We start from the raw sequence: 106,486 nt of genomic DNA, 5'->3' as shown, positions 1-106,486 counted from the left end.
CAGGATCAGGGCAGCGCTGTTCTGCTGCAAGTGAAGTCATGGATGCAGCTTAAATTCTGGCAAACGCTGTCTTGACGGATGGGTCCACTTTAGGGTGTATATCGATTATTTCAAGCCTGGCGCGGACCTCGCCACAGCGGTATTTCAGCAGATCAAGCACGTTCCCGACGTTGAAGTCGTTTTTCTCAAGAATCATGGCGCCGTCATCGGGGGCGATGATGTCGAGTCAGTGGACCGCATACTGCGTTTGCTTATCTCGGCCTTGCAAACTGCGGTGCCAGTTGAAATCACCCAGCCGCACGGCCGTCGATGCGCAGCAGTCTTGTCGACACTGGGCTACGAGGCGTGCGGGGACGACTCGCTGAACCAGCTGGCACTAGCGGAAAGCTTGTGTCGGAGATTACGTACGGAGTGGGCCTTGGTCCCTGACCATGTCGTCTTTCTGGGCCCCATGGCCCGCGTGCTTGAACCCTCTGCCAGTCTCAATGAGATGCGCAAAGTAGTGAACGAAGGTGCCCCGTTTATTTTCGTGGAAGGTGACGGGGTTTATCAGAAGCCGGACGTTACCTCCGCGCAGCTGGCACAGCTGCGATGCTACTACGATGTCTTGATCAGGCTGTCGGAACATGTCCGCTTATGCACCTTGTCCGCCGAGGAAATAGCCGATCTGCTCGATTGGGATGCTGAAAAATATCGCCAGAAAAATGCGTGAGCAGCCCGGACTTGATACTGTTTCGTCCCATGCGGCCGTCTTCTGATGGTGCGCCAGCTGAATGTTTAGCCATTTGATTCGAGAAGAAATGACGATGTTTCAGGTATTGAGGAAGGAAAAGATTGCCTTGGACATGGGCTTCTTGTACGTGTTCGCGTTGTGGTACGGCTTTTTTTTCTGCAATTTGGGCACGTGGCCAGTCAAAATCCTGGTCATGATAATTGGCTACTGGATTGGCTCACGCCGGGACTTGCGGGTGGAGATCGCCCTTGGCCATGTCCTGTTATCCATCGCATTCGTATCGATGTATGTGCTGCTCAGTTTGCCCAACCTGCGGAACTCCGTGAACGGCGATCATTGGTATCACATCCAAAGCGCATACGAAAAAATACTGGCGATTGTCTACGCCGAACAGGGCGCGCTACATACCTATGCTGTCAGGGATATCCTCCAATTCGCATCTGCCATCATGCTCGTGCTCACGCTGGCCGCGCATCAGCTCTACAAGAGCAGACCCTATTGGAGCATCTCTCTGTTGTTGGGGCTTGGCATTTATCTGTATAACAGTTATCCCGTCGCTGGCTACGTTGATCCTCATCCAGTTTTGCGCGGCTTGCCTGTGCTATTTTCAGGTGTCGCGGGTGTGGATAGTTTCGGTTTCCGCATCCAAGGATTTTTGGCAATTTTCTGTCTCGTGCTTTGGTTGTCCTTGCGCGTCTGGCCTCTAAAGCAGAAGTTGCTCCTGATCGTCTTTTCGTTGAGTATTCCTCTGGTCTATTTCACTGCGCCCCTGGTCGAGTTTTCGATCTGGGCATGCGTGATGTTGACCGTCTTTTTTATCAGGATCGTCGACGAGGAAGAGCTGACGGATCGAGACCTGGTTGTCTTCGGCATGTCATTCGTCATGGCGGGCATGATTCGACAGACGATGCTTTTCGGTTTTGCGACGCTGCTCTTGTACTGTTTTCTCCAAAAGCGCTACAAGAGCCTCTGTCAGTGTCTGCTGATTGGTGTTCCAGTCTATTTTCAGATCTTCAACGCGCGCCATCTGATCAACCCGGCTGCCTATGTTCCCGATGAGAAGTTTCTGAATGTGCCGACACATCTTGGTCTGTTGGAGCGAGTGCTCTATTCGATGCAGCCTGTAAATCTGCAAGCGGTTCTGGCATCGACCGGGCTGTCATTGCTGGGCTTGGTGTTGATCGGTTTCATCATCCTTGGCGTGAAGGAGCGGTACAGGATTGCCGCCGTGCTTGCATTGGCCGCGGTTTTTTCGTGGGTACTCTTTCATGCCATTCGACCCATCCTTTGGGGCGTTCCACGCTATCAATCCGAATATATTGTTCCATTGTCGCTTGCGGGTGCGACGTTGTTGCTTCGTGAGTTCAAAAAAGCGGGTGGGCTTTGCTTGGCTGCACTGGCACTTTTCAACGTTGTGTTGATCGTCCAGTTTTATGATGTGATGCCATCAAGGGTCCCCGATTATCCTGAGTGGTCGTCGGGCAAGACGCCTTATCTTTCCGAGTTGCCCTTTAATGTGGATGAGGCGCTCAAGAAAACCTTCGATGGATGTGGTGATTCAGTCTATTTCGATGGCACGACCTATGGCAATTTTCCGGTCATTTTCGCCGGTGTATCTCTGCATCGCTATTTGAAGATAAGCCAGGTTAGGCCTGAGGAGGCAAGATGCGTTTATCACTTGTATCCGCAGCATATCTCCGGTGGTTTTTTTAACGCACAGAGAAACAGTACCGTTGTTTTGGAAAAGCGATAGGCCGTCCGTCGAGCGTTTTTAATAGGTGTCGATGCATGAGGCCACCCAAATGGTTCTCTGATCGGTTCAAGGCAAGCGGGGGTAACATTCGGTAATGCGATGACGGATGCTGGCAGCGTGCTGATGCTGTGCTGTTGTGTCAGCTGCTACGTCCGAGCGTGTCGATCAGAACGGGTAGTTGGCGCCCGGACACAGGACCGGATAAAAGTTGCAGCCATGCAACCTGTCGCTCAACCGGGCGTTTTCGGCCGCTACATCGCTGGCCAGGTTCGAACAGATCTCCACGGGAGCGTTGCATCCCAAGCTGCTGACCGACGTCCAAGCTTTGCCCTGGGGTATCACGCCCCACGCCTTTGATGCACATCAATGCGGTTCTGCAATGATCTGTCTATTCTGCAAGCTCCAGTCAATACCAGCTCGCCCGGTGGGCTCGCGGCCCAGCGCATGTGCGCGCCGCGTCAGTCCGGCGTGGCAGCCGGCCAGGAGCATCGCATGCAAGTCGCCCATCCGTCCATCCTGCATCCATCCGCCAGTCTCGCCGGCATGAACAAGGCCGTCCTGCGCAAAATGGACCAGCGTGGTCCGCGCTACACGTCCTATCCCACGGCAGATCGCTTTTCGAGTGACTTCGCCGTCGCCGACTACCTGCATGCGGTCTCGGACCGCCGCAACATGAGCGCCTGGCGAGCGCTGTCGCTGTACCTGCATATCCCGTTCTGCGACACCATCTGCTATTACTGCGCCTGCAACAAGATCGTCACCAAGAACCGTGCCAAGGCCTCGCTGTACCTGAGCTACCTCAAGCGCGAGATCAGCATGCAGGGTTCGCTCTTCTCCGGCATGAACCAGGTCGAGCAGCTGCACTTCGGTGGCGGTACGCCGACCTATCTCTCGGACGAGCAGATGTCGGACCTGATGAACCATATCCGCCACAGCTTCACGCTGGCCCCGGATCACGTGGGTGAATATTCGATCGAGATCGATCCGCGCACGGTGTCGGTGGCACGGGTCCACAAGCTGCGTGAGCAGGGATTCAACCGCATCAGCCTGGGTGTGCAGGATTTCGATCCGGAAGTCCAGCTGGCGGTCAATCGCGTGCAATCCGAAGAGCAGACCCTGCAGATCATCGCCGCCGCGCGTGAAGCCGGTTTCCGCTCGGTCAGCATCGACCTGATCTATGGGCTGCCCAAGCAGAACGTGATGTCGATGTCGCGCACGCTGGCCAAGGTCATCGCCGCCAGTCCGGATCGCATCGCCGTCTACAACTATGCGCACATGCCGGCACTGTTCAAGACCCAGCGCCAGATCAAGGAAGAAGACCTGCCCAGCGCCGACAGCAAGCTGGACATGCTCTCGCTGTGCATTCGCCAGCTGACCGGCGCCGGTTACGTCTACATCGGCATGGACCACTTCGCCAAGCCTACGGACGATCTCGCCATCGCCCAGCAGCAGGGACGCCTGCATCGCAACTTCCAGGGCTACTCTACCCATTCGGAGACCGATCTGGTCGCTTGCGGCGTCTCGGCCATCAGCGCCGTGGGCGGCAGCTACAGCCAGAATGAAAAGACCCTGGATGGTTATTACGCCCGCCTGGAAAATTCCACGCTGCCCATTGCCCGCGGCATCCAGCTGGGCATGGACGACGTGCTGCGCCGTCTCATCATCCAGCGGCTGATGTGCAATTTCGAGCTGTCGATCAATTCGCTGGAGATCGCTTATCCCATCGTCTTCCGCGAATACTTCGCGCCGGAAATGGAAAAACTGAAGCAACTTGAAGAAGACGGCCTCATCAAGATCGAACCCGAATGGATTACGGTCGAGCCCAAGGGCCGTCTGCTGATCCGCAACATCTGCATGGTGTTCGACCGCTACCTGTCGCAGGACCGCGAGAAAGCCGCGAGCCAGAACAAGGACGCACCGCAGCGCTATTCGCAGACCGTCTGAGCGGGGCGTGTCGATGAACCTGCTGCCGATCTTCCTGGTAGGCCTGATGGGCAGCGTCCATTGCATCGGCATGTGCGGCGGCATCATCGGCGCGCTCAGTTCAGCCGCACCGCCGCGTGCGCCGGCCGCTCCCGCGCAGGCGCTGGCCATGGCCGCAGCGCCGGGGCGGGCTGTACATCGCATCATTCCCTTGCATCTCGCTGGCTCCGCCCAGGTCCAGGCCTTCGGGCAGGATCTGGTACGCGTGTTGGGCTACAACCTCGGCCGCCTGTCCAGCTACGCGCTGGCCGGCGCGCTGGCCGGTGGCATCGCCGCCGGGCTGCTGCGCGGTGCCGATGTGCTGGGCTGGCTGGCACCGGCGCAGACGGTGGCCTACGTCATCACCAATCTCGTCCTGATCCTGCTGGGGCTGTACCTGACCCAGTGGTGGAGCGGCCTGTCCCGCATGGAGCAGTTGGGCAGCGGTCTCTGGACCCGCCTGCGTCCGCATGCGGCACGGCTGGTGCCGGTCGATACGCCGGCCAAGGCGCTGCTGCTGGGCAGCCTGTGGGGCTGGCTGCCCTGCGGGATGGTCTACAGCGCCTTGCTGACCGCGCTCATGGCTGGTAGTGCCGTGCAAGGCGCGCTGACCATGCTGGCTTTCGGGGCCGGTACCCTGCCCGTACTGCTGGTGGCCGGCATGTCCGGTGCACGCTTGCGCCAGCTGGCTGCGCGCCCGTGGGTGCGGCGCAGCGCCGGCGTGATCGTGCTGGCCTTCGGCCTGCTCGGTTTGCTGCGTGCCGCCGAGATTGGCGGCCTGGGCATCGCGCGCGGCTGGATCGATGTGTTCTGCGTCAGCCCGGTGCATGGAGGATGAGCATGCACAATGATGGCAGCGACACGGCGAACCTGTGTTTCCATTGCGGCCAGCCCGTGCCGGCGGGAGAGTCATGGACACTGGACATCGGCGGGCTCGAGCGGACGCTGTGCTGCGTGGGCTGCCAGAGCGTGGCCCGGCTCATCGTCGATAGCGGATGTGAAGATTTCTACCTGCGGCGTACCGTTCCCTCTGCCCGTGTCGATCCCGAACAATTGCTGCCTCCCGAACTGGCCCTGGTCGACCTTCCCGTGCAGACATCCGATGGTGAAGTTGCTGACGCGACGGAGCACGCGCAGGAACTGGTCCTTTCCATCGATGGCTTGCGCTGCGCCGCCTGCGTCTGGTTGATCGAGAAATACCTGGCCCGCTTGCCTGGCATGCACATGGCCGAACTCAACGTGGCCAGTGCGCGTCTGCATATCCGCCGCGATCCCGCCCTCTGTTCCACCTCCACCATCCTGCGGGGCCTGCATGGCCTGGGCTACACCGCCTATCCCTTCGATCCGCTGCGACAGGGCGAGCAGGCGCGCCGCGCCGGCCGTCGGCTGTTCCGCCAGCTGTTCATCGCGGGGCTGTCGATGATGCAGGTGATGATGTACGCCATTCCGGTCTACATGACCCATGAAGGCATAGACCCCGACATGATGGCGCTGATGCGCTGGGCCAGTTTGTTCCTCACCATTCCGGCGGTGTTCTATTCGGCCTTGCCGTTCTTCACAGGCGCCTGGGCAGGACTGCGGGCGCGGGCCCCGGGCATGGACCTGCCGGTGGCCATCGGCATTGCTGCCGCCTTCACTGGCAGCGCCATCGCGACCTGGCGCGGCGAGGGCGAGATCTGGTTCGACAGCGTGAGCATGTTCATTTTCCTGCTGCTGGCCAGCCGCTATCTTGAGACGGCCGCGCGGCGCAAATCGGCCGCAGCGCTGGAGCGCATGCAGCAGGCGTTCCCGGCGTCGGCGCTGGTGGTACGCGGCTACCCGCAGCAACGCGAGACGACGCTGGTGGCGGCCAATCAATTGCAGGCCGGTGATGTGATCCTGGCACGCCCGGGCGACACCATCGCTGCCGATGCCTGCCTGCTCGAAGGGATGGCCGAACTGGACCTGGCCCTGCTGTCCGGCGAAAGCCGTCCGCAAACCTTCCAGCCTGGCCAGGAAGCGCCGGGCGGTGCCGTCAACCTGAGCCAGCCGGTGCTGCTGCGCGTCGTGCGCACCACGCGCGAGAGCACGCTCGCTGCCATCACGCGCCTGGCAGAGCAGGCCGGACAGGGCAAGCCTGCCCTGGCGCAGTGGGCCGACGTGGTGGCCTCGCGCTTCGTGGTGGCCCTGCTGCTGCTGGCGGCGATCACATTCATTGCCTGGCATCTGATTGATCCTGCACGCGCTTGGGCGACCGCCATTGCAGTACTTGTGGTGTCCTGCCCCTGCGCGCTGTCCCTGGCCACGCCGTCGGCCCTGGCTGCGGCCACCGACCGCCTGCTGCGCGAAGGTACGCTGGTCGTGCGGGGCAACGTGCTGGAGACCTTGCAGCGCGCCGATACCGTCCTCTTCGACAAGACCGGCACACTCACGCAAGGCCGGCCGCAGATGACGGCCCTGTGGAGCTGCATTGACCAGGCGCAGGCACTATCGGTGGCTGCAGCCATGGAGCGCGGCAGTCAGCATCCGCTGGCCAAGGCGCTGGTGGAGGAGGCCGGGCGCCGTGGCAGTGCCGCTTGCGAAGTCGCCGAGCTGGGCTCCGTCACGGGGGCAGGCATGCACTGTCTCATTGATGGTGTTGTGCATCGCCTGGGCGCGCGTGGCTTCGTGGCCGGGATTGCCGGGCAATCCATTCCTGCCGAACTGAACCAGCCCGCTGCCGCTGCGGCCGGTTCGGTCTACCTGGGCAACAGCAACGGTTGGCTGGCGCGCTTCGACCTGGCCGATGCATTGCGTGCGGATGCCGTGGATACGGTGGCTGCATTTCGCGCGCAAGGTGTGCGCGTCATCCTGCTCAGCGGTGACCAGCCCGAGGTCTGCGCCGAGGTCGCGGCCGCGGTCGGCATCGATGAAGTGATCGCCGGCTGTACCCCGCAACGCAAGCTGGAGGTAGTGCGCCAGTTGCAGCAGGGTGGGGCGGTGGTGGCCATCGTTGGCGATGGCATCAATGACGCTGCGATGCTGCGCGCAGGCGATGTCTCCTTCGCCATGGGCAAAGGGGCTGCGCTGGCCCAGGTCAGTGCCGATGCCGTCATCATGAGCGACCGCCTGTCGGCCGTGGCGCAATGTGCGCAGATGGCCCGCCGCACCATGCGCATCGTGCGCCAGAACCTGGTGTGGGCCAGCGTCTACAATTTCCTCGCCATTCCGGCGGCGGCCTTCGGCCTGCTCGATCCGTGGATGTCGGCGGTGGGCATGTCGGCCAGTTCGCTGCTGGTGGTCGCCAATGCACTGCGCCTGAGCCGTGCCGCGCGCGGCTCCCGGCAGCTGCCGGCCACTGCGCCCGCGGTCCAGCCAGCGCTGGCGGGAGGCGCCTGATGGAAGCGCTCTATCTCCTCATTCCACTCAGTACCTTGCTGGTCTTCCTGGCGATCTGGGTGTTCTTCCGCGCCTCCGACGGCGGCCAGTTCGACGACCTCGAAGGACCGGCCATGCGCATCCTCCACGACGACGATATTCCCGCGCAGCCGGATCGGCACGATCCCGCCTGAGCCGGCTTCGCACCCGCCTGTTCGTGTCACAGGCCGCGCTCAATCTGCTGCATTTTTCTGCGGCTCTCTTTCCACTTGATACACGTCAATGCCCCCGGGGGGCTTGCCCCGTAAGCTCGCATTGAACAGTACTCAACAAAGTGGGGAGAGTTTCGTGAGCAAAGAAAATAGCTACAACTACACGGTTGTGCGCCAATTCACCGTGGCGACCATCCTGTGGGGCGTAGTCGGTATGCTGGTCGGTGTGATCATCGCCGCCCAGCTGGCATGGCCCGAATTGAACATGGGGATTCCCTGGCTGAGCTTCGGCCGGCTACGTCCCTTGCATACCAACGCAGTGATCTTTGCCTTCGGCGGCTGCGCGCTGATGGCAACCTCGTATTACGTCGTGCAGCGCACCTGCCAGGTGCGGCTGTTCTCCGACTTCCTGGCGGCCTTCACCTTCTGGGGCTGGCAGCTGGTGATCCTCGGTGCGGCCATCACGCTGCCGATGGGACTGACCCGCGGCAAGGAATATGCCGAGCTGGAATGGCCCATCACCATCCTGATCGCCGTCGTCTGGGTGGCCTACGCCGTGGTGTTCTTCGGCACCCTCATCAAGCGCAAGGTCAAGCACATCTACGTGGCAAACTGGTTCTACGGCGCCTTCATCATCGCCGTGGCCATCCTGCACATCGTCAACGGCATGACCATGCCGGCCACGCTGACCAAGTCGTACTCGATGTACAGCGGTGCGCAGGATGCCATGATCCAGTGGTGGTACGGCCACAACGCGGTGGGCTTCTTCCTGACCGCCGGCTTCCTGGGCATGATGTATTACTTCATCCCCAAGCAGGTCAACCGTCCGGTGTATTCGTACCGCCTGTCGATCGTGCACTTCTGGGCCCTGATCTTCACCTACATGTGGGCCGGTCCGCACCACCTGCACTACACCGCATTGCCTGACTGGACCCAGTCGCTGGGCATGGTGTTCTCGCTGATCCTGCTGGCACCGTCCTGGGGCGGCATGATCAACGGCATGATGACCATGTCGGGCGCCTGGCACCAGCTGCGTACCGATCCCATCCTGAAGTTCCTGGTGGTGTCGCTGTCCTTCTACGGCATGTCTACCTTCGAAGGTCCGATGATGGCCATCAAGACCGTCAACGCCTTGTCCCACTACACCGACTGGACCATCGGCCACGTGCACTCCGGTGCCCTGGGCTGGGTCGGCTTCGTCACCATGGGGGCGATGTATTACCTGATCCCGCGCCTGTCGGGCAAGACCGAGATGTGGAGCAAGGATCTGATCGAGATCCACTTCTGGGTCGCCACCATTGGCATCGTGCTCTACATCGCTGCAATGTGGATCGCCGGCGTGATGCAAGGCCTGATGTGGCGCGCGGTCAATGCCGACGGCACCCTGACCTACAGCTTCGTCGAAGGCGTCAAGGCAACCTACCCGTATTACATCATTCGTCTGATGGGCGGCCTGATGTACCTGTCCGGCATGCTGGTGATGGCCTACAACACCTGGCGCACCATGCGCGGCACCGAACTGGCTGTCGCACCGATTCCTGCCGTGACCAACGCTGCGCACTGATTGGGGGAAAGTATGAAGTTTTCGCATGAATGGATTGAGAAGAACCCCTGGCTGCTCATTGGCCTGGTGCTGCTGGTGGTCAGTGTGGGTGGCCTGGCCGAGATCGTGCCGCTGTTCTTCCAGAAATCGACCACTGAACCGATCGCCGGCCTCAAGCCCTACTCGGCCCTGCGCCTGGCTGGCCGCGACGTGTACATCCGCGAGGGCTGCTACAACTGCCACTCGCAGATGATCCGCCCGCTGCGCGCCGAGACCGAACGTTATGGCCACTACTCGGTGGCCGGTGAGTCGGTCTACGACCACCCCTTCCAGTGGGGTTCCAAGCGTACCGGTCCAGACCTGGCCCGCGTCGGTGCCCGCTACAGCGATGAATGGCATCGCGCTCACCTGCACAACCCGCGCGACGTGGTACCGGAGTCCAACATGCCGGCCTACCCGTGGCTGGAGCAGGCCAAGCTGGACAACTACGACATCGTCTCGCGCATGAAGGCATTGAAGCGCATCGGCGACCCGTACACAGAAGAAGACATCAAGAATGCCCCGGCAGAACTGGCCGGCAAGACCGAACAGGATGCGTTGATCGCCTACCTGCAAGGCCTGGGTATCCTGATCAAGGCGGAGAGATAAGACCATGATTGAAATGTTGACCGACCCACGCAGCCTGATCACGCTGATCAGCTTCATCACCTTTGTCGGCATCCTGTGGTGGACCTATGTCGGCCACAAGCCCGCTGATTTCACGCAAGCCGAAATGATCCCCTTCGCCGATGGCGACATCGGCCAGCCCGCCGCCAGCAGCGACAAGGAGGTGCGCCATGGCTGATTTCACCAATGGTTTCTGGAACATCTGGATCATCGTCCTGACCGTGCTGGGCATCGCCGGTTGCGCGCTGCTGCTGTGGCAGCAGTCCAGCTGGAAGGTCAAGAAGGGCGACCAGCCGGTTGCCGGCTCGACCACCGGCCACGTCTGGGACGACGACCTGACCGAACTGAACAACCCGCTGCCGCGCTGGTGGATGTGGCTGTTCTATATCACCATCATCTTCTCGGTGGGCTACCTGATCGCCTACCCGGGCCTGGGCAACCTGCCCGGTACCTTGGGCTGGCGTTCCACCGGCGAGCATGATGCCGACGTCAAGCAGGCCGAAGCCAAGTACGGACCGCTCTTCGACAGCTACCTCAAGAAGGACCTGAAGGTAGTGGCCGCTGATCCGCAGGCCCATGCCATCGGCGAGCGCCTGTTCCTGACCTACTGCGCGCAGTGCCACGGTTCGGATGCGCGCGGCAACAAGGGCTTCCCCAACCTGACTGACAACGACTGGCTGCATGGCGGCACGCCCGAGATCATCAAGGAAACCATCCTCAAGGGCCGTCACGGCGTCATGCCGCCCATGGCTGCTGCGGTGGGGACGGACAAGGATGTCGACAACGTCGCCAACTATGTGTTGAGCCTGTCCAATTCCGCCCATGATCCGATCAAGGCCGAGCTGGGCAAGTCCAAGTTCGCCGCCTGCATGGCCTGCCACGGCCCTGGCGGAGTGGGCAACCAGGCCCTGGGCGCGCCCAACCTGTCGGACAAGATCTGGCTCTACGGCGGCAGCATCGACACCATCAAGGAAACCATCAACAAGGGCCGCGACAACACCATGCCGGCGTTTGGCGAATTCCTCGGTGAACCCAAGGTGCACGTGCTGGCGGCCTATGTCTGGAGCTTGTCCAACAAGCCCAGCAATGCCGAGGCCAAGTAGGCTCCGATGAGCAGTTGAACCCGCGCCGGGGCCGACGCAGTCGCAGAACTGCGCGGCCCCGGCGTTCTTCGTGATGGCCATATCGGCCGCGCCCGGCCAAGGGGCGCATGACAGAGAGTGAAAGCAGAGCAGGCAAGACCATGAACAAGGCCGCAATGACACCCAGGCAGGGCAAGGAAGGGGACCCGCCACCCGAGGCAGGAACGCAGCAGGATGTGCCGAAGAAGGAGGGCAAGGATGAATATGCCGTCGTTCGGATGTATGCCGCACGTGAACAGATCTACCCGCGCGAGATCCAGGGACGCTTTGCCAGCCTGCGCTGGCTGTGCGTGTTCCTGACGCAGCTCGTGTTCTACGGCCTGCCGTGGATCAACTGGAACGAGCGCCAGGCCGTACTGTTCGACCTGGCCTCGCGCAAGTTCTACCTGTTTGGCCTGGTGCTGTGGCCGCAAGACTTCATCTGGCTGGCCGCGCTGCTGATCATCTGCGCCTTCAGCCTGTTCCTCTTCACCGCCATCGCCGGCCGCGTCTGGTGCGGATATGCCTGCCCGCAGACGGTCTACACCGAGATCTTCCTGTGGATCGAACGCCGCATCGAGGGCAACCGCAGCGCCCGCATGCGCCTGGACCGCCAGCCCTGGTCGTTCGACAAGCTCTGGCGCAAGTCCGCCAAGCACCTGGCCTGGGGCAGCCTGGCGCTGTGGACCGGCATCAGCTTCGTCGGCTACTTCTCTCCCATCCGCGAGCTGCTGCCGGAAATCGGCCAGTTCGCGCTGGGTCCGTGGGAGAGCTTCTGGATCGTCTTCTACGCCTTTGCCACCTACGGCAATGCCGGCTGGATGCGCGAGCAGGTGTGCAAGTACATGTGCCCCTATGCCCGCTTCCAGAGCGCCATGTTCGACCGCGACTCGCTGGTCATCACCTATGACAACGCCCGTGGCGAACCGCGCATGCCGGCGGCCAAGGCGGCCAAGCTGCAGGAAGGCCGCAAGGCGGGGGATTGCATCGATTGCACCATGTGTGTCCAGGTCTGCCCGACCGGGATCGATATCCGCCAGGGGCTGCAATACATGTGCATCGGCTGTGCAGCCTGCGTGGACGCCTGCGACAGCGTCATGGACAAGATCGACCGCCCGCGCGGCCTGATCCGCTATTCCACCGAGAACGCCATCGAGCAGGGCTTCTCGACGCCGGAGATCCGCCGTCGCTTGTTCCGCCCGCGCATCCTGATCTACACCGCCATCCTGGGCGCCGTAATCGCGCTGTTCCTCGGTTCGCTGGTGGTGCGTACGCCGCTGAAGCTGGATGTGATCCGCGATCGCGGTTCCATGGGCCGCGAGGTCGAGGACGGCATCATCGAAAACGTCTACCGCTTGCAAGTCATCAATACCGATGAGCGTGGCCATCGTTATCGCATCAGTGCGAGCGGCATCGACGGACTGAGCGTTGATCCGTCCGGCCCCATCGAACTGGCCGCTACCCAGACCCTGATGGTACCGGTGCGGGTGAGGGCACCGCATGGGGCAGGTGAATCCGGCTCCAACAAGATTCATATCGAATTGCAGGCCGAGGACCAGCCCGCGCTGCATGTCAGCGAGAAGGCGGTGTTCCTGGTGCCGCGCCGCTGACCGCGTGCAGGCGCCACAGGTCACATGAACTTAACGTCATATCGAGAGGAAACCATGCAAACCATCTCCCCCAAGCTTGGCAACAGCGCTCCCTGGTACCGTCATCGCTGGCCCTGGCTGCTGATGTCCGGCCCGGCCGTGGTGGTGGTGGCGGGGATCTTTACCGCCTGGCTGGCCATCTCGCGCGCCGATGCCCTGGTGGCTGACGATTACTACAAGCAAGGCAAGGCCATCAACAAGGACTTGCGCCGCGATCATGAGGCGCAGCGCCTGGGCGCGGCCATCGGCATCGCCTATGACCCGGCCGCCGCTGTACTGCGCGGCCGCCTGCAGATGCGCCAGATGCCTGCCGCCGGCGAAGAGGGCCAGACGCTGGTCCTGAACCTGGTGCACCCGACCCAGCCGGCCAAGGACCGCACGTTGTTGGTGCGTCCGTCCGCTGACGGCAGCTTCTCGGTACCGCTGGCGGAGATGGAACAGGCGCGCTGGCGTCTGGTGGCCGAGGATGGCAGCCACAGCTGGCGCCTGCACGGGGCCTGGGTGTGGCCGCAACAGCGCAGCATCGAAATGAATGCGGAGGCCTACGCACCGGCCGAATAATGCGCTAAGCTGGAGTGAAGCCGGCTTCAAGACCGGCCATCTTCGGATGAAACTTCATGCGTCAAGGAGACAGCCATGCGCAAACAGCAACGCAATCTCGCCATCGTGGTCTGGGTGGCTTTCCTGATGGCCATCGCGGCCGAAGGCGTGTTCTTTTCCCTGTTCAATCCCGAGGAGCTGGCCATGGCGTCCGGCCGGGAATGGGAAGCGCTGGGTGCCTATACCGTAGGTTTCTTCTGTTTCTGGGGAAGTTTTGCCGCCTGCGGCCTGCTGGCCGTGCGGCTGACGCGGGCACTGCCGAGAGAGCGCTTGCGTCATTACGTCCAGGGCTGAGCGCCCCGGAGCGTATCAATCAACACTGAGCTGAGCTGGGTTGGTTGGCTTGAGTGCGTTTGAGCGGACTTGAAACCGGTGCTGTTGCCCGGTTTCAAGCCTTTGATCGTTAAACGGATCAGGTGCTCGCACGCGCCGCCGCTGTGGCCGCCGGTGCCGGCGTGCAGGCATCGACGCCGGCAGCCAGGCGCTTGAGTGCGGCCAGGTCCACCACCTCTACATCGCGCTGTTCCACCGCCAGCAGGCCCTGCTTGCGGAACTTGGAAATCAGGCGGCTGATGCTCTCGATGGTCAGGCCCAGGTAGTTGCCGACGTCCTGGCGCGTCATGCGCAGCTGGAAGCGCGTCGAGGAATAGCCGCGTGCAGCATAACGTGAAGACAGATTCACCAGGAAGGCGGCAAAACGCTGCTCCGCACGCATGTTCCCCAGCAGCATGATGACGTTCTGTTCGCTGGTGATTTCGTGGCTCATCATGCGGTGGAAATGCCGCAGCAAATGCGGGATCTGGCCGAACAGCTGTTCCAGGCGGGCGAACGGGATCTCGCAGACCTCGCTGTCCTGCAGGGCCACCGCATCGCACTGATGCTGCTCGGTGCTGATGGCATCCATGCCCAACAGTTCGCCAGGCATCTGGAAACCGGTGATCTGGCGGTCGCCGTCGAGGTTTTCCTGATAAGTCTTGAAGTGGCCCACGCGCACTGCATAGAGGGCGGTGAAGCGGTCGCCGATACGGTACAGGAAGTCATCGCGGGCAACCTTGCGGCGGCCGATGATCTTGTCCAGGCGTTTCATGTCGGATTCATCCAGGCCCATGGGCAGGCACAGCTGGTGCATGCCGCAAGCGGTGCAGCTGCGCAGTGCAGAGCTGGCGGCCGCTTCGCGCGCGGCGGTCAGCGGCGAGCATTGGGTCAGGGGAGCGGCGCCATTGTTGGCAGCGGCGAGCGAAGTGGAGTGGCAAGGCTGGTTCATACGATGTTCCCGGCGGACTTGTGGCAATCGAATGACTCGATTTTAAGTGCGCGGAACGTGATAGGAAGCACAGTATTCCCGAATCAGACGGCATTTCTTGTCTCAGATCAAACTTGGTCCAAGTAAGCGCCCGAAAGGGCGGGCAGGGCTGCCGTGCGATGGCGGATTTCACCGAAAAACATCAGAACTGACAGCCAATGACAACGGCTGACAGTGTGGAAGAGAAGCGGCCTTGATGGGGGAAAGTGGGCGGTATCGCGGGGTTACCGGGGACCCGCGAATGCCCTTCCATGCGACCGTCTTGTTATTGAAACTTCAGCGTCTTCGTGGCTGCCTGAATGGAGCGGCCATGGCTCCTGCTCAGGCTTCTGCCGTGGGCTTGCTCATCTCCGGCAAGGGCAGCGGGGTGCTGGTCGGGCGGCCACGATAGTCGGTCCAGCACAGGCGCTTGAAGTCGTAGAGCTTGCAGCGGCGCGCGGTATCGAAATACCAGCGCCAGGAGAAGCGCTGGATCACGATGCGGCCGGGCAGCATGGTTTCCAGTTTCTTCTGCGCTTGTTTCAGGCGATACAGCGGCACGCTCATGTCCACGTGGTGCGCGGTGTGTTCCATGATGTGATGCAGCAGCGAACCCCAGTAGCGGCCAAAGGTCAGGTGCACGGTGGTGGAGACGAAGGGTTGCGCAGCAGCCCAGGTGATCTTGTCTTCATACCAGGCCACCGAGGTATGCGTATGGTGCACATACACCACGAAGCCGATCATGGCCTTCCAGAACAGCAGCGGAATCGCAAAGCCGGTCACCAGCAGGGTCCAGAACGATTGTTCGGTCGCCTGCGCCGCCCAAGCCAGGCCGGCGATCCAGACGGCGGCCACGGCGGTCACCAGTACGCCATCCCACATGAATTCGGCGCGGCGGGTGGGCATCTGCTTCTTCGAGGGGAAGTACATGCGCTTCCACCACATGTCGATCATGTAGTACAGGCCGGGGCCGAAGCCGCTGCGGTAGATGCGCTCCAGGCGCTGTCTCCAGCGCGGCAGGGCGCGGAACTCTTCCAGCGAGCGCGGCTGCCAGACGAAATCAAAACCCTTCAGGTTGGTATAGCCGTGGTGCACCACATTGTGGCCGACCGCCCACAGGCTATAGGGCGTGAGCGAAGGCATGAACAGCAGGCGGCCCAGCCAGGTGTTGAGCTTGCGGCTGGGTGTGAAGGCCTGGTGGCAGGCATCGTGGCCGAGGATGAACAGGCGCCCGATGATGAAGCCATTGACCACGCCCAGCGCGATCTTGGCCAGCAGCCAGGGGGCCCAGACGATGGCCGCCAGGCTGGCGCCGAACAGGCAGAAGTCCAGCACCGACAGCGCCAGGGCGATGGCCGTGCTGCGCTGGCTGATGGGGATCACCCAGGAGCGGATGATCTTGCGATGGGGCATCGGCGCGCCGGGCGCGACCGGGGTATTGGGGTGCGAAGTCGTCGACATCGTAATTACCTCTTCCTACTATCAAACGGTGGACAGGCGGAGCATGCCGCAGGAGACTGCTCCAGCTAACGCTGCAAAGGCGGATGGCATTGCAAGGAATGGCGGCCGGAAAACCGGTGGCGGGGACGTTAGCGCGGATCCCAAAAAACAACGCGACCGGTCATCATGGATGACGGATCGCGCCGTTTGGGTGCGGCAAGAATACCTTAGAAACGGTAACCCACGCCAACGCCGATGAGCCACGGGTCGATCTTGACGTTGCTGACCTTGGTGCCGGAAGCGGTCTTGACGTCGCTGGAGATCTGCACCTTCTTGATGTCGAAGTTGATCAGCCAGTTCTTGTTGATCTTGTAGTCGGCACCGATCTGCAGGGCGCCACCGACGCTGCTGCTGTCCAGTTGCAGGCCGTTGGCCAGGTTCACGCTGGAGATGCGGGTGTAGTTGATACCGGCACCGACGTAGGGGCTGAAGGCCGCTTCAGGCATGAAGTGGTATTGCAGCGTCAGGGTCGGCGGCAGGTGCTTGAAGGTACCGATCTTGTTGCCGTCCAGGCGCACGTCCTGCTTTTGCGGATAGGTCAGCACCAGTTCGGCAGCGATGTTCGGGGTGAAGAAGTAGCTGACGTCGAACTCGGGGATCACCTTGTTGTTGATGCTGATGCGGTCCGAGGCGCCGGTGCCGCCGACCTGGTCGGACTTGTTATCCGGGCTCAGGTTGACGGCGCGCACGCGCACCAGCCACGGGCTTTGCGCTTCTTGCGCGAACACGGGAGCAGCAGCGAACGAGGAAGCCAGGGCGGCTACGGCGGCAGTAAGGGTGACGATTTTTTTCACGGTGTTTTACCTGTCGAGTGAGGATGTCCGAAAGGTACGCGTGAAGCTTTCTGCAGGCTTTGATGCCGATCAAGCGCGTGGCCACATGGGGCGAAAATGCCTTCGCCAGCGGGAACTTGCCGCGCAAAAGCGACACAAGCCCGGCCTGCAGGAACAGGCTCGGGCTTGGTGTGGAGCGTGGCAGCGACAAGGGGCGCTGCCTGGATATCCGCCTGGTCCAGGGGAGTCCGCTTACTCCTTGTAACGCGCTTCGCGGGCCAGCTTGGTCAGGTTTTCCGGATCTTCGAAAGCCTTGTAATAAGCGTTCAGTGCCGGTGCGCCGCCGAGGTGGGCGTACAATACGCGCTGGCCCTTGAAATGGCCTTTCTTGGCCATGTCGATCAAGCCATCGATGGATTTTCCTTCATACACCGGATCGGTCAGCATGGCTTCCATCTCGGCGGCGGTGCGGATGGCGGCGATGGTCTGCTCGCTCGGCAGGCCGTAGGCCGGGCCGCTGTAGTCGGGGATGATCTCGATGTCGGCGTCGCGCACCACCACACGCTTGCCGCCCTTGGCGGCGATCAGCTCGCTGGTGTCGTTGGCGATCTTGGTGACGGCGCGGCGGGTCATGGCTTCGTCATCGGCGGTGTCGATGCCGATCACGCGGCGGCGCTTTTCCTGGGCGGCGAAACCGACCACCATGCCAGCCTGGGTGGAACCGGTACAGGTCGCCACCACGATGTTGTCGAAGAAGATGCCCAGCTGCTGTTCCTGCATCGCCACTTCATCGGCGAAGTTGGCATAGCCCAGGCCGCCCAGCGGGTGGTCCGACGCACCGGCCGGAATCGCATAGGGCTTGCCGCCCTTGGCGCGCACTTCTTCCAGGGCGCGGGCCCAGGTGTCCTTCTCGGTGGTGGAGTAGCCATAGCCGCCCATGATCGGGTTGCCGCCCATGATGCGGGTCAAGAGGATGTTGCCGACCTTGTCGTAGACCGGGTCATCCCATTCCAGCCAGGTTTCCTGCACGGTATAGGACTTCATGCCCACGGCGGCGGCGGCTGCGCAGACCTGGCGCGTATGGTTGGACTGGATGTTGCCGATCGAGACCAGGGTGTCGCAGCCCTTGGCCAGGGCATCGGCCACCAGCCATTCAAGCTTGCGGATCTTGTTGCCGCCAAAGGCCAGGCCCGAGGAGACGTCATCGCGCTTGGCCCACACTTCCACGCCCAGCATGGCGGACAAGCGCTCCAGCTTGTGGATGGGGGAAGGGAAGAAGCCCAGGGTCTTGCGAGGGAAGAGTTTGTCGAGTGCCAGCATGGAGTGCTCCGGTTCAGGTGGATGGTCGAAAGGGGTCCGAATCTGGTCCGATTCATGGTGAATCGCCGGGATCAACTTTACGCCGGAGGATTTAAATGGTGCTTCCGAATTTATGGCATGATTCGTGATGAAAAAGCGATATAAATTATTTCATGCAAAGAAAATTGCGATAAAACTGAATTCAGAGAAAGATTCATCATGTCACTGGACCGCATGGACAAGCGCATCCTCAAGGCGCTGCAGAAGGACGGCCGCATCGGCAATGCCGAGCTGGCCAAGAAGCTCGGCATGAGCGCCACGGCCTGCTGGAACCACACCAAACGGCTGATGGACGAAGGTTATGTGAAGGAAGTGCGGGCCATCCTCGACCCCGAGAAACTGGGACTGCCGGTGCTGGTGACGGTGGGCGTGGTATTGGACCGTTCCACCCCTGAAAGCTTCGCCGAGTTCGAGAAAGCGGTGCGCGAGATCGCTGCCGTGCAGGAGTGCCTGCTGCTGGCCGGCGAATTCGATTACTGGATCAAGCTGCGCGTGAAGGACCTGCAGGCCTTCAATCGCCTGCACGCCAATACGCTGCTGCGGCTACCGGGCGTGCGGCAGTTGCGTTCATTCTTCGTGCTCAACGAGGTGAAGAACAATCCGGAACTCGTGGTGGAATGACGACGCTGCGTTCTTGTCCTGACCATCCTATACTGCAACTTTTGCATTCACCCTCAAGGATCTGCTGATGACCACTTCTGCTCCTGCCACCCTGCGCGGACTCTATCCTCCCATCGAACCGCATGACCACGGCCTGCTTGATGTCGGCGACGGTCACCAGGTCTACTGGGAAGTCTGCGGCAACCCCAAGGGCAAGCCGGTGGTGTTCCTGCACGGCGGCCCCGGTGGTGGTTGCGGCCCTTCGCATCGCCGACTTTTCAATCCGGAGAAATACCGCATCGTCCTGTTCGACCAGCGCGGCTGTGGCCGCTCGCGGCCGCATGCCAACCTCGATGCCAACACCACCTGGGACCTGGTGGCCGACATCGAACGCCTGCGCGAACTGCTGGGCATCGAGCGCTGGCAGGTCTTCGGCGGCTCCTGGGGTAGCACGCTGGCGCTGGCCTATGCACAGACCCATCCGCAACGCGTGACCGAACTGGTCTTGCGCGGCATCTTCCTGTTGCGCCAGGCCGAGCTGGATTGGTACTACCAGGAGGGGGCTTCGTGGATGGTGCCGGATCGCTGGGACGAATTCCTGGCCCCGATCCCGGCGGCCGAGCGCGGCAACCTGGTGCATGCCTATCGCAAGCGCCTCACCGGCGACGACGAGGCGGCCAAACTGCAGGCCGCGCGGGCCTGGAGCCGCTGGGAGGCCAGCACCATCACCCTGGTGGCCGATGAAGGCCTGATCGATTCCTTCAACGATGCGCAATTCGCGCTGGCCTTTGCGCGCATCGAGAACCACTACTTCTTCAACAAGGGGTTCATGGAGGAGGGCCAGTTGCTGGCCAATGCCTCGCGCCTGGAAGGCATTCCCGGCGTGATCGTGCAAGGCCGCTACGACCTGGCCACCCCGGCCAAGTCGGCGTGGGACCTGCACCAGGCCTGGCCCGGTTCGCAATTGCACCTGATCGACAGCGCAGGGCACGCCTACAACGAACCCGGCATCCTCGACCAGCTGATCGCGGCCACCGATCGATTCGCCGAACTGTGATGCTTTTGCGCTGAACGCGGCCAGCGATCTGGCCGCACAGCCTGCCTGACGCTCCCCTTTGCGGGAGCGTTTTTTTTATGCCTGTTCGGTCGTTTCAGCTTTTCTTGCGGCTGCGTTTGGCGGGCAGCTCATCCGTTGTTGCGGCGGGCAGCGGTGCATTTGAGGAAACCACCTCTTCCAATTCAGCCAACCGATGGTTGAGCTTGCCCAATACAGTGGTCAGCGCCGCGATTTCTTTTTCGTTCAAGGCAGCGAACAGTCCGTCGATGAAGGTTTTTTTCACCGGCTCCGAGGCCCGCAGCACTTCTTTGCCCGACGCTGTCAAAGCGATGTATTTGACCCGGCGGTCAGTGGTGTCGCCAGTGCGCTGGACCAGTCCATCGCGTTCCAGGGCATCGATGGCCTCGGTGATGGTGCGCGGCGCGAAGCCAAAGGCCGTCGCCAGGTCCGCCGCGCGCACCGGGCTGTTGCGCTCGATGTGGCCGAGCATCTTGTTGCGCGCCAATGAGGCGCCTTCGCCGGCCATGAGCTTGTCCAGCGTTCGGTGCGAGCGGATGTAGAAGTCGCGCAGGGCCTCGGCGGCACTGCTGCTGTCATCGTTTGTAAAGCCTGTAGACATGATTTTTCCAGATACCATATCATATGGTACCTCATTAATTTCCCCGTTCGGTTGGGGAAAGCTGTATTGACCCCGTATTGCCACTGTATTGGTGCTGGCGTGTGAAGTGTATTGCCCGTCATCAACACAGTTCAGCCAGTGTATTGATTCAGTTTGCAGCCCTCCGCGCCCAGATATTAGGATAAAAAAGATGACAGACGCCACACCCAGCAGCACATCCAGCAATACAGAAGCCAGTCCTTCCCAGCCGGATGCCTCCACCACCGGCAGCAACAAGAACACCGCTCCCAAGAAACGCATGAGTCCGCGGGCCCGCTTCATCCTGCGTGCGCTGGGCTTGCTGGTGCTGCTGATCGTGGCGGCCTGGGTGCTGTACTACCAGTTCCGCGGCAAGTACCTGGAGAGCACCAACGACGCCTTCGTCCAAGCCGACAGCGTGACGGTGTCCTCCAAGGTCACCGGCTATGTCGACCAGGTACTGGTGGCGGACAACCAGATCGTCAAGGCCGGCCAGCCCTTGGTGCGCATCGATGCGCGCGATTATTCCGCCCAGGCCGCCCAGGCCAAAGCCCAGATCGACGCCGCCAGCGCCAGCGAGGAAGCCGCCAATGCCCAACTGGCCGAACAGCAGGCCGCCATTGCACAGGCCAAGGCGCAACTGGCCTCCGCCGACGAAGATGCCCGATTCGCCACCGCCGAAGTGGAACGCTACACGCCCTTGGCCGCCTCCGGTGCCGAAACCCGTGAACGCCTGACCACCTTGCGCAACCAGCAGGCCCAGGCGCGCAGCACGGTCGCCGCACGCCGCGCCGCGCTGGATGCCGCACAGCTGCGGGTGCGCTCGCTGCAGGCCCAGGTGCGCCAGGCCCAGGCCCAGGGCGAGACGGCCAAGGCGCAATACGACGCCGCCAGTGTCAACCTCGGCTATACCGAAATCCGCGCCGCCGTCGACGGCCGCATCGGTGACAAGCAGGTCCGTGTCGGCCAGTTCGTCTCGCCCGGCACGCGCATGATGACCGTGGTTCCGACTCGTTTCTACGTCTCGGCCAATTTCAAGGAAACCCAGATCGGCATCATGCGCATTGGCCAGCCCGCGATCATCAAGGTCGATGCCTTGCCGGGCGTGGAATTCCACGGCCATGTGGAAAGCCTCTCGCCGGGCACCGGCGCCCAGTTCTCGCTGCTGCCGCCGCAGAATGCCACCGGCAACTTCACCAAGATCGTCCAGCGCGTCCCCGTGCGCGTGGCCGTCGATGCCACGCCGGAAGAAACCCGCGCCTTCGTGGCGGGCCTGTCGGTGACGGTGGAAGTCAACACCATCGCGGCCAAGGATGAACTGCGTGCGCTGCGCGAGCGCAACAGCGAGAGCAACGCCACCCGCAAGGAGCCACAGTGAGCAGCGCCGCCCCCGCCAAGCCCGCAGGGCAGGGCGCCCAGCCGGAAAAGGCCGACGCCGCCGCCTGGCTGGCGGTGGCCGCAGGCACGCTGGGCGCGCTCATGGCCACGCTGGACATCTCCATCGTCAATTCCTCCCTGCCCACCATCCAGGGCGAAATCGGTGCCTCAGGCACGGAAGGGACCTGGATCGCCACCGCCTACCTGGTGGCCGAGATCGTCATCATCCCCATGTCGGCCTGGCTGGAACGGCTGCTGGGATTGCGGGTGCTGCTGCTCACTGCCGCCAGCCTCTTCACCTTGTTCTCGGTGCTGTGCGGCCTCTCGACCACGCTGCCGATGATGATCGTGGGCCGGGTGGGGCAGGGTTTCACCGGCGGCGCGCTCATTCCCACGGCCATGACCATCATCGCCACGCGCCTGCCCCGTTCGCAGCAGCCGGTCGGCAATGCCCTGTTCGGCGCTACCGCCATCCTGGGGCCGGTGCTGGGGCCGGTGATGGGTGGCTGGTTGACCGAGAACGTCAGCTGGCACTACGCCTTCTTCATCAACCTGCCAGTGGGGGCGGCCCTGATCACCTTGCTGCTGGTGGCCATTCCCTATGAACGGCCCAAGTTCGAGCAGCTGGCCGAGGCCGACTGGTTCGGTATCGCCGGCCTGGCGCTGGGCCTGGGTGGACTGACGGTGGTCCTGGAGGAAGGCGAGCGCGAGCAGTGGTTTTCCTCGCCCGATATCCGCTGGCTGGCCGCTACCTCCCTGCTCGGCTTCATCCTGCTGGCCATCGGCCAGGTACGTGCGCGCCATCCGGTGATCCAGCTGCGGCTCCTGCGCGACCGCCAGTTCGGGTCAGTGGTGATGATGGCCATGATCGTCGGCGTGGCGCTCTATGGCACGGCTTACGTGATCCCGCAGTTCCTCTCCGGCATCGCCGGCTACAACTCGCTGCAGTCGGGCTGGATCGTGCTGCTCTCGGGCGTGCCGATGATCCTGATGATGCCCTTCACGCCCTTGCTGATGAGGCTGGTGGATATCCGCATTGCCGTGGGCACCGGCTTCCTGCTGCTGGCGACCTCCGCCTTCATTGAGACCGACCTGAGCCCGTTGTCCTATGGCGGATCCTTCGTGGCCTCCCAGCTGATGCGCGGGGTCGGCACGGTGCTGGCGATGCTGTTCCTGAACCAGGCGGCGATCCGCTCGGTGCCGCCGTCGCAGGCAGGGGATGCGTCCGGCCTCTACAGTGCCGCGCGCAATCTCGGTGGCTCGCTGGCGCTGGCGGCCATCGCCGTGATCCAGGACCAGCGGCTGTGGCTGCACAGCCGCCGCCTCGAAGAAAGCCTCAACGCCAATTCCGACCTGGTGCAGTCCGGCATCGCCGCACAAGGCCATCTGCTGGGCGGGCAGGATGTGGCGATCCAGCTCATGGGCGCCACCATCCAGGCGCAGGCGCTGACCATGACCTATGCCGACCTGTTCTGGCTGCTGGGCGTGGCCATCCTCTGCGTGACTCCGCTGGTGCTGTTCCTGCGCCCCTTGCCGACCAATGCCGCACCGGTGGCTTCTCATTGATGATCAACATGGACAAGACTTCCTCTTCCTTCCCGGCCGTGCACCTGATCGCGCTGGCGGCCGCCGCGCTGCTGGCCGGCTGTTCCGCCCTCGGACCGGACTACGCCGGCCCGCCCGATGCCGCCCCGCAAGCGGCGCACACCCAGCACTTCGTGCGCGGCGGCGACAGCGCCAATGCTGCCGCACCGATCAACCAGTGGTGGCAAGGGCTGGGCGACAGCGAACTGGACAGCCTCATCGCGCGCGCCCTGCAAGCCAATCCGAACCTGGGCGTGGCGCGTGCCCGCCTGCAGCAATCGCGTGCTGGCCTGGCGCTGGAACAGGCCAATGCCGCACCCAGCGTCGGTGCCTCGGCCTTGGCCGGGCATGCGCGCCTGCCACCGGCCAACCTGGGCGCGCTGACCGGCGGCTCCAGTTCCGGCAATGGCTCGCCGACCAGCGCCAATCTCTACAGCGTCGGTTTTGACGCCAGCTGGGAGATCGATCTCTTCGGTGCCCGCCGCCGTGCTGTGGAAGCGGCTAGCGCTACCGCTGATGCGGCGCAGGCTACGCTGGCGGATGTGCAGGTGAGCCTGGCCGCTGAGGTGGCCAGTGCCTACATCAGCCTGCGCGAGCGCCAGCTGCGTCTGTCGCTGGGCCAGGAAGCGGTGCAGGCGCAGGAGCAGATGCTGCAGCTGACCGGACAGCGCGTCGAGCGCGGCACGGCCTCTTCGCTGGATCAATTGCGCGTGCAGAACCAGCTTGATGCCAGCCGTGCCGATCTGGTCCCGCTGCAGGCCGAGCGCGATGCCTACCTCAATCAACTGGCCACGCTGCTGGGACAGGAGCCGGGCACGCTGGATGTGGAATTGGCGGCCACTGCCCCGGTGCCGCTGCCGCCGCAGCAGGTGGCGGTGGGGGACCCGGTCTCGCTGCTGCGTCGCCGTCCTGATGTGCGGGCTGCTGAACGCACGCTGGCGGCCGACACGGCCAAGATCGGGCAGGCTGAAGCGGCGCGCTACCCCAGCCTGAAGCTGTTTGGCGTGATCGGGCTGGGTGGAACGCATCCATCTGACCTGACGCGCCTGGATGATTTTGCGGCGCTGGGTGCGCCCATGTTGAGCTGGAATTTCCTCGACTTTGGCCGCGCCAAGGCGCGTGTCACGCAAGCCGAGCGGGTGCGCGACGAGGCCGAGATGAAGTATCGCCAGTCGGTGCTGGAAGCGTTGCGCGATGCCGAGGATGCGCTCTCGCGCTTCCGCTATGGGCGGGTGAGCGTGGCCACCATCGCGCGCACCAAGGTCTCGGCCGACCGTGCGCTGGTGTTGGCGCGGCAGCGTTACCAGGCCGGTACCGGTACGCTGATCGAAGTGCTCGACACCACGCGCCAGCAGATCACGGCGCAGCAGAACCTGTTGCAGGCCGAGGCCAATCTGACCCGCAGTTTTGTAGGGATCCAGAAGGCGCTGGGGTTGGGGTGGTCGGAGGAAGCGCTCTGAAATTTGCTAGCTGACAGGGTTGCTCCGGCTCGTGTCATCTGAATTGATCCTTACCTCCAAATCGCCGCGTGTAGCTATGCATGCGGCGATTTTTTTTCTTCTTTTGTGTGGCACCGTTGCCCAGGTGCGCTAATGATCCTGACTGTCGGGCCAGTCTGCGGGTCTGCGCTTCCTCTTCTCTTCCTCGCGGTCGCGTCTTCTCAGACTCATGAAAACGGACGCTTCTTTTGCTCGATCTGCACCAATAGACAATGACTGAAATGTCATCCTCCCTAAGACAATGCGCCTCTACATAAATCGGTTAAAGCCGGTAGGCAGGGAGGGATAAAACAAGGGTGGAATACAGATTTCAATCTGAAATGGCATCCGCCCAAAATATAGGATGGCAAGATGAAGAAGCAAAATAAACAGACCAAGCGGGTCGAAACGATGTCGCCTGGTGGTCTGCGCAAGCAGAGTCTCTACATAGCCGTAGTGCTGACGCTGGGCCCGGTCCTTAGCATGCCAGCCGGTGCACAGTCCGCACTGTCAGGAACGAACCCGACATTATTTATTACACAAAATACAACCTCATCGGAGACCACTCCGCCTCCAACTAATCCGCCTGCGACTGATCCACCTGCGACTGATCCACCTGCGACTGATCCACCTGCGACGAATCCGCCTCCAACTAATCCGCCTGCGACTGATCCACCTGCGACGAATCCACCTGCGACGAATCCGCCTCCAACTAATCCGCCTGCGACTGATCCACCTGCGACGAATCCACCTGCGACGAATCCGCCAGCGACGAATCCGCCAGCGACGAATCCGCCAGCGACTAATCCGCCAGCGACTAATCCTCCTGCGACTGATCCGCCTACGACGAATCCACCTGCGACGAATCCACCTGCAACTAATCCACCTGCAACTAATCCGCCGGCGACTAATCCACCTGCGACTGATCCGCCGGCGACTAATCCACCTGCGACGAATCCGCCTGCGACTGATCCGCCTGCGATTAGTCCGCCTGTGACTAATCCACCGGTGACGAATCCGCCTGTGACTAATCCGCCTGTGACTAATCCGCCTGCGATTAATCCGCCTGTAACTAATCCGCCGGTGATCAATCCACCTGCGACGAATCCGCCTGCGACTGATCCGCCTGCGATTAGTCCGCCTGTGACTAATGCACCGGTGACGAATCCGCCTGTGACTAATCCACCGGCGACTGATCCGCCTGTGACGAATCCGCCTGCGATTAATCCGCCTGTAACTAATCCACCGGCGACTGATCCGCCTGTGACGAATCCGCCTGCGATTAATCCGCCTGTAACTAATCCACCGGCGACTGATCCGCCTGTGACGAATCCGCCTGCGACTAATCCACCTGCGACCAATCCACCGGTGACCAATCCACCGGTGACGAATCCGCCTGCGATTAATCCGCCTGTAACTAATCCGCCGGTGATCAATCCACCGGCGACTAATCCACCGGCGACTGATCCGCCTGTGACGAATCAGCCTGCGACTAATCCACCTGCGACTAATCCACCGGTGACGAATCCGCCTGCGATTAATCCGCCTGCGACGAATCCGCCTGTCACTAATCCACCGGCGACTGATCCGCCTGCGACTAATCCACCTGCGACTAATCCACCTGCGACTAATCCGCCTGTGACGAATCCGCCTGTGACTAATCCACCTGGGACTACTCCGCCTGTGACTAATCCACCGGTGACTAATCCACCGGTGACGAATCCGCCTGCGATTAATCCGCCTGTGACTACTCCGCCTGCGACGAATCCGCCTGCGACGAATCCGCCTGTGACTAATCCACCGGTGACGAATCCGCCTGCGACGAATCCACCTGCGACGAATCCGCCTGTGACGAATCCGCCTGTGACTAATCCACCGGTGACGAATCCGCCTGCGACGAATCCACCTGCGACGAATCCACCTGTGACTAATCCACCGGTGACGAATCCGCCTGCGACGAATCCACCTGCGACGAATCCGCCTGTGACGAATCCGCCTGTGACGAATCCGCCTGTGACTAATCCACCGGTGACGAATCCGCCTGCGACGAATCCACCTGCGACGAATCCGCCTGTGACGAATCCGCCTGTGACGAATCCGCCTGTGACGAATCCGCCTGCGACGAATCCGCCTGCGACGAATCCACCTGCGACGAATCCACCTGCGACGAATCCGCCTGCGACGAATCCGCCTGCGATTAATCCGCCTGTGACTAATCCACCGGTGACGAATCCGCCTGCGATTAATCCGCCTGTGACTACTCCGCCTGCGACGAATCCACCTGCGACGAATCCGCCTGTGGCTAATTCGCCTGCGATTAATCCGCCTGCGACTAATCCACCTGCGACTAATCCACCAGCGATTAATCCACCGGTGACGAATCCGCCGGCGACTAATCCGTCGACGAGGACGCCGCCTGCGGCTATTCCTGCTGCTGCGAATCCGCACGCTGCAACAGCCCCAACCACACCAGCAGCAGGAACAACGACCACGACATCAGCAAAAACTGCACCGGCAGCCTCAGCTGTTGTACCTGCGGTACCCGTTCCCGTCATCCTTCCATCACCCACCATGATCGCCGCCGCTGCCGCAGCCCCCGTCACCCCGGTGCTCGGCCAGCAGGTCCTGAACCCCTCCAGCCGCGACATGGCTGAAGTTGCTGCTGCGCTGGTTCGCCTGCCCGACGCGACCGCCGTGCAACGCGCCGCCAGCCAGACCTTGCCCAGCAACGTCGGCGACGGTGCCATCCGTGGCAGCATGGCTTCGGTCAATCGCGTCATTGCCACCCGTAACGATGCCGGCAACGTCGGCGCGGGTGTGGGCAGCGGCTTGTCCTCGGGCGAGGCCAGGCGTGATCGCCAGGTCTGGCTCATGCCCTTCGAATCGCGCAGCAACCAGGCCGACCGCAATGGCGAATCAGGCTTCAGTGCCAGCACCTGGGGTATGGCGACCGGTGCCGAAATGGAACTGGAGCACGGACGTATCGGCCTGTCGTACGCCTACGCCAGCACCAGTGCCAAGGGCAACACCACCCTCACCGGGGCCGGTAGCCGCAGCCGCATCGAGTCCAATGTAGTGGCCTTGTACGGCAAGGTTCCGGTGGGCGACCTGTCGCTGGCCTGGCAGGCTGATGTCGGCCGCAACGGCAACCGCCTCTCGCGCGAGATGCGCTTCGGAGGCATCAACCGTACCGCCCGCAGCAACTACCAGGCCTGGGATGCGCATCTGGGTGCAACGCTTTCGTTCTCGCTGCCCTTGAATGAAGCAATGCACCTGGTACCGGCCTTGCAGCTCGACTACACCCGCCTGCAAAGCCCGTCCTACGTGGAGAGCGGGGCAGGAGACCTGAACCTGTCCGTGCAGGGCAAACGCAGCGAGGACCTGTTGCTCGGTACCGGCGCACGGCTGAACTACGCGCTCTCGACGACGTCGCAGATCAGCACCTACCTCGGTGCCAGCTACGATCTCATCAACGGCCGCGATGACCTGGTGGCCACCTATGCGGGGGCACCTGGCCAGTCCTTCACCACGGCCGGGCCCGCCCACTCGCCATGGTTGCTGAAGGCCGGCGTGAGCTATCGCTTCAAGCTGCCGGGTGCGACCGACGTCTCCCTGCGCCTGGACGCCGAAGGCAGGAGTGGCTTCATCAACCATTCGGCCGCCGTGAAGGCCAGCTGGCGTTTCTGATCGATGTACTGAAAAGCTGAAAAGCTGGAACGCGGCCGCTCCTGCAGCGGCCGCGTTGCATTGGCGAACACCCCGTCCACGGCCGCCTGCAGGTCGAGCAGCGGCTTGTTCTTCTTCCTGTCGTCCTTTCATCCGACGCACGAAGCTTCACCTCCCTCCGGCCTGAACAGCACCAAAAGACAATGCACAGAAAGGTCTCCTCCCCCGACAATGCGCCCCTACAAAAGCCGGCCTGAACCGGCACCCAGGGGCGACGACAAGAAGGACGGGGGACGGGGTTTGCCTTCCCGATGACCCGGCCAATTCCAAAAGATCGACCGAGGAAGGGAAGATGAAACACAAGAAGAAGCAGGGCAAATCCGCCTGCCCCATGCCGCCTGCCGGCCTGCGCCAGCACCGTCTATGTGCCGCTGTACTGCTGACCCTGGGCCCGGCCCTGAGCCTGCACGCCGCCGCCCAGAGCTTCGTGAACTACGATGGCAGTACCACCGCCGACTCTGCGGCCGCCCTGGCCAGCTGGACGGGCAACAAGGAATTCCAGACCGATTGGGGACTGGGTGCCATGAATGCCCAGTACGCCTACGCCGCCGGTTTCACCGGCCTGGGCATCAAGCTGGGCGCGGTCGATTCCGGGCTCTTGCTGACCCATGCCGAGTTCGTTACCCGCAACGTCAAAGCCCTGGCCGTCACCGGCACCTACGCCAACGACGGATCACAATTCCAGGATGGAAGACAAGGCTGGAAGGCGGGAGAGTCTTTCAGCACCACCGGCGCACTGAGTTCGCTCAACGACAAGCACGGCAGCCACGTCTCCGGCTCCATCGCGGCGGCCAGGAATGGCACGGGCATCATGGGGGTGGCCTTCGCCAGCGACTACTACATCACCAATACCAACGGCACCGACAGTTCGGTCTATGGCGTGAACATGGACTACAACTACTTCAAGGCCGCCTATGGCAACCTCGCCAGCGCGGGCGTGCGGGCCATCAACAGCAGCTGGGGCAGTCCGGATTCGCGCGATGACTTCGGCAGCATCGGTGGCGTGGCCGCAGCCTACGATCGCCTGCAAGGTGGCAGCAAGAAAACCTGGCTGGATGCCGCCGCCGATGTGGCCAAAGAATCCAACACGCTGATGGTCTGGGCAGCCGGCAATACCGGCAAGGCCAACGTCAATATCCGCTCGGCGTTGCCCTACTTCCGGCTGGAGCTGGAACAGAACTGGATCGCGGTGGCCGCCATCAATGCCAGTTCGGTGCTGCCCAGCTTCTCGAACCAGTGCGGCCTGGCCAGGTACTGGTGCGTCTCCGCGCCCGGTTCGGCCATCACCAGCCTGAACATCACGTCCGACACCGATCTGGTCAACGCCTCCGGCACCTCCATGGCCGCCCCGCACGTGACCGGTGCCTTGGGTCTGCTGATGGAACGCTATCCCACCCTCGACAACCAGGCCATCCGTACCATCCTGCTGACCACCGCCAAGCACCTGGGCAGTGGCGCGGTGGACGTACCCAACGCCATGTTTGGCTGGGGCGTGCCGGACTTGAACAAGGCCTTGAACGGTCCTGGGCAATTGCTGGGCGTCTTCAACGCTAATGTTGCCGCTGGCAGCAGCGATAGCTGGAGCAACGACATCTCCGAAGCTGCGCTGATCCAGCGCAAGAGTGACGACAAGGCGCAATTGGCCGCATGGCAGGCGCTGTCCCCCGCCAGCTTGCAGGCCGCCGTCGACAGCGCCATGGCCAAACTCACGGCCCAGGTCGACAGCGGCTACGATGCCGCCCTGGCGCTGGTGCAGACGCGTGCCCAGCTCAACGCCGTCTACCAGGCCAGCAAGAAAAAGACGGACAACACCGCTTTCCAGAATGCCGACAAGGCAGTGGCTGCCAATGCACTGGCGGCCGCCATTCTGAAGCAGTCCGGCAGTGGCGCCTTGCTGAGCCGGGACCAGCTCCTGGCCTACCTGCAGAAGGTCGACGCCGATACCGTGGCGGCCACCCTGGCGCTGGGCAATTACAACGGCCAGACGGCCTATCTTGCTGCCGTCCAGAAAAAGACCGATGCCGACTACATCGGCAGCCTGGTCAAGAGCGGCGACGGCAGCCTGACACTTTCCGGCAACAACAGCTACTCCGGGGGCACCCGCCTGGAGGGCGGCACCCTGGGCGTGGCGTCTTCCACCGCCCTGGGCTCCGGCGCGCTGGTCATGCTCGACGGCACCCGCCTGCGTGCTGCCGCCGACAATCTCTCCGTGAACAATGCAGTGAGCATCAGCGGCGTGGGCAGCATCGATACGCAGGCGTTCAACTTCACGCTCGGCAGTGGCATTGCCGATGGCAGCACCCGCGGCAGCCTGGTCAAGCAGGGGGAGGGAAGCTTGCGCGTGCTCGGTCCGCTCAGCTACAGCGGCAACACCACCATCACCGCCGGCACATTGAGCGTGCCGGCCTTCAGCCTGGCGGCGGACCAGACCCTGACGGTGGGTGTGGCCAGTGCCACCCAATACGGCAAGCTGGCCGTCACCGGGGCGGCCAGCTTTGCGCCGGACGCGGGCCTGGCCGTGGATGTCTACAAGACCGCCACCCTGGGAGCGGGCCAGACGCTGGCGGGCGTGGTCACGGCCGGCAGCCTCACGGCACCGCGCCTGAATGTCACCGACAATTCGCTGCTGTTCGACTTCAAGCCCTTGGTCTCGGCCACTGCCGTGGACCTCAATATCGTTGACGTGACCAGCATCGGGCAAGTCGCCCAGGCAACGCTGACGCCCGACGCGGCTGCACCGCCGGCCTCTTCCACGCCGGTGTCCCCTACGCCGGTGCCAACCGTACAGGCCACCAACACGCAAGTATCCACGGTACCTGAGCCAACCGTACCGGCAACGAACACGCAGGCATCCACCACACCTGCGCCCGCCGTACCGGCAACGAACACACAGGCATCCAGTACACCTGCACCCGCCGTACCGGCAACGAACACTCAGGTATCCAGTACACCTGCGCCCGCCGTACCGGCAACGAACACGCAGGTATCCAGTACACCCACGCCCGCCGTACCGGCAACGAACACGCAGGTATCCAGTACACCTACGCCCGCCGCTCCGGCAACGAATACGCAGGCATCCAGTACGCCTGCGCCCGCCGTACCGGCAACCAACACACAGGCATCCACGACACCTGCGCCAACTGTACAGGTAACGGGAACGCAGGCATCCACTCCACCGGCACCAGGCGTACAGGCGTCGAGCCCACAGGCGTCTACTCTGCCCGTGCCAACTGTACAGGCAACGGCCCCGGCGGCGGCGACTGTACCGGCGGTCGCCACGCCGGCACCCGTTGCCCCCGCAGCTGCGGCCGCTGCAGTATCCGCAACCCCCGCAACCCCTGCCGCAGTCAAAGCTGCTCCGGCCGCCGCCCCCACAGTGCGCCCCTCGGCAACGCTCATCGCCGCCGCCACGGCCGCTGCGCGGGTAGCGCCGGTGCTGGATCGCCAGATCCGGCAACCCTCCACGGCGGACATGGTCCAGGTGGTCACCGCACTGGGTCGCATGCCCGATCCCGAAAGCCTGCTGCGTGCCGTCAGCCAGACCCTGCCCAGGGACGTCAGCGCCAGTGCCATTCGCGGCACCATGGCTTCCGTCAATCGCGTCATCGCCACCCGCACCGAGACCGGCAACATGGGCGCCGCCGTGGCCGGCAGTGGCTTGTCCTCAGGCGAGGCAGGCAGGGACCGCCAAGTGTGGATCATGCCTTTCGAATCCCGCACCAACCAGGGCGACAGGGGCGGCGAGTCCGGCTTCAGCGCCAGCACCTCGGGCCTGGCCACCGGTGCCGAGATGGAGTTCGACAGCGCACGGGTCGGCCTGTCCTACGCCTATGCCAATACCAATGCCAGCGGCAACACCGCCATCACCGGCACCGGCAGCCGCAGCCGCATCGAATCCAACATGCTGGCCCTCTACGGCAGCCTGCCGCTGGGTGAGCTGTCGCTGGGATGGCAAGCCGACCTGGGCCGCAATGGCAACCGCCTCGATCGCCAGATGCAATTCGGCGGCCTCAATCGCATCGCCAGCAGCCGCTACCAGAGCTGGAATGCGCATGTCGGCACGAACATATCGGTCACGCTGCCCCTGAGTGAAGCAATGAGCCTGGTACCGGCCCTGCAGCTCGATTACACCCGCCTGCAAAGCCCGTCCTACGCCGAGCGCGGGGCAGGGGACCTGGACCTGTCGGTGCAGGGAAAGCGCAGCCAGGCGTTGTTGCTCGGCACGGCGGCGCGCCTGAACTATGCGCTGACGGCATCGTCGCAGCTCAGTACCTACGTGGGTGCCAGCTATGACGTCATCAACGATCGCGATGAGCTCGTGGCCACCTATGCCGGTGCGCCCGGCCAGTCCTTCACCACGCCCGGACCCGCACGTTCGCCCTGGTTGTTGAAGGCCGGTGTGAGTTACCGCTTCAAGCTGGTGGAAGCGGCCGATATCTCCCTGCGCTTCGATGCCGAAGGCCGCAGCGGTTTCATCAACCAGTCGGCGGCGATCAAGGCCAGCTGGCGCTTCTGAGCGATGCGCTGACACGCTGAAAAAACTGAAAGGCAGAGACCACGCGGCCGCTCCTGCAGCGGCCGCGTGGCGTTTACAGGTCCTTGCTCAATTCCGCCACGAGGTAATCCAGGAAGATCTCGACACTGCGCGGCAAGGTCCGTCCGGCCAGGGTCTGTACTTCGACGAAGCGGCCATCGCTGGGGCAATCGCGGATCGGTCGCATGGTCAGTTCACCGCGCTCGATGCGGTAGCGCACGGTGACGTCGCCGGTGATGGAAAGCGCGTCGTTGTCGAGGACGTAGTTGTGCAGCGACTGGATGTAATTGCTGGTCATCACCGGTTCGATCACCATCTGCTGGCGGCTGCAGGCGATGTCGAACAATTGCCGCAGCGTGGTGGTCGGGTCGGGCAGGGCCAGGGGATAGGGTTTGAGCTGGCCCAGCGACACATGGCGAAAACGCGCCAGCGGATGATCATTGCGCATCACCAGCGCAATCGGGCCGGGCTGGCGGTGCACGACCTTGATCTCCGGCTCGGGCAGGCGCGCGAAGGTCAGGCCTATATCGGCATTGCCTTCGCGGACCTGGCGTGACACCACCGCCGGCGCGCCCACGAAGAGCTGGAACACGAAGCCCGGATATTTTTTCTGGAACGCGTTGATCAGGCGCGGCAGGAAATCGATCGCAAAACCTTCCGAGGCCGACAGCCGCACCCGCCCGCTGCGCAAGCCTTTCAAGGCTTGCAGGTCGGCCACCACGCGGTCGGCTTCCAGCGCCATCTTGCGCGCATGCGCGGCCAGCATCTCGCCACCTGCCGAGAGCACCATGCCGCGTGGACGGCGTTCAAAGAGGACGGTATCGAGCGTCTCTTCCAGGCTGCTGATCTGGCGGCTGATGGCCGAGCTGGCCACGTTGAGACGCTGCGAGGCCTCGCTGATGGAACCGCAGCGCACCACTTCGAGAAAGTAGCGCAGCGCGGTGTCTTGCAGTTGCTGAGATTTCATCCGGTAACTCCTTCAATCCTGACCAAGGCTGACCGGCACGTTACCCGGTCGGTGCAAATAATTTCCCGCTTTATTTGGTGCGTGCTTCACGGCTTTGGTGCAATGCGCGCGGGCTGTGCGCGCACTGCGATGCTGCACCTGCTCCACGCCCCGCAGCCCAGCAGCGATGCGGCTTTTGCCAGGGTGGTCTCATTGTGGTGCAGCATTTATGCGTTCTGTATTCGGCAATGCAGGCTTAGAAATTTGATGATTGTGGCATCGATAAATCCTAGCCTAGTATCGCCTTCGACGTCGCGGTTTTTTCTCATTTGTCTTATTCAAACGAAGGGGCAGGAATGAACGCACTACCGAAATCCCTCATGCGCTGGTCGCGTTGCGCGGTACTCGTGGCGGGGGCCATGAGCGCGATGGCAGCCCATGCCGGCAAGGCCAACGATACCCTCATCTACGCTTCCGACAGCGAAGTCGAGAACATCAGCCAGTACCACAACAACCTGCGCGAAGGCGTGATCCTGGCGCACCTGATCTGGGACACGCTGATCTATCGCGATCCCAAGACCAACGAATACAAGCCACAACTGGCCACCGCCTGGAAATGGGAGTCGCCCACCGCGCTGGTGCTCGATCTGCGCCAAGGCGTGCAATTCCAGAACGGCGACAAGTTCAGCGCCGACGATGTGGTGTTTACCTTCAACTATGCCGTCTCGCCGGAATCCAAGGCGGTCACGCGCCAGACTACCGACTGGATCAAGAGCGTCGACAAGCTGGGCGACTACCAGGTGCGCATCAACCTGAAGGGGCCGTTCCCGGCAGCCGTCGAATACCTGGCCGGCCCGCTGCCGATCTACCCGGCGGCCTACTTCAAGAAGGTCGGGCTGGAAGGCTTTTCCAAGGCCCCCATCGGCACCGGTCCCTACAAGGTCACCAGCGTGACCCCGGGACAGGGCGTAACCCTGGTCAAGAACGGCAACTACTTCAAGGACAGCCCGCAGGGCCAGCCCTCCATCGGCAACATCAAGTTCGTGGTGATTCCCGATCCGGAAACGCGCGCCGCGCAACTGATGACCGGGGCCATCGACTGGATCTGGCGCGTGCCGCCCGACCAGGCCGATTCGCTCAAGACCAATCCCAAGCTGACCGTGCAGAGCGGCGAGACCATGCGCGTGGGCTTCATCACCCTGGACACCACCGGTACCTCCGCACCCAACTCTCCCTTCAAGGATGTGCGCGTGCGCCAGGCGGTCAATTACGCCATCAACCGCAAGGGCTATGCCGAGAACCTCATGCGCGGCGGCAGCCAGCCGGTCTATACCGCCTGCTTTCGCACGCAGTTCGGCTGCGACAGCAATGCCGCCATCAAGTTTGACTACAACCCGGCCAAGGCCAAGGAGCTGCTGGCAGCGGCCGGTTATCCGAACGGTTTCGATACCGACATCTACGCTTACCGCGAACGTGAAATCGCCGAAGCCATCATCGGCGACCTGCGCAAGGTCGGCATCCGCGCACGGCTGCATTACATGAAGTTCGCGGCCCTGCAGACCGAATACCGCGGTGGCAAGACACCCATGAGCTTTTATTCATGGGGCTCCTTCTCGATGAACGATACCTCGGCCTTTGCCGGCGTCTACTTCAAGGGCGGTGCCGATGACATCACCAAGGATCCGCAATTGCAGCAGTTCCTGCAGACCGCCGATACCTCCATCGACCCGGCGGTGCGCAAGGCCAATTACACCAAGGCGCAGGAACTCATTTCCAAGCAGGCTTACGTGGCACCGATGTTCTCCTATTCGACCTTCTATGCCTTCAATGCGCAGCTGAAGTTCCAGGGATATCCGGACGAGTTGCCGCGCTTCTACGAAGCTTCCTGGAAATAAAACCGGCGGCGCACATCCTGCGTGCGCCGCTCCTGACGTCATCCGCCCAGCCCTTGCAAGGAAGGATCGCCATGTTGATCTACCTCCTGCGCCGCCTCGCCATCGCCTTGTGCGTGGCGCTGACGGTGTCCGTCGTCAGCTTCACCTTGCTGCATCTCTCCGGTGACCTGGCGGTCTCCATCGCCGGCCCGGAAGCCACGGCGGCCCAGGTCGAATCGGTGCGTAGCCAGTTCGGCCTGGACCGTCCGCTGACCACGCAATACGTGGACTGGCTGGGCCGCGCCGTGCAGCTCGACTTCGGCAAGTCCTTCTACTTCCAGGGGCCGGTGATGGAAATGATTTCCGAACGCCTGCCGATCACCTTCAAACTGGGCGGCAGCGCCTTGCTGCTGGCGATCCTGACCGCCATTCCGTTAGGCGTGCTGGCGGCGCTCTACCGGGATACCTGGCTGGATCGCACGGCGCTGCTCATTGCCGTGGTCGGGCAGGCCATGCCCAGCTTCTGGTTCGGCTTGACGCTGATCCTCATCTTTGCGGTCACCCTGCACTGGCTGCCGGTGGCCGGCAACGAGAGCTGGCAGCATTTCATCCTGCCCGCCGTGGCCCTGGGCTACTACGCCATGCCGGCCATGATGCGGCTGACCCGCTCGGGCATGCTGGAGGTGCTGGGTTCGGACTACATCCGCACGGCGCGCGCCAAGGGGCTTTCCAAATCGCGGGTGGTGTTCAAGCACGCCCTGCGCAATGCGGTCATCCCGGTGGTGGCGCTGGCGGCAGTTGAGCTGGGATTCATGCTGGGTGGTTCGGTGGTCATCGAGTCCGTGTACTCGATGCAGGGCCTGGGCCAGCTCGCCTGGGATGCCATCTCGCGCAACGACTATCCGGTGGTGCAAGCCGTGGTGCTCATCATCGCCATGTTCTACATCGGCCTGACCTTCCTGGCCGATGTCATCAATGCGCTGCTGGACCCGCGCATCCGTACCCGCTGATCTTGTCTGGAGACGACATGAGCGCAACCTCATCATCCACTTTGCCTCCCCCCGCCATGCTGAGTGCGGCCTTGCCACCGCTGCCGGCATGGCGCCGCAAGCTGCGCCGCCTGCTGGGCCATCGCGGCCTGGTGCTGGGCGCACTGTTCCTGGCCATCATCGTGCTGGCGGCGATCTTCGCACCGCTGCTGGCACCGCATGATCCCTTCGAGCAGGACGTCACGGCCCGCCTGATCCCGCCAGTGTGGCAGGCCCAGGGCAGCTGGGAGCATATCCTCGGTACCGACAAGCTGGGCCGTGACTATCTCTCGCGCCTGATCTTCGGTGCGCGCGTCTCGCTGACCATCGGTATTGCCGCCGCGCTCATCTCGGGCCTGATCGGCACCACGCTGGGCGTGCTGGCCGGTTATTTCGGCGGGCGCACCGATGCCGTCATCAGCTATCTCATCACTACGCGGCTGGCCATGCCGGTGGTGCTGGTGGCGCTGGCGATGGCCTCGCTGGTCGGTGGCTCGCTGAACGTGGTGATCGTGCTGCTGGGGCTGTTGCTGTGGGACCGCTTTGCGGTGGTCACGCGCTCTGCCACGCAGCAGTTGCGCGATGCCGAATTCATCGCGGCCGCCAAGGCCATCGGGGCATCGACTCCCTACATCCTGCTGCGCGAGATCCTTCCCAACATCATGGGGGCGCTGATCGTGGTGGCCACCCTCGAAATGGCCCATGCCATCCTGCTGGAGGCCACGCTGTCCTTCCTCGGGCTGGGCGTGCAGCCGCCCACGCCGTCGTGGGGACTGATGGTGGCCGAGGGCAAGACCTACATGTTCTTCAAGCCCTGGGTGATCGTCATCCCGGGTGTGGCGCTAGCGCTGCTGGTGCTGGCGATCAACCTGGTCGGCGATGGCCTGCGCGATGTCAACGCGCCCGACGGCCGCAACTAACTTAGGGTTCACGCAAGGAGCACACCATGAGCATATTGCTGGACGTGAAGAACCTGAAGGTGGACCTGCCCACCGAAAACGGCATGCTGCACGCCGTGCGCGGCATCGATTTCCAGGTGCGCAAGGGAGAGATGCTGTGCCTGGTCGGCGAGTCCGGCTGCGGCAAGTCCATGACCTCGCTGGCCCTGATGGGCCTGCTGCCGCGCAAGGCGCAATGCAGTGCCGACCACATCCTCTTCGATGGCGCCGATCTCAACACCATGAGCGAACGGCAGCGCATGCAGCTGCGCGGCAAGCGCATGTCGATGATTTTCCAGGAGCCGATGACGTCGCTGAACCCCGCCTATACGCTGGGCAACCAGCTCTGCGAGGCGATGCTGCAGCAGCCGGGCGTGACGCGCGGCGAGGCGCGCGAACGTGCGCTCTACCTGCTGCACCGGACCGGCATCAGCAACGCCGAAGACCGCCTGCGCCAGTATCCGCACCAGCTCTCCGGCGGCCTGCGCCAGCGCGTGATGATCGCCATGTCGCTCATGTGCAGCCCGGACCTGATCATCGCCGACGAACCCACCACCGCGCTGGACGTGACCATCCAGGCGCAGATCCTGCGCATGATCCGCGAACTGCAGCAGGAGTTCGGCACGGCCGTCATCTTCATCACCCATGACCTGGGCGTGGTCTCGCGCATCGCCGATCGCGTGGCCGTGATGTATGCGGGGCAGGTGGTGGAGACCAGCGGCGTGGCGCAACTCTTCGCGCAGCCGCGCCATCCCTATACACGTGGTTTGCTCAATTGCATCCCCGTGCGCGGCAAGACCTTGCCGGGCAGCCGGCTGCAAGCCATTCCGGGCGTGGTACCCAGCCTGGTGGGGCAGGTCAGCGGCTGCGCCTTCCGCAATCGCTGCACCCTGGCCGACAGTGCTTGTGAGCAGGATCCGCCCATGGTGCAGCAGGGCAGTCCGGGCTTGCCGCATGAGGCGCGCTGTTTCAAGCTCGATGTGCCGTTGGCGGCGATGGAGGTGGCAGCATGAACACGTCCTTGACACCACGGCCACCGCTGGACGACATTGCGCTCGAGCTGTGCGCCTTGTCGAAGGTGTATCCGCTCAAGCGCGGACTGTTCCAGGCACCGGGTCAACTCAAGGCGGTCGATGACGTGTCGCTGCGTCTGTATCGCGGCGAGACCCTGGGGCTGGTCGGCGAGTCCGGCTGCGGCAAGAGTACCCTGGCCAAGATGCTGCTGGGCCTGCTGGCACCGACCTCGGGCAACGTGCTCATCAACGGCCAGGAGGTCGATCCGACCGAGCGCCGTGCGCATGCACGGCACATCCAGCCGATCTTCCAGGATCCGTATTCCTCGCTCAATCCGCGCAAGACCGTCGGCGAGATCGTCGGCCTGCCGCTGAAGCTGCATGGCATCGGCAACGCTGCCGAGCGCACTCGCCAGGTGCGCCAGATCCTCGATCTGGTGGGCATGCCGGAACGCACCCACACGCAGTATCCCAACCAGCTCTCCGGCGGCCAGCGCCAGCGGGTGGCGATTGCCCGGGCACTGATCCTGCGGCCCGACATCCTCATCTGCGATGAACCGACCTCGGCCCTGGATGTGTCGGTGCAGGCGCAGATCCTCAACCTGCTGCTGGACCTGAAGGCCGAGTTCGGGCTGACCTATCTCTTCATCAGCCACGACCTGGGCGTGGTGGAGCACCTGGTGGACCGGGTGGCCGTGATGAACAAGGGCAGCATCGTGGAATTGGCCTCGCGTGAACAACTCTTCAGCGATCCCCAGCATCCGTATACCCGCATGCTGCTGGCCTCGGCGCTGACGCCCGATCCGGGCCTGGGCATTCCGGCGCTGGCGGCAGCCGCCTGACCACATGAACCAAACTGAAAAAGACCAAGGAGCAGCAGCATGAGCAGAGCACAAGCCATCGCCGGCGTACAGGCTTACTTCGACGACGGCCGTTTCATGGAAACCCTGAAGCGCCGCGTGGCCATCCGTACCGAAAGCCAGGAAGCGGCCAGCCTGCCCATCCTCTACGACTACTTGCACCAGGAGATCACGCCCTACCTGGTCTCGCTGGGCTTTGACTGCGAAGTGATCGACAACCCGCTGCCGGGCGGCAGCCCTTTCCTGATCGCCGAGCGCATCGAAGAGGGGGCCGCCTTCACCTTGCTCACCTACGGTCATGGCGACGTGGTGCGCGGCTATGACAACCAATGGCGCGCCGGCCTCTCGCCGTGGGAGATCGTGGTCGAGGGCGAACGCTGGTACGGACGCGGCATCGCCGACAACAAGGCCCAGCACACCATCAACCTGGCCGCGCTGGAAGAAGTCATGAAGGTGCGCGGCGGCAAGCTCGGCTACAACGTCAAGCTGATCCTGGAAATGGGCGAAGAAACCGGTTCACCCGGCTTGAACGAAGTCTGCCGCCAGTATGCCCAGCGCCTGAAGGCCGATCTCTTCATCGCCTCCGACGGCCCGCGCGTGAATGCCCCCACGCCAACCATGTTCCTGGGCTCGCGCGGCGGCTGCAATTTTGATCTGACCTGCCACCTGCGCGACGGCGGCCATCACTCCGGCAACTGGGGCGGCCTGCTGCGCAATCCCGGCGTGCGCCTGGCCAATGCGATCGCCTGCCTGGTCGATGAACGCGGTGCCATCCGCGTGCCGGCGCTGCTGCCGGAGAGCCTGCCCAACAGCGTGCGCAAGGCCCTGGCCAACGTCAAGCTGGGTGGCGGCCCTACCGATCCCGAGATCGATGCGGATTGGGGCGAGCCCGACCTCACACCGGCCGAGCGCGTCTTCGGCTGGAATACGCTGGAAGTGCTGGCCTTCAAGACCGGCAATCCGGAAGCGCCCGTCAATGCCATTCCCGGACGTGCCACCGCGCATTGCCAGATCCGCTTCGTGGTGGGCAGCGATGACGCGCATTTCATCGAACACATCCGCGCCCATCTGGACGAACATGGATACGACGATGTGCAGGTGACGCTGTCGGGTGTGCAGTTCTCCGCAACCCGGCTCGATCCGGATGACGAATGGGTGCGCTGGGGCCTGGCATCGCTGCAGGAGAGTACCGGCAAGACACCGACCTTGCTGCCCAACCTGGGTGGCTCGCTGCCCAACGATGTCTTCTCCGAGACCCTGGGCCTGCCCACGCTGTGGGTGCCGCACTCCTATCCGGCCTGCTCACAGCATGCGCCCAACGAGCATATACTGGCCAGCGTGTCGCGCGAGTCGCTGCAGCTGATGGCGGGCCTGTTCTGGGACCTGGCCGAGCAGGGCCGCGATGTGCTGGCGCGACGCCCATCCCCCACGGAGAATCAATGAATCACCGCCACGAACACGCCCTGTGCGAGGTCGCCGACCTGCACGATATCCATGACGAAATCACCGGCATCCGCCGCCACCTGCACCAGCATCCCGAACTGTCCTTCGAGGAGGTCGATACCGCCGCCCTGGTGGCCTCGCGCCTGCAGGAGTGGGGCTATGCCGTCACCCGCCACATCGGCGGCAATGGCCTGGTCGCCACCCTCAAGTCGGGTAGCAGCACTCGCAGCATCGGCCTGCGCGCCGACATGGATGCCTTGCCCATCCACGAAGAAACCGGCCTGGAGTGGGCCAGCGTCAAGCCCGGCGCCATGCACGCCTGCGGCCATGATGGCCACACCGCCATGCTGCTGGGCGCGGCCAAGCACCTGGCGCGCACGCGCCGCTTCGATGGCACGCTGCACCTGATTTTCCAGCCGGCCGAAGAAGCCGGCTTCGACAGCGGCGCGCAGAAGATGCTGGCCGATGGGCTGTTCGAACGCTTTCCCTGCGATGCCGTCTTCGGCATCCACAATCATCCGGGCGTGGAAGCGGGCACCTTCATGTTCCGCAGCGGCCCCTTCATGGCGGCCTGCGATACCGTCAAGATCCGCCTCACCGGGCGCGGCAGCCATGCAGCGCGTCCGCACCTGTCGGTCGATCCGGTGGTGGCCGCGGCCAGCCTGGTGATGGCCTTGCAGACGGTGGTCTCGCGCAATGTCGATCCGATGGAAACGGCGGTAGTCACCGTCGGCAGCCTGCATGCGGGCAAGGCGTCCAACGTGATTCCGGAATTTGCCACGCTGGAGCTGAGCGTGCGCTCCTTCAAGCCCGAGGTGCGCGCATTGCTGGAAGAACGCATCCGCGCGCTGGTGGCGCTGCATGCCGAGAGCTACGGTGCGCGGGCCGATATCGAGTACCTGCGCGGCTATCCGGTGCTGGTCAACAGCGACGCAGAGACCGAATTCGCCCGCAGCGTGGCCGAAGAACTGGTGGGGGCGGAGAAGGTGATCGCGCCCTTCGGTCCCATCGCCGGCAGCGAGGATTTTGCCTACTTCCTGCAACAGCGTCCCGGCTGCTTCTTGCGCGTAGGCAACGGGCAGGGCCAGCCGATGCTGCACAACGCGGGCTACGATTTCAATGATGCCAACATCCCCGTGGGCGCCGCCTTCTGGACCCGGCTGGTGGAGCGCTGGCTGCCCGTCAAGGCCGGCTGAGAGCGGCAGCGTGCGGCTTATGCGCCACGAGCATAAGCGCATGACGAATGCTTCGTTTTCAGCAGGTGCATGGCCCGGTACATTGAGGGCGTCTCCTCAGACGTCCTTGGACTTGGACAATTCGAGCCTGAACCCGCCACGCGCAAGCCTGGCGGGTTTTTTTTCGGCTGTTTCCCTGCAGCATGCGGGCTTGAAATTCACGTAACTTTCACGGCGCATGGCAGAGCTTGATGCGCCGCAAAGCCCGAGCCCAGGCTGCTGTCGAGCTGGCAAGTGACGTTGCCGGGTCAGGAATTCCCCGATGTTCGCGATCACGTCGGGCCACTACCATGGGAACCAATGAAACACGGTCTGTGCTCCGGACCCCCGACCATACAGCGGGGTCACGACTGGCACGCAAGACCTTGACCAAGTATCTTGCTTTTGGAGCCAGCCATGCATTTCGTTACCGAATCCGTACCGGGTGAAATCACCCTGATGTTCATCAGTTACCTGGTCTTCTGCACCGTGCTGATGTATCTCTTCATCAAGACCGACAAGGAGTGGGGCAGCCTGGAAGTGTCGCTGGAGGATGTCGGCCAGCGCGACCAGCAGGTCATGGCTTCGGCCTTGCGCTACGTGGCGGTGGATGCCCAGGAGCGTTCCCTGTTCAACAATGGCCTGACCCGGCCGTCGTTGCAGCACTGTGCACAGTATCACGATGTCGATTGCACCTGCTTCATGCAGGAGCCGAAGAAGCCGGATTGAATACCAGGGGAGACGTGCCTGGGGGCGAGGGATCGTAGGGGAAGTGAGGGGAAGTGAAGTGAGGGGGAGTGAAGCAGCAAAGGTAGTACCGTTGCGTGGCATTAGGGGTAGTGCCTGCAACAACAGCAAGTATCCGCAGTAGCAGTGAGCAGTCAGTAGTACTTAGTACGTAGTACAGCAGTGAGCCAATGTCGTTTCGTTTTGCAATTGATTTGCAGTCGTAGTTGCAGTTGCAGTGCGTAGCAGCAGTTGAAGTAGCGGTAGAAGTAGTAGCAGTAGCAGTAGCAGTAGAGTTTTGCGCAGCAAACATGTCTTGAGGGTGGAACGGCAAGTCGTGATGCCGCTTTTGTTCCAAAGCGCGTCACGCAACGGGTGTGTGCAGTCCGGCAATCCCGTGAAGCGGCCTAGCGGCTTGCCCGTTCTTTTCCATGCGAAAATAGCGCCCATGCAAAGCTCACATTCCTCCGCGCAGAACCTGCGCCCATTGATTCCCCTGGCCGATTACCAACGCATCTTCCGCGTCATCCATTCCGTGCTGCACAGCGTGGAAGCGGACATTCCGGCCGCCAGTTTCTTCTTTTCCGTCACCGCCGCCCAGATCCTCAAGAAGTTCTACAAGCGCAATGCCTTCCCCGTCGCCGGTGCGGCGTTCTACCTGATTCGCGAAGATGGCGGTGGCGCACTGTCCTTCGGTTCGCTGGGGGATGACGGCCAGAGCGTGACCAGCCACCAGGATGCCTTCCACGCCTGGGTGCAGTGCGACGGCTATGCGCTCGATTTCATGGCGCCGCTGTTCCAGGAGCTGCTGGTCTCGGCTGGCCACCCCTTGCCGGTGCCGCGCCAGATGTTCCAGAAGGACCTGCAGCGCATGAGCGCGGATGTGCAGGCGCTGGCCAAGCCAGGAGACTTCTACCTTGCCTCCAACCTGGAACTGACGCGCGAGCTGCTGCAGCAGTTCATGGCCAAGAAGGCGCTGACCAACCTGTCGCAATTGTGCCTGGAATGGTTCCGCAAGCCGCCCAAGGCGATGCCGGACGACCTGGCCCTGCAAGGCGCCGATGGCGAAGTCTCGCGCATCAAGCTGCAGGCCACGGCCATCGAAGGCGTCTGGTAAGACGTTCGTCGTTTTTCTTCAGCAATTTATTCCGGGAATGTCATGGAGGCGAACGCCTCCGAGAGGAGGGTGTGCTGGACAGATGTCCAACACACCATGCGATCATGCATATCGGTTGCATGTACCGCACTAAGGTTCACACTATAGTGCGCCGTTATGACGGCTTCATGACATTTTCAGTATCACTTTTCCCCTTCAGCCTCCTCTCCCGCTTTTTCCTTCATATGCCAGTGCACTGTCATGGCGCGGTCATACGCTGCCACTAGACTTGCGCCTGTCTCCTCTGACTCGGTGCAGATGTTGTTGCCTGCGATGCGAGCGCGTCGCAGGCCTTTTTTCCCGGGCAGCCAGTTCTCCTCGCTTCATGCTTCACGCCCAGGCCGGACAGTGGCGTCGTAACCCGGCAGGTCGCACACGTGATGGAAGCCGCGGTCCTCCCTTCCCGTCAGGCGCAAGCTTGCCGGTGCGCGGCGCGGGGTGCGTCCCTCCCTTCAGGGCAGGCTCCGTCACCGGGGCCTGCCCATCGCTTTCTTCGCTCTGTACCTTCCCTGTCTTTTCCCCTGCTTGCCCATCTGCTGCCCTGGCAGTGATTTCCCTTTGCAATCAAAGACTTGGTCTGCTTACCCAGCGCTTTTCCACAGGCTTGCTCCCAAAAAATGTGGATATCCATGCAAGCGGTGCCAGGGACAGGCTGCTGCCCATGTCGCGTCATTTTTCATAAAACCCTTGATAATCAAGGGCTTGAGTGGCTTGTCCAAGGCTTTTCCACAGGCTTGCACCCAAAAAGTGTGGATATCACCCCGCTCGGCCAGTCTGGGCGCGGCTTTGCGGCGGATGGCCAGGTTCGCCAAAAAACTGCCCGGGTTTGCGTCTGGCGGGGTTTTTCCTTTTTAATCAATGGCTTGGGTGTCTTGTCAAGAGCTTGTCCACAGGCTTGCTCCCAAAATGTGTGGATATCCTGCGTGAAGCGGCAGGCAAGGCGGCTTTTCGGGCGCGCGGCAAGCTGAAAAGCCTCGGTCGCACCTGTTTTGACGACGTTTGCCAGCCGCTGTTGCGATATTGAAAAGTTGTTTCGAATCAATGGCTTGAGTGGCTTGTCAAGTGCTTCTCCACAAGCTTGCTCCCAGAAAATGTGGATATCGTTGCGCGTGGTGCAACGCTTGTTGGAAGCAGCGGACTGCCCGTTTTTTGCCTCCTGCTGCCTCGGTAGAGGAAAGTCCTTTGCAATCAAGGCCTTGCCTGACTTGCCCAGCGCTTCTCCACAGGCTTGCTCCCAAAAAATGTGGATATCCGGCCAGGTGACGGGGACAAGTCCTGGCCGGGTGACGCGCGGCAGCGGCCTGCACCACGAATGCGCGCAGCCGAGGCGGGAGAAAAAAACGCTGAAGAATCAAGGGCTTGGGTGGCTTGTCAAAGCCTTGTCCACAAGCTTGCCCCCGTAAAATGTGGATAAGGCCTGCACGCGGCAGGCCTTGGAAGCGGAGGAGGGGAAATTGGGGATAAGCAGTCCGGTGTGTGCAATCAACCTTTGTCCGGTGCGCTGTAAGGTTCAACGCTGACTGCCTTCATGCTGTAGCTGGATGCGCCCATGGAAGAGTCCGAGCGTTCCACCTTGAGCACGCCGCTGATCCACACCGCATCCATGGTGCGCACATTCTTGACGGCCTTGGCGCTCTTGACGTGAATGATCTGGTTGGCAGGGGGCGGCGGCACATGGATGCAGGCGCCGAAGTAGGGGACCAGCAGGAATTCCTTGAGGGCCTCGCCTTCGCGATCCAGCGACACCACAAAGCCCGGCAGGCGTACCGCCTTGCCTTCCATGGCCGGATCGACGGGCGCATCCTTCCAGTACTTCTTGGCCTTCCACAGCGCCGCATCGGCACGCGGATCGTCATCGGTCATCTGGTCCAGCTTGAGTCCCTTGAAGGGTGCCATCGGATCCCAGTCCTTGGGGATCAGGGATTCCCAGGCGATCTCCTGGAAACCGTTCACCATCTTGCCCGAGGCCTGGTAGGGCTTGTCGGTGACGGCGGGGCTTTGTTGCAGCTGGTCGCCGACCTTGTAGGGGCCGTTGGAGGCGGCGGCCACGCCGGCCACGGTGCTGCCGGCATCAGCGCGTGCGGTCACGGCGGGAACTGCGCCGGCCAGCGGGGCGCCGGTGGGGGCAGCGGCGGCCGCAGCAGGCGCAGCGGCAGTCGCCGGGGCCGCCTGGGCATCGCCGTGGGCCAGCAGGCGAACGCCGCTGCCTACCAGCAGGCCGGCGGCGACGATGCCGCCTATCCAGTAAAGAGACTTCATATCAATGCATCCAAATCAGATCAGATTCTTGGGGTCAGGCCGTCCGACAGGCTCAGGCGGTACGCGCGCCAGGCCGGCAAGAGGCTGGCCACCAGCCCGGCCAGCACGGTCCAGAGCAGCAATTGTAATTCCCCTGCGGCTGGCCACGTGGCATGCAAGGCGATGCCGAACTGCGCGGCCAGCATCGGTCCCAAGGCCCAGGCCAGGGCGCTGAGCAGCAACAGCCCCGCCAGCACGCCGCACAGCATCACGCCCAATCCTTCCACGCACAGCAGCCAGAGCACATCCAGCGGACGCGCACCGACCGAGCGCAGGATGGCCAGTTCACGCCGCCGTTCGCCCAGGCTGGCCAGGATGGCCGCCACCAGCCCGGCCAGTCCGACCACCACCACCATGCCCGAGACCACCAGCAAGGCGTTCTCGCCGATGCCGACCACGTCCCACAGCTGATCCAGCGCTACGCCCGGCAGCACGGCCATCAAGGGCTCCTTGAAGCCATCGCCATCGGCAATGGCGCGCTGCACGGCGAAGACACGAGCGCGGCTCTTCAATCCCACCAGGACGGCGGTAATGCTGGTGGGCGTCAGGTTGAATTTCTTCACGAATTCGGCGGGGATATGCACTCCCGGCAAGGGGGCGCCGCCTTCCCAGTCCAGGTGGATGGCCTGCATGCCGTCCAGCCCGATATGTACCGTGCGGTCCACCGGAGTGCCGGTGCGCTCCAGGATGCCGACTACCTTGAAGGGTTTGTCGGCATGCTGGGTCAGGCCCATGCCGCCCATGCCGTGGGCCAGCACGATGACGTCACCAAGGTGGTAGTGCAGTTTGTCGGCCACGTCGGCCCCCAGCACGGCATCGAAGACACCGGCAAAAGGCTGGCCCTGGGCCAGCTTGAGCGACTGGCCGCTGCCGTAGCGGAAATGGGTGAAGTAATCGCCATTGGTGGCCAGCACCGGGAAGCCGCGATGCGAATCACCCAGCGAGATCGGGATGGTCCAGGCTACCGCCGGATTGCGCGCCAGGGCCTGGGCACTGTCCCAGCCCATGTTGTTGGTGGCGCCGCCGATGCGGAAGATGGCGTACAGCATCAGCTGGATCGGACTGGTGCGCGCACCGACCACCAGGTCCGTGCCGGAGACCGATTGCGAGAATCCGGCCCGCACCTCATGGCGCACCCGTTCGATCCCCAGCAGCATGGTAGTAGACAGGGCAATGGCCAGCAACATCAGGCCCAGCGTGAAGCGCCGGTTCCAGGCGCTGCGCGCGGCCAGGCGCAGGAGCAGCTTCATGCGGCATCCTCGGGGCGGGCAGCCTGGTTCAACTGCTCCAGCGCGATGCGGCGGTCGAAACGCTCGGCCAGGCGCTGGTCGTGGCTGACGAAGACCAGCGCCGCGCCGCTCTGCGCGCATTCGCGCTGCAACAGGTTGAGGAAGGCTTGCTGGCGGTCGCTGTCCAGGGCCGAGGTCGGTTCATCGGCGACGATGATTTCCGGGCGGCCGATCAGCGAGCGTGCAGCGGCCACGCGTTGCTGCTGGCCGATGGAGAGCTGGGTCACGGGACGCGTCCACAAGGCCGGCGCCAGATCCAGCGCCGCCAGCAGGGATTGCGCGATGTCCTTGAGATCGCCCCCTTGCTGGCCGGCGCGCTGCCTGCGGTAAGTCGAGAACTGGCACGGCAGCAGCACGTTGTCGAGGATGGAAAGATAAGGCAGCAGGTTGAACTGCTGGAAGATGAAACCGATGTGATCCACCCGGAAGCGGTCGCGCCGCGCTGCAGAGAGACTGTGCAGGGGCTGGCCCAGGACTTCCACGGTGCCGGCCTGCGGCACGACGATGCCGCCGATGGCCGCCAGCAGCGTGCTCTTGCCGCTGCCGCTGGGGCCGCTGACGAAAACATGTTCACCAGCAGCGACCTGGAAATGCGGCAAGGCCAGTGCCGGGTGCGTCTGGCCGGGCCAGGTGAAGCGCAGCTCGCGCATGGCAATGGCGGCGGCCGGGGAGGGGCGTTCAGGAAGAGTCATGACAACATGAAGGAAAAGCGCGGAAGGCGCCGAAGCTGGGCAGCACGGCCGATCATAGCGCCTGCGCCTGTCATTGGCCTGACTTGCCTCGCCAGGGCGCGTGGCCCCGGCGGATCGGAACATCAGTTCAGCGGGATCAGGGCGCTGCCCGGCACCAGTTGCACCGCGCCTTGCTTCTTGGGCGTGGCCAGTTGTACGTCGATGCGCTGGAAGCCGGGGAAGGCTGCAAACAGGCCGCTCACATCCACCGTATTGAGCGCGCCGGGGCTGGCGCACACCAGGGTGAAATCGCCGTCGAGGTCGGCATGGCCGTCGTTTGGCGCCGGTGCGCTGCTGGCGGGCGTCTTTTCACCCAGCAGGGCCGGTGTCAGCACGGCCGACTCCAGTTGCACTTCGGCCGGCTTGCACTGGGCGGCCGCATCGGTGGCGAACATGCGGTTGACTTCGCGCAGGTTCTTGACGGCGGCGCGCACGGTGTCCTTGTCCTTGCCGCTGCTGGCAGCGTGCTCGAAGCCCACCAGGTTGATGAGCGGGCTGTCCAGGTGCAGGGTCAGGGTGTTGCCTTCCAGGGCCACGTCCAGTTTGCCCACGCCGTGCACGTGCGCGGGGTGGTTGCCATGATGGTCATGGCCTTCATCGGCGGCCAGCGCAGGCAGGCTGGCAACGGACAGCAGGACGAGAGGAATCAGGCGCAACGATGGACGGAATCGGAACATGGGCGGCTTCTTTCTTGTGCTTGTTGTAAAGGGAGTTCAAGGGGGCGGCAAACCGGCAACGCAAGGATACAGACTGCAAACCAGGGCAGAAAATCCGCCCTGAGAGCCGCATTGTGCCCCGGACCGCGGACAGATTTGCAGTGTTGTTACATTCTGCAACAGGGTTGCATTATAATGCCTGCTTTTCCTGTTTCTGCAACTTGGTTGCGCCAACGGGCAAGCGCGCTCTTGCCAGCCCGGCTGGCCGCGCTGTCCGGTGTCCGGGTTGCTTCTTCTCAGATTGCCTGCCGTGTCGTTTCTCTCTCGATTCCTGTTGAAGCAAGGCGTGCTCGCCAGCCCCTGGTGGCAGCGTGTGCTGGCCGTTGCGCCCGTGATCCTGCTGTTGTGGCTGGGCGTGCACTGGGCCTTGGGGGAGGGCTGACATGGATGCTGCCATCTCGCTGGACAACCTCACCGTCAGCTATCGCCGCCATCCGGCCCTGCACCACGTCAATGGCGCCTTTGCGCGCGGTTCGCTGACGGCCATCGTCGGCCCCAACGGGGCGGGTAAAAGCACCTTGCTCAAGACCATGCTGGGGCTGGTCCGCTGCAATGACGGGCGCGTGCATACCCATGTGGATGCGCGCCGCATCGCCTACCTGCCGCAGCAGGCCGAGATTGACCGCAGCTTCCCCATCACGGTGATCGACTGCGTGCAACTGGGTTACTGGCAGGCCAAGGGCAACTGGGGCGGCATCGACGCCGCCATGCGCCAGCGTGCGGTGCAGGCACTGGCGGCCGTGGGGCTGGACGGTTTTGCCGGGCGTCCGGTCTCCAGCCTCTCGGTGGGGCAGTTCCAGCGCGTGCTGTTTGCCCGCATCCTGCTGCAGGATGCCGAGGTGATCCTGCTCGATGAGCCCTTCAATGCCATCGACGCCCGCACCACCGGCGACCTGTTGCGCATCATCTCGGCCTGGCATGCGGAACGCCGTACCGTGATCGCGGTGCTGCACGACCACGACCAGGTGCGCCGCGCCTTCCCGCAGACCTTGCTGCTGGCGCGCAACGTGGTGGCCTGGGGCGAGACTGCCGAGGTCATGTGCGAAGAGAACCTGCAGCGCGCCCGGGCCATGGCCGAGGCAGTTGATGAGCACGCCGGCGTGTGCGAAGTGAGCGAGGCGGAGGTGCTGGCCTTGTCGCGGGCGCATGAGCATGAACATTCACATGGGCATTCCCACACGCACCATGCCGCCACCCCGGGAGGCCGGGCATGAGCGCACTCTCGACCTTGCAGAGCCTGGCGATTGCGCCGTTCCTGGAATTTTCCTTCATGCGCCGCGCACTGGTGGCTGCCTTTGCCCTGGCGCTGGGCAGTGCCCCGCTGGGCGTGCTCTTGACCCTGCGCCGCATGAGCCTGTTCGGTGAGGCCTTGAGCCACGCCGTGCTGCCGGGCGTGGCCGTAGGTTTCATCTTCTTCGGCCTGTCGCTGCCGGCGCTGTCCATCGGCGGATTCGCCGCCGGGGTACTGGTGGTGGCCGTGGCCGGCTGGATCAGCCGCCATACCGAACTGAAGGAAGATGCCAGCCTGGCCGCCATCTACGTGGTGGCGCTGGCGCTGGGCGTGATCCTGATTTCGCGCCACGGCACCCAGCTCGACCTGCTGCACATCCTCTTCGGCAACGTGCTGGGCGTGGACAGCGAAGGCCTGGTGCTCATCGCCGGTGTGGCCAGCGCCAGCGTACTGGGCATCGCCGCGCTCTATCGCGGACTGCTGCTGGAGAGTTTCGATCCTTCCTACATGGCCGTGGGCGGCGGACGCAGCGGCGGGGCGATCTACCAGCAGGTGTTCCTGATGCTGGTGGTGATGAACCTGGTGGCCTCCTTCCAGACCCTGGGCACGCTGATGGCGGTCGGCCTGATGATGCTGCCGGCGGTCTCGGCGCGGCTGTGGCACGACACCTTGCCGGCACAGTTGTGCAACAGCGTGTTGCAGGCCGCGCTGGCCGGGTATGCGGGGCTGCTGATCTCGTATTACGCCTCGGTGCCGTCCGGCCCCGTCATCATCGTCTGCGCGGGGGTGCTGTATGCCGCCTCGCTGCTGTTGGCCCCGCGCGGCTGGCTGCCGCGCCTGTTGCGGCGACCGCACCTGCAGGCCTGAGGCTTCACTTTCCCCCGTCTATTGCTGTTTATTGCCGCTTTCTTCTGCTTCTCTTTCCCCGGAGTGTCCATGAAACTGTTTCGTCCCCTCTCTGCGCTGCTGGCGGCCCTGGCCGTGGCGGCGAGCCTGCCGGCGTCCGCTGCCGAGCGCATTCCCGTGCTGGCCAGCTTCAGCATCCTGGGCGATGTCGTCGCCAATGTCGGCGGCGAGCGCATCGCCGTCTCCACCCTGGTCGGCCCAGATGAAGATGCGCACGTTTTCCAGCCGGCCCCGGATGACATCAAGGCCGTCTCGCGTGCCAAGCTGATCGTGGTCAATGGCCTCGGTTTCGAAGGCTGGATGGAGCGCCTGGCACAGTCGGCCAATTACCGCGGTCCCATCGTGGTGGCCTCGGCCGGCATCAAGGCGCGCGAGCGCGTGGGTGAAGACGAGGACGATCACGCCCACGGTGCAGGACATGAACATCACGGCAAGGACGATCCGCACGCCTGGCAGGACCCGCAGAACGTGATCGTCTACACCCGCAACATCGTCACCGCCCTGGCCAAGCTGGACCCGGCCGGTGCCGAGGTCTACCGCAAGAATGGCGAGGCCTATGTCGCCAAGCTGCAGGACCTGGACGCCTGGGCTGCACGCCAGTTCAGCCAGATCCCGGATGCCAAGCGCAAGGTCATCACCTCGCATGACGCCTTCGAATACTTCGGTGCCCGCTACAAGGTGCGCTTCCTGGCCGCGCAGGGTGTGTCGACCGATAGCGAACCCAGTGCCCGTGATGTGGCTGCGCTGATTCGCCAGATCCGCAGCGAGAAGATCAAGGCCCTGTTCTTCGAGAACATGAGCAACCCCAAGCTGCTGCAGCAGATCGCCCGCGAATCCGGCACGGCAGCAGGCGGCAAGCTGTATGCCGATGCGCTGTCCAAGGCGGACGGCCCGGCTGCGGACTACCTCTCGCTGATGCGCTACAACATCACGCAATTGCTGGAAAAGATCCGTCTGAACTGAGGGCGGACAAATCGCGTATGCTGGTGGCCCCGCACCGTCGCCCTGGCGGTGCCTGTCACCTTGCATAGGAGAATTCCCGCATGAGCACCGTTACCGTCGTCGCCATCATCACCGCCAAGCCCGGCCAGCGCGAAGCGCTGCTGGCCATCGCGCGCGCCAACCTGGCTGCCGTGCGCGCCGAGGAAGGCTGCATCGAGTATGGACTGGTGGTGGATGTGGATGGCTTCGGCCCGAACCAGGCCCCCCTGGGGCCGGATACCTTCGCCTTCGTCGAGAAGTGGAAGGACGAAGAAGCGCTGAAACTGCACTTCACCCTGCCGCACATGACCGACTACCGCGAGAAGTCCAAGGATTTGATCGCGGACCGCAAGGTGCATGTGCTCAAGTCTGCGGACTGATCCTCGCCGCTGTCGTCCCCGTGCCCGGCGCGGGGACGGACTCCCTCAATATTCGCCAGGAAAATCCGCCGGCCAGGTCTGTTGCGGATCGAATGAAGATGCCTGGCCCATCTGCTTCAACCACGTGATGAAGGTCTTCAGTGCCGGATTGGTGTCGGCGCTGCTGCGATAGAGCATGTGGTAACCCTCCCCGTGCAGCACGACCTCCGGAAACAGCCGCACCAGCCGGCCTGCGGCCAGATCGTCATCGACCAGCGCCAGCGTGCCCATGCCCACCCCCTGGTCAGTGGCCGCCGCTTGCAGGCTCAGGAAGGAATGTTCATAGACCGTCCCCGGCATCTTGCGCCGCACCGCCACCCCGGCCTTGCCCAGCCACTGCGACCATGCCGCTGAACGGCTGGAAAGGTGGATCAGCGGCACCTCCACGAAATCGCGCGGCACCCGGATCGGGTGCGTCTCCAGGAAGTGCGGCGAAGCCAGCGGTACCGACACGTCATCCAGGAAGCGCACGCAGTCATAGCCGCTGCGCTCCAGCGGGCTGCGCCAGATGATGACGTCGAAAGGATCCTTCACATCCTCGAAATACTCCGACATGGTGGTGGTGACCCGCACCTCGATACGGGGGTTGTCGATCTGGAACTGCGAAAGGCGCGGAATCAGCCAGCGCATTGCCACCGAGGGGGCGGCAATGAGGCGCACCACGCGGCTCTTGCCGGCCAGGGACAGCTGTTCGGCCGCCAGGGCAATGCGATCCAGGCTGGCCTTGACCTCGGCATAGAAGGCCAGGGCCGCTTCTGTGGGTTCCACGCCACGCGACTGGCGTAAAAACAACGGTTGTTCGAAATACTCCTCCAGCGTTTTGATCTGCTGACTGACCGCACTATGGGTGATGAAAAGTTCATGGGCTGCCAGCGTCAGACTCCGCGTCCGGACTGCCGCTTCGAACACCTTGAGGGCCTTGAGCGAGGGTAAGGATGAAGACATGCTGTAAGAAAAACTTATAGAGGTGACGGAAAATGTTGCTTTGCAAAAGGCAGGGGCGACCTTATTCTTCAATCACCCAAACGTCAAACAGAAGGAATTCATCGTGAACAACGTCAGTATATTTGCAAAAGATGCCGGTTTTTCTAACAATTTGCGCTCCTTGGTCGAGTTGGCAAAGTTTGCTGTCCAGCAAGTCATCGCCGCCCACGCCTTGAAGCCCGTGCGCAACGATGCCACCGACCTGCATGATGCTGCCTACTTCGAAGGCGTGACCGACCATTTCGAAATGGAAGTGCGCCTGCGCCAGCTGGACCACAGCCACCTGCACGCTGTCTGGAAGCTGCAATCGCAGATCTGAATGCCGATGCGGCCAGCTTGATGGCAGCACCCGCAGCACTGAAGTACCGCAATACCCGGCAGGACCAGGCCCGATGCGCCTGAAGAACGATGATGAAGAGACCGGCTCCGCGTGTTCGGGGCCGCAGTAGGCAGCCAGCAGTCGCCCACAGAGGCAGACCCTGCCCGACGCATCACCCGCTTGACCCGTCACGCCCCGCAATACCTGTATTACCCGTATCACCCGCAACGGCGGCCTCATGGCCGACAGCGCCCCCAACATGGCCAGGCGCACGCTGCGTTGAACACCTCCATCCCCGCTGTTGCGGGGATTTGCCGTTTACGGGCGCAATGTCTGAAAAGCCATGCCGGCTTGCCTCCCTGGACAGTTTCCTCTTGATCCTCTTAACAAAAATGACATCGCACGGTAGTGCAGCGCTGCTATATTTGTTGTCGGGGAAATAAAACATGTTGCCGTTCGTGCAGGTTTCGCGTCTTTGCTTCTTACAGGGGAGTTCGCCATGTTGTCTTCACTTCGTGCCCGGCTGATCGTCATATGCGTACTGATCGTGGCGGTAGCCATGATCGTTCTCAGTGGCGCCAACATCTACACCGTCCGCAGCGATACGCTGGAGGGCATCTCCACTCAGACCCGCCAGCTCACCGAAAGCTACGCTGCCAACATCACCGAGTGGGTGCGCAGCAAGCGCATCATCACCGGCGCCATGAAGCAGGCCTTGAAGCAAAGCGATGTCCTGCCCATCGTGGCGGCGGCCCAGGAGGCCGGTTCCTTCGACGACGCCTACATCGGCTATCCCGACAAACGCATGCTGGCCCTGCACCCGATGCCGGCCGGTTACGATCCGACCGCACGGCCCTGGTACAAGCAGGCGGTCGATGCCGGCAAGCCCGTGCTCACCGCCCCCTATGTGGACGCCACCACCGGCAAGCTGGTGGTGACCTTCGCCGAGCCGGTCAGCGACAAGGGGACCCTGCAGGCTGTGCTGGGTTCGGATGTGCAGCTGGACAACGTGGTGCGCACCGTGGCCGGCATCAAGCCCACGCCATCCAGCTTTGCCTTCATCGTCGGCAGGGATGGCCTCATCATCACCCATCCCAACAAGGAGCTGGCCTTGAAGCCGGTGTCGGCGCTGGACCAGAATCTCTCCGCCGCCACGCTGGCCGGGATGAAGCAGGGCGGCAGCGCGACCATCGGCGGCGTCCCCTATCTGCTCTTTACGCAACCCATCGACAACACCGACTGGTCGCTGGTGGTGGCGCTGGATTATCGGGAGGCCACGCATGCGGTGGGTGCGCTCATGGCGCTGGCGGTGATCCTGGCCGTGGTGGCCATCGTCGCGGCGGCATTGCTGCTGAGCTTCACCATCACGCGCCTGCTGCGCCGCCTGGGCGTGGTGCGCAATGCCATGGAAGAAATCGCCTCGGGCGACGGCGACCTGACGCGCCGGCTCGACACCAGCGGCAAGGATGAACTGGCGCAGATATCGCGCGCCTTCAATCACTTTGCCGACAAGATCTCGCGCACCTTGCTCGATATCCGGCGCGCCAGCGAGTCCGTGAAAGTTTCTTCCAGCGAGATCGCCAGCGGCAACATGGACCTGTCCGCACGCACCGAACAGCAGGCCGGTTCGCTGGAAGAAACCGCATCGGCGATGGAAGAACTCACCTCCACCGTGAAGCAAAACGCCGACAATGCACGCCAGGCCAACCAGCTGGCGGTGTCGGCCTCGGATGTGGCGGTGCATGGCGGTACCGTGGTGGGCCAGGTGGTCAGCACCATGAGCTCCATCAATGAGTCTTCCCGCAAGATCGTCGACATCATCAGCGTCATCGATGGCATCGCCTTCCAGACCAATATCCTGGCCTTGAACGCCGCGGTGGAAGCGGCGCGAGCCGGTGAGCAGGGACGCGGGTTTGCGGTGGTGGCCTCCGAAGTGCGTTCCCTGGCGCAGCGTTCGGCCACGGCCGCCAAGGAGATCAAGCAGTTGATCGATGATTCGGTACAGAAGGTGGAAGCGGGCAGCCAACTGGTGGCCCAGGCCGGTTCGACCATGGATGAAGTGGTCTCCAGCGTGCGCCGCGTGACTGACATCGTGGGTGAGATCAGTTCAGCCAGCCAGGAGCAAAGCGCAGGCATCACCGAAGTCGGCAATGCCGTGACCCTGATGGATGAGGCGACCCAGCAGAACGCCGCGCTGGTGGAAGAGGCGGCCGCCGCGGCCAAATCCCTGCAGGAGCAAGCAGCTCATCTGGCCGCGGTGGTGGCGGGCTTCAAGCTCGATGAAAGCGGCGGAGCCGCACCGATCACGCCGCCGCCGGTTCATCATGCGGCCCCGCCGCCGGCTGCAGCAGCGCGTCCGGCACCGGTCAACATCACGCCCAAGCCGGCGCCGCTGAAGGCCAAGCCCGCCAGCAAGCCGGCGCTACCGGCCGAAGCGGCTGCGCCTGCCGCGCCCAAAGCCGCCCCGAAGGCGCCGCCCAAGGGCAGCGGTGGCGACGACTGGGAAGAGTTCTGAGCAATGTTCTGAGCGAGGAAAACGAAGCGGGCCGCCTCAGGCCCGCTTCTTGAGCAGCTGCATGGGTGCAAACAATTGCTGCATGCCGCTGTGCTCGATGAAGCTGAGATTGTAGGGATGCTCGGCCACCGCGCGCGGGAATTGCGCCACCAGCGGCAGGCCGCTCAGCTGCTCGGCGATCTTCCCCCACAGCACCAGCGTGGGCAGGGACTTGTCCTGTGCCTGGCCATGCTCGGCCAAGGCGCGCAATACCGTTTCAAAGAAGGGTTTCCAGCCCTTGGCATCCTTGACCGGTGCCACATGGCTGCGGAACACCAGGCTGGCATTCAGTAGCAGGAAGCCTTGCGCAGTCAGGTTGTCCTGCAGGTCGGCCAGGGTCTGGATGCTGCCTTCCACATCCGCCTGGGCCTGCGCCGCGATACCGGCCAGCGCATCGCCACTGGTCTGGCCCGCCTGCAGCGCGCCCTCGGCCACCAGCAGCATCTTCATGAAATTGCGCAGCGAGGTGGCGCGATTGACCTGCTTGGACAAGCCCTTTTCCGACCACAGCGAACCCACTGCGCCATCCATGAAGCACACGCCGGTAGCACTGGCCGCGCGCGGATAGGGGCCCTCGCCGATCAGCACGTAGCGCACCGCGTCCATGGGCTGGATGAAGGCGGCAAACAGGCGTCCTTCGGTGGGCAGGTAATCGTCCTGCGCCAGGGTGGGCAGATAAGCGGGATCGGCTTGCTGGATCGCCTGCAGGCCGGCGCGCAGGGCGGCATGCCAGGAGGGATGGGCGGTGTGGATCAGGTCCAGCAGGGCAGCGGGGAGGGGGGCAACGGAAGACATGGAAAGTGAAGGGGAAGCACGGCCGGTTGAATGAAGTGGCGGCATTGTATACCGCCCGGCCGGGCTCCCCGCAGGATCAGGCGACCGCCGAATCGCTGCCCGATGCGCCGAAGAGCTGCTGCTTGAGCAGCTGCAGCTGGTCGCGCGCGGCGGCTGCCTTTTCGAACTCCAGGTTCTTGGCGTGTTCCTGCATCTGCTTTTCCAGGCGCTTGATTTCCTTGCTGATCTGCTTCTCGCTCATGGATTCGTAGTTGCGCTTCTCCTCGGCCACCATCATTTCGGTGCGCGCCTGGGCCGGGTTGAAGATGCCGTCGATGAGTTCGCGGATCTCCTTCTTGATACCGGTCGGCACGATGCCATTGGCGGCATTGAAGGCCAGCTGCTTGGCGCGGCGGCGCTCGGTCTCGCCGATGGCCTTGTGCATGGAATCGGTCACCACATCGCCATAGAGGATGGCCATGCCGTTCAAGTTGCGGGCGGCGCGGCCGATGGTCTGGATCAGGCTGCGCTCGGAACGCAGGAAACCTTCCTTGTCCGCATCCAGGATGGCCACCAGCGAGACCTCGGGAATATCCAGGCCCTCGCGCAGCAGGTTGATGCCGACCACCACATCGAAGGTACCCAGGCGCAGGTCGCGGATGATTTCCACGCGCTCGACCGTATCGATGTCGCTGTGCAGGTAGCGCACCTTGATGCCGTTGTCGGAGAGGAATTCGGTCAGCTGCTCGGCCATGCGCTTGGTCAGCGTAGTCACCAGCACGCGCTCGTCCTTGGCGATGCGGTCGTGGATCTCCTGCATCAGGTCATCCACCTGCGTGGTGGCCGGACGCACGGCGATGATGGGGTCCACCAGGCCGGTCGGGCGCACCACCTGTTCCACCACCTGGTCGCCATGGGTGTTTTCATAGTCCGCCGGCGTGGCCGAAACGAAGATGGTCTGGCGCATCTTCTTTTCGAATTCGTCGAACTTCAGCGGCCGGTTGTCCAGCGCCGAGGGCAGCCGGAAACCATAGTCCACCAGGTTCACCTTGCGCGCACGGTCGCCGTTGTACATGCCGTTCAACTGGCCGATCAGCACGTGCGATTCGTCCAGGAACATGATGGCGTCCTTGGGCAGGTAATCCACCAGCGTCGGTGGCGGGTCGCCCGGCTTGGCGCCGGAGAGATGGCGCGAATAGTTTTCGATGCCTTTGGTGAAGCCGATCTCGGTCATCATCTCGATGTCGAAGCGGGTGCGCTGTTCCAGTCGCTGTTCTTCGATGAGCTTGTTTTCCTTGCGGAAGAATTCCAGGCGCTCGGCCAGTTCTTCCTTGATGGTCTCGATGGCGCGCAGCACGGTCGAGCGTGGCGTCACGTAGTGCGATCCGGGATAGATGGTGAAGCGCGGGATCTTCTGGCGCACGCGGCCCGTCAGCGGATCGAACAGTTGCAGGCTGTCGATCTCGTCGTCGAAGGTCTCGATGCGCACGGCCAGTTCGGCATGTTCGGCAGGGAAGACATCGATGGTGTCGCCGCGCACGCGGAAGGTGCCGCGCCCGAAGTCCACTTCATTGCGGGTGTACTGCATCTGGATCAGGCGGGCGATGACGTCGCGCTGCGAGACCTTGTCCTTGGCGCGCAGGGTCAGGATCATCTGGTGGTATTCATTCGGGTTACCGATACCGTAGATGGCCGAGACGGTCGCCACGATCACCACGTCGCGCCGTTCCATCAGCGACTTGGTGCAGGACAGGCGCATCTGCTCGATGTGCTCGTTGATCGAGGAATCCTTCTCGATGAACAGGTCGCGTTGGGGGACGTAGGCTTCGGGCTGGTAGTAGTCGTAGTAGCTGACGAAATATTCCACCGCATTGTGCGGGAAGAACTCGCGGAACTCGCTGTAGAGCTGTGCCGCCAGTGTCTTGTTGGGGGCAAACACGATGGCCGGTCGGCCCAGGCGGGCAATTGTGTTGGCCATGGTGTAGGTCTTGCCCGAGCCGGTCACGCCCAGCAGGGTCTGGTAGAACAGGCCGTCGTGAACGCCCTCGACCAGCTTGTCGATGGCTGACGGCTGGTCGCCCGCCGGGGGAAACACCTGGTAGAGCTTGAAGGGCGAGTCGGGGAAGGTGACGAACTTGCTCTCGTCCAGCTCGGTATTGATGGGGGTCAGTTCAGCCATGGTCTGGGTTGCTTTTGTCGCGCGGGTTCCGGTGAGCCGCCACGGTGCAGGAAGAACCGGCAACGCCCGCAAGCGGGGCGTTGCACACAGGCAAGGTGGAGGCGTGAATATTCATCAAATGCTGTCGGGATGCTGAAGTTCAAGACACAATCTGCGCCTGTCCAGCCGGCAAAACCGGACGCAAAGCCGCGTCAGCAGCCAGCTCATCCACTGGGTGGGGCTGCCTGGCGCTGGGTGGGTGCAGATCGGGGTTATGTCGATAGAACATGGTGTCATGCAGATTCAGCAGGCAATTGGGCCTGTCTGTGTCTGTGATTGGCCATCCACATTTGTTAGAATGCAGTGTTGCAAAAAGGTGCACATCCGAATCTCTCCCTGTGCACCCATTTCCTTCTGCAGCGCTTTGTTGCAGCTAACTTTTCATGTTATCACGATGAACGCACCTGTCTCCGCCTCCCTGTTTTCCGCCATCGAAATGGCGCCGCGCGACCCCATCCTGGGCGTGACCGAAGCCTACAACGCCGACCAGAATCCGGCCAAGACCAATCTGGGCGTGGGCGTGTACTACGACGACAACGGCAAGGTCCCCCTGCTGGAATGCGTGAAGAAAGCCGAGGCGGAACTGGCAGCCAAGCTGGCCCCGCGTACCTACCTGCCCATCGACGGCCTGGCCACCTATGACCGCGCAGTGCAGGAGCTGGTCTTCGGCGCCGGCAGCGCCGTGGTGACCGAGAAGCGTGCGATCACCGTGCAAGCCCTGGGCGGCACTGGCGCGCTGAAGCTGGGTGCCGACTTCCTCAAGCACTTCTCGCCGGCCGGTACCGAAGTCTGGATCAGCGACCCGAGCTGGGAAAACCACCGCGCCCTGTTCGAGATGGCCGGCTTCAAGGTCAACGCCTATCCGTACTATGACCCGGCCACCCGTGGCGTGAACTTCGCCGGCATGCTGGAAGCCTTGAAGACCATGAAGACCGGCTCGGTCGTGCTGCTGCACGCCTGCTGCCACAACCCGACCGGCGCCGACCTGACCGACGACCAGTGGACGCAAGTCATTGAAGTGGTGACCTCGCGCGGCCTGGTTCCCTTCCTGGACATGGCCTACCAGGGCTTTGGCGACGGCATCGCCGAAGACGGCCAGGTGGTGCGCCGCTTCGCCGAAGCTGGCGGCCCGCTGTTCGTGTCGAACTCGTTCTCCAAGTCCTTCTCGCTGTATGGCGAACGCGTGGGCGCATTGTCCATCGCCGCAGCCAGCGCCGAAGAAGCCGCCCGCGTGCTGTCCCAACTGAAGCGCGTGGTGCGTACCAACTACTCCAACCCGCCGATCCACGGTGGCCAGGTGGTCGCAACCGCCCTGGCATCGCCTGAACTGCGCAAGCTGTGGGAAGACGAACTGGCCGAGATGCGCGTGCGCATCCGCGAAATGCGCCAGCTGCTGGTGGCCAAGCTGAAGGAAAAGGCGCCTGGTCATGATTTCGATTTCGTCATCAAGCAACGCGGCATGTTCTCCTACTCCGGCCTGACCAAGGCCCAGGTGGAACGCCTGCGCAACGAGTTCTCGATCTACGCCGTCGACACCGGCCGCATCTGCGTGGCTGCGCTCAACACCAAGAACATCGACGTGGTGGTCGACGCCATCGCCAAGGTGCTGTAATTGGCATGCACGGCCCCGTCTGCGGATGGGGTCGCGCAGGGCGTTTTCTCCTATGAAAAAATGCGCCTTTCCCTGAAAAAAGTTTTGACATGAAGTAAAAATCGCGTCATAATCTTTTTCTCAGCTGTTCCCTGATAGCTCAGTCGGTAGAGCGACGGACTGTTAATCCGCAGGTCCCTGGTTCGAGTCCAGGTCGGGGAGCCAAAGAATGCGAAGGCCTCGCAAGCAATTGCGGGGCCTTTTCAATTAGTGTGAGGCTGGTGTTTTGGTCTCTCACGAAGGGCGGCAGGGCTATGCCGCCACGATGCAGAACGATGTAAAAAATTTTCGTTTTCCGCTCTGGTAAATCTGAAAAAAATCGTTCATAATCGCGCCCTCAATTGATCCCTGATAGCTCAGTCGGTAGAGCGACGGACTGTTAATCCGCAGGTCCCTGGTTCGAGTCCAGGTCGGGGAGCCAGAATACGAAAGCCTCGCAAGTTTCTTGCGGGGCTTTTTTGTTTTTGGCCCTGCCAGGCATCACCTCTGTTTGCTTGTGCTCAAATTTAGCGCAATTGAGCTAGAATTGAGCGCATGAGCACCCTCAGTGACGCCCTTTTCTCCAAATCCATCCAAGCCATTCTCGGCCAGCTGTTCCTGCGGCCGGAAGGGATGCACCTGCGCGCACTGATGAGCCGCACCGGCATCAGTTCTGCATCGGCTCAGCGCGACCTTGGCAAATTGACCGAGGCCGGGCTGTTGCTGCGGGAAGAGGTGGGGCGCGTCTTGCTCTACAAGCCCAATCCGGACTCTCCAATTTTTTCGGAACTGAGCGCCATTATTCGCAAGACCTTTGGCGTGGCCGACACCATCAAGGCTATGCTGCTGCCTTTTTCGGAACGCATCGAGCGCGCCTTCTTGTATGGGTCGGTTGCCAAGGGTTTGGATACGGCGGCCAGTGACATTGATTTGCTGGTGCTGGCGGATGACCTTGGCAGTGCCGATCTCTACCCCGAGCTGGTGGCGCTGGAGGCAAGACTGGGCAGGAAGATTTCCCTGACGGTGTATCGCCCCGCTGAATTCCGGAAAAAGATCGCGGCACGGAATCATTTTCTGGTTTCCGTGATGGCTGGTCCGAAAATCGAATTGATCGGAGCACAGGATGGGGCGCAATGAGCTTGAAAATCTCCTCAGGTTGGGGCAACTGAAGCCGGAGCCTCCTTCGGCGGCCGAAATCGATACCCATCTCCAAAGTGGCCGGGATCGGCTCAAAGATGCCTCGGCACCAGGACTTTCATTATCCGGCCGTTTCCTCCTCGGCTACAGCGCGGCGTATGCGTTCTCGCTGGCCGCCTTGCGGCGCCAGGGTTTCCGGCCCGCCAGCCGCTATGTGGTGTTCCAGTGCCTGCCTCACACGCTGGAGGTCGGTCCCGACGTCTGGCGCTTGCTCGCACGGGCGCATGATGTTCGCAATGGCTTTGATACGAGGGCAGTGACGAGGTGACTGAAGATCTCGGCCTGCAAGTGATTCGCTGCGCAGAGGTGCTGGAACGCCTGTCGTGATTGACTGGCTGCCCATTCAGAGGCATGGGCCCATCCCGGCGCCGCAATCGCTGCTAGAATCGGCATCCCCCCGACCAGCCAGGACTTTCCCATGAGCGACCCCATTCGTCTGACCCAATACAGCCATGGCGCCGGTTGCGGCTGCAAGATTTCGCCGCAGGTGCTCGACGTCATCTTGGCCGGCAGCGGCGCCCAGCATCTCGATCCCAAACTCTGGGTCGGCAATGCCTCCCGCGATGATGCGGCCGTCTATGCCATCGATGAAGAGCGCGGTGTGGTCTCCACCACCGATTTCTTCATGCCCATCGTCGATGATCCCTTCGACTTCGGCCGCATTGCCGCCACCAATGCCATCAGCGACATCTACGCCATGGGCGGTGATCCGCTCATGGCCATCGCCATCCTCGGCTGGCCGGTCAACGTGCTGCCGCCCGAGGTGGCGCGCGAAGTGGTGCGCGGTGGCCGCGCGGCCTGCGATGCGGCTGGCATCCCGCTGGCCGGTGGCCATTCCATCGATGCCCCGGAACCCATCTTCGGCCTGGCCGTGACCGGTGTGGTGGAGAAGCGCCACATGAAGCGCAACGACACCGCCAGCGCCGGCTGCCTGTTGTACCTCACCAAGCCGCTGGGCATCGGCATCCTCACCACCGCAGAAAAGAAGGGCAAGCTGCGCCCTGAAGATGTTGGCACGGCGCGCGACTGGATGTGCCAGCTCAACCAGCCCGGCAGCCGCTTCGGCAAGCTGGCGGGCGTGACTGCGATGACGGATGTGACCGGCTTCGGCCTGCTGGGCCATCTGGTGGAAATGTGCGAAGGCAGCGGCGTGAGTGCACGGGTCCAGCACGCGCTGGTGCCCAGCCTGCCGGGCGTGCCTTATTACCTGGCCGAAGGCTGCGTGCCAGGGGGTACCGGACGCAATTTCGAGAGCTACGGCAGCAAGATCAGTCCGCTCAGCGAAGCGCAGAAGCATCTGCTCTGCGATCCCCAGACCAGCGGCGGCCTGCTGGTGGCGGTGCGGCCGGAAGCCAATCCGGAATTCCTCGCCACCGCCGCCGCCCTCGGACTGGAACTGGCGCCCATCGGCGAACTGGTGGAACGACAGCGCTACGCGGTCGAGGTGCTTTGATGGCCGATCTGCAGCCCAGCCGCGCGCTCTTCCTCGCCGATACGCCCATGCTGGATGCGCGGGCGCCGGTGGAGTTCGGCAAGGGGGCGTTCCCGACGGCGGTGAACCTGCCGCTGATGAATGACAGCGAGCGTCATCAGGTCGGCCTGCGCTACAAGGAACAGGGCCAGCAGTCCGCCATCGAACTGGGTCATCAACTGGTCAGCGGATCGGTGAAGGAAGAACGCATTGCGGCCTGGGCCGAGTTCGCACGGGCGCATCCGGAAGGCTGCCTGTATTGCTTCCGCGGCGGCCTGCGCTCGCAGATCACCCAGCAGTGGTTGAAGAGCGAGGCCGGCATTGCCTATCCCCGCGTGGCTGGCGGCTACAAGGCGCTGCGCCACTTCTTGATGGAAGCCATCGACCAGGCCTTGGCCGACTGCGCTTTCGTGGTGGTGGGCGGCATGACCGGATGCGGCAAGACCGACGTGCTGCTGCAGCTCGACAACGCGCTGGACCTGGAAGCCTACGCCAATCATCGCGGCTCCAGCTTCGGCAAGCGCGCCAGCCCGCAGCCTGCGCCCATCGACTTCGAGCACCGCCTGGCCATTGCCCTCATCAAATTGCAGGCGCAAGGCCATCAATGGTTTGCGCTGGAAGACGAGAGCCGCCTCATCGGTGCCTGCGCCTTGCCGCTGGCCTTGCACCAGCGCATGCAGAGCCTGCCCATGGTATGGCTGGAAGACAGCCGGGAAGGGCGCGTGGAGCGCATCCTGCGCGATTACGTCAGTGGCTTGAGCGAGGAGTACGTGGCGCTGGATCCGCGCCACGGTTTTGAGCGGTATCGCGCCCATCTGCTGGCTGCCCTGGGCAAGCTGGTCAAGCGCCTGGGCGACCAGCGCTACCGCCGCCTGCTGCAGATGATGGAAACGGCGCTGGCGCGCCAGGAGAAAGACGGCGTGGTCGACTTGCACCGTGCCTGGATCGATGCCTTGCTGGCGGAATACTACGATCCCATCTATGCCTTCCAGCGGGAGTCCAAGCGCTCCCGCCTGCTGTTCGCAGGGCAGCAGACCGAGGTGGTCAGCTTCCTGCGACAGTACCGGCCCTGAATCAATTTACAGCAACACCACCGCCACCAGCCCGCTGACCGCCCCGACTAGCATGGTCAGCAGCGTGACGGTCATGAGCACGCGCGGTGTGAAGGATGTGCGCAGCATCAGCAACGAAGGCAAGCTGATGCTGGGCAGGGTCATCAGCAACGCCACGGCCGGACCCACGCCCATGCCCAGCGAGAGCATGGATTGCACGATGGGGATCTCGGCCGCCGTCGGGATCACGAAGAGCGTCCCCACCACCGCCAGGGCCACGATCCACAGCAGGCTGTTGCCCATGCTGGCATCGACCTGCGGGAACAGCCACACACGTGCCGCACCCAGTGCCAGCACCACCACGATATAGACCGGTGCCGTGGTCCAGAACAGTTGCCACAGCTTGCTGCCCCAGCGCACCAGGAAATGTCGGCCATCGTCCATCGGTTCATATTCGGCGGCAGCCACTGCGTCCAAAGCAGCCTGTGGCAGGGTTTCCGTCTGTGCCACACGTTGTGCGATCAGTGAGACGCCGACGACCAGCAGCACGCCCGCCAGCAAACGCAGCACGGCAAAATCCCATCCCAGCACGAAGCCCATGAACACCAGCGTGGCCGGATTGAGTACCGGGTTGGCGATCCAGAAGGCCAGGGCGGCCCCGACCGACACTTGCTGGCGGCGCATGCCCGCCACCACCGGCGCGGCGCAGCAACTGCACATCATGCCCGGCAAGGCGAACAGGCCGCCGCGCAGGGTCGAGCCGAGGCCGGCGCGGCCGAATACCCGCAGCAGCCAGTCGCGCGGCACCAGCACCTGCACCAGCGAGCCGAGCAGCACGCCCAGCACGGCGGCTTTCCAGATGGCCAGGAAGTAGACCGTGGCATATTCCAGCGCAGCCGACCAGGGCGCGGTGGGTGCATTGGCCAGGATGGAGCCGCCAATGCTGTGCTTGTCGGCGGCCACGAAGGATTTCAGGTAGTAGGGCGACCACTTCACATAGTAGAGGCCGATGGCCGCCACCAGGACGAACAGCAGCGGCTTGAGCCAGGCAGAAGAGCCGCGCGAGGCGGAGGAAGAGAATGTCATGGGGATATCGGGTGGTCACGGAGTAGGAGAGTGCGCGCATCATACCTGCGGCGCGCCACTTCGTCAGTGCGCCAGAGGGACATGTCAGACAACCTGGCCGCGCCGGAACCAGCCTGAAGTGCAGATTCCTTCACATTCACCGCTTGCGTCCGCTTCGCGTCCTGTTATACTGCGCTTGCTGTTGTATGACGTCTTATAACAATCACCTCAACACACAACAATACGCCAAGAGACACCTCCGGCAAGTCCCGACGCCACTCCGTCCGCGTTCCTGCGGCGGCGCTTCCGGGGCAGGCTGGCGGAGCGGATGGCGAGAGACCTGGAGAAACCAATTGGCGCAAAGCAACACCCCCAGCGGCGCGGCGGCCGGCAAGCCGACCCATATCCGCTACCTGATCCTGTTCCTGCTGTTCGTCGTCACCACCGTCAACTACGCTGACCGTGCCACGCTGTCCATCGCCGGTTCGGCCATGAAGACCGAGCTGTCGCTGGATCCGGTCACCATGGGCTACATCTTCTCGGCCTTCAGCTGGGCCTATGTGCTGGCGCAGCTGCCGGGTGGCTGGCTGCTGGATCGCTTCGGCTCCAAGAAGATCTACATGTGGAGCATTGCCCTGTGGTCTTTCTTCACTTTCCTGCAGGCCGGTGTGACCTGGATGAGCACGGGCGCAGCCGTGATCGCGCTGTTCCTGCTGCGCTTCATGGTGGGCCTGGCTGAAGCGCCGTCCTTCCCGGCCAATGGCCGCATCGTTGCGGCCTGGTTCCCGACCAAGGAACGCGGCACGGCCTCGGCCATCTTCAATTCGGCGCAGTATTTCGCCGCCGTGATCTTCACGCCGCTGATGGCCTGGATCGTGCATACCTACAGCTGGCACCATGTGTTTACCGTCATGGGCGTGGTCGGCATCCTTCTGGCCATGGTCTGGGGCAAGATCATCTACAGCCCCAAGGATCATCCGCGCATCAACGCGGCTGAACTGCAGCACATCGAATCCGGGGGCGGCCTGGTCGACATGGACAACAAGAAGGTCGCCGCACCTTCCACCAAGGGCAAAGGCTACATCCGCCAGCTGCTGTCCAACCGCATGCTGCTGGGCGTCTACATCGGCCAGTACTGCATCAACGTGATCACCTATTTCTTCCTGACCTGGTTCCCGGTGTACCTGGTGCAGGAGCGTGGCATGTCCATTCTCAAGGCCGGTTTCGTGGCCTCGATCCCGGCGGTGTGCGGTTTCATCGGAGGCGTGGTCGGCGGCCTGATCTCGGACCGTCTCATCAAGAGCGGCATGTCGGTCACCTGGTCGCGCAAGATCCCCATCGTGGGCGGCATGCTGCTGTCGATGACTATGATCCTGTGCAATTACGTCGACGCGCAGTGGATGGTCGTGGGCATCATGGCGCTGGCCTTCTTCGGCAAGGGCGTGGGCGCGCTGGGCTGGGCGGTGGTGGCCGATACCGCGCCCAAGCAGATCGTGGGCCTCTCCGGTGGTCTCTTCAACATGTTCGGCAATGTGGCCGGTATCACCACTCCCATCGTGATCGGCTACATCGTCAAGGAAACCGGTTCCTTCTCCGGTGCCCTGGTCTTCGTGGGCATCAATGCGCTGGTGACCGTGATCAGCTATCTTGTCATCGTCAAGGAAATCAAGCGCGTCGAACTCAAGGACGCCTGATCCGTTTTGCCGGCGGCCGCTGTTGCAGTGGCCGCCCTTCATTTGAATTGCAGCACTCTGTTGTATGGGACTTAGCATGAGCACCGATACCGCCGCCAGCCAGGCATTCACTCCGCGCTACATCATGATGAACGACACCGACAATGTCGCCATCGTCGTCAATGACGGCGGCCTGCCGGCCGGCACCGTCTTCCCCGATGGCCTGACCCTGGTCGACCGCGTTCCCCATGGCCACAAGATCGCGCTGCGCGACCTCAAGCAGGGCGAAGCCATCGTGCGTTATGACGTGGCCATCGGCTACGCCGTGCGCGACATCCCCAAGGGCAGCTGGATCGAGGAATCGCTGGTGCAGATGCCGCCGGCGCGCGAACTCGACAACCTGCCCATCGCCACCAGGAAGCCGGCGCCGCAGCCGCCGCTGGAAGGCTATACCTTCGAGGGCTACCGCAACGCCGATGGCTCGGTGGGCACGCGCAACCTGCTGGCCATCACCACCACCGTGCAATGCGTGGCCGGGGTGGTGGAGCATGCGGTCAAGCGCATCCGCGCCGAACTGCTGCCCAAGTATCCCAATGTGGAAGATGTGGTGGCGCTGGAGCACACCTACGGCTGCGGCGTGGCCATCGATGCGCCCAATGCCGGCATCCCCATCCGCACCCTGCGCAACATCAGCCTGAACCCCAACTTCGGCGGCCAGGCCATGGTGGTGAGCCTGGGCTGCGAAAAGCTCCAGCCCAACCGCCTGCTGCCGGAAAACATGATCCCCATCCACAAGGCCGGCGAGCCCTACGTGGTCTGCCTGCAGGATGCGGAGCACGTCGGTTTCAACTCCATGATCGATTCCATCATGAAGATGGCCGAGGCGCGCCTGACCGAACTGGACAAGCGCCGTCGCGAAACCTGCCCGGCCTCGGACCTGGTGGTGGGCGTGCAGTGCGGCGGCAGCGACGCCTTCTCGGGCGTGACGGCCAACCCGGCAGTGGGCTTTGCAACCGACCTGCTGGTGCGCGCCGGCGCCTCGGTGATGTTCTCGGAAGTGACCGAAGTGCGCGACGGCATCGACCAGCTGACCTCTCGCGCCGTCAACGAGGAAGTGGCCCAGGCCATGATCCGCGAGATGGACTGGTACGACAATTACCTCAAGCAAGGCGGCGTCGACCGCAGTGCCAACACCACCCCCGGCAACAAGAAGGGCGGACTGGCCAACATCGTCGAGAAGGCCATGGGCTCCATCGTCAAGTCCGGCTCCAGCCCGATTTCGGGCGTGCTCTCGCCGGGCGACAAGCTGCAGCAGAAGGGCCTGATCTATGCGGCCACGCCGGCCTCGGACTTCATCTGCGGCACCTTGCAGCTGGCGGCCGGCATGAATCTTCATATCTTCACCACGGGCCGGGGTACGCCCTATGGTTTGGCGGCCGTGCCGGTCATCAAGGTCGCCACCCGCAATGACCTGGCGCGGCGCTGGCATGACCTGATGGACGTCAACGCCGGGCGCATCGCCAGCGGCGAAGCCACCATCGAGCAGGTCGGCTGGGAGCTGTTCCAGCTGATGCTGGACGTGGCCAGCGGCAAGAAGCGCACCTGGGCCGAACAATGGAAGCTGCACAACGCGCTGACCCTGTTCAATCCGGCACCCGTGACCTGATCCTCCCTTGGGGCCCGCTTGCGGGCCTTTTTTTGTTCCATCGTGATGCCAACAACAAGATGATTCGCCAGGAGACAGCATGAGCAACACCCTTTCTTCCCCTTCTTCACCTTCTTCGCGCCTCGCCACCTTGATCGCCACTTCCGCCCTCAGCCTGGCCGCCACGCATGCCGGTGCGGCCACCGTCGCCTACGTCTCCAATGCCGACAGCCAGGACATCTACGTGCTCCAGCTCAATGGCGATGGCAGCGTCAACCTGATCGACAAGGTCGATACGGGCAGCACCGTGATGCCGCTGGCCCTGAGCCCGGACCACAAATTCCTCTACGCCGCGCTGCGTGGCCAGCCCTATTCGGTAGTGAGCTATGCCATCGATCCCGCGAGCGGCAAGCTCAAGGCCTTGTCCAAGGCGCCACTGGCCGACAACATGGCCAACATCGCCACCGACCGCAGCGGCCGTTACCTGCTGGCGGCGTCCTACTCGGGCAACAAGATCTCGGTCAATGCCATCGGGGCCGACGGCACCGTGCAGTCAGCGCCGCTGGCAGTGATCCCGACCGGGAAGAACGCGCATTGCGTGCAGGTTTCGCCTGACAATGCCTTCGTTTTTGCCAGCAACCTCGGCAGCGACGTGATCCTGCAATACCGCTTCGACGCGGCCACCGGCGCGCTTGCGCCCAACACCCCACCGTCAGTCGCCACCAAGACCGGTGCCGGGCCGCGCCATTTCGTGTTCTCGCCGGACCAGCGCTTCGTCTATTCGACCAACGAGCTCGATGCCACCGTCAACACCTATGCCTACAACCGCCAGTCCGGCACCCTGGCCCTGCAGGGCAGCGACTCGGCCTTGCCCGATGGCTTCAAGACCAGCGAACAGCTGGCCGCCGCCGACCTGCACCTGACCCCGGATGGTCGTTTTCTTTATGCCACCGAGCGCACCTCCAACACCCTCACCGGCTATCGCGTGGAGCCGGCCAGCGGCAAGCTGACCCGCATCCTCAACGTTCCCACCGAAACCCAGCCGCGCGGTTTCAACATCGATCCGCAAGGGCGCTATTTGCTGGCTGTCGGCCAGAAGGCCGGCCTGACCAGCTACGCCATCGACCGCGACAGCGGGGCACTTACCCCGGTCTTCCGCTACACCCTGGGGCGCAATCCGAATTGGGTCGAGATCATCGACCTGCCCGGCGTGCGCTGATCCTGAAGGGATTTGCTTCACCTGCCGAAGCCTTGATATGTTGTTTTTCGAGCTTGCCGGATGTCATTCCGGCAAGCTTTTTCACATCTGGGCCTCGTCATATGAAGTTGGCTTGATCCAAAACAGCCAGCCCCGGGGTGTTGCCGGTGCACAATGCGAAAGCCGACATTTGCTGACCGCCCTAACCGGGAATTGGGGGAGTTTTGGTTGGTTTGCCGCCGATATGAAGCGTGACTCGCTGATGTATCGTCTGTGCCATGTTGTTCATTTCACGTGTTGTACAAATACTAAGCGGAGAGAGGGAATGCGAAATCTGACGGTTCGCTTCAGCCTGATGAGCGCGCTTGCGCTGTTTTCATGCATGATCGTAGTGGGGGCTGGCGTAGGCATCTTTGCACTGGGCCGGGCCAACCAATCCACCGAGTACGTCCACGAGATCACCCAGCGCACCTTGCTGATCAATGATGCCTACAAGGACACTACCCGTACCCGGGCCGCCCATGGGCGCATCTATTCGACGCTGATGGAGAAGGGCGATGCGGCCGTCATCGAGTCCGCCTTGAAGAGCGCCCAGATGACCTATGACCGCAGCCTCAAGTACCTGGACGATTACGCCAAGCTGCCCGACGTGGAAGGCCAGGATCCGGCCATCAAGACCGAACTGATCGAATCGGCCAAGGCCTTGAACGAGATCCTCAAGAAGGCGACCGACACCCTCAAGGCCGGTGATGCGCAGGGTTACTCCCAGCTCAACAACAATTTCATCAGCAAGGGCGGGGCGCGTTTCTCCACGGCGCTGGAGGCGTACCAAAAGCGCGCCATGGAACTCAATGACAAGGCTACGGCCGAGCGCCAGCGCGAATACAACCTGGTGGTGTGGCTGGTGGTGGCCGGTCTGATCGGCGCCATGTTCCTGGTCGTGGGGGTGCATTTCCTGCTGCGCAACATCGTCCTCACGCCGCTGAACCGCGCCGTGCACCTGCTGGACCTGGTCGCCAATGGCGACCTGAGCACCAAGGTCGAGGTCAAGAACAACAATGAAATCGGCCGCCTGTTCTCGGCCATCCGCAGCATGCAGCAGGGTTTGCTGACCACCGTCTCGCGCGTGCGCAGCAGTTCGGACAGCATCGACACCAGCGCCAAGGAGATCGCCGCCGGCAACATGGACCTGTCTTCGCGTACCGAGCAGCAGGCCAGTTCGCTGGAAGAAACCGCCGCCTCCATGGAGGAACTGACCGGCACCGTCAAGCAGAATGCCGACAATGCCCTGCAGGCCAACCAGCTGGCGCATTCGGCCTCCTCCACCGCCAGCAAGGGCGGGGAAGTGGTGGCGCAGGTGGTCGATACCATGCAGGCCATCAATGAATCCTCGCGCAAGATCGTCGACATCATCAGCGTGATCGACGGCATCGCCTTCCAGACCAACATCCTGGCGCTCAACGCGGCGGTGGAAGCCGCGCGCGCCGGTGAGCAGGGCCGCGGCTTTGCGGTGGTGGCGTCCGAAGTGCGCTCGCTGGCCCAGCGTTCGGCGGCGGCTGCCAAGGAGATCAAGTCGCTCATCGATGATTCGGTGGAGAAGGTCGAAGCCGGCAGCCAGCTGGTGGAGCAGGCCGGTGCCACCATGAGCGAAGTGGTCGCCAGCGTGCAGCGCGTGACCGACATCGTGGGCGAGATCGCCGAAGCCAGCCGCGAGCAGAGCACCGGTATCGAACAGGTCAACCGCGCCATCACCCAGATGGATGAAGTGACCCAGCAGAACGCCGCACTGGTGGAGCAAGCGGCCGCTGCGGCCCAATCGCTGCAGGCCCAGGCGACCAACCTAGTCGGTGCGGTCAGCATCTTCAAGATCGATGCGCACCAGGTCGGCAGCCCGGCGGCCAAGCCGCGTCCGGCACCGATGGCACCGCCGCCGGCCCCGGTTGCACCCGCTGCACCTGCCTTGAAGCCGGCGCCGCCCGCGCCCGCTGCGGCGGCGGCACCGAAGGTTGCTCCCAAGTTGCCGCCTGCCAAGGCCGCGCCGCCTGCCCCGAGCAGCCGCATCAAGGACGATGCACAGGATTGGGAAGAGTTCTGATTGTTGGTGCTTTGCTTCACGAAAACCTCCGTCGCTTGGGCCACGGAGGTTTTTTTTCGGACAGCGCCTGCACTTTCTTTCATATCGCCCAAAAAGGAAGGGGGGCCGCAGTGTCCTGCGGCCCCCCTTCCTTGATTGCTCCGACCAGATCAGACGCGCGTTATTGCGGGCCCAGCTTCTTGATCAACGCAGCCAGCTCTTCGTGCTCTTCCGGCGTGCAGTCGGTCAGGGGCGTACGCACCGGGCCGGCATCGTGGCCGACGATCTTGGCGCCGGCCTTGACGATGGAGACGGCGTAACCGGCCTTGCGGTTGCGGATGGCCAGGTAGGGCAGGAAGAAGTCATCGATCAGCTTGCCCACGGTGTCGTGGTCTTCCTTGGCGATGGCCTGGTAGAACTCGACGGCGGTCTTGGGGATGAAGTTGAAGACCGCCGAGGAGTACACCGGCACGCCCAGCGCCTTGTAGGCGGCGGCGTAGACTTCCGCGGTCGGCAGGCCGCCCAGGTAGGTGAAGCGGTCACCGAGCTTGCGGCGGATATGCACCATCGGTTCGATCTCGCCGATGCCGTCCTTGAAACCGATCAGGTTGGGGCAGCGGTCAGCCAGGCGTTGCAGGGTCTCGGCGTTGAGCTTGCAGACCGCACGGTTGTAGATGATGACGCCGAAATTGACCGATTTGCAGACCGCTTCCACGTGGGCGGCGATGCCGTCCTGGCTGGCTTCGGTCAGGTAGTGGGGCATCAGCAGGATGCCATGGGCTCCGAGGCGCTCGGCTTCCTGGGCGTAGGCGATGGCCGCGCGGGTGGAACCGCCGGCGCCGGCGATGATGGGTACCTTGCCACGGCAGGTGTCGACGGCGGTGCGGATGATGTCCGAATATTCACCCGGGACCAGCGAGAAGAACTCACCCGTGCCACCGGCGGCAAACAGTGCGCTGGCGCCATAGGGGGCCAGCCATTCCAGGCGTTCGATGTAGGTCTTGGGGCGGAAATCGCCTTGCTCATCGAAGTCCGTCAGCGGGAATGACAGCAGGCCGGAAGAGAGGATCTGTTTGAGGTCTTGGGGTGTGTACTGGGACATGGTTTCGCTCGACGCCGTTAGGAATGGGTTGGAAAACGAGGCATTAGGATGAATGTTGTCTCTGGTCTTCTTGTATCCAATTAGGATATCAGTCATCGTACAACATAAGATTTCAGAAAGCCAGCAATTTGTTATGACGTTTTGCGCAGGGATGGAGGAGGGGATTGGCGGCGAGCCCGGGCGACGCGATCGCCGGCTGGTGCGTGCTTGCTGAAGAGGGAGAGAAGTAGCAGAGGGGGCCGGTCCGTGCAGCACGGACCGGTGGGGCTTGAAGGCGGTCAGGCGTTGGCCGCCGTACCCGATTCGGCTTCCTGCTGCGCGCGGCGCAGGCGCTCGCGGCTGTTGGTGAGGTGATTGCGCATGGCCGCGCGGGCCGCTTCGGTGTCGCCCCGCGCGATGGCTTCATAGATGTCTTCATGCTCGCGCTGCACCCGCTCCAGGTAGCTGGCCTGCTGGTCATGCGCCAGCTCGGCGGTATTGATGCGCTTGCGCGGGATCACCCCCATGCCCAGATGGCTGATGATCTCGATGAAATATCGGTTGCCGGTGGCGTTGGCGATGGCGAAGTGGAAGCGGAAATCCGGGCCCACGGTGTCACCGCCGCTTTTCTGGTTGGCATGGAACAGGTCCAGCGCCTCGCGGATTTCCTGCAGCTGGGCATCGCTGCGGCGCGATGCGGCCAGGCCGGCGGTCTCGGTCTCGAGGCTGATGCGCAGCTCCAGCAGCGCCAGCAGGTCGCGCATGGTGGTGATGGTGGCCGGGTCGATGTTGATGTTGGAACCCTTCTTGGCTTCCAACACGAAGGTGCCAATGCCGTGCCGCGTTTCCACCAGTCCGGCCGCCTGCAGGCGCGAGATGGCTTCGCGCACCACGGTGCGCGACACGCCCTGGGTCTGCATGATCTCGGATTCGGTAGGCAGCTTGTCGCCGGGCTTGAGGCTGCCGCTGCTCATCATTGCGGTCAGCGCCGCCACCACTTCCTGCGACAGGCTCTGGGGCTTGCGGCGCGGGCGCAGCAGCGGGTTGGGGGTATCGCTTACATCCATATCGTTTTATTTCTCGGGAGCGCTGGCAGACCGGATTGTGAATGGTTGTGATCGGTCCGCATCAGGCGGGGTGAACATAGTCGCGCCATCTTACCAGATCGATAAGCTGCCACGACGCCAGGACCAGCCGTAGCCGTGAGAGTAGCGCACTTTGCGCAAGAGGTCAGACAAGTTTCAAGTGAATTTTTCGGCGGCTTGCGCCAGGCCAGGTTTTGGTCGATATGAAGGAAAAGGCAGGGTACCTGACAGAATTACTCGGGTTTGCTATACTTGACTCAAATATTCGGGAATTCAGGGTAACCGGCCCCGCCGGTGCATTTGTTTCTGGAGCGAACTTCATGCGTCTTACCACCAAAGGCCGTTTTGCCGTGACTGCGATGATTGACCTGGCTTTGCGCCAGGGCAAGGGCCCCGTCACGCTGTCGGCCATCAGCGAGCGCCAGGAAATTTCTTTATCATATCTGGAGCAGTTGTTCGGCAAGTTGCGGCGTCACCAGATCGTCGAGTCCGTGAGGGGGCCTGGCGGTGGTTACAATCTCGCCCGCAAGGCGGCCGACGTGTCGGTTGCCGACATCATCATCGCGGTGGACGAACCCCTGGATGCAACCCAGTGCGGTGGCAAGGAAAATTGCCACAGCGCGGCCCATCCCGGCGGCGCACGCTGCATGACGCATGAGCTGTGGTCCACCCTGAACGAGAAGATGGTCGAATACCTGGATTCGGTATCCCTCCAGGACCTGGTGGACCAGCAAAAAGAACCCAAGGCGGCCGAGCACCGTGCCGCCGACTCGCAGAGCGTGGTGGTGATGCACCGCCCGCAAGCCGCAGCCTGATTTGGAGCAAGGACCTTATGAACGCACCCCTGGAAAAAAGCCTGCTGGAGACCATCAAGGCTCCGCACTTCCCGATCTACATGGACTACTCGGCGACCACCCCGGTCGATCCGCGCGTGGCCGACAAGATGATCCCTTACCTGCGCGAGCAGTTCGGCAACCCCGCTTCGCGCAGCCACATGTACGGCTGGACCGCTGAAAAGGCCGTGGAAGAGGCGCGTGAAGAAGTGGCCAAGCTGGTCAACGCGGATTCGCGCGAGATCATCTGGACCTCCGGCGCCACCGAGAGCAACAACCTGGCCATCAAGGGCGCGGCGCAGTTCTACAAGTCCAAGGGCAAGCACATCATCACCGTCAAGACCGAGCACAAGGCGGTGCTGGATACTTTCCGCGAGCTGGAGCGCGTGGGCTTCGAAGCCACCTACCTGCAGCCGCAGGACAATGGCCTGGTGACGGTCGAGCAGATCGCTGCCGCCGTGCGTCCGGATACCATCCTGGTCTCGGTCATGCTGGTGAACAATGAAATCGGCGTGATCCAGCCGGTGCCGGAGATTGGCGAGTTCTGCCGCTCCAAGGGCATCATCTTCCACAGCGACGCCGCCCAGGCGACCGGCAAGGTCAAGATCGACCTGGAGAACTGGAAGGTCGACCTGATGAGCTTCTCGGCCCACAAGAGCTACGGTCCCAAGGGCATCGGTGCCCTGTACGTGCGCCGCAAGCCGCGTGTACGCATCGAAGCGCAGATGCACGGCGGTGGCCACGAGCGCGGCCTGCGTTCGGGCACCCTGGCCACGCACCAGATCGTGGGCATGGGTGAAGCTTTCCGCCTGGCGCGTGAAGAAATGGACAGCGAACTGTCCCGCATCCGCGCGCTGCGTGACCGCCTGGCCAAGGGCCTGCAAGAGATCGAAGAAACTTACATCAACGGCGACATGGATCACCGCGTGCCGCACAACCTGAACGTGAGCTTCAACTACGTGGAAGGTGAATCGCTGATCATGGCCATCAAGGACATCGCCGTCTCGTCCGGTTCGGCTTGCACCTCGGCCAGCCTGGAGCCGTCCTACGTGCTGCGCGCCCTGGGCCGCAGCGACGAACTGGCACACAGCTCGATTCGCTTCACCATTGGTCGCTTCACCACCGAGGAAGACATCGATTTCACCATCGAGCTGATCAAGAGCAAGGTCGGCAAGCTGCGCGAGCTGTCCCCGCTGTGGGACATGTACAAGGACGGCGTGGACCTGTCCACCATCCAGTGGGCGGCCCACTAAACCAGGATTCTGCCAGCCATCGCCAGCAGCCGCAGCAGGGCAGGGCGATGGTCGAAACCATCATCTAGGGAGCAAAGAACATGTCTTATTCCGAAAAAGTACTCGACCACTATGAAAACCCCCGCAACGTCGGCGCCTTCGAAAAGGGCGACGACACCGTGGGCACCGGCATGGTCGGCGCTCCGGCTTGCGGCGACGTGATGAAGCTGCAGATCAAGGTCGGCGCGGATGGCGTCATCCAGGATGCCAAGTTCAAGACCTATGGCTGCGGTTCGGCCATCGCCTCGTCCTCGCTGGTGACCGAATGGGTCAAGGGCAAGACCCTGGACGAAGCACTGTCCATCAAGAACACCCAGATCGCCGAAGAACTGGCGCTGCCGCCGGTGAAGATCCACTGCTCGATCCTGGCCGAAGACGCCATCAAGGCCGCCGTGCAGGACTACAAGGCCAAGCACGGCGAACAGCAGCAAGCCGCCTGAGCGGCTTGACGGGCAAGACAGCAAGGCCGTTTTCGATTTCGTAAGGCAAGCATCATGGCAATCACGTTGACAGAGAAGGCAGCAAAACACATCAGCCGCTACATGGAGCGCCGTGGCAAGGGTATCGGCCTGCGCCTGGGTGTGCGCACCACCGGCTGCTCCGGCCTGGCTTACAAGCTGGAGTATGTGGATGAACAATCGTCCGAAGACACCGTCTTCGAGTCGCATGGCGTGCGCGTCTTCGTCGATCCCAAGAGCTTGCCCTACATCGATGGCACCGAGCTGGACTTCGCGCGTGAAGGACTCAATGAAGGGTTCAAGTTCCAGAACCCCAATGTCAAGGACGAGTGCGGCTGCGGCGAAAGCTTCCGCATCTGAGCTGCATTTTCAAGTTCTTGTCGATGCCGTCGCACCGGCTTTGCGGTGCAGGCGGCCAGTGCTTAGCCGGATCGTGATAGCCTGACTGCCTCGTGATCGCTCCGCGCGGGGCCGACCCGGTCACCGTCCGCTGTCCCTGATGTGCCAAGCCTGTTGCAGTCCGACAGGCTTTTTATTTTTCAGCCATGCAAAACCACTTCGACCTGTTCCAGCTGCCGCAACGCTTCGCCATCGACCAGAAGGCGCTGGAGCAGGCTTTCCACAGCGTGCAGGGCCAGGCTCATCCGGACAAGTTCGCCCACGCCAGCGACGCCGAGAAGCGCGTGGCCATGCAGTGGGCCACACGGGCCAACGAGGCTTACCAGACGCTGAAGAATCCCTTGAAGCGCGCCCGCTACCTGTGCGAACTGCACGGCGTGGATCTGCAGACCGAATCCAACACCGCCATGGCCCCGGCCTTCCTGATGCAGCAGATGGAATGGCGCGAGACACTGGACGACGCCAAGGCCGGCAAGGACATCGACGCCCTGGAGCAGCTCAACACCGAACTGCTGAGCGAGAAGAAAGCCGAGATAGCGCGCATCGAAGCGCTGCTGGACGCGGGCGACTACGCAGGTGCCGGCAAGCTGGTACGCCAGCTGATGTTCCTCGACAAGTTCGGCGCCGAGATCGGCGATGCTTTCGCCCTGATCGAAGGCTGACCGGAGACGCACGATGCCCGATCTGTTCCTGTTCCTGCTGGCCGCGATGACGCTGACCCTGGCGCCGGGTCCGGACAACATCTATGTGCTCACGCGCGGCATCGCCCAAGGGCGCAAGGCCGGGCTGGTGGCTGCGGCGGGTTTTTGTTCAGGCCTGATCTTTCATACGCTGCTGGCGGTGCTGGGTTTCGCTGCGCTCATCAAGGCCTATCCGCCGGCTTACCACGCGCTGCAATATGCGGGAGCGGCCTATCTCGCCTATCTCGGCATACGGACATTGCGCTCGGCTTCCAGCGGTATTGCCTTGGCCGCAGGCGGGCAGGGCACAGCTGCCGTCCCGCTGCGCCGCATCTACTGGCAAAGCGTGCTGGCCAATATGCTCAACCCGAAGGTGACGCTGTTCTTCATTGCCTTCCTGCCGCAGTTCGTGCAGCGCGAGGCTGGCCATGAAGCCCTGCAGATGCTGGTACTGGCGCTGGTGTTCATCGCCCAGGCCTTCGTCATCTTCAGCGCCATTGCGCTTTTTTCCGGTGCCGTCGGTGCAGTTTTCCGCCGTCGCGCTTCCGCTTCCGTCCATCTGAATCGCCTGGCAGGCTGTGCCTTCATCGGCCTGGGCATCCGGATGGCCTTACCCGAATAACAGCGAGTCACTTCGCCCCAACGCTCCACGACGAGTCCACACCTTATGGCTTTACTGCAGATTTCCGAACCGGGCATGTCCACCGCGCCACACCAGCGTCGTCTGGCCGTCGGCATTGACCTGGGTACCACCAATTCGCTGGTGGCGACCGTGCGCAACAGCATTCCCGAAGTCCTGGCCGATGATGACGGCCGCGTGCTGCTACCCTCGATCGTGCGCTACCTGCCCAACGGCCATGCCAACATCGGCTACAAGGCCCAGGCCGCGCAGACCATCGATCCGCGCAATACCATCGTCTCGGTCAAGCGCTTCATGGGGCGTGGCCTCAAGGACATCGCCCATGCCGAGAACATGCCCTACGACTTCCAGGACCAGCCTGGCATGGTGCAGATCAAGACCGTGGCGGGCGTGAAGAGTCCGGTGGAAGTGTCGGCCCAGATCCTGGCCACGCTGCGCCAGACCGCCGAGGATGCCCTGGGTGACGACCTGGTGGGCGCCGTCATCACCGTGCCGGCCTACTTCGACGATGCCCAGCGCCAGGCCACCAAGGACGCGGCGCAACTGGCCGGTCTCAACGTGCTGCGCCTGCTCAACGAACCGACGGCGGCCGCGATCGCCTACGGCCTGGACAATGCCTCCGAAGGCATCTTCGCGGTCTATGACCTGGGCGGCGGTACCTTCGATATTTCCATCCTCAAGCTCACGCGCGGCGTCTTCGAAGTGCTGTCCACGGGCGGCGACTCGGCGCTGGGCGGGGATGACTTCGACCATCGCCTGTTCTGCTGGATCAGCCACGAAGCACAACTGCAGCCGCTGTCGGATGAAGACACGCGCCTCTTGATGGTCAAGGCGCGCGAGGTCAAGGAACTGCTTTCGACCAAGGATGAAGTGCAGATCGATGCCGTGCTCAAGTCCGGCGAAGAAGTGCACCTGTCGATTACCGCCGCACAATTCAATGAAATCACCCAGCACCTGGTCGCCAAGACCATGGCGCCGGTACGCAAGGCCCTGCGCGACGCCAGCCTGACCGTGGAAGATGTCGATGGCGTGGTGCTGGTCGGTGGTGCGACCCGCATGCCGCACATCCGCCGCGCGGTGGGCGAGTTCTTCAAGACCAATCCGCTGTCCAACATCGACCCCGACAAGGTGGTGGCGCTGGGCGCGGCCGTGCAGGCCAACCTGCTGGCCGGCAATCGTGCGCCGGGCGACGACTGGCTGCTGCTGGACGTGATCCCCCTGTCGCTGGGTATCGAGACCATGGGTGGCCTGGCCGAGAAGGTCATCCCGCGCAACTCCACCATCCCCTGTGCACGTGCGCAGGAATTCACCACCTTCAAGGATGGCCAGACCGCCATGGCGATCCACGTGGTGCAGGGCGAGCGCGAACTGGTGGCTGACTGCCGTTCGCTGGCCCGTTTCGAACTGCGCGGCATCCCGCCCATGGCCGCCGGTGCGGCGCGCATCCGCGTGACCTATCAGGTCGATGCCGATGGCTTGCTGGCCGTGTCGGCGCGCGAGATGACCTCGGGCGTGGAAGCGTCCATTACCGTCAAGCCTTCGTATGGCCTGGGTGACGATGAAATCGCCCGCATGCTGCAGGAATCCTTCAGCTCGGCCGATGAAGACATGCAACGCCGCGCCCTGCGCGAAGAGCAGGTCGAAGCCGAGCGCATCGTCCTGGCCACGCGTTCGGCCCTGCAGGCCGATGCCGCGCTGCTGTCGGAAGAGGAGCGCGTGGCCATCGAAGCGCAGATCGACGCCGTGACCGTCGCCGCGCAAGGTGCCGACCACCTGGCCATCAAGGCGGCGGTGGATGCGCTGGCGCATGGCACGGAAGAATTCGCCGCACGGCGCATGGACCGCAGCGTCCACGCCGCGCTGGCTGGCAAGAAGCTCGACGAAGTCGCGTAAGCGATTGCGTCACCCGCACACTGTAGACACGATAGAGAAAACACGAGAGCCACCATGCCCCAGATCGTCATCCTCCCCCATCCGGTCCTCTGCCCTGAAGGCTCGGTGATCGATGCCCCCGCCGGCAAGACCTTGTGCGATGCGCTGCTGGACAGCGACATCGACATCGAGCACGCCTGCGAGAAATCCTGTGCCTGTACCACCTGCCACGTCGTCATCCGCGAAGGCTTCGAGACCCTTGGGGACCCGACCGACAAGGAAGAGGACCTGCTGGACATGGCCTGGGGCCTGGAAGCGACGTCCCGCCTGTCTTGCCAGGTGGTGCTGGGCGAAGACGACCTGACCGTCGAAATCCCCAAGTACACCATCAACCACGCCTCGGAAAATCACTGATCGTCCGGGCTTCACGTTCGGTGCCATGGCACCGGGGAGACTGACATGAAATGGACTGACACCCAGCAGATCGCCGAGGAACTCTACGACAAGTTTCCCGAGGTCGATCCCAAGACCATCCGCTTTACCGACCTGCATCGCTGGGTAATGGAGCTGGAGGGATTCGAGGATGATCCCAATCGCTCTGGTGAGCGCATTCTGGAAGCGATTCAGGCGGCCTGGATTGCCGAGGCGGAGTGATCGGACACCTGCTGCGCTAGCGAAAAACCGCATCGATTCGATGCGGTTTTTTTACGTCTGACGTATCTGCGATCTCTGCAAAATATCAGATGAAGAGATCAGGAGTTCGTCTTGTACCCGCAGCATATTGCGGAAAAATCTTCTCCAATGCCTGATCCGGGATGCGCATATGCCGCTCTGACAGCGCACACAAGACCGCACGAAAATCGGTCGTGATCGCCAGGTCGCGCCCTTCGTTCAAGGCCGTCTGGTTCAGCCCCGGCCACTGTCCATAAATCTTGCCGCCGCGCAGATTGCCCCCCATCAGCCACATCGCATTGCCGTGGCCATGATCGGTCCCGCCGTTGCCATTCTCCTTGAAGGTGCGGCCGAATTCGGACATCACCACGATGACCGTGTCATTGAAAGCCGGCCCCAGTTCGCGTGCCAGCGTAGCCAGGCCGGTGGCCAGCGGCGACAGCCGCCCGGCCAGCTGACCGGTGCCGTTGCCTTGCGCGATGTGCGTGTCCCAGCCACCCACGGCCAGGAAGGCCAGGCGGATGCGCGGATCATGCCGCATCAACCGGCCCAAACGCGCCGTGTCCATGGACAAACCATTGGGCAGCGGTGCGCCATTGTTGGCCATCTGCTGCTCCTGGCTGTTGATCTCGGCCATGAGCTGCTTGCGCGCGGCCATGCCGTCGCGATAGGCCTTGCCCAGCGCATCATCGCCTCCATAGAGCGGGTCGAAGACCTGGCTCCAGCGCGTCTGGTCGATCATGCTCGGGCGCGTTGCATCGCGCCCGGTCTGCAGGTTGGCCGCCACGTTGTGGCCGCTGAGGATGCGTGGCGTGGCGCTGCCGACGTTGATGGCCTGCAGCGGCGACTCGGCCGGCGGCAGGTAATCCATCACCCGGTTGAGCCAGCCATCGCGCGTGCTGTGCTGGCCGGGGGTACCCGTTTCCATATAGTCCTGCGCTTCGAAGTGCGAGCGCGAGCCATCGGGCGAACCCGATGCATGCACGAAGGCCAGCTGGCCACTCTCCCAGTACGGTATCAGCGGCTGCAGCGCCGGATGCAAACCGAAGTAACCGGTCAGGTCCAGTGCGCCATTGGCCTGGCCGGGACGTGCCACCGCAATGGTCGGGCGCGCCTGGTAATACAGCGCATCGCCATGCGGCACCACCACGTTGAGCCCGTCGACGGCCCCGCGCAGGAATACCACCACCATGCGCGGCGCGCCATCGCCCTGGGCATGCGCGCGCGGGGTAGGGGAGCCATAGCCGACCTTGCCGGGAGTGTGGCTGGCACGGCTGATGGTCTGGTCGCCAGCCGGCACGACGGCGCAGCCGGACAGGCCGATCGGGATCAGGATGGCGCCGCTACCGGCAGCGCCCAGATATCGGAGGAAATGGCGGCGGTTCATGCGAGCCTCGGCAGGATTAGCGTTTCATGAAATCGGGACTGCCCAGGATCAGGCCGGCGCGCTGGTTCTCCGGCGCGGCGTTGATCTGGGCGCTGGCCTGTGGCGTGATCGCCGGGCCCAGCGTGCGCAGCAATTGCTGCGGATCCAGCGGCGGCGCCTCGGCATTGGAAGGGGCGGGCGTCCCTTCGGGCCGCGCAATCGGCGACTTGCCGCTGGCCAGGTTGCCCGCCAGGTTGATCCGCCGCAGCAGCGCCCCCGGGTTGAGCCAGGCCGCCTCCGAATACTTGTAGCCTTCGGGCGTAAGCCAGCCATAGAGCGGCATGCCGGATTGCCCCAGTTCGCCATTGACCGGCTTGGCATTGCGTACCGTAATATCACCCGCGCGCAGGGCCGAGACCATGAACTGGTAGGGCGTCTTGAACTGTGTCTGGTAGTTGCTGCGGGCCCAGAATTGCGGGCTGTCGAACAGCGTCTGCAACACTGCGCGGATATCGCCACCGGTGGCCAGGAATTTCTGCGAAAGCTTGGCCACCAGCGCCGGATCGGGACGGTCCGAGACGAAGTACTCCACCAGCTGGGTCGAGATGAAGCGTGCTGTCGAAGGATGATTGGCCAGGATGTCCAGTGCTGCCTCGCCTTCCTGGTAGCCGCTGGCCTGCAGCGGTTTTCCAAGGAAGACCTTGGGGTCGTTGTCGTGCCGCTGGGCGACGAAGCGGAAGGGTGCAGCGCCCGCTTTCATCGCATCCAGATCAATGGTCCAGCCGGAGAGGATGCGGGCCAGCGTGATCACGTCGGCTTGCTGGTAGCCACCATCCACTCCCAGGGTATGCAGTTCCATCAGCTCGCGTGCGTAGTTTTCGTTCAGGCCCTTGAAGCGCCCACGTGCACCGGGCGTGCCGGCCCCGCTGGAGAGCCAGTTGTCGAGGTAGTAGAGCATGGCCGGATGATGCGCCACCGCACCCAGCAGGTCGCGGAAGTTGCCCAGTGCATAGGGACGGATGGCGTTCTTTTCATAGTCGCCCACCCAGTAGCGCACCCACTCCTTGCCTTCGAAGACGTTGAAGTGATTGGCCCAGAATTCGGTCATCACCTCTTCCAGTTGGCGCGGGCTCTCGGTGGCTTGCAGCAAGCGCGCCATGTGCACTTGCGGAGTCAGCTCGCGCGCTGCACGCTGGCGGGCGGCCTGCTGTTGCTCCTTGCTGGCGCTGCGGTCGAAGGACGGCGGGCCATAGTCGACAAACAATTGTGCAGGCGTCATCTGCAGCCCCGGCAGGGCCGCCAGCCGCGCCTGCAAGTCCTCTGGCAGCGCGATGCGCTCGGGATGCAGCTGCTGGTCGATGTAGCGCTTGACGCCCATGCGTTCGACCTGTTCCAGGTCGCCGGGGCGGGGCCCGTAGGCCAGGCGGTTCAGTACATGCAGGGCGCGCTCCTGGTCCGACAGCGGCATGTTGTTGCCCCCGGCGGTGGCCGGCTGCATCTGCCCCAAGGTGCAGGCCAGCACGGCCAGCATCAGCAGTGTTGAAGGTAACGGCGGGGTTCGCCTGGGTGTCGCTTGCATCGAGGTGCCTCGTGAGATCGGGAACAGTGCTGAACTGGAGTGCAACGCCGGGTGACGGCGTCAGGCCAGTATGGTCAGGGGCCTGCAGGCGGGCTGTAATAAAGTGTAATGCGGTGTGCCGGGCAGACGCGCGCCACTGTAGCGCAGCAAGCATCAAGCTTCATACAGGGTGTTACAAAGCTGACGCGTTCGTCAGCTTCCGGCAAGCGCTGTAAAGTGTGGAACATTGCGATTTGTCGCGGTTTTTCAGACGATTCTTATGCGCTCATCGGCGGCACTCGACCACAATAGCGCCTTTGCCAGTGTGCACGACCTGCATGCCGGATTACGCACTGCAGCAGCTTCATCACATCAGAATTCTTGGGAGAGGGCGCATGACATGGACCTTGGCATCGGCGACGCGCATCGCCTTGCTGGATGACCACGCCGTGGTGCGCTATGGCCTGGCCAAGCGCCTGGCCGAGGAGCCGGACTTTGCCGTCATCGGCGCATTCGCCACCAGCAAGGAGCTCATGGCGGCGCTGCGCGCCTCGCCCGCCGACTTGCTGCTCATCGATTATTCACTGGGCAGCAACGACATCGATGGCCTGAACCTGATCCGCGCGCTGCGGGTGCGCTTCCCGCGCAGCAAGATCCTGGTGAGCTCGGCCCACAGCAGCCCGGCTACCGTGGCCATGGCCATGAAGGCGGGTGCGCGCGGTTTCGTGGGCAAGTCGCAGGAACTGACCGAATTGATCCAGGCCATTCGCATCGTCACCCGCGGACGTGAATATCTCAACAGTGCCATGGCCCGCGAACTGGCCGCCATGCAGGCCGCCGAGGCGGCCGCGCGCAGCCAGCCCGAGGTCCGTCCGCCGCCCCGTCGCACGCGCAGCGCGACGGTGTCCTCCGATACGCTCTCGGATATGCCCAGCCTCTCGCCGCGAGAACGTGAAGTCCTGCGCTGCTGCCTGGATGGCATGTCGGTCACAGAGATCGCCGAAAAATTCGCCCGCAGCGTCAAGACCATCAGCGGACAGAAGCAATCGGCCTTCCGCAAGCTGGGCGTACGCAGCGACAACGAATTGTTCAAGATCGAATACCAGATCAAGGAGCTGTAAATGCCGCACCCGATGCAAAGCGCCCACACCCAGCCGCAAGTGCCCGGCGTGCTGCTGGTCGACGATTCGGCCACCATCCGCTACGCCATCCAGAACCGCCTGCAGCGGCTGGGCTGCCAGGTCGACTGCGTGGCCGATGGCGCCGCCGCGCTGGCCGCCATCCGGGCGCGGCCCTATGGCCTGGTCCTGCTGGATTGCTTCCTGCCTGACATGCCGGGCCAGGAAGTTGCGCGCCAGGTACGCCACATGGAGCAGCAGGATCCGCAGCGCCCCTACACGCCCCTGATCGGCATCTCCGGCGAGACCGACGCCCAGCACGTGCAGCGCTGCCTGGACAGCGGCATGGACGGGATGCTGGGCAAGCCCTTGCAGACCCAGGCGATCCGCCGCCTGCTGGCGCTCTGGTGCGATCACGAGAGTGAGGATGAGGGGGACGCCGCCACGGCCGAAGAGCAACACAGCCGCGACCTGGACCAGCTGTTCCTGCAGACCACCCGCAATGACCTGCAGGCCCTGGAACAGGCCAGCCTGTCAGCCGACCGCGTGCGCATGGTACAGCTGGCACACCGCATGAAGGGCGCCGCCCTCACCATGGGACGGCTGGAGATCGTGGCCTTGCTCGATTGCATGGAAGAAGCGCTGCGCGCCGACGCCGATGGCCAGGAAGCCATCGGCTTGCTGCTGCAGTCGCTGGGCAGTGCCTTGCAGGCGCGCAGCCTGCAGGCCTGAGCGCTCGACGCTCGTCTCAGGCGCCCAGCCAGGGCAGGCCGTCCTTGCACCAGCCCTCGATGGTCTTGCGGTGGCCGTTGGCGTCCTTGTTGCCCTCGAACCCTTCGAGGATGTCGAAGCAGCGTGTATAGCCGTTCTCCGTAGCCAGCTTGGCGGCATGCTTGGAACGCACGCCCGAGCGGCACAGGAACAGCAGCACCTCACCCGGCTGCGCGGCTTGCTGCAGTTGCTCCAGGAATTGCGGATTGGGTTTGCCTTCGGGGTAGAGATTCCACTGCACCGCCAGGTGCTGCGCCGCCGGGATCTGGACCACGCCCACCCAGTCGCGTTCGGCGCGGGTACGCACATCGACCAGCTTGATGGCGGGATCGGACTGCAGCAGGGCCAGTGCTTCCTGCGGGGTCACGGCGCCGGCGTAGGGGAGCTGGCCGTCGGCGGCACGTTGGGTGGCAGTGCTGAGAATCGAATCGTTGCTCATGGGAAAAGTCTCTTGTCTTGATAAGAAAGAAGCGCGCTCAGGCGCGCGCAGGAATGCCAGTAAAAGCCCATGAAGCGCAATCTGCTCAACGCGCCCCAAGGGAGATGATTTTAAACAATATAAACAGTTGGGTAATTTTCCCAAGCCGGTGCACGGATTTCCCTCAGGCGGCCGCATGCCCCAACACGGCGCATGCACGCAATCGGTGCAATTCACATCGTCTGTCCAATATATGCATTTTGTTGGTGCATTTGGATGAAATTGCACCAAAACAATGCATACTGGTGCGCGCTCTGCACCGCGCGCAGCGCCCCAACTGGCGCGACCTCCCTAAAAACTTCCATTATTGGCGCACCCGAAAGGTTGGTGGCATGGAATCTGCTATCATCCGCGACTGAGTTCGGCGCAAGACCGTTGTATCAAATGCAAAGATCCAGTCGCAGAAAACGGCTCAACACCCCAATTTATACTACTTCCTCGTTTTAGGAGATTCGCATGGCAAGGACGGCCGCAGAGGTTTTGAAGATGGTGAAGGACAACGAAGTCAAGTTTGTCGACTTCCGTTTCGCTGACACCCGTGGCAAGGAACAGCACGTTTCCGTGCCTGTTTCGCATTTCGACATCGACAAGTTCGAATCCGGTCACGCCTTCGACGGTTCGTCGATCGCCGGCTGGAAGGGTATCGAAGCCTCCGACATGCTGCTGATCCCGGACCCGAACACCGCCAACATCGACCCGTTCATGGAAGAGACCACCCTCTTCATGCAATGTGACGTGATCGAGCCGTCCGACGGCAAGGGCTACGACCGCGATCCGCGCTCCATCGCCAAGCGCGCTGAAGCCTACCTGAAGTCCTCCGGCCTGGGCGACACCGCCTACTTCGGTCCGGAACCCGAATTCTTCATCTTCGACGGCGTCCGTTGGGGTGCCGACATGTCCGGTTCCTTCGTCAAGATCGACTCCGAAGAAGCTTCCTGGAGCACCGGCGCCAAGATCGAAGGCGGCAACTCCGGCCACCGTCCGACCGTCAAGGGCGGCTACTTCCCGGTTCCCCCGGTCGACAGCTTCCAGGACATGCGTTCGGAAATGTCCCTGATCCTGGAATCCCTGGGCATCCCCGTCGAAGTGCACCACCACGAAGTCGCTGGCGCTGGCCAGAACGAACTGGGCACCAAGTTCTCGACCCTGGTCGAGCGCGCTGACTGGACCCAGACCCTGAAGTACGTGATCTGGAACGTCGCCCACACCTACGGCAAGACCGCGACCTTCATGCCCAAGCCCCTGGTTGGCGACAACGGCTCCGGCATGCACGTGCACCAGTCCGTGTGGAAGGATGGCAAGAACCTGTTCGCTGGCGACGGCTATGCCGGCCTGTCCGAGTTCGCGCTGTACTACATCGGCGGCATCATCAAGCACGCCAAGGCATTGAACGCCATCACCAACCCCGGCACCAACTCGTACAAGCGTCTGGTCCCCGGCTTCGAAGCTCCGGTCAAGCTGGCCTACTCGGCCCGCAACCGTTCCGCCTCGATCCGTATCCCGCACGTGGCCAACCCGAAGGGCCGCCGCATCGAGACCCGTTTCCCGGATCCCCTGGCCAACCCGTACCTGTGCTTCTCGGCCCTGCTGATGGCCGGTCTGGATGGCGTGCAGAACAAGATCCACCCGGGCGAAGCGGCTACCAAGGACCTGTACCACCTGCCGCCGGAAGAAGACAAGCTGATCCCGACCGTCTGTGCTTCGCTGGATGAAGCCCTGGAGCACCTGGACAAGGACCGCGAGTTCCTGACCCGTGGCGGCGTGTTCACCGACAGCATGATCGATGCCTACATCGAGCTGAAGATGCAGGAAGTCCAACGCTTCCGCATGACCACGCACCCGATCGAATTCGACATGTACTACTCGCTGTAATCGAATCCGCATCCGGAGAAAAAGGGGAAGCTTGCTTCCCCTTTTTTTATGCGCGGCGCGCCTCCCGGTGCAGGGCAGTGCGCCCGAAAATTGCTAGTCAAGGAAGATCCAGAACAACATACGCCGCTGCAAGCCTTTGCAAGCGTTTGCAAGAGTCAGCCAGACCGGCACGAGACGACATGACCCCAGGCATCAAGAATCCTCCCATGAAGACACCGCTTCCATCCCTCGATGGCCTCGACCTGCTGGCTTCGGCCGTCATCATCCTCGATGCCAATGGCGGCATCGTCTACGCCAATGCCGCCGCCGAGAACCTGCTGGAGAGTTCCTTCAAGGTGCTCTCGCAACAGAAGCTCTCGGAGCTCTTCCTCAATGGCAAGGAGCTGACCGCGCTGTTCTACCAGGCCATCGAGCACCAGTTCGCCGACAAGCGCCTGGACCTGGTACTGGAACGCGCCAACCGCGAGCCGCTGCAGGTCCACACCATCGTCACGCCCCTGGACAGCACCGACTGGCCGGTGCTGCTGGAGCTGCGCGAGAACGTCCAGCAACTCAAGCTGGACCGTGAAGAGCGCATGTTCGACCAGAGCCAGGCCAACAAGGAACTGATCCGCAACCTGGCCCACGAGATCAAGAATCCGCTGGGCGGCATCCGCGGCGCAGCCCAGCTGCTGGAGCTGGAACTGCCAGAGCGGCACTTGAAGGAATTGCGCGAATACACCCAGGTCATCATCAAGGAAGCCGATCGCCTGCAGACCCTGGTGGACCGCCTGCTGGCCCCGCACCGCCATCCGCACATCGTCGGCGACGTCAACATCCACGAAGTCTGCGAACGCGTGCGCAGCCTGGTGATGGCCGAATTCCCGCAGGGGCTCACCATCAAGCGCGACTATGACTTGTCGATCCCCGAATTCCGTGGCGACAAGGAACAGCTGATCCAGGCCGTATTGAACATCGTGCACAACGCTGCACAAGCACTGGCCGACCGCATCCGCGCCGGGGATGGCGAGCTGATCCTGCGCACGCGCGTGTCGCGCCAGGTGACGCTATCCAAGGTCAGATACCGGCTGGCACTAGACTTGCATATCATCGATAACGGTCCGGGCATTCCTCCCGACATCCAGGAAAGAATCTTCTATCCGCTGGTGTCGGGGCGCGAGGGAGGCAGCGGACTGGGGCTGACCCTGGCGCAAACCTTCGTGCATCAGCACATGGGTGTCATCGAATGCGACAGCCGGCCCGGTTGTACCGATTTCAGAATACTTATACCGCTGCCGTGAGCATGGCCGCAGGCGGCGCGCCAAAGCCGAGTGGATGCCGGGCATCCGGTCCACCAAGGGGGCTGCGGACAGGGCGCCAGAAGCGCCGTGGATCGCGGGAGCATTAACAGCATGACCAACGCAGGAAGAAGTTATTTATGAAGCCAATCTGGATTGTTGACGACGACGAATCGATACGCTGGGTGCTCGAAAAAGCCCTGGCCCGAGAAAATCTCGCCACGCAGAGTTTTTCCAGCGCACGCGATGCGATGGCAGCCCTGCAGAACGGCACGCCGCAAGTGCTGGTGTCCGACATCCGCATGCCAGGCGCCTCCGGCCTGGAACTGCTGCAGACCATCAAGGCCAAGCACCCCGGCATCCCGGTGATCATCATCACCGCTTTCTCGGACCTGGATTCGGCGGTCTCCGCCTTCCAGGGTGGCGCCTTCGAATACCTGGCCAAGCCTTTTGACGTCGACAAGGCGGTCGAACTGATCCGCCGCGCGCTCGACGAGAGCCTGCGCGAAACCGACATCGAACAGGGCGCTGCCCAGACCCCCGAAATCCTCGGGCAAGCCCCGGCCATGCAGGACGTGTTCCGCGCCATCGGCCGCCTGTCTCAATCCAATGTCACGGTGCTCATCACCGGTGAATCCGGTTCCGGCAAGGAGCTGGTGGCGCGTGCCCTGCACAAGCACAGCCCGCGCGCCAGCCAGCCTTTCGTGGCGCTCAATACCGCAGCCATCCCCAAGGACCTGCTGGAATCCGAACTGTTCGGCCATGAACGCGGCGCTTTCACCGGCGCGCAAGCCATGCGCCGTGGCCGTTTCGAGCAGGCCGAAGGCGGCACGCTGTTCCTCGATGAAATCGGCGACATGCCGCTGGACCTGCAGACGCGCCTGTTGCGGGTGCTCTCCGACGGTCACTTCTATCGCGTGGGCGGCCATCAATCGCTGAAGGCCAACGTTCGCGTCATTGCGGCCACCCACCAGAACCTGGAGCAGCGTGTACGTGAAGGTTTGTTCCGCGAGGACTTGTACCATCGCCTGAACGTGATCCGCCTGCGCCTGCCCAGCCTGCGCGAACGCAGCGAAGACATTCCCATCCTGGCCCGCTACTTCCTGGCGCAGAGCGCGCGCCAGCTGGGCGTGGAAGCCAAGCGCCTGTCGCCGCAGGCCATGCAGTTCCTGTCGCAACTGGAGTTCCCCGGCAACGTGCGCCAGCTGGAAAACCTGTGCAACTGGATCACCGTGATGGCCCCGGGCCAGACGGTCGAGATCAAGGACCTGCCGCAGGACCTGGTGGAAGAACGCGTGCATGCACCGCAACCGGCGCAGACCGTCTCCGCGCCCGCCTCGGCGGCTGCCGTGGCCGCCCCGGTGGCGTATGCCGATCCGGCGGCTGCTGCCGCACCCGCCGAAGCGGCGGCCGGCAACTGGATCTCGCTGCTGGAAGTGGAGGCCGCGCAGATGCTGGCCTCCGAACAGCCCGAGGTGATGGACATCCTTGGTCGCCAGTTCGAAGCGGCGCTCATCAAGATCGCCCTGAAACACACCCACGGCCGCAAGAACGATGCTGCCGTGCGCCTGGGCATCGGTCGCAACACCATCACCCGCAAGATCCAGGAACTGGGCATCGGCGGCGCGGAAGACGACTGACGCGCAGCGACACCATCAAGCAGGGGAGGCCTGCCCGCGAGCCGCCGCGTGGGCAGGATCAGCAAGGGGAAGAGGCGGCGGCCACAAAAAAGGAAATGGCCTGGATCGCGAGATCCAGGCCATTTTTATTGCTGCTGCCGATAAACGATTTATAAAATTTAAATCATTTGGCTGATTCAGCAAGAGGGCGCGTTCACATGGCAAGGCGCGGCATGGGCGGCTGGCCATTCGTGCCCAGGGCGGGCATGAGCGGTGCGGCATGCAGGAGCTGCGCATCGATGTGGAACACCGATGCCGCCGCCGTCAATTGTTCGGCCTGCTGCATCATGGCCTGGGCGGCAGCGGCGGCCTGTTCCACCAACGCGGCGTTCTGCTGCGTGACCTGGTCCATCTGCAGGATGGCTGCGTTGATCTGCGTGATGCCGGCGCTTTGCTCTTCCGAGGCATGCGCGATGTCGCTGATGATGCGGGTGGTATCGACCGAGGCGCGCATGACTTCGGCGATGGTGCCACCGGCCGTTTCCACCAGTGTCGTGCCGCTCCGGATGCGGCTGACCGAACCTTCGATGAGTCCCTTGATTTCCTTGGCGGCACCGGCGCTGCGCTGGGCCAGCGCGCGCACTTCGGTGGCTACCACGGCGAAACCGCGACCGTTCTCGCCGGCGCGTGCCGCTTCCACGGCGGCATTGAGGGCCAGGATATTGGTCTGGAAGGCGATGCCTTCGATGACAGTGATGATGTCCGACATCTGGTGCGAGCTGACGGCGATCTCGCGCATGGTGCTGACCACTTGCGCGATTTCCGTTTCACCACGGCGGGCCACATCGGCACCGGCACTGGCGACGTGGCTGGCCTTGCGGGCGTGGTCGGTATTCTGCTGCACGGTGCTGGTCAGTTGTTCCATGCTGGAGGCAGTTTCCTCCAGCGAGGCGGCCTGTTCTTCGGTGCGCTGCGAGAGATCGGTATTGCCCTGGGCGATTTCGCGTGCAGCCACGTGGATGGCGCCGCTGGCCTGCTGGATCTGGCCGACCAGGCCGGCCAGCTGTTCGCGCATGGTCATGAGCGAATGCATCAGGCTGGCGCGGTCATCCTTGCGCAGTTGCAGTTGCGCGGTCAGGTTGCCGGCGGCGATCTGGGCCGACAGCCACATCGCTTCGGCCGGCTCGCCACCCAGCTGGCGCGTGAGGCGGCGGCTGATCAGCAGCGCGATCAGCAGGCCGATCAGCGCCGACGCCAGGGTCAGGCCGATGATCAGCATGCGGCTGCTGGCATAGGCGTCGCGCGCGTTGGTGGCGGCTTCGGCGACGCCCTTTTCGTTGACGGTGATGAGACGCTGGATCTGCACTTCCATCGCCGCGCGCAGCGGGAAGAGTTGATCTTTCATGATGTCCACCGCCTGCTCCTGCCGGCCTTGCTCCAGTGCGGCCAGCATCTGCTGGCTCACGGCCAGGTACTTCGGCAGCAGGGCTTGCAGTTCGTCGTAGGCGGCTCGCTCCTCGGACGTATGGATGAGCGGACGATACTGATCGGCGGCACTGGTGTAGCGCCCCAGCGAGGCAGTCAGGCGCGTGCGGGCGTCCTGCATGCGTTGCGCATCATTGGCCGTGAGCGCGCGATATTGGGCCAGGTTGAAGGCGCGGATCTCGGCCTGCATGGTCTTGGCCGTGGCCACGCTGGGCATCAGGTTGGTCTGCACTTCGCTGAGCTGTGCTTCGACGGTATTGAGTCCGTACCAGGCCGCTGCACCAAGCACGGCCATGAAGAGGATCAAAACGGAAAAACCCAACATAAGCTGGGTGGCAACTTTGGTCTGTCTGAAATTCACGATGTCCCTCTGGGGGCTGGCCTGCCGCCACGGACGGCAGACAAAGGGTGGATGATGATTCCGGCGCAGGCGCAAGGCCTGCAAGGGAGAGCGGCAAGGCCGTCAGGATGAGCTCCGGGGGAAGCGCCTTGAACTGTAATGGCAGTCTTGCCCAAATTCAAGATGAATTTGACGGGATGAGGCCAAACAGAAACACTATTCAAATTATGCATGTCAAAGCATAAACATACATTGGCAACAAGTTGATCGAAGTGCACAGCATATCGATCAAAGCTGACAAATTGCCTCGTGCGCAGGCAATGAGGATTTCATCAAGAAAAATGGCCAGGATCGCGGGATCCTGGCCATCGGGCGGGTGTGCCACGGACGGAGCGGGAGTCGCTGTCGCAGCGACACTCGATCCGTTCAACAGCAGTAAATGATTTATATCATTTTGATTTGTGGCACCGGGCTGTTTCCGGTCAGCGCAGGCGCAGCACGAAACGCGCCGCCAGCGTGGCGATCAGGCTCAGTACCGCGCCGAAGATGACGAAGTAGCTCACCGACAGCTTGTTGCCGGTGAAGTCGATCAGCCAGGTGATGATCAGGCCGGCGAAGCCGCCGAAGATGGTCACGGCGATGTTATAGGCCAGCGACATGCCGGTGCCGCGCGTGGCCACCGGGAAGATGTCGGCCAGCAGGGCTGGCATGGAGGCGAAATACATGGTCATGAGCACGCCGATGACGGTCTGCAGCAACAGCAGTTGCAGGAAACCCGGCGAGTTGGTCAGGAACACGAACATCGGATAGGTCAGCACGATGTAGAGCGCGCTGCTGCTGATCATGAAGGGCGTGCGGCCGATCTTGTCGGACAGGGCGCCCACCAGCGGCGAGCCGATGAACATGATCAGGCCGGCCACCGACATGGCGGCAAACGAGGACCAGGCTGGCAGGCCCAGCTGCTTGACCGCATAGGTCGGGATGTACAGCGACAGGTACACCGAGACGGTGGCCATGATGACGCTGCCGGCACCGATCAAGAGGCGCATCTTCTGGTGTGCGAAAGTATCGCGCAGCGGCGCATCGGTCTTTTCGCTCGATTCCTTGAACTCGGGCGCTTCATCCAGGTGGCGGCGAATGTAGATACCGGCCGGTGCGATCAGCAAACCGAAGATGAAGGGCACGCGCCAGCCCCAGGAGGCCAGTTGCTCGGGGGTGAGCATGTTGTTGAGCACGGCGCCGAAGATGGCCGCCAGCAGCAGGCTGATGCCCTGGCTGGCCACCTGCCAGCTGGAGAAGAAACCACGGCGATGCGGGGCGTGTTCCACCAGGAAGGCGGTGGAGCTGCCGAATTCGCCACCGGCGGAGAAGCCCTGGATCATCTTGCCCAGCGCGATGCCGGCCGGTGCCAGCAGGCCGATGCTGGCATAGCTGGGCATGAAGGCGATCATGGCCGTGCCGATGGTCATGAGCATGATGGACAGCATCAGCGCCGCCTTGCGGCCTGCACGGTCGGAGTAGGCGCCCAGCACCACCGCGCCCAGCGGACGCATGAAGAAGGACACGCCGAAGGTGGCAAAGGTCAGCAGCAGCGAGACGCTGTCGTCGCCCGTGGGGAAGAACTGCTTGGCGATGACGACGGCAAAGGCGCCATAGATGAGGATGTCGAACCATTCGAGCGCATTGCCGATGGAGGACGAGATGATCGCACGCCGCGCCTGCGGATGCGTGGTGCCGGCGCCTGGCGCCGTGGTGTTGCTGGTCATGGAGACTCCCTGATGGATACGTGGATGGAGGAGCAGCACGCCGTTCTGACCCTGGCGGGGCAGGAGGCTGCCTGGCTGTGTATGGTTGGTTGTGGGCTCCCTGTGACGGCCGGGGCCGTTACAGCGGGCGAGGATAGGCGGCGCGATGCGGCACTGTCAAGGCGCAGTGCGGGGGATTATCAGGAGGCAGGACGCACAGCTGGTTTTGCGAAATCATTTTCTCGTTTCCCGTGCATGCAGACTCACGCCTGGGCTTTCGGCTGCGCTTCGGCTTCCTTGAGCTTGCGCCAGAGGGTGGTGCGGCTGATCCCGAGATGGCGCGCCGCAGCGGCGCGGTTGCCTCGGAAGCGACGCAGTGCGGCTTCAATGGCGTCAGCGTCGGGGGCGATGTCGGGAGAGGTCAGCGCATGCGGTGCCACCATTTCTGCCGCGCTCGACAGCAGCGGCTGCGCCATTCCAGCCATCCCCGCCAGCTCCGGCGCCACCCGCTGGATCAGCGCGGGGGTGAGCGCCTGCAATGGTTCTGCGGCCAGGAACAGGGCCAGCCTCTCCATCAGGTTGCGCAGCTCGCGCACGTTGCCCGGCCAGTCATAGGCGCCCAGCAGCGGCGCGCAGCGCAGGAGCTCCGCGCCCAGGTTGGCATGCGGACGCGCATCCAGTGCGGCCAGCGCATGCTTGAGATGCCATTCGGCCAGCGCGGCAATATCCTCGCGGCGCGCCCGCAAGGGCGGCAACTGCAAACGCAGTACGCTGAGCCGGTAATACAGGTCCGCGCGAAAACGGCCATCACGCACCCGCGCTTCCAGGTCGCAGTGAGTGGCGCTGATGATGCGCACTTGGACCGCAATGGGCCGCGTGCCGCCCACGCGCACGACCTCGCGCTCTTCCAGCACGCGCAGCAGGCGTGTCTGCAGCGGCAGCGGCATCTCGCCGATTTCATCGAGCAGCAGCGTGCCGCGATGCGCCGCTTCAAAGACACCGGCGCGTCCGCCACGGCGCGAGCCGGTGAATGCGCCTTCCTCATAACCGAACAGTTCGGATTCGAGCAGCGATTCAGCCAGCGCGCCGCAATTGATGGCCACGAAGGGGTGGGCTGCCTGGGTCTTGCCCTGCATGCGCGGATGGGCGCGATGGATGGCTTGCGCCGCCAGTTCCTTGCCGGTGCCGGTCTCGCCCTGGATCAGCACGTTGGCCGGCGAGCGCGCAAAGAGGGTGATGGACTGGCGCACCGTTTCCATGACCTCCGAATCGCCGCGCAAGTCCTTCAGGTGATGCCGTGCGCGCAGGCTGTCGGCCACGGGCAGGCTGGGGCCGCGTGTGCTTTCCAGCTGCGTCAGGCGCGCCAGTTCCAGCGCATCTTCAAAGGCCTGGCGCACCGTGGCCGAGGAGTAGAGGAAGATGCCCTGCATCCCCGCTTCCTCGGCCAGGTCGGTGATGAGGCCCGCCCCGACCACCGCCTGCACGCCGCCGGCTTTCAGTTCCTGCACCACGGCACGCGCATCTTCCTCGGTGGCGTAGGTGCGCTGGGCAATGTCCAGCCCGAACATCTGCTGGAACTCGGCCAGGGCCGGCATCGCCTCCTGGTAGGTGACCAGCCCGATGCGCGCGCTGATCTGGCGGGCGCGGGCCAGCGCCTGCATCACGTCGAAGCCGCTGGCGCGCGCCACCACCACCGGGACCGGCAGGCGGCTCTTGAGGTAAGCGCCGTTGGAGCCGGCCGAGATCACCACATCGCAGCGCTCGCTGGCCAGGCGCTCGCGAATGGCGCGCACGGCCTCGTCGAAGCCGAGATGAATGGGCTCGATATCAGCCACGCCGTCGAACTCCAGCGTGATGTCGCGGAAGAGTTCCGAGAGCCGCGACATGGATACGGTCCAGATCACGGGTTTGTCGGCCAGGCGGTCAGCGGGGGCAGGGCGTTTCATGACAGGTGTTTGCGGCGTTTCAGTGAAACGTTAATGTAACACTGATGAAACGCCCCCGGTTGCGGTACATCAAGGGGGAAGAGGTGCAGCACCTCTGTCAAGGGCATCGGAAGGGCAGCCTGCAAGCCTTGTCCCACGGCGGTTCCAGGCGATATGAAGGTTTCTTCAGGCCTTGCGCCAAGCAATGCTGCACTGCGATGGCACGGCCGTTGCAATGATGAACGCATGTGTCGCAGGGCGGGTGCTGTGTTTCCCGCCCGGTCGCAGCCAGACCATCCGACTTTCCAGCATTCCAACCTCATCGAGAAGGTGTCCACCATGGCTCTCCACTCCGCAGGCGCAGCGTTCCGCCAGGCCGTTCAGGAAGAATCCCCCTTGCAAGTCATCGGCGCCATCAACGCCAATCACGCCCTGCTGGCCAAGCGGGCCGGCTTCCGCGCGATCTACCTGTCCGGCGGCGGCGTGGCCGCGGGTTCGCTTGGCCTGCCCGACCTGGGCATCTCCAACCTGGATGACGTGCTCACTGACGTGCGCCGCATCACCGACGTCTGCGACCTGCCGCTGCTGGTGGACGTCGATACCGGCTTTGGTGCCTCGGCCTTCAACGTGGCGCGCACGGTCAAGTCCATGATCAAGTTCGGCGCGGCCGCCATGCACATCGAAGACCAGGTCGGCGCCAAGCGCTGCGGTCATCGTCCCAACAAGGAAATCGTCAGCAAGCAGGAAATGGTGGACCGCATCAAGGCCGCCGTCGATGCCCGCACCGATGAGAACTTCGTGATCATGGCGCGCACCGATGCACTGGCCGTCGAAGGACTGGACGCCGCCATCGAGCGCGCCGTGGCCTGCGTGGAGGCCGGTGCCGACATGATCTTCCCGGAAGCCATCACCGACCTGGCCATGTACAAGCAGTTCGCCAATGCGGTGAAGGTGCCGATCCTGGCCAACATCACCGAGTTCGGCTCCACTCCGCTGTTTACCGTCGACGAACTGAAGGGTGCCGATGTGGGCCTGGTGCTCTATCCGCTCTCGGCCTTCCGCGCCATGAACAAGGCGGCCGAAAACGTCTACCAGGCGATCCGCCGCGACGGCACCCAGAAGAACGTGGTCGACACCATGCAGACCCGCATGGAACTGTACGACCGCATCGATTACCACAGCTACGAGCAGCGTCTGGATGCGCTGTTTGCACAGCAGAAGAACAAGTAAGACGACATCAACGCAAAACTGAATACCCGCTTCCGATAATTAGCTTTGACCTAATACAGACTACGAGGAGAACACGATGAGCGATCAGCAAACCCCCGGTTTCAAGCCCAAGAAATCCGTTGCCCTCTCCGGCGTGACCGCCGGCAACACCGCCCTGTGCACCGTCGGCAAGACCGGCAATGACCTGCACTATCGCGGCTACGACATCCTGGATGTGGCCGACAGCTGCGAGTTCGAGGAAATCGCCCACCTGCTGGTGCATGGCAAGCTGCCCACCGCCGCCGAACTGCGCGCGTACAAGGCCAAGCTCAAGGCCCTGCGCGGCCTGCCGGCCAACGTCAAGGCGGCGCTGGAATGGCTGCCTGCAGCCTCGCATCCGATGGACGTGATGCGCACCGGCGTCTCCGCGCTGGGTTGCGTCTTGCCCGAGAAGGATGACCACAACACACCCGGTGCGCGCGACATCGCCGACCGCCTGATGGCGTCGCTCGGTTCCATGCTGCTGTACTGGTACCACTACAGCCACAACGGCAACCGCATCGAGGTCGAGACCGATGATGATTCCATCGGCGCGCACTTCCTGCACCTGCTGCACGGTGAGAAACCTTCCGAGGCCTGGGAGAAGGCCATGCATACCTCGCTGATCCTGTACGCGGAACACGAATTCAACGCCTCCACCTTCACCGGCCGCGTCATTGCCGGTACCGGATCGGACATGTATTCGGCCATCACCGGCGCCATCGGCGCACTGCGCGGCCCCAAGCACGGCGGTGCCAATGAAGTGGCCTTCGAGATCCAGAAGCGCTACGACAACCCCGACGAAGCCGAAGCCGATATCCGCCGCCGCGTCGAGAACAAGGAAGTGGTGATCGGTTTCGGCCACCCGGTCTACACCATCTCCGACCCGCGCAACAAGGTCATCAAGGAAGTGGCGCGCAAGCTCTCCAAGGAAGCCGGCTCGACCAAGATGTTCGACATCGCCGAACGCCTGGAAACGGTCATGTGGGACATCAAGAAGATGTTCCCCAACCTGGATTGGTTCTCGGCCGTGTCCTACCACATGATGGGTGTGCCGACGGCGATGTTCACGCCGCTGTTCGTCATCGCCCGTACCTCGGGCTGGGCTGCGCACATCATCGAACAGCGCATCGACAACAAGATCATCCGTCCCTCGGCCAACTACGTGGGCCCGGAAGACCTGAAGTTCGTGCCGATCGGCAAGCGCAAGTAAGAGCAAGCGCCCGCGCAGTTGCGTCATGAGCCGATGGCGCGATGGCGCGGGCATGAGGGGCAAGAGAGGGAGAGGGCGCAGCAAGAAGAAGGAAGCGGCGGCTGGCGCGTGTCGGCCGCCCCATTCCCCGGGGACAATGGCAGTGCGCAGGCAGATTTGTAACAAGCGTTACATGTGGTCGAGTCAGGTGCAATAACTTGCTAAGATGCGGTCGGATCTTTTCCGCCCCCGCGTCCACCCCCTGACTCTCCATGGATCATCCGATGATTGCTGCCATCGTTTCCCGCCGTCTTTCCGCATTGCCCCTGACTTCCTTCGCACTGGCCGCTGCCGTGGCCGTTGCACTGTCCGCTTGTTCATCCACGCCCGTACCGGTCACCGAGACCAAGCCGGTGCTGCCGCAGCTGCTGCAATCGCCTGCGGCCACACAGCCGAGCTGGGCCACGCAACTCAAGACCGGTGCCTTCAGCTGCGAGATGGGCAACAAGGTCGAAATCCGCATGGATGGCCGCGTAACCGATGGCGTCACGCTGGTGTGGAAGGGCAGCAGTTACATGATGAACCCGGTCAGCACCTCGACCGGTGCAGTGCGTCTGGAGAACAAGGGCGAAGGCCTGGTGTGGATCCAGATCCCGTCGAAGTCCATGCTGCTCAATTCCAAGGTCGGGCAGCAGCTGGCCAACGATTGCCGCACGCGCTGACATTGCAGCGCCGCGCCGTCGTGAAGGCCTGACGCCGGCGCGTTCTTTCCACCTCGCATTCCTTCCTCCCTTGTCATGCCGATGGCGTCTTGCTGTCGGTATCGCTCCTGCTTGATTTGAATCATCCAAGATCGCTTGCGCAAGCGACGGATTCAGCCCCTCGTAAGATTCAGGTGCAAGACTGGTTTCATCGTCGCATGAGGGCCACGCATGGCAAAGACGCTTTTTGCACATGCTCCAGAGCCACGCGACCATCGGCCTGCAAGCCACGCCGTGCAAGGCCGACAGCGGTTTTCAATTCGAAAGACATGAGGAGACGTCATGCAATACGAAGATTTCCACCGCCGTTCCATCGAGCAGCCTGAGGCCTATTGGGCAGAAGAAGCGCAGCGCATCCATTGGGACAAGCCCTTCACCCGCACCCTCGATTATTCCCGCGCGCCCTTCGCACGCTGGTTCATCGGCGGCACCACCAATCTCTGCTTCAATGCTGTGGATCGCCACTTGGGCGAACGCGGCAAACAGGCGGCACTCATTGCCATCTCCACCGAGACCAACAGCGAACGCGTCTACGACTTCGCCGAGCTGCATCGCGAAGTGCAGGCCATGGCGGCCAGCATGCTGTCCCTGGGCGTGCGGCGCGGCGACCGCGTGCTGATCTACATGCCGATGATCGCCGAAGCGGTCTTCGCCATGCTGGCCTGCGCCCGCATCGGCGCGGTGCATTCGGTGGTGTTCGGCGGCTTTGCTTCCAACAGCCTGGCCTCGCGCATCGATGATGCACAGCCCACCCTGATCGTCTCGGCCGATGCCGGTTCGCGTGGCGGCAAGGTGATTCCCTACAAGGGCTTGCTGGACGAAGCCATCAACCTGGCGCAGCACAAGCCGCAGAAGGTCTTGCTGGTGGATCGTGGCCTGGCGGAGATGGCGCGCACGGCACAACGCGACGTCGACTACGCGCCCTTGCGTGAGCAGCACCTGGACCAGCCGGTGCCGGTTGCCTGGCTGGAGTCGAATGAGGCCAGCTACGTGCTCTATACCTCCGGCACCACCGGCAAGCCCAAGGGCGTGCAGCGCGACGTGGGCGGCTATGCAGTGGCGCTGGCCTCATCGATGCAGCACATCTTCTGCGGCAAGCCGGGTGAGACCTACTTCTGCACTTCGGATATCGGCTGGGTGGTGGGCCACTCCTATATCGTCTATGGCCCGCTCATTGCGGGCATGTCGACGGTGCTCTATGAGGGGCTGCCGATCCGGCCCGATGCGGGCATCTGGTGGAGCATCGTCGAGAAATACAAGGTGACGCGCATGTTTTCCGCGCCCACGGCCATCCGCGTGCTCAAGAAGCAGCCGGCCGAATGCATGGAGCGCTACGACACGTCCTCGCTCAAGGCCCTGTATCTGGCCGGCGAGCCGCTGGATGAAACCACGTCGAGCTGGATCTCGGGTGCGCTGAAGGTGCCGGTCATCGACAACTACTGGCAGACCGAATCGGGCTGGCCCATCATCTCGATCGCCAAGGGCATCAGCGACAAGCCCACGCGCCTGGGCAGCCCTGGCGTGCCGATGCCGGGCTACCGCCTGGCCATTCTCGATGAGGCCACCGGCGCGCCTTGCGCGGCGGGCGAGAAGGGTGTGGTTGCCATCGAAGGGCCACTGCCGCCGGGCTGCATGCAGACCGTTTATGGCGACGATGAGCGCTTCGTCAACACCTACTGGCGCAGCCTGCCGCGCGAGGTGTACTCGACCTTCGACTGGGGCATCAAGGACCAGGATGGTTACTACTTCATCCTGGGCCGCACCGACGACGTCATCAACGTAGCGGGCCACCGCCTGGGCACGCGCGAAATCGAGGAGAGCATCTCCAGTCATCCCAACGTCTCCGAGGTGGCCGTGGTCGGTGTGGAAGACAAGCTCAAGGGACAGGTCGCGATTGCCTTCGCCATTGCCAAGCAGGCTGATGCGATTGCCACGCCTGAGGGTCGGCGCGCGCTGGAAGCCGAAATCATGGGCGTGGTGGACAAGCAGATCGGTGCAGTGGGCCGGCCGGCGCGGGTGTTCTTCGTCAGCGGCTTGCCCAAGACGCGCTCGGGCAAGCTCTTGCGCCGTGCCATCCAATCCATCTGTGAAGGACGCGATCCGGGCGACCTGCCCACCATCGAGGATCCGGCAGCGCTGGAGCAGGTGCGCGCGGTCATCAAGGGCTGACTCGCGCTGCTCTCGCCGAGGTAGGGCGCCCCTGCAGCGGAGCAGGGGCGCCGTACCCGTCGTAATTTGGTTACACTGAGGGCTTCTGATTTTCCTCGACTCCGTCCTGCCCATGTCGCCCTCCATCCGCCCGGCCACCGCTGCCGATGCTCCCGCCCTCTGCGGTATCTACAACCACTACGTGCAGACCACCGCCATCAGCTTCGAGACCGAAGCGGTCAGTGCCGAGACCATGGCCGCACGCATCGCCGACGTGCAGGCCGATTTCCCCTGGCTGGTCTTTGAAGAGCAGGGCGAGGTGCTGGGCTATGCCTATGCCAGCAAGTGGAAGCCGCGCGCGGCTTACCGGCACTCGGTGGAAAGCTCGGTCTACCTGCGCCACGATGCCGGTGGACGCGGCATCGGCAAACAGCTCTATCGTGAATTGATTGCGCAGTTGAAGCCCCTGGGCGTGCACCTGGTCATCGGCGGCATTGCCCAGCCCAATCCGGCCAGCGTGGCGCTGCATGAGAGCGTGGGCTTCGTGCACTGCGGCGTGTTTACGGAAGTGGGCTACAAGATGGGGCGCTGGATCGACGTGGGATACTGGCAACTCAAACTGCAAGAGGCCCAATGATGAGATCGACCCGAGCCGCCAGCGCCATCGAGCGCCTGAACGAACGCACCGAATCGCGCGAATATTCCATGCTGCGCACCTCCGACGAACGTTTCATCCTGACCCGGCGCGTGGCCGGGCAGCCGCTGGAGAAGCTCAACGAGGCCATGGAGCTGGATGACTTCGTGCGCTTCGTCAATGCCCAGGGGCCGCAGAAGGCCAAGCGGGTAAGCAAGCTGGATGTGCAGTTCGAGAAGAACATGCGCAACAAGAAAGAGCAAACGCCACCTGAAAGTGGCGTTGAATAGTCTCTGGTACGCAGTTCGATGAAAAACGGCAAATGATATAAATCATTTGCCGTTTTTTTATGGCTGGCGTGGCTTGCGCCTCAGTCCGCCAGGGTTGCGATCACCGGTGCGTGGTCCGAGGGTTGTTCCCATTTGCGCGGGACCTTGTCGATGACGCAGGCCGTGCAGCGGGGTACCAGTTCTTCGGACAGCAGGATATGGTCGATGCGCAGGCCGCGGTTGAGGCGGAAGCCCATCTGGCGGTAATCCCACCAGCTGTACATCTTTTCCGGTTGTTCGAAAAGGCGATAGGAATCGGTCAGGCCGAGGGCCTGCAGCTTGCGGAAGGCCTCGCGTTCCGGTTCCGAGACCAGCACCTGGCCTTGCCAGGCGACCGGGTCGTGCACGTCGCGGTCTTCGGGGGCGATGTTGTAGTCGCCCAAGAGGGCCAGGCGCGGGTTCTTCGCCTTTTCCTGGGCCAGCCATTCGTGCAGGGCGGCCAGCCAGCTGAGCTTGTAGGGATATTTTTCGGATTCCAGCGACTGGCCGTTGGGAATATAGGCACAGACATAGCGCACGCCTTCGATGGTGGCAGCGATGATGCGCTGCTGTTCATCGGGGAAGAGCGGATTGTTCTTGACCACGTCGGTCATCGGATGGCGCGAGAGGATGGCCACGCCGTTGTAGGTCTTCTGGCCCGAGAACTCAACCAGGTAACCGGCGGCGGCGATTTCGGCGGCGGGGAACTTGTCGTCGGTCAGCTTGGTTTCCTGCAGGCAGAGTACGTCGACCGGGTTTTCTTCCAGCCATTTCAGTACTTGCGGCAGGCGGACCTTGAGGGAGTTGACGTTCCAGGTGGCGATTTTCATGGTATATGCGAAGTCCTTATGCGGTGCGGCTTTACGCGGTATGGGTAGCTGGAAAATCTGCCTAGCTACCCACCTAGCTACCCACCCTCGAAGGCTTGGACGTGCGCGCAAAGTGTTGCTAAGGCGCCACTATAGCATCAGCGGCTGACCTTGTTCTTCTCGATCATGGCGGCGATGCTTGCGGCGGTGATGCCACTGGACCGCTTGCCGATCTTGACCAGCTCCAGGGTGCCTTCTTTGGCCAAGCGATAGATCGTTGCGCGCGACACCCCCAACTTGGCCTCAGCTACATTGATGCGATACAGCAGTGGGCCGTTGACCTCAGGCACTTTGGAAATAATTGTCATGCTTCGATTCTCCTAAATTCGATTACCCATACCCACGGGTTTGCATCCCAGCTGCCAGCACCCTCGATGCTCTCCCATAGGGCCATGAAGGCGATGCGATCATCGCCGCCGTTCAGGTCTTTGATCGGTGGTTCCTGCTCCTGCGCCCATGACATCGCGCCTTCGGCATAGGCGTCGGCCTGGCTGATGTCCTGCAGGCGCTCCACGCGCACGCCGGTGACTTGCAGCAGGATGCGGCATGCCCAGCGCGGCATGTGGATGTTCGGGCGCTTAGAGAAGAACTCAGGCACCAAGAAGCCTTCTTCGCCCCAGGGAACAAAGGTACGTTCGTGGTAATACTGGTCTGGTCCAATCCAAGTCCCAGCCGCATCCTGGTCAGCGCAATAGCAAACGCTCGCCCAGTCGCCGGTTTTCAGATCGATTCCGCAGTCAAACGCACCACTGCCTTCATGTGAATCGCTGTCGTGCTCGATCCAGAATGATTCGCGCACCCACAGCCTGTCGCCCACCTGGCCATATGGGCAGGGCACGCGCGGCCCTGCGCTGTCGATACCGGCGAGGGGCTCACCGGTACGGGTATGCACATCGATCACGTTTTTTGCAATACGCCGGGTCTGCGTCTTGCCACCACCCAGGATGGCGCGCACCATCGGCGCGCTGAAAAGGATCGGGCGCACTTTCATGCTAGGATGCCCTTTAGATTTGAAAATCGAGGGAGACCATGCTGCGCACCACTTTTTTTGAAGAGGATGGATATCTCCTCTACTGTATGGCCACCCATTTGGGAAATGGAGAGTGGGAAAGCAGCGTAATTTTTGAAAGAAAATCGGATCAAGATAGTTCGATCATTCCGAGCATAAGGCACATCACTCGTGAAATTCGGTTTCAAAGTGAATCTGACGCAATTGCACGAGCGTATCAGCATGGACTTGAGCTGATTCAAACGAATAAGGTGGGTCTGGATTAGGCTCACAATTTCCCTTCTTCTTCTTCTTCTTCTTCTGCTGGCTGGCAAAGTGCGGCGCGGGCGGGCAGATGCTTGTCGATGAAGGTGCGGATGTCGCTCAGGTCGCCATCGCCACCACGCGAAAGCACGTGGTTGGCATAGTCATGGCGCTGGCCACCCCATGCGTGGCTGACCCATTCCAAGCGTTCCGCATCCCGCTCATCCGCCACCGGCTGCGCCACCGCTGTCTCTTTGGTACCGTAATCGGTTACGGCACCAGGCTGCACCACTGCTGGCGATTGGGAGGCTAAAGTGGACCCATCCGTCAAGACAGCGTTTGCCAGAATTTAAGCTGCATCCATGACTTCACTTGCAGCAGAACAGCGCTGCCCTGATCCTGC

General features: G+C 62.9%; 93 protein-coding genes and 2 tRNA genes. 68 read left to right on the top strand and 27 right to left on the bottom strand.

Annotated elements, in window-relative coordinates; all coding sequences use genetic code 11:
* Positions 1–94 precede the first annotated feature (94 nt).
* The 13 genes from CEJ45_RS21255 (at position 95) to CEJ45_RS21195 (ending at position 13,869) form a co-directional block, all read left to right on the top strand.
* Entirely contained in the window at positions 95–712 is a 618-nt protein-coding gene (locus CEJ45_RS21255) for a hypothetical protein (protein ID WP_088757051.1), read from the top strand.
* Positions 713–839: 127 nt separating this feature from the next.
* Positions 840–2,486, top strand: a complete 1,647-nt coding sequence (locus tag CEJ45_RS21250) for a hypothetical protein (RefSeq protein WP_141107037.1) — start codon at positions 840–842, stop codon at positions 2,484–2,486.
* Positions 2,487–2,978: 492 nt separating this feature from the next.
* On the top strand, positions 2,979–4,430 hold the full coding sequence (gene hemN / locus CEJ45_RS21245; protein WP_088757049.1) for an oxygen-independent coproporphyrinogen III oxidase: 1,452 nt from the start codon (positions 2,979–2,981) through the stop codon (positions 4,428–4,430).
* A gap of 13 nt (positions 4,431–4,443) precedes the next feature.
* Positions 4,444–5,286 (top strand): sulfite exporter TauE/SafE family protein, encoded by an 843-nt coding sequence (locus CEJ45_RS21240; protein ID WP_088757048.1) that lies wholly within the window; start codon positions 4,444–4,446, stop codon positions 5,284–5,286.
* Complete coding sequence (locus CEJ45_RS21235; protein ID WP_420913314.1) at positions 5,283–7,805, top strand: heavy metal translocating P-type ATPase; 2,523 nt, start codon at positions 5,283–5,285, stop codon at positions 7,803–7,805. The genes CEJ45_RS21240 and CEJ45_RS21235 overlap by 4 nt, the downstream gene beginning before the upstream one ends.
* The gene (ccoS, locus tag CEJ45_RS21230; RefSeq protein WP_088757046.1) at positions 7,805–7,978 is read left to right on the top strand and encodes a cbb3-type cytochrome oxidase assembly protein CcoS; all 174 of its coding nucleotides are present in this window, start codon (positions 7,805–7,807) and stop codon (positions 7,976–7,978) included. The genes CEJ45_RS21235 and ccoS overlap by 1 nt, the downstream gene beginning before the upstream one ends.
* Before the next feature lie 154 nt (positions 7,979–8,132).
* Positions 8,133–9,560, top strand: a complete 1,428-nt coding sequence (gene ccoN, locus CEJ45_RS21225) for a cytochrome-c oxidase, cbb3-type subunit I (RefSeq protein ID WP_088757045.1) — start codon at positions 8,133–8,135, stop codon at positions 9,558–9,560.
* Between the two features lie 12 nt (positions 9,561–9,572).
* On the top strand, positions 9,573–10,187 hold the full coding sequence (gene ccoO / locus CEJ45_RS21220; protein ID WP_039784824.1) for a cytochrome-c oxidase, cbb3-type subunit II: 615 nt from the start codon (positions 9,573–9,575) through the stop codon (positions 10,185–10,187).
* A gap of 4 nt (positions 10,188–10,191) precedes the next feature.
* Complete coding sequence (locus tag CEJ45_RS21215; RefSeq protein WP_088757044.1) at positions 10,192–10,383, top strand: cbb3-type cytochrome oxidase subunit 3; 192 nt, start codon at positions 10,192–10,194, stop codon at positions 10,381–10,383.
* A complete protein-coding gene (gene ccoP / locus CEJ45_RS21210; RefSeq protein WP_088757043.1) occupies positions 10,376–11,308 on the top strand; it encodes a cytochrome-c oxidase, cbb3-type subunit III in 933 nt (310 codons plus the stop codon). The genes CEJ45_RS21215 and ccoP overlap by 8 nt, the downstream gene beginning before the upstream one ends.
* Before the next feature lie 140 nt (positions 11,309–11,448).
* A complete protein-coding gene (gene ccoG, locus CEJ45_RS21205; RefSeq protein ID WP_088757042.1) occupies positions 11,449–12,936 on the top strand; it encodes a cytochrome c oxidase accessory protein CcoG in 1,488 nt (495 codons plus the stop codon).
* Positions 12,937–12,990: 54 nt separating this feature from the next.
* Entirely contained in the window at positions 12,991–13,536 is a 546-nt protein-coding gene (locus CEJ45_RS21200) for a FixH family protein (RefSeq protein ID WP_088757041.1), read from the top strand.
* Between the two features lie 75 nt (positions 13,537–13,611).
* Positions 13,612–13,869, top strand: coding sequence for a hypothetical protein (locus tag CEJ45_RS21195; protein ID WP_088757040.1), 258 nt, complete (start codon positions 13,612–13,614; stop codon positions 13,867–13,869).
* A 118-nt stretch (positions 13,870–13,987) separates the two neighbouring features.
* Here CEJ45_RS21195 and fnr read toward each other — a convergent pair whose 3' ends face one another.
* The 4 genes from fnr to CEJ45_RS21175 form a co-directional block, all read right to left on the bottom strand.
* Complete coding sequence (fnr, locus tag CEJ45_RS21190) at positions 13,988–14,839, bottom strand: fumarate/nitrate reduction transcriptional regulator Fnr (protein ID WP_088757039.1); 852 nt, start codon at positions 14,837–14,839, stop codon at positions 13,988–13,990.
* 360 nt (positions 14,840–15,199) lie between these two features.
* Positions 15,200–16,318 carry a fatty acid desaturase gene (locus tag CEJ45_RS21185; protein ID WP_229297080.1) on the bottom strand — a complete coding sequence of 373 codons (1,119 nt, stop codon included), beginning with the start codon at positions 16,316–16,318 and terminating at the stop codon, positions 15,200–15,202.
* 206 nt (positions 16,319–16,524) lie between these two features.
* Positions 16,525–17,151, bottom strand: coding sequence for an OmpW/AlkL family protein (locus CEJ45_RS21180; protein WP_088757037.1), 627 nt, complete (start codon positions 17,149–17,151; stop codon positions 16,525–16,527).
* Positions 17,152–17,382: 231 nt separating this feature from the next.
* Positions 17,383–18,450: a 1-aminocyclopropane-1-carboxylate deaminase gene (locus tag CEJ45_RS21175; protein ID WP_008330525.1), complete on the bottom strand. Its 1,068-nt coding sequence runs from the start codon at positions 18,448–18,450 to the stop codon at positions 17,383–17,385.
* 198 nt (positions 18,451–18,648) lie between these two features.
* On the opposite strand from CEJ45_RS21175, the gene CEJ45_RS21170 reads away from it, so the two are divergent.
* Both CEJ45_RS21170 and pip read left to right on the top strand, forming a co-directional pair.
* The gene (locus CEJ45_RS21170; RefSeq protein WP_017454720.1) at positions 18,649–19,110 is read left to right on the top strand and encodes an Lrp/AsnC family transcriptional regulator; all 462 of its coding nucleotides are present in this window, start codon (positions 18,649–18,651) and stop codon (positions 19,108–19,110) included.
* A gap of 67 nt (positions 19,111–19,177) precedes the next feature.
* Entirely contained in the window at positions 19,178–20,146 is a 969-nt protein-coding gene (gene pip / locus CEJ45_RS21165; RefSeq protein WP_088757036.1) for a prolyl aminopeptidase, read from the top strand.
* A gap of 94 nt (positions 20,147–20,240) precedes the next feature.
* Here the strand turns inward: pip and CEJ45_RS21160 are convergent, their stop codons facing one another.
* Positions 20,241–20,765, bottom strand: a complete 525-nt coding sequence (locus CEJ45_RS21160; protein WP_088757035.1) for a MarR family winged helix-turn-helix transcriptional regulator — start codon at positions 20,763–20,765, stop codon at positions 20,241–20,243.
* 190 nt (positions 20,766–20,955) lie between these two features.
* Between CEJ45_RS21160 and CEJ45_RS21155 the strand changes: the two genes are divergently transcribed.
* The 5 genes from CEJ45_RS21155 to CEJ45_RS21135 all read left to right on the top strand — a co-directional run bounded on the left by CEJ45_RS21155 (position 20,956) and on the right by CEJ45_RS21135 (position 33,464).
* A complete protein-coding gene (locus CEJ45_RS21155; RefSeq protein ID WP_088757034.1) occupies positions 20,956–22,161 on the top strand; it encodes an HlyD family secretion protein in 1,206 nt (401 codons plus the stop codon).
* Positions 22,158–23,726 carry an MDR family MFS transporter gene (locus CEJ45_RS21150; RefSeq protein WP_088757033.1) on the top strand — a complete coding sequence of 523 codons (1,569 nt, stop codon included), beginning with the start codon at positions 22,158–22,160 and terminating at the stop codon, positions 23,724–23,726. Before CEJ45_RS21155 ends, CEJ45_RS21150 begins: the two co-directional genes overlap by 4 nt.
* Positions 23,726–25,204 (top strand): efflux transporter outer membrane subunit, encoded by a 1,479-nt coding sequence (locus CEJ45_RS21145; protein ID WP_088757032.1) that lies wholly within the window; start codon positions 23,726–23,728, stop codon positions 25,202–25,204. Before CEJ45_RS21150 ends, CEJ45_RS21145 begins: the two co-directional genes overlap by 1 nt.
* A 2,589-nt stretch (positions 25,205–27,793) precedes the next feature.
* A complete protein-coding gene (locus tag CEJ45_RS21140; protein WP_241517396.1) occupies positions 27,794–28,909 on the top strand; it encodes an autotransporter outer membrane beta-barrel domain-containing protein in 1,116 nt (371 codons plus the stop codon).
* Positions 28,910–29,240: 331 nt separating this feature from the next.
* Complete coding sequence (locus CEJ45_RS21135; protein ID WP_088757031.1) at positions 29,241–33,464, top strand: S8 family serine peptidase; 4,224 nt, start codon at positions 29,241–29,243, stop codon at positions 33,462–33,464.
* Between the two features lie 73 nt (positions 33,465–33,537).
* Here CEJ45_RS21135 and CEJ45_RS21130 read toward each other — a convergent pair whose 3' ends face one another.
* On the bottom strand, positions 33,538–34,449 hold the full coding sequence (locus CEJ45_RS21130; protein WP_088757030.1) for a LysR family transcriptional regulator: 912 nt from the start codon (positions 34,447–34,449) through the stop codon (positions 33,538–33,540).
* 335 nt (positions 34,450–34,784) lie between these two features.
* Between CEJ45_RS21130 and CEJ45_RS21125 the strand changes: the two genes are divergently transcribed.
* The 9 genes from CEJ45_RS21125 to CEJ45_RS21085 all read left to right on the top strand — a co-directional run bounded on the left by CEJ45_RS21125 (position 34,785) and on the right by CEJ45_RS21085 (position 44,641).
* On the top strand, positions 34,785–36,323 hold the full coding sequence (locus tag CEJ45_RS21125; RefSeq protein ID WP_088757029.1) for an ABC transporter substrate-binding protein: 1,539 nt from the start codon (positions 34,785–34,787) through the stop codon (positions 36,321–36,323).
* Between the two features lie 71 nt (positions 36,324–36,394).
* A complete protein-coding gene (locus CEJ45_RS21120; protein WP_088757028.1) occupies positions 36,395–37,312 on the top strand; it encodes an ABC transporter permease in 918 nt (305 codons plus the stop codon).
* A 17-nt stretch (positions 37,313–37,329) separates the two neighbouring features.
* On the top strand, positions 37,330–38,250 hold the full coding sequence (locus CEJ45_RS21115) for an ABC transporter permease (RefSeq protein ID WP_088757027.1): 921 nt from the start codon (positions 37,330–37,332) through the stop codon (positions 38,248–38,250).
* 26 nt (positions 38,251–38,276) lie between these two features.
* Positions 38,277–39,281, top strand: a complete 1,005-nt coding sequence (locus CEJ45_RS21110) for an ABC transporter ATP-binding protein (protein WP_088757026.1) — start codon at positions 38,277–38,279, stop codon at positions 39,279–39,281.
* Positions 39,278–40,123 (top strand): ATP-binding cassette domain-containing protein, encoded by an 846-nt coding sequence (locus CEJ45_RS21105; RefSeq protein WP_088757025.1) that lies wholly within the window; start codon positions 39,278–39,280, stop codon positions 40,121–40,123. The genes CEJ45_RS21110 and CEJ45_RS21105 overlap by 4 nt, the downstream gene beginning before the upstream one ends.
* Before the next feature lie 39 nt (positions 40,124–40,162).
* Entirely contained in the window at positions 40,163–41,584 is a 1,422-nt protein-coding gene (locus tag CEJ45_RS21100) for a M20 family metallopeptidase (protein ID WP_088757024.1), read from the top strand.
* Positions 41,581–42,780: a M20 aminoacylase family protein gene (locus tag CEJ45_RS21095; protein WP_088757023.1), complete on the top strand. Its 1,200-nt coding sequence runs from the start codon at positions 41,581–41,583 to the stop codon at positions 42,778–42,780. The genes CEJ45_RS21100 and CEJ45_RS21095 overlap by 4 nt, the downstream gene beginning before the upstream one ends.
* A 435-nt stretch (positions 42,781–43,215) precedes the next feature.
* Positions 43,216–43,527, top strand: coding sequence for a hypothetical protein (locus tag CEJ45_RS21090; RefSeq protein WP_088757022.1), 312 nt, complete (start codon positions 43,216–43,218; stop codon positions 43,525–43,527).
* A gap of 445 nt (positions 43,528–43,972) precedes the next feature.
* The gene (locus CEJ45_RS21085; protein ID WP_088757021.1) at positions 43,973–44,641 is read left to right on the top strand and encodes a DUF2026 family protein; all 669 of its coding nucleotides are present in this window, start codon (positions 43,973–43,975) and stop codon (positions 44,639–44,641) included.
* A 733-nt stretch (positions 44,642–45,374) separates the two neighbouring features.
* Here CEJ45_RS21085 and CEJ45_RS24665 read toward each other — a convergent pair.
* The 5 genes from CEJ45_RS24665 to CEJ45_RS21065 all read right to left on the bottom strand — a co-directional run bounded on the left by CEJ45_RS24665 (position 45,375) and on the right by CEJ45_RS21065 (position 49,675).
* Positions 45,375–45,872, bottom strand: coding sequence for a hypothetical protein (locus CEJ45_RS24665; RefSeq protein WP_141107036.1), 498 nt, complete (start codon positions 45,870–45,872; stop codon positions 45,375–45,377).
* Positions 45,873–46,162: 290 nt separating this feature from the next.
* Positions 46,163–46,939: a DUF3299 domain-containing protein gene (locus CEJ45_RS21080; protein WP_088757020.1), complete on the bottom strand. Its 777-nt coding sequence runs from the start codon at positions 46,937–46,939 to the stop codon at positions 46,163–46,165.
* Positions 46,940–46,959: 20 nt separating this feature from the next.
* Positions 46,960–48,228 (bottom strand): ABC transporter permease, encoded by a 1,269-nt coding sequence (locus CEJ45_RS21075; RefSeq protein ID WP_088757019.1) that lies wholly within the window; start codon positions 48,226–48,228, stop codon positions 46,960–46,962.
* Positions 48,225–48,959, bottom strand: a complete 735-nt coding sequence (locus CEJ45_RS21070) for an ABC transporter ATP-binding protein (RefSeq protein WP_088757018.1) — start codon at positions 48,957–48,959, stop codon at positions 48,225–48,227. Before CEJ45_RS21070 ends, CEJ45_RS21075 begins: the two co-directional genes overlap by 4 nt.
* 122 nt (positions 48,960–49,081) lie before the next feature.
* Positions 49,082–49,675, bottom strand: coding sequence for a DUF2796 domain-containing protein (locus CEJ45_RS21065; RefSeq protein WP_088757017.1), 594 nt, complete (start codon positions 49,673–49,675; stop codon positions 49,082–49,084).
* Positions 49,676–49,964: 289 nt separating this feature from the next.
* Here CEJ45_RS21065 and CEJ45_RS25315 point away from each other — a divergent pair, with 289 nt between their 5' ends.
* From CEJ45_RS25315 to CEJ45_RS21045, 5 genes are all read left to right on the top strand, one after another.
* A complete protein-coding gene (locus tag CEJ45_RS25315) occupies positions 49,965–50,096 on the top strand; it encodes a hypothetical protein (RefSeq protein WP_255475328.1) in 132 nt (43 codons plus the stop codon).
* A 1-nt stretch (position 50,097) separates the two neighbouring features.
* On the top strand, positions 50,098–50,928 hold the full coding sequence (aztA, locus tag CEJ45_RS21060; RefSeq protein WP_088757016.1) for a zinc ABC transporter ATP-binding protein AztA: 831 nt from the start codon (positions 50,098–50,100) through the stop codon (positions 50,926–50,928).
* On the top strand, positions 50,925–51,812 hold the full coding sequence (locus tag CEJ45_RS21055; RefSeq protein ID WP_088757015.1) for a metal ABC transporter permease: 888 nt from the start codon (positions 50,925–50,927) through the stop codon (positions 51,810–51,812). The genes aztA and CEJ45_RS21055 overlap by 4 nt, the downstream gene beginning before the upstream one ends.
* Before the next feature lie 69 nt (positions 51,813–51,881).
* The gene (locus CEJ45_RS21050; RefSeq protein ID WP_088757014.1) at positions 51,882–52,814 is read left to right on the top strand and encodes a metal ABC transporter substrate-binding protein; all 933 of its coding nucleotides are present in this window, start codon (positions 51,882–51,884) and stop codon (positions 52,812–52,814) included.
* Between the two features lie 80 nt (positions 52,815–52,894).
* Positions 52,895–53,212, top strand: coding sequence for a putative quinol monooxygenase (locus CEJ45_RS21045; protein WP_039784852.1), 318 nt, complete (start codon positions 52,895–52,897; stop codon positions 53,210–53,212).
* A gap of 45 nt (positions 53,213–53,257) precedes the next feature.
* Here the strand turns inward: CEJ45_RS21045 and CEJ45_RS21040 are convergent, their stop codons facing one another.
* Positions 53,258–54,196: a LysR substrate-binding domain-containing protein gene (locus tag CEJ45_RS21040; protein WP_088757013.1), complete on the bottom strand. Its 939-nt coding sequence runs from the start codon at positions 54,194–54,196 to the stop codon at positions 53,258–53,260.
* 22 nt (positions 54,197–54,218) lie between these two features.
* On the opposite strand from CEJ45_RS21040, the gene CEJ45_RS21035 reads away from it, so the two are divergent.
* Entirely contained in the window at positions 54,219–54,554 is a 336-nt protein-coding gene (locus CEJ45_RS21035) for a hypothetical protein (protein ID WP_241517395.1), read from the top strand.
* Between the two features lie 499 nt (positions 54,555–55,053).
* Positions 55,054–57,069 (top strand): methyl-accepting chemotaxis protein, encoded by a 2,016-nt coding sequence (locus CEJ45_RS21030; protein ID WP_088757011.1) that lies wholly within the window; start codon positions 55,054–55,056, stop codon positions 57,067–57,069.
* Between the two features lie 36 nt (positions 57,070–57,105).
* Here the strand turns inward: CEJ45_RS21030 and CEJ45_RS21025 are convergent, their stop codons facing one another.
* Together CEJ45_RS21025 and uvrB are read right to left on the bottom strand one after the other, a co-directional pair.
* Positions 57,106–57,903 (bottom strand): uracil-DNA glycosylase family protein, encoded by a 798-nt coding sequence (locus tag CEJ45_RS21025; protein ID WP_088757010.1) that lies wholly within the window; start codon positions 57,901–57,903, stop codon positions 57,106–57,108.
* Positions 57,904–57,979: 76 nt separating this feature from the next.
* Positions 57,980–60,061, bottom strand: a complete 2,082-nt coding sequence (uvrB, locus tag CEJ45_RS21020; protein WP_088757009.1) for an excinuclease ABC subunit UvrB — start codon at positions 60,059–60,061, stop codon at positions 57,980–57,982.
* A 433-nt stretch (positions 60,062–60,494) separates the two neighbouring features.
* Between uvrB and CEJ45_RS21015 the strand changes: the two genes are divergently transcribed.
* The 7 genes from CEJ45_RS21015 to mnmH all read left to right on the top strand — a co-directional run bounded on the left by CEJ45_RS21015 (position 60,495) and on the right by mnmH (position 65,471).
* A complete protein-coding gene (locus tag CEJ45_RS21015; RefSeq protein ID WP_008330389.1) occupies positions 60,495–61,712 on the top strand; it encodes an amino acid aminotransferase in 1,218 nt (405 codons plus the stop codon).
* 128 nt (positions 61,713–61,840) lie between these two features.
* A tRNA-Asn gene (locus tag CEJ45_RS21010) sits at positions 61,841–61,916 on the top strand.
* A 180-nt stretch (positions 61,917–62,096) separates the two neighbouring features.
* Positions 62,097–62,172 (top strand) — tRNA-Asn (locus tag CEJ45_RS21005).
* A 113-nt stretch (positions 62,173–62,285) separates the two neighbouring features.
* Positions 62,286–62,867, top strand: coding sequence for a nucleotidyltransferase domain-containing protein (locus CEJ45_RS21000; RefSeq protein ID WP_141107035.1), 582 nt, complete (start codon positions 62,286–62,288; stop codon positions 62,865–62,867).
* Positions 62,854–63,195: a hypothetical protein gene (locus CEJ45_RS20995; RefSeq protein WP_088757008.1), complete on the top strand. Its 342-nt coding sequence runs from the start codon at positions 62,854–62,856 to the stop codon at positions 63,193–63,195. The genes CEJ45_RS21000 and CEJ45_RS20995 overlap by 14 nt, the downstream gene beginning before the upstream one ends.
* Positions 63,196–63,345: 150 nt before the next feature.
* Positions 63,346–64,380, top strand: coding sequence for a selenide, water dikinase SelD (gene selD, locus CEJ45_RS20990; protein WP_088757007.1), 1,035 nt, complete (start codon positions 63,346–63,348; stop codon positions 64,378–64,380).
* Entirely contained in the window at positions 64,380–65,471 is a 1,092-nt protein-coding gene (gene mnmH, locus CEJ45_RS20985) for a tRNA 2-selenouridine(34) synthase MnmH (protein WP_088757006.1), read from the top strand. Before selD ends, mnmH begins: the two co-directional genes overlap by 1 nt.
* Before the next feature lie 6 nt (positions 65,472–65,477).
* On the opposite strand, the gene CEJ45_RS20980 is transcribed toward mnmH, so the two are convergent.
* Positions 65,478–66,536, bottom strand: coding sequence for a permease (locus CEJ45_RS20980; protein ID WP_088757005.1), 1,059 nt, complete (start codon positions 66,534–66,536; stop codon positions 65,478–65,480).
* 332 nt (positions 66,537–66,868) lie between these two features.
* On the opposite strand from CEJ45_RS20980, the gene CEJ45_RS20975 reads away from it, so the two are divergent.
* From CEJ45_RS20975 to CEJ45_RS20960, 4 genes are all read left to right on the top strand, one after another.
* Positions 66,869–68,209, top strand: coding sequence for an MFS transporter (locus CEJ45_RS20975; RefSeq protein ID WP_088757004.1), 1,341 nt, complete (start codon positions 66,869–66,871; stop codon positions 68,207–68,209).
* Between the two features lie 76 nt (positions 68,210–68,285).
* Positions 68,286–69,854 carry a galactarate dehydratase gene (gene garD / locus CEJ45_RS20970; RefSeq protein WP_088757003.1) on the top strand — a complete coding sequence of 523 codons (1,569 nt, stop codon included), beginning with the start codon at positions 68,286–68,288 and terminating at the stop codon, positions 69,852–69,854.
* Between the two features lie 79 nt (positions 69,855–69,933).
* Complete coding sequence (locus CEJ45_RS20965) at positions 69,934–71,052, top strand: lactonase family protein (protein ID WP_088757002.1); 1,119 nt, start codon at positions 69,934–69,936, stop codon at positions 71,050–71,052.
* Between the two features lie 304 nt (positions 71,053–71,356).
* Positions 71,357–73,126 carry a methyl-accepting chemotaxis protein gene (locus CEJ45_RS20960; protein WP_088757001.1) on the top strand — a complete coding sequence of 590 codons (1,770 nt, stop codon included), beginning with the start codon at positions 71,357–71,359 and terminating at the stop codon, positions 73,124–73,126.
* Between the two features lie 160 nt (positions 73,127–73,286).
* Here the strand turns inward: CEJ45_RS20960 and kdgD are convergent, their stop codons facing one another.
* Both kdgD and CEJ45_RS20950 read right to left on the bottom strand, forming a co-directional pair.
* The gene (gene kdgD, locus CEJ45_RS20955) at positions 73,287–74,207 is read right to left on the bottom strand and encodes a 5-dehydro-4-deoxyglucarate dehydratase (protein WP_088757000.1); all 921 of its coding nucleotides are present in this window, start codon (positions 74,205–74,207) and stop codon (positions 73,287–73,289) included.
* A gap of 278 nt (positions 74,208–74,485) precedes the next feature.
* Complete coding sequence (locus CEJ45_RS20950; RefSeq protein ID WP_088756999.1) at positions 74,486–75,253, bottom strand: FadR/GntR family transcriptional regulator; 768 nt, start codon at positions 75,251–75,253, stop codon at positions 74,486–74,488.
* Between the two features lie 338 nt (positions 75,254–75,591).
* Between CEJ45_RS20950 and iscR the strand changes: the two genes are divergently transcribed.
* The 9 genes from iscR (at position 75,592) to iscX (ending at position 82,099) form a co-directional block, all read left to right on the top strand.
* Positions 75,592–76,086 carry a Fe-S cluster assembly transcriptional regulator IscR gene (gene iscR / locus CEJ45_RS20945; protein ID WP_034331344.1) on the top strand — a complete coding sequence of 165 codons (495 nt, stop codon included), beginning with the start codon at positions 75,592–75,594 and terminating at the stop codon, positions 76,084–76,086.
* 17 nt (positions 76,087–76,103) lie between these two features.
* Positions 76,104–77,357 (top strand): IscS subfamily cysteine desulfurase, encoded by a 1,254-nt coding sequence (locus CEJ45_RS20940; protein ID WP_034331343.1) that lies wholly within the window; start codon positions 76,104–76,106, stop codon positions 77,355–77,357.
* An 80-nt stretch (positions 77,358–77,437) separates the two neighbouring features.
* Complete coding sequence (gene iscU / locus CEJ45_RS20935; RefSeq protein ID WP_034331342.1) at positions 77,438–77,836, top strand: Fe-S cluster assembly scaffold IscU; 399 nt, start codon at positions 77,438–77,440, stop codon at positions 77,834–77,836.
* A 54-nt stretch (positions 77,837–77,890) separates the two neighbouring features.
* Positions 77,891–78,214, top strand: coding sequence for an iron-sulfur cluster assembly protein IscA (gene iscA, locus CEJ45_RS20930; RefSeq protein ID WP_006712826.1), 324 nt, complete (start codon positions 77,891–77,893; stop codon positions 78,212–78,214).
* A 185-nt stretch (positions 78,215–78,399) separates the two neighbouring features.
* A complete protein-coding gene (hscB, locus tag CEJ45_RS20925; RefSeq protein ID WP_088756998.1) occupies positions 78,400–78,915 on the top strand; it encodes a Fe-S protein assembly co-chaperone HscB in 516 nt (171 codons plus the stop codon).
* 13 nt (positions 78,916–78,928) lie between these two features.
* The gene (locus tag CEJ45_RS20920) at positions 78,929–79,555 is read left to right on the top strand and encodes a LysE family translocator (RefSeq protein ID WP_088756997.1); all 627 of its coding nucleotides are present in this window, start codon (positions 78,929–78,931) and stop codon (positions 79,553–79,555) included.
* A gap of 45 nt (positions 79,556–79,600) precedes the next feature.
* The gene (gene hscA / locus CEJ45_RS20915; RefSeq protein ID WP_088756996.1) at positions 79,601–81,466 is read left to right on the top strand and encodes a Fe-S protein assembly chaperone HscA; all 1,866 of its coding nucleotides are present in this window, start codon (positions 79,601–79,603) and stop codon (positions 81,464–81,466) included.
* A 54-nt stretch (positions 81,467–81,520) separates the two neighbouring features.
* Positions 81,521–81,859 carry an ISC system 2Fe-2S type ferredoxin gene (fdx, locus tag CEJ45_RS20910; protein ID WP_088756995.1) on the top strand — a complete coding sequence of 113 codons (339 nt, stop codon included), beginning with the start codon at positions 81,521–81,523 and terminating at the stop codon, positions 81,857–81,859.
* 45 nt (positions 81,860–81,904) lie between these two features.
* Positions 81,905–82,099 (top strand): Fe-S cluster assembly protein IscX, encoded by a 195-nt coding sequence (gene iscX, locus CEJ45_RS20905; protein ID WP_034331339.1) that lies wholly within the window; start codon positions 81,905–81,907, stop codon positions 82,097–82,099.
* 85 nt (positions 82,100–82,184) lie between these two features.
* Here the strand turns inward: iscX and CEJ45_RS20900 are convergent, their stop codons facing one another.
* Both CEJ45_RS20900 and CEJ45_RS20895 read right to left on the bottom strand, forming a co-directional pair.
* Positions 82,185–83,504 carry a DUF1501 domain-containing protein gene (locus tag CEJ45_RS20900; RefSeq protein ID WP_088756994.1) on the bottom strand — a complete coding sequence of 440 codons (1,320 nt, stop codon included), beginning with the start codon at positions 83,502–83,504 and terminating at the stop codon, positions 82,185–82,187.
* Between the two features lie 16 nt (positions 83,505–83,520).
* Positions 83,521–85,014, bottom strand: coding sequence for a DUF1800 domain-containing protein (locus tag CEJ45_RS20895; RefSeq protein WP_241517394.1), 1,494 nt, complete (start codon positions 85,012–85,014; stop codon positions 83,521–83,523).
* 422 nt (positions 85,015–85,436) lie between these two features.
* Between CEJ45_RS20895 and CEJ45_RS20890 the strand changes: the two genes are divergently transcribed.
* Positions 85,437–86,162, top strand: coding sequence for a response regulator transcription factor (locus tag CEJ45_RS20890; RefSeq protein ID WP_088756992.1), 726 nt, complete (start codon positions 85,437–85,439; stop codon positions 86,160–86,162).
* Complete coding sequence (locus CEJ45_RS20885) at positions 86,163–86,891, top strand: response regulator (RefSeq protein ID WP_241517393.1); 729 nt, start codon at positions 86,163–86,165, stop codon at positions 86,889–86,891.
* 16 nt (positions 86,892–86,907) lie between these two features.
* On the opposite strand, the gene CEJ45_RS20880 is transcribed toward CEJ45_RS20885, so the two are convergent.
* Complete coding sequence (locus CEJ45_RS20880) at positions 86,908–87,369, bottom strand: rhodanese-like domain-containing protein (RefSeq protein WP_088756991.1); 462 nt, start codon at positions 87,367–87,369, stop codon at positions 86,908–86,910.
* A gap of 495 nt (positions 87,370–87,864) precedes the next feature.
* On the opposite strand from CEJ45_RS20880, the gene glnA reads away from it, so the two are divergent.
* From glnA to ntrC, 3 genes are all read left to right on the top strand, one after another.
* Positions 87,865–89,280, top strand: coding sequence for a type I glutamate--ammonia ligase (glnA, locus tag CEJ45_RS20875; protein WP_034331334.1), 1,416 nt, complete (start codon positions 87,865–87,867; stop codon positions 89,278–89,280).
* Between the two features lie 206 nt (positions 89,281–89,486).
* Positions 89,487–90,560, top strand: a complete 1,074-nt coding sequence (gene glnL / locus CEJ45_RS20870; protein ID WP_034331333.1) for a nitrogen regulation protein NR(II) — start codon at positions 89,487–89,489, stop codon at positions 90,558–90,560.
* A gap of 137 nt (positions 90,561–90,697) precedes the next feature.
* Positions 90,698–92,197, top strand: a complete 1,500-nt coding sequence (gene ntrC / locus CEJ45_RS20865) for a nitrogen regulation protein NR(I) (RefSeq protein ID WP_088756990.1) — start codon at positions 90,698–90,700, stop codon at positions 92,195–92,197.
* Between the two features lie 193 nt (positions 92,198–92,390).
* On the opposite strand, the gene CEJ45_RS20860 is transcribed toward ntrC, so the two are convergent.
* The 3 genes from CEJ45_RS20860 to prpR form a co-directional block, all read right to left on the bottom strand.
* Positions 92,391–94,022, bottom strand: coding sequence for a methyl-accepting chemotaxis protein (locus CEJ45_RS20860; RefSeq protein ID WP_088756989.1), 1,632 nt, complete (start codon positions 94,020–94,022; stop codon positions 92,391–92,393).
* A gap of 461 nt (positions 94,023–94,483) precedes the next feature.
* Entirely contained in the window at positions 94,484–95,767 is a 1,284-nt protein-coding gene (locus tag CEJ45_RS20855; RefSeq protein ID WP_088756988.1) for an MFS transporter, read from the bottom strand.
* A 242-nt stretch (positions 95,768–96,009) separates the two neighbouring features.
* Positions 96,010–97,692: a propionate catabolism operon regulatory protein PrpR gene (gene prpR / locus CEJ45_RS20850; protein ID WP_088756987.1), complete on the bottom strand. Its 1,683-nt coding sequence runs from the start codon at positions 97,690–97,692 to the stop codon at positions 96,010–96,012.
* A gap of 318 nt (positions 97,693–98,010) precedes the next feature.
* Here prpR and prpB point away from each other — a divergent pair, with 318 nt between their 5' ends.
* The 6 genes from prpB (at position 98,011) to CEJ45_RS20820 (ending at position 103,944) form a co-directional block, all read left to right on the top strand.
* Positions 98,011–98,901, top strand: coding sequence for a methylisocitrate lyase (gene prpB, locus CEJ45_RS20845; protein ID WP_088757053.1), 891 nt, complete (start codon positions 98,011–98,013; stop codon positions 98,899–98,901).
* 76 nt (positions 98,902–98,977) lie between these two features.
* On the top strand, positions 98,978–100,132 hold the full coding sequence (prpC, locus tag CEJ45_RS20840; RefSeq protein WP_088756986.1) for a bifunctional 2-methylcitrate synthase/citrate synthase: 1,155 nt from the start codon (positions 98,978–98,980) through the stop codon (positions 100,130–100,132).
* 263 nt (positions 100,133–100,395) lie between these two features.
* Positions 100,396–100,833: a hypothetical protein gene (locus CEJ45_RS20835; protein ID WP_088756985.1), complete on the top strand. Its 438-nt coding sequence runs from the start codon at positions 100,396–100,398 to the stop codon at positions 100,831–100,833.
* 321 nt (positions 100,834–101,154) lie between these two features.
* A complete protein-coding gene (locus tag CEJ45_RS20830) occupies positions 101,155–103,041 on the top strand; it encodes a propionate--CoA ligase (protein WP_088756984.1) in 1,887 nt (628 codons plus the stop codon).
* 112 nt (positions 103,042–103,153) lie between these two features.
* A complete protein-coding gene (locus CEJ45_RS20825; protein ID WP_088756983.1) occupies positions 103,154–103,657 on the top strand; it encodes an arsinothricin resistance N-acetyltransferase ArsN1 family B in 504 nt (167 codons plus the stop codon).
* Entirely contained in the window at positions 103,657–103,944 is a 288-nt protein-coding gene (locus tag CEJ45_RS20820; protein WP_088757052.1) for a hypothetical protein, read from the top strand. Before CEJ45_RS20825 ends, CEJ45_RS20820 begins: the two co-directional genes overlap by 1 nt.
* A gap of 80 nt (positions 103,945–104,024) precedes the next feature.
* Here the strand turns inward: CEJ45_RS20820 and xth are convergent, their stop codons facing one another.
* The 3 genes from xth to CEJ45_RS20805 form a co-directional block, all read right to left on the bottom strand.
* Complete coding sequence (gene xth / locus CEJ45_RS20815; RefSeq protein ID WP_088756982.1) at positions 104,025–104,792, bottom strand: exodeoxyribonuclease III; 768 nt, start codon at positions 104,790–104,792, stop codon at positions 104,025–104,027.
* A 137-nt stretch (positions 104,793–104,929) separates the two neighbouring features.
* Positions 104,930–105,139: a helix-turn-helix transcriptional regulator gene (locus CEJ45_RS20810; protein WP_088756981.1), complete on the bottom strand. Its 210-nt coding sequence runs from the start codon at positions 105,137–105,139 to the stop codon at positions 104,930–104,932.
* Positions 105,136–105,822 carry an ASCH domain-containing protein gene (locus CEJ45_RS20805; protein ID WP_088756980.1) on the bottom strand — a complete coding sequence of 229 codons (687 nt, stop codon included), beginning with the start codon at positions 105,820–105,822 and terminating at the stop codon, positions 105,136–105,138. Before CEJ45_RS20805 ends, CEJ45_RS20810 begins: the two co-directional genes overlap by 4 nt.
* 38 nt (positions 105,823–105,860) lie before the next feature.
* On the opposite strand from CEJ45_RS20805, the gene CEJ45_RS24660 reads away from it, so the two are divergent.
* A complete protein-coding gene (locus tag CEJ45_RS24660; protein ID WP_141107034.1) occupies positions 105,861–106,106 on the top strand; it encodes a hypothetical protein in 246 nt (81 codons plus the stop codon).
* Positions 106,107–106,108: 2 nt separating this feature from the next.
* Here the strand turns inward: CEJ45_RS24660 and CEJ45_RS20800 are convergent, their stop codons facing one another.
* Positions 106,109–106,327, bottom strand: a complete 219-nt coding sequence (locus CEJ45_RS20800; protein ID WP_088756979.1) for a hypothetical protein — start codon at positions 106,325–106,327, stop codon at positions 106,109–106,111.
* Positions 106,328–106,486 lie beyond the last annotated feature (159 nt).

The organism is Herbaspirillum aquaticum, assembly GCF_002213425.1.
Classification (GTDB): Bacteria; Pseudomonadota; Gammaproteobacteria; order Burkholderiales; family Burkholderiaceae_D; genus Herbaspirillum; species Herbaspirillum aquaticum.
This window is presented reverse-complemented; position numbering and strand designations above follow the sequence as displayed.

Excerpts from the sequence above, each read along its gene's own strand:
- hemN (WP_088757049.1), top strand. The coding sequence starts at position 2,979 with ATGCAAGTCGCCCATCCGTCCATCCTGCATCCATCCGCCAGTCTCGCC.
- CEJ45_RS21240 (WP_088757048.1), top strand. The coding sequence starts at position 4,444 with ATGAACCTGCTGCCGATCTTCCTGGTAGGCCTGATGGGCAGCGTCCAT.
- CEJ45_RS21235 (WP_420913314.1), top strand. The coding sequence starts at position 5,283 with ATGAGCATGCACAATGATGGCAGCGACACGGCGAACCTGTGTTTCCAT.
- ccoS (WP_088757046.1), top strand. The coding sequence starts at position 7,805 with ATGGAAGCGCTCTATCTCCTCATTCCACTCAGTACCTTGCTGGTCTTC.
- ccoO (WP_039784824.1), top strand. The coding sequence starts at position 9,573 with ATGAAGTTTTCGCATGAATGGATTGAGAAGAACCCCTGGCTGCTCATT.
- CEJ45_RS21215 (WP_088757044.1), top strand. The coding sequence starts at position 10,192 with ATGATTGAAATGTTGACCGACCCACGCAGCCTGATCACGCTGATCAGC.
- ccoP (WP_088757043.1), top strand. The coding sequence starts at position 10,376 with ATGGCTGATTTCACCAATGGTTTCTGGAACATCTGGATCATCGTCCTG.
- ccoG (WP_088757042.1), top strand. The coding sequence starts at position 11,449 with ATGAACAAGGCCGCAATGACACCCAGGCAGGGCAAGGAAGGGGACCCG.
- CEJ45_RS21200 (WP_088757041.1), top strand. The coding sequence starts at position 12,991 with ATGCAAACCATCTCCCCCAAGCTTGGCAACAGCGCTCCCTGGTACCGT.
- CEJ45_RS21195 (WP_088757040.1), top strand. The coding sequence starts at position 13,612 with ATGCGCAAACAGCAACGCAATCTCGCCATCGTGGTCTGGGTGGCTTTC.
- fnr (WP_088757039.1), bottom strand. The coding sequence starts at position 14,839 with ATGAACCAGCCTTGCCACTCCACTTCGCTCGCCGCTGCCAACAATGGC.
- CEJ45_RS21185 (WP_229297080.1), bottom strand. The coding sequence starts at position 16,318 with ATGTCGACGACTTCGCACCCCAATACCCCGGTCGCGCCCGGCGCGCCG.
- CEJ45_RS21175 (WP_008330525.1), bottom strand. The coding sequence starts at position 18,450 with ATGCTGGCACTCGACAAACTCTTCCCTCGCAAGACCCTGGGCTTCTTC.
- CEJ45_RS21170 (WP_017454720.1), top strand. The coding sequence starts at position 18,649 with ATGTCACTGGACCGCATGGACAAGCGCATCCTCAAGGCGCTGCAGAAG.
- pip (WP_088757036.1), top strand. The coding sequence starts at position 19,178 with ATGACCACTTCTGCTCCTGCCACCCTGCGCGGACTCTATCCTCCCATC.
- CEJ45_RS21160 (WP_088757035.1), bottom strand. The coding sequence starts at position 20,765 with ATGTCTACAGGCTTTACAAACGATGACAGCAGCAGTGCCGCCGAGGCC.
- CEJ45_RS21155 (WP_088757034.1), top strand. The coding sequence starts at position 20,956 with ATGACAGACGCCACACCCAGCAGCACATCCAGCAATACAGAAGCCAGT.
- CEJ45_RS21145 (WP_088757032.1), top strand. The coding sequence starts at position 23,726 with ATGATCAACATGGACAAGACTTCCTCTTCCTTCCCGGCCGTGCACCTG.
- CEJ45_RS21140 (WP_241517396.1), top strand. The coding sequence starts at position 27,794 with ATGATCGCCGCCGCTGCCGCAGCCCCCGTCACCCCGGTGCTCGGCCAG.
- CEJ45_RS21135 (WP_088757031.1), top strand. The coding sequence starts at position 29,241 with ATGAAACACAAGAAGAAGCAGGGCAAATCCGCCTGCCCCATGCCGCCT.
- CEJ45_RS21130 (WP_088757030.1), bottom strand. The coding sequence starts at position 34,449 with ATGAAATCTCAGCAACTGCAAGACACCGCGCTGCGCTACTTTCTCGAA.
- CEJ45_RS21125 (WP_088757029.1), top strand. The coding sequence starts at position 34,785 with ATGAACGCACTACCGAAATCCCTCATGCGCTGGTCGCGTTGCGCGGTA.
- CEJ45_RS21120 (WP_088757028.1), top strand. The coding sequence starts at position 36,395 with ATGTTGATCTACCTCCTGCGCCGCCTCGCCATCGCCTTGTGCGTGGCG.
- CEJ45_RS21115 (WP_088757027.1), top strand. The coding sequence starts at position 37,330 with ATGAGCGCAACCTCATCATCCACTTTGCCTCCCCCCGCCATGCTGAGT.
- CEJ45_RS21110 (WP_088757026.1), top strand. The coding sequence starts at position 38,277 with ATGAGCATATTGCTGGACGTGAAGAACCTGAAGGTGGACCTGCCCACC.
- CEJ45_RS21105 (WP_088757025.1), top strand. The coding sequence starts at position 39,278 with ATGAACACGTCCTTGACACCACGGCCACCGCTGGACGACATTGCGCTC.
- CEJ45_RS21100 (WP_088757024.1), top strand. The coding sequence starts at position 40,163 with ATGAGCAGAGCACAAGCCATCGCCGGCGTACAGGCTTACTTCGACGAC.
- CEJ45_RS21095 (WP_088757023.1), top strand. The coding sequence starts at position 41,581 with ATGAATCACCGCCACGAACACGCCCTGTGCGAGGTCGCCGACCTGCAC.
- CEJ45_RS21090 (WP_088757022.1), top strand. The coding sequence starts at position 43,216 with ATGCATTTCGTTACCGAATCCGTACCGGGTGAAATCACCCTGATGTTC.
- CEJ45_RS21085 (WP_088757021.1), top strand. The coding sequence starts at position 43,973 with ATGCAAAGCTCACATTCCTCCGCGCAGAACCTGCGCCCATTGATTCCC.
- CEJ45_RS21080 (WP_088757020.1), bottom strand. The coding sequence starts at position 46,939 with ATGAAGTCTCTTTACTGGATAGGCGGCATCGTCGCCGCCGGCCTGCTG.
- CEJ45_RS21075 (WP_088757019.1), bottom strand. The coding sequence starts at position 48,228 with ATGAAGCTGCTCCTGCGCCTGGCCGCGCGCAGCGCCTGGAACCGGCGC.
- CEJ45_RS21070 (WP_088757018.1), bottom strand. The coding sequence starts at position 48,959 with ATGACTCTTCCTGAACGCCCCTCCCCGGCCGCCGCCATTGCCATGCGC.
- CEJ45_RS21065 (WP_088757017.1), bottom strand. The coding sequence starts at position 49,675 with ATGTTCCGATTCCGTCCATCGTTGCGCCTGATTCCTCTCGTCCTGCTG.
- aztA (WP_088757016.1), top strand. The coding sequence starts at position 50,098 with ATGGATGCTGCCATCTCGCTGGACAACCTCACCGTCAGCTATCGCCGC.
- CEJ45_RS21055 (WP_088757015.1), top strand. The coding sequence starts at position 50,925 with ATGAGCGCACTCTCGACCTTGCAGAGCCTGGCGATTGCGCCGTTCCTG.
- CEJ45_RS21050 (WP_088757014.1), top strand. The coding sequence starts at position 51,882 with ATGAAACTGTTTCGTCCCCTCTCTGCGCTGCTGGCGGCCCTGGCCGTG.
- CEJ45_RS21045 (WP_039784852.1), top strand. The coding sequence starts at position 52,895 with ATGAGCACCGTTACCGTCGTCGCCATCATCACCGCCAAGCCCGGCCAG.
- CEJ45_RS21040 (WP_088757013.1), bottom strand. The coding sequence starts at position 54,196 with ATGTCTTCATCCTTACCCTCGCTCAAGGCCCTCAAGGTGTTCGAAGCG.
- CEJ45_RS21030 (WP_088757011.1), top strand. The coding sequence starts at position 55,054 with ATGTTGTCTTCACTTCGTGCCCGGCTGATCGTCATATGCGTACTGATC.
- CEJ45_RS21025 (WP_088757010.1), bottom strand. The coding sequence starts at position 57,903 with ATGTCTTCCGTTGCCCCCCTCCCCGCTGCCCTGCTGGACCTGATCCAC.
- uvrB (WP_088757009.1), bottom strand. The coding sequence starts at position 60,061 with ATGGCTGAACTGACCCCCATCAATACCGAGCTGGACGAGAGCAAGTTC.
- CEJ45_RS21015 (WP_008330389.1), top strand. The coding sequence starts at position 60,495 with ATGAACGCACCTGTCTCCGCCTCCCTGTTTTCCGCCATCGAAATGGCG.
- CEJ45_RS21000 (WP_141107035.1), top strand. The coding sequence starts at position 62,286 with ATGAGCACCCTCAGTGACGCCCTTTTCTCCAAATCCATCCAAGCCATT.
- CEJ45_RS20995 (WP_088757008.1), top strand. The coding sequence starts at position 62,854 with ATGGGGCGCAATGAGCTTGAAAATCTCCTCAGGTTGGGGCAACTGAAG.
- selD (WP_088757007.1), top strand. The coding sequence starts at position 63,346 with ATGAGCGACCCCATTCGTCTGACCCAATACAGCCATGGCGCCGGTTGC.
- mnmH (WP_088757006.1), top strand. The coding sequence starts at position 64,380 with ATGGCCGATCTGCAGCCCAGCCGCGCGCTCTTCCTCGCCGATACGCCC.
- CEJ45_RS20980 (WP_088757005.1), bottom strand. The coding sequence starts at position 66,536 with ATGACATTCTCTTCCTCCGCCTCGCGCGGCTCTTCTGCCTGGCTCAAG.
- garD (WP_088757003.1), top strand. The coding sequence starts at position 68,286 with ATGAGCACCGATACCGCCGCCAGCCAGGCATTCACTCCGCGCTACATC.
- CEJ45_RS20965 (WP_088757002.1), top strand. The coding sequence starts at position 69,934 with ATGAGCAACACCCTTTCTTCCCCTTCTTCACCTTCTTCGCGCCTCGCC.
- CEJ45_RS20960 (WP_088757001.1), top strand. The coding sequence starts at position 71,357 with ATGCGAAATCTGACGGTTCGCTTCAGCCTGATGAGCGCGCTTGCGCTG.
- kdgD (WP_088757000.1), bottom strand. The coding sequence starts at position 74,207 with ATGTCCCAGTACACACCCCAAGACCTCAAACAGATCCTCTCTTCCGGC.
- CEJ45_RS20950 (WP_088756999.1), bottom strand. The coding sequence starts at position 75,253 with ATGGATGTAAGCGATACCCCCAACCCGCTGCTGCGCCCGCGCCGCAAG.
- iscR (WP_034331344.1), top strand. The coding sequence starts at position 75,592 with ATGCGTCTTACCACCAAAGGCCGTTTTGCCGTGACTGCGATGATTGAC.
- CEJ45_RS20940 (WP_034331343.1), top strand. The coding sequence starts at position 76,104 with ATGAACGCACCCCTGGAAAAAAGCCTGCTGGAGACCATCAAGGCTCCG.
- iscU (WP_034331342.1), top strand. The coding sequence starts at position 77,438 with ATGTCTTATTCCGAAAAAGTACTCGACCACTATGAAAACCCCCGCAAC.
- iscA (WP_006712826.1), top strand. The coding sequence starts at position 77,891 with ATGGCAATCACGTTGACAGAGAAGGCAGCAAAACACATCAGCCGCTAC.
- hscB (WP_088756998.1), top strand. The coding sequence starts at position 78,400 with ATGCAAAACCACTTCGACCTGTTCCAGCTGCCGCAACGCTTCGCCATC.
- CEJ45_RS20920 (WP_088756997.1), top strand. The coding sequence starts at position 78,929 with ATGCCCGATCTGTTCCTGTTCCTGCTGGCCGCGATGACGCTGACCCTG.
- hscA (WP_088756996.1), top strand. The coding sequence starts at position 79,601 with ATGGCTTTACTGCAGATTTCCGAACCGGGCATGTCCACCGCGCCACAC.
- fdx (WP_088756995.1), top strand. The coding sequence starts at position 81,521 with ATGCCCCAGATCGTCATCCTCCCCCATCCGGTCCTCTGCCCTGAAGGC.
- iscX (WP_034331339.1), top strand. The coding sequence starts at position 81,905 with ATGAAATGGACTGACACCCAGCAGATCGCCGAGGAACTCTACGACAAG.
- CEJ45_RS20900 (WP_088756994.1), bottom strand. The coding sequence starts at position 83,504 with ATGAACCGCCGCCATTTCCTCCGATATCTGGGCGCTGCCGGTAGCGGC.
- CEJ45_RS20895 (WP_241517394.1), bottom strand. The coding sequence starts at position 85,014 with ATGCTGGCCGTGCTGGCCTGCACCTTGGGGCAGATGCAGCCGGCCACC.
- CEJ45_RS20890 (WP_088756992.1), top strand. The coding sequence starts at position 85,437 with ATGACATGGACCTTGGCATCGGCGACGCGCATCGCCTTGCTGGATGAC.
- CEJ45_RS20885 (WP_241517393.1), top strand. The coding sequence starts at position 86,163 with ATGCCGCACCCGATGCAAAGCGCCCACACCCAGCCGCAAGTGCCCGGC.
- CEJ45_RS20880 (WP_088756991.1), bottom strand. The coding sequence starts at position 87,369 with ATGAGCAACGATTCGATTCTCAGCACTGCCACCCAACGTGCCGCCGAC.
- glnA (WP_034331334.1), top strand. The coding sequence starts at position 87,865 with ATGGCAAGGACGGCCGCAGAGGTTTTGAAGATGGTGAAGGACAACGAA.
- glnL (WP_034331333.1), top strand. The coding sequence starts at position 89,487 with ATGAAGACACCGCTTCCATCCCTCGATGGCCTCGACCTGCTGGCTTCG.
- ntrC (WP_088756990.1), top strand. The coding sequence starts at position 90,698 with ATGAAGCCAATCTGGATTGTTGACGACGACGAATCGATACGCTGGGTG.
- CEJ45_RS20855 (WP_088756988.1), bottom strand. The coding sequence starts at position 95,767 with ATGACCAGCAACACCACGGCGCCAGGCGCCGGCACCACGCATCCGCAG.
- prpR (WP_088756987.1), bottom strand. The coding sequence starts at position 97,692 with ATGAAACGCCCTGCCCCCGCTGACCGCCTGGCCGACAAACCCGTGATC.
- prpB (WP_088757053.1), top strand. The coding sequence starts at position 98,011 with ATGGCTCTCCACTCCGCAGGCGCAGCGTTCCGCCAGGCCGTTCAGGAA.
- prpC (WP_088756986.1), top strand. The coding sequence starts at position 98,978 with ATGAGCGATCAGCAAACCCCCGGTTTCAAGCCCAAGAAATCCGTTGCC.
- CEJ45_RS20835 (WP_088756985.1), top strand. The coding sequence starts at position 100,396 with ATGATTGCTGCCATCGTTTCCCGCCGTCTTTCCGCATTGCCCCTGACT.
- CEJ45_RS20830 (WP_088756984.1), top strand. The coding sequence starts at position 101,155 with ATGCAATACGAAGATTTCCACCGCCGTTCCATCGAGCAGCCTGAGGCC.
- CEJ45_RS20825 (WP_088756983.1), top strand. The coding sequence starts at position 103,154 with ATGTCGCCCTCCATCCGCCCGGCCACCGCTGCCGATGCTCCCGCCCTC.
- CEJ45_RS20820 (WP_088757052.1), top strand. The coding sequence starts at position 103,657 with ATGAGATCGACCCGAGCCGCCAGCGCCATCGAGCGCCTGAACGAACGC.
- xth (WP_088756982.1), bottom strand. The coding sequence starts at position 104,792 with ATGAAAATCGCCACCTGGAACGTCAACTCCCTCAAGGTCCGCCTGCCG.
- CEJ45_RS20810 (WP_088756981.1), bottom strand. The coding sequence starts at position 105,139 with ATGACAATTATTTCCAAAGTGCCTGAGGTCAACGGCCCACTGCTGTAT.
- CEJ45_RS20805 (WP_088756980.1), bottom strand. The coding sequence starts at position 105,822 with ATGAAAGTGCGCCCGATCCTTTTCAGCGCGCCGATGGTGCGCGCCATC.
- CEJ45_RS24660 (WP_141107034.1), top strand. The coding sequence starts at position 105,861 with ATGCTGCGCACCACTTTTTTTGAAGAGGATGGATATCTCCTCTACTGT.